General features: G+C 43.9%; 115 protein-coding genes, 1 tRNA gene and 1 riboswitch (1 of these 117 running past the window's edge). Of the genes, 52 read left to right on the plus strand and 64 right to left on the minus strand.

The features are described from left to right. Positions 1-369: 369 nt before the first annotated feature. From ACLWOR_RS17820 to ACLWOR_RS17830, 3 genes are all read right to left on the minus strand, one after another. The gene (locus tag ACLWOR_RS17820) at positions 370-1242 is read right to left on the minus strand and encodes an acyltransferase domain-containing protein (protein WP_413942183.1); all 873 of its coding nucleotides are present in this window, start codon (positions 1240-1242) and stop codon (positions 370-372) included. A 38-nt stretch (positions 1243-1280) separates the two neighbouring features. Further along, positions 1281-2585 carry a ferritin-like domain-containing protein gene (locus ACLWOR_RS17825; RefSeq protein ID WP_413942184.1) on the minus strand — a complete coding sequence of 435 codons (1305 nt, stop codon included), beginning with the start codon at positions 2583-2585 and terminating at the stop codon, positions 1281-1283. Between the two features lie 121 nt (positions 2586-2706). Continuing rightward, positions 2707-3519: a DNA/RNA non-specific endonuclease gene (locus ACLWOR_RS17830; protein ID WP_413942185.1), complete on the minus strand. Its 813-nt coding sequence runs from the start codon at positions 3517-3519 to the stop codon at positions 2707-2709. Between the two features lie 101 nt (positions 3520-3620). Here ACLWOR_RS17830 and ACLWOR_RS17835 point away from each other — a divergent pair, with 101 nt between their 5' ends. Both ACLWOR_RS17835 and ACLWOR_RS17840 read left to right on the plus strand, forming a co-directional pair. After that, positions 3621-4007, plus strand: a complete 387-nt coding sequence (locus ACLWOR_RS17835) for a hypothetical protein (RefSeq protein ID WP_413942186.1) — start codon at positions 3621-3623, stop codon at positions 4005-4007. Between the two features lie 273 nt (positions 4008-4280). After that, the gene (locus ACLWOR_RS17840) at positions 4281-5021 is read left to right on the plus strand and encodes a hypothetical protein (protein ID WP_413942187.1); all 741 of its coding nucleotides are present in this window, start codon (positions 4281-4283) and stop codon (positions 5019-5021) included. 6 nt (positions 5022-5027) lie between these two features. Here the strand turns inward: ACLWOR_RS17840 and ACLWOR_RS17845 are convergent, their stop codons facing one another. Further along, positions 5028-5810, minus strand: a complete 783-nt coding sequence (locus ACLWOR_RS17845) for an EcsC family protein (RefSeq protein WP_413942188.1) — start codon at positions 5808-5810, stop codon at positions 5028-5030. 136 nt (positions 5811-5946) lie between these two features. Between ACLWOR_RS17845 and ACLWOR_RS17850 the strand changes: the two genes are divergently transcribed. Then, a complete protein-coding gene (locus tag ACLWOR_RS17850) occupies positions 5947-6927 on the plus strand; it encodes a hypothetical protein (protein WP_413942189.1) in 981 nt (326 codons plus the stop codon). Here the strand turns inward: ACLWOR_RS17850 and sugE are convergent. Continuing rightward, positions 6911-7237, minus strand: coding sequence for a quaternary ammonium compound efflux SMR transporter SugE (gene sugE / locus ACLWOR_RS17855; protein WP_413942190.1), 327 nt, complete (start codon positions 7235-7237; stop codon positions 6911-6913). The two genes, ACLWOR_RS17850 and sugE, sit on opposite strands and share 17 nt — an antisense overlap. 23 nt (positions 7238-7260) lie before the next feature. Further along, a riboswitch (guanidine-III (ykkC-III) riboswitch) is annotated at positions 7261-7322 on the minus strand. Positions 7323-7557: 235 nt separating this feature from the next. On the opposite strand from sugE, the gene ACLWOR_RS17860 reads away from it, so the two are divergent. The 6 genes from ACLWOR_RS17860 (at position 7558) to ACLWOR_RS17885 (ending at position 12517) form a co-directional block, all read left to right on the plus strand. Continuing rightward, a complete protein-coding gene (locus tag ACLWOR_RS17860) occupies positions 7558-8175 on the plus strand; it encodes a thymidine kinase (RefSeq protein WP_413942191.1) in 618 nt (205 codons plus the stop codon). Positions 8176-8205: 30 nt separating this feature from the next. Further along, positions 8206-8895, plus strand: a complete 690-nt coding sequence (locus ACLWOR_RS17865; protein ID WP_413942193.1) for a hypothetical protein — start codon at positions 8206-8208, stop codon at positions 8893-8895. Continuing rightward, positions 8892-9353: a DUF5615 family PIN-like protein gene (locus tag ACLWOR_RS17870; protein WP_413942194.1), complete on the plus strand. Its 462-nt coding sequence runs from the start codon at positions 8892-8894 to the stop codon at positions 9351-9353. The genes ACLWOR_RS17865 and ACLWOR_RS17870 overlap by 4 nt, the downstream gene beginning before the upstream one ends. A gap of 324 nt (positions 9354-9677) precedes the next feature. After that, positions 9678-11432: a DEAD/DEAH box helicase gene (locus ACLWOR_RS17875; protein ID WP_413942195.1), complete on the plus strand. Its 1755-nt coding sequence runs from the start codon at positions 9678-9680 to the stop codon at positions 11430-11432. 52 nt (positions 11433-11484) lie between these two features. Further along, the gene (locus ACLWOR_RS17880) at positions 11485-12228 is read left to right on the plus strand and encodes a hypothetical protein (protein WP_413942196.1); all 744 of its coding nucleotides are present in this window, start codon (positions 11485-11487) and stop codon (positions 12226-12228) included. A 55-nt stretch (positions 12229-12283) separates the two neighbouring features. Next, positions 12284-12517, plus strand: a complete 234-nt coding sequence (locus ACLWOR_RS17885; RefSeq protein WP_413942197.1) for a hypothetical protein — start codon at positions 12284-12286, stop codon at positions 12515-12517. 66 nt (positions 12518-12583) lie between these two features. Here the strand turns inward: ACLWOR_RS17885 and ACLWOR_RS17890 are convergent. The 3 genes from ACLWOR_RS17890 to ACLWOR_RS17900 form a co-directional block, all read right to left on the minus strand. After that, positions 12584-12659 (minus strand) — tRNA-His (locus ACLWOR_RS17890). Between the two features lie 83 nt (positions 12660-12742). Next, positions 12743-13711, minus strand: a complete 969-nt coding sequence (locus ACLWOR_RS17895; protein WP_413942198.1) for a hypothetical protein — start codon at positions 13709-13711, stop codon at positions 12743-12745. Continuing rightward, positions 13695-14456: a glycosyltransferase family 2 protein gene (locus ACLWOR_RS17900; RefSeq protein ID WP_413942199.1), complete on the minus strand. Its 762-nt coding sequence runs from the start codon at positions 14454-14456 to the stop codon at positions 13695-13697. Before ACLWOR_RS17900 ends, ACLWOR_RS17895 begins: the two co-directional genes overlap by 17 nt. 81 nt (positions 14457-14537) lie before the next feature. On the opposite strand from ACLWOR_RS17900, the gene ACLWOR_RS17905 reads away from it, so the two are divergent. Together ACLWOR_RS17905 and ACLWOR_RS17910 are read left to right on the plus strand one after the other, a co-directional pair. Then, complete coding sequence (locus ACLWOR_RS17905; RefSeq protein ID WP_413942200.1) at positions 14538-15155, plus strand: hypothetical protein; 618 nt, start codon at positions 14538-14540, stop codon at positions 15153-15155. Between the two features lie 2 nt (positions 15156-15157). Then, the gene (locus ACLWOR_RS17910; RefSeq protein WP_413942201.1) at positions 15158-16201 is read left to right on the plus strand and encodes a rod shape-determining protein; all 1044 of its coding nucleotides are present in this window, start codon (positions 15158-15160) and stop codon (positions 16199-16201) included. On the opposite strand, the gene ACLWOR_RS17915 is transcribed toward ACLWOR_RS17910, so the two are convergent. After that, positions 16198-17172 (minus strand): aminotransferase class IV, encoded by a 975-nt coding sequence (locus ACLWOR_RS17915; protein WP_413942203.1) that lies wholly within the window; start codon positions 17170-17172, stop codon positions 16198-16200. The genes ACLWOR_RS17910 and ACLWOR_RS17915 overlap by 4 nt on opposite strands. Positions 17173-17297: 125 nt before the next feature. Here ACLWOR_RS17915 and ACLWOR_RS17920 point away from each other — a divergent pair, with 125 nt between their 5' ends. Genes ACLWOR_RS17920 through tsaA form a run of 4 tightly spaced genes read left to right on the plus strand, consistent with a single transcriptional unit; the run spans position 17298 to position 21818 of the window. After that, complete coding sequence (locus ACLWOR_RS17920; protein ID WP_413942204.1) at positions 17298-18188, plus strand: carbonic anhydrase; 891 nt, start codon at positions 17298-17300, stop codon at positions 18186-18188. Between the two features lie 35 nt (positions 18189-18223). Continuing rightward, a complete protein-coding gene (gene metG / locus ACLWOR_RS17925) occupies positions 18224-20278 on the plus strand; it encodes a methionine--tRNA ligase (RefSeq protein WP_413942205.1) in 2055 nt (684 codons plus the stop codon). Next, positions 20278-21057, plus strand: a complete 780-nt coding sequence (locus ACLWOR_RS17930; RefSeq protein ID WP_413942206.1) for an RNA methyltransferase — start codon at positions 20278-20280, stop codon at positions 21055-21057. Before metG ends, ACLWOR_RS17930 begins: the two co-directional genes overlap by 1 nt. Beyond that, positions 21042-21818, plus strand: coding sequence for a tRNA (N6-threonylcarbamoyladenosine(37)-N6)-methyltransferase TrmO (gene tsaA / locus ACLWOR_RS17935; protein ID WP_413942207.1), 777 nt, complete (start codon positions 21042-21044; stop codon positions 21816-21818). Before ACLWOR_RS17930 ends, tsaA begins: the two co-directional genes overlap by 16 nt. On the opposite strand, the gene ACLWOR_RS17940 is transcribed toward tsaA, so the two are convergent. The 3 genes from ACLWOR_RS17940 to ACLWOR_RS17950 all read right to left on the minus strand — a co-directional run bounded on the left by ACLWOR_RS17940 (position 21790) and on the right by ACLWOR_RS17950 (position 24139). Further along, a complete protein-coding gene (locus ACLWOR_RS17940; RefSeq protein WP_413942208.1) occupies positions 21790-23043 on the minus strand; it encodes an MFS transporter in 1254 nt (417 codons plus the stop codon). The two genes, tsaA and ACLWOR_RS17940, sit on opposite strands and share 29 nt — an antisense overlap. 9 nt (positions 23044-23052) lie before the next feature. After that, positions 23053-23448, minus strand: coding sequence for a cysteine rich repeat-containing protein (locus tag ACLWOR_RS17945; RefSeq protein ID WP_413942209.1), 396 nt, complete (start codon positions 23446-23448; stop codon positions 23053-23055). 97 nt (positions 23449-23545) lie between these two features. After that, positions 23546-24139 carry an exopolysaccharide biosynthesis protein gene (locus tag ACLWOR_RS17950; RefSeq protein ID WP_413942210.1) on the minus strand — a complete coding sequence of 198 codons (594 nt, stop codon included), beginning with the start codon at positions 24137-24139 and terminating at the stop codon, positions 23546-23548. Positions 24140-24190: 51 nt separating this feature from the next. On the opposite strand from ACLWOR_RS17950, the gene ACLWOR_RS17955 reads away from it, so the two are divergent. Further along, on the plus strand, positions 24191-24466 hold the full coding sequence (locus tag ACLWOR_RS17955; protein ID WP_413942211.1) for a TMEM165/GDT1 family protein: 276 nt from the start codon (positions 24191-24193) through the stop codon (positions 24464-24466). 6 nt (positions 24467-24472) lie between these two features. Here the strand turns inward: ACLWOR_RS17955 and ACLWOR_RS17960 are convergent, their stop codons facing one another. Together ACLWOR_RS17960 and ACLWOR_RS17965 are read right to left on the minus strand one after the other, a co-directional pair. Next, a complete protein-coding gene (locus ACLWOR_RS17960) occupies positions 24473-24997 on the minus strand; it encodes a hypothetical protein (RefSeq protein WP_413942212.1) in 525 nt (174 codons plus the stop codon). A 127-nt stretch (positions 24998-25124) separates the two neighbouring features. Beyond that, a complete protein-coding gene (locus ACLWOR_RS17965; RefSeq protein ID WP_413942213.1) occupies positions 25125-27191 on the minus strand; it encodes a sodium-translocating pyrophosphatase in 2067 nt (688 codons plus the stop codon). 248 nt (positions 27192-27439) lie between these two features. On the opposite strand from ACLWOR_RS17965, the gene ACLWOR_RS17970 reads away from it, so the two are divergent. Together ACLWOR_RS17970 and ACLWOR_RS17975 are read left to right on the plus strand one after the other, a co-directional pair. After that, on the plus strand, positions 27440-27970 hold the full coding sequence (locus ACLWOR_RS17970; protein ID WP_413942214.1) for an RNA polymerase sigma factor: 531 nt from the start codon (positions 27440-27442) through the stop codon (positions 27968-27970). Further along, on the plus strand, positions 27970-28494 hold the full coding sequence (locus ACLWOR_RS17975) for a hypothetical protein (RefSeq protein WP_413942215.1): 525 nt from the start codon (positions 27970-27972) through the stop codon (positions 28492-28494). Before ACLWOR_RS17970 ends, ACLWOR_RS17975 begins: the two co-directional genes overlap by 1 nt. Here ACLWOR_RS17975 and ACLWOR_RS17980 read toward each other — a convergent pair. Next, complete coding sequence (locus ACLWOR_RS17980; protein ID WP_413942216.1) at positions 28491-29237, minus strand: endonuclease/exonuclease/phosphatase family protein; 747 nt, start codon at positions 29235-29237, stop codon at positions 28491-28493. The two genes, ACLWOR_RS17975 and ACLWOR_RS17980, sit on opposite strands and share 4 nt — an antisense overlap. Before the next feature lie 10 nt (positions 29238-29247). Next, on the minus strand, positions 29248-30237 hold the full coding sequence (gene cysK, locus ACLWOR_RS17985) for a cysteine synthase A (protein WP_413942217.1): 990 nt from the start codon (positions 30235-30237) through the stop codon (positions 29248-29250). A gap of 113 nt (positions 30238-30350) precedes the next feature. On the opposite strand from cysK, the gene ACLWOR_RS17990 reads away from it, so the two are divergent. Continuing rightward, positions 30351-30776 (plus strand): PPC domain-containing DNA-binding protein, encoded by a 426-nt coding sequence (locus ACLWOR_RS17990; protein WP_413942218.1) that lies wholly within the window; start codon positions 30351-30353, stop codon positions 30774-30776. Between the two features lie 108 nt (positions 30777-30884). After that, positions 30885-31343, plus strand: a complete 459-nt coding sequence (locus tag ACLWOR_RS17995) for a hypothetical protein (protein ID WP_413942219.1) — start codon at positions 30885-30887, stop codon at positions 31341-31343. On the opposite strand, the gene ACLWOR_RS18000 is transcribed toward ACLWOR_RS17995, so the two are convergent. From ACLWOR_RS18000 to ACLWOR_RS18010, 3 genes are all read right to left on the minus strand, one after another. Beyond that, complete coding sequence (locus ACLWOR_RS18000; RefSeq protein WP_413942220.1) at positions 31340-31699, minus strand: hypothetical protein; 360 nt, start codon at positions 31697-31699, stop codon at positions 31340-31342. The two genes, ACLWOR_RS17995 and ACLWOR_RS18000, sit on opposite strands and share 4 nt — an antisense overlap. Positions 31700-31870: 171 nt before the next feature. Next, positions 31871-35464: a methionine synthase gene (metH, locus tag ACLWOR_RS18005; protein ID WP_413942221.1), complete on the minus strand. Its 3594-nt coding sequence runs from the start codon at positions 35462-35464 to the stop codon at positions 31871-31873. Between the two features lie 30 nt (positions 35465-35494). Continuing rightward, positions 35495-36439, minus strand: a complete 945-nt coding sequence (locus tag ACLWOR_RS18010; protein ID WP_413942222.1) for a methylenetetrahydrofolate reductase — start codon at positions 36437-36439, stop codon at positions 35495-35497. Positions 36440-36601: 162 nt separating this feature from the next. Between ACLWOR_RS18010 and ACLWOR_RS18015 the strand changes: the two genes are divergently transcribed. The 3 genes from ACLWOR_RS18015 (at position 36602) to ACLWOR_RS18025 (ending at position 40096) form a co-directional block, all read left to right on the plus strand. After that, positions 36602-37630 (plus strand): acyltransferase family protein, encoded by a 1029-nt coding sequence (locus ACLWOR_RS18015; protein WP_413942224.1) that lies wholly within the window; start codon positions 36602-36604, stop codon positions 37628-37630. A 288-nt stretch (positions 37631-37918) separates the two neighbouring features. Next, positions 37919-39085, plus strand: a complete 1167-nt coding sequence (locus tag ACLWOR_RS18020) for an MBOAT family O-acyltransferase (protein ID WP_413942225.1) — start codon at positions 37919-37921, stop codon at positions 39083-39085. Positions 39086-39094: 9 nt separating this feature from the next. Next, a complete protein-coding gene (locus ACLWOR_RS18025; RefSeq protein WP_413942227.1) occupies positions 39095-40096 on the plus strand; it encodes a hypothetical protein in 1002 nt (333 codons plus the stop codon). 1 nt (position 40097) lies between these two features. Here ACLWOR_RS18025 and ACLWOR_RS18030 read toward each other — a convergent pair whose 3' ends face one another. The 4 genes from ACLWOR_RS18030 to ACLWOR_RS18045 form a co-directional block, all read right to left on the minus strand. Further along, positions 40098-40955: a hypothetical protein gene (locus ACLWOR_RS18030; RefSeq protein ID WP_413942228.1), complete on the minus strand. Its 858-nt coding sequence runs from the start codon at positions 40953-40955 to the stop codon at positions 40098-40100. An 8-nt stretch (positions 40956-40963) separates the two neighbouring features. Beyond that, the gene (locus tag ACLWOR_RS18035; protein WP_413942229.1) at positions 40964-42346 is read right to left on the minus strand and encodes an undecaprenyl-phosphate glucose phosphotransferase; all 1383 of its coding nucleotides are present in this window, start codon (positions 42344-42346) and stop codon (positions 40964-40966) included. 62 nt (positions 42347-42408) lie between these two features. Further along, positions 42409-43404 (minus strand): hypothetical protein, encoded by a 996-nt coding sequence (locus ACLWOR_RS18040; RefSeq protein WP_413942230.1) that lies wholly within the window; start codon positions 43402-43404, stop codon positions 42409-42411. Positions 43405-43413: 9 nt separating this feature from the next. Then, positions 43414-44697, minus strand: coding sequence for a glycosyltransferase (locus tag ACLWOR_RS18045; RefSeq protein WP_413942231.1), 1284 nt, complete (start codon positions 44695-44697; stop codon positions 43414-43416). 221 nt (positions 44698-44918) lie between these two features. Here ACLWOR_RS18045 and ACLWOR_RS18050 point away from each other — a divergent pair, with 221 nt between their 5' ends. From ACLWOR_RS18050 to ACLWOR_RS18080, 7 genes are all read left to right on the plus strand, one after another. Next, entirely contained in the window at positions 44919-46175 is a 1257-nt protein-coding gene (locus ACLWOR_RS18050; protein WP_413942232.1) for a glycosyltransferase, read from the plus strand. Then, entirely contained in the window at positions 46172-47119 is a 948-nt protein-coding gene (locus tag ACLWOR_RS18055; protein ID WP_413942233.1) for a sugar transferase, read from the plus strand. The genes ACLWOR_RS18050 and ACLWOR_RS18055 overlap by 4 nt, the downstream gene beginning before the upstream one ends. Continuing rightward, positions 47106-48080, plus strand: a complete 975-nt coding sequence (locus ACLWOR_RS18060; protein WP_413942234.1) for a polysaccharide deacetylase family protein — start codon at positions 47106-47108, stop codon at positions 48078-48080. The genes ACLWOR_RS18055 and ACLWOR_RS18060 overlap by 14 nt, the downstream gene beginning before the upstream one ends. Positions 48081-48250: 170 nt before the next feature. Further along, a complete protein-coding gene (locus tag ACLWOR_RS18065) occupies positions 48251-48787 on the plus strand; it encodes a methyltransferase domain-containing protein (protein WP_413942235.1) in 537 nt (178 codons plus the stop codon). A gap of 28 nt (positions 48788-48815) precedes the next feature. Next, the gene (locus tag ACLWOR_RS18070; RefSeq protein WP_413942236.1) at positions 48816-49631 is read left to right on the plus strand and encodes an FkbM family methyltransferase; all 816 of its coding nucleotides are present in this window, start codon (positions 48816-48818) and stop codon (positions 49629-49631) included. Positions 49632-49772: 141 nt separating this feature from the next. Next, positions 49773-50474, plus strand: coding sequence for an FkbM family methyltransferase (locus ACLWOR_RS18075; RefSeq protein WP_413942237.1), 702 nt, complete (start codon positions 49773-49775; stop codon positions 50472-50474). A gap of 2 nt (positions 50475-50476) precedes the next feature. Further along, positions 50477-52015 carry a hypothetical protein gene (locus ACLWOR_RS18080; protein ID WP_413942238.1) on the plus strand — a complete coding sequence of 513 codons (1539 nt, stop codon included), beginning with the start codon at positions 50477-50479 and terminating at the stop codon, positions 52013-52015. On the opposite strand, the gene ACLWOR_RS18085 is transcribed toward ACLWOR_RS18080, so the two are convergent. The 8 genes from ACLWOR_RS18085 to pseB all read right to left on the minus strand — a co-directional run bounded on the left by ACLWOR_RS18085 (position 52010) and on the right by pseB (position 60353). Next, complete coding sequence (locus ACLWOR_RS18085) at positions 52010-53713, minus strand: ATP-binding cassette domain-containing protein (protein WP_413942239.1); 1704 nt, start codon at positions 53711-53713, stop codon at positions 52010-52012. The genes ACLWOR_RS18080 and ACLWOR_RS18085 overlap by 6 nt on opposite strands. A 99-nt stretch (positions 53714-53812) precedes the next feature. After that, positions 53813-54742, minus strand: a complete 930-nt coding sequence (locus tag ACLWOR_RS18090) for an FkbM family methyltransferase (protein ID WP_413942240.1) — start codon at positions 54740-54742, stop codon at positions 53813-53815. Then, positions 54735-55958, minus strand: coding sequence for a hypothetical protein (locus tag ACLWOR_RS18095; protein WP_413942241.1), 1224 nt, complete (start codon positions 55956-55958; stop codon positions 54735-54737). The genes ACLWOR_RS18090 and ACLWOR_RS18095 overlap by 8 nt, the downstream gene beginning before the upstream one ends. 52 nt (positions 55959-56010) lie before the next feature. Further along, positions 56011-56742 carry a cytidylyltransferase domain-containing protein gene (locus tag ACLWOR_RS18100; protein ID WP_413942243.1) on the minus strand — a complete coding sequence of 244 codons (732 nt, stop codon included), beginning with the start codon at positions 56740-56742 and terminating at the stop codon, positions 56011-56013. Continuing rightward, complete coding sequence (locus tag ACLWOR_RS18105; RefSeq protein ID WP_413942244.1) at positions 56727-57401, minus strand: glycosyltransferase family 2 protein; 675 nt, start codon at positions 57399-57401, stop codon at positions 56727-56729. Before ACLWOR_RS18105 ends, ACLWOR_RS18100 begins: the two co-directional genes overlap by 16 nt. Beyond that, positions 57391-58473 carry an N-acetylneuraminate synthase family protein gene (locus tag ACLWOR_RS18110; RefSeq protein ID WP_413942245.1) on the minus strand — a complete coding sequence of 361 codons (1083 nt, stop codon included), beginning with the start codon at positions 58471-58473 and terminating at the stop codon, positions 57391-57393. Before ACLWOR_RS18110 ends, ACLWOR_RS18105 begins: the two co-directional genes overlap by 11 nt. Further along, positions 58457-59338 (minus strand): sugar nucleotide-binding protein, encoded by an 882-nt coding sequence (locus ACLWOR_RS18115; RefSeq protein ID WP_413942246.1) that lies wholly within the window; start codon positions 59336-59338, stop codon positions 58457-58459. Before ACLWOR_RS18115 ends, ACLWOR_RS18110 begins: the two co-directional genes overlap by 17 nt. A 4-nt stretch (positions 59339-59342) precedes the next feature. Beyond that, positions 59343-60353, minus strand: a complete 1011-nt coding sequence (gene pseB, locus ACLWOR_RS18120; protein ID WP_413942247.1) for a UDP-N-acetylglucosamine 4,6-dehydratase (inverting) — start codon at positions 60351-60353, stop codon at positions 59343-59345. Positions 60354-60662: 309 nt separating this feature from the next. Between pseB and ACLWOR_RS18125 the strand changes: the two genes are divergently transcribed. After that, positions 60663-61379, plus strand: coding sequence for a TylF/MycF/NovP-related O-methyltransferase (locus ACLWOR_RS18125; RefSeq protein ID WP_413942248.1), 717 nt, complete (start codon positions 60663-60665; stop codon positions 61377-61379). A gap of 78 nt (positions 61380-61457) precedes the next feature. Here the strand turns inward: ACLWOR_RS18125 and ACLWOR_RS18130 are convergent, their stop codons facing one another. The 5 genes from ACLWOR_RS18130 to galE are packed head-to-tail and all read right to left on the minus strand — an operon-like array spanning position 61458 to position 67146. Beyond that, entirely contained in the window at positions 61458-62723 is a 1266-nt protein-coding gene (locus ACLWOR_RS18130; protein WP_413942250.1) for an MBL fold metallo-hydrolase, read from the minus strand. Between the two features lie 44 nt (positions 62724-62767). Continuing rightward, positions 62768-63727 carry a GDP-L-fucose synthase family protein gene (locus ACLWOR_RS18135; protein WP_413942252.1) on the minus strand — a complete coding sequence of 320 codons (960 nt, stop codon included), beginning with the start codon at positions 63725-63727 and terminating at the stop codon, positions 62768-62770. Continuing rightward, positions 63720-64805 (minus strand): GDP-mannose 4,6-dehydratase, encoded by a 1086-nt coding sequence (gmd, locus tag ACLWOR_RS18140; protein WP_413942253.1) that lies wholly within the window; start codon positions 64803-64805, stop codon positions 63720-63722. The genes ACLWOR_RS18135 and gmd overlap by 8 nt, the downstream gene beginning before the upstream one ends. Next, a complete protein-coding gene (locus ACLWOR_RS18145) occupies positions 64799-66169 on the minus strand; it encodes a UDP-glucose dehydrogenase family protein (RefSeq protein ID WP_413942254.1) in 1371 nt (456 codons plus the stop codon). Before ACLWOR_RS18145 ends, gmd begins: the two co-directional genes overlap by 7 nt. Beyond that, positions 66166-67146, minus strand: coding sequence for a UDP-glucose 4-epimerase GalE (gene galE / locus ACLWOR_RS18150; protein ID WP_413942255.1), 981 nt, complete (start codon positions 67144-67146; stop codon positions 66166-66168). The genes ACLWOR_RS18145 and galE overlap by 4 nt, the downstream gene beginning before the upstream one ends. 142 nt (positions 67147-67288) lie before the next feature. Here galE and ACLWOR_RS18155 point away from each other — a divergent pair, with 142 nt between their 5' ends. After that, the gene (locus ACLWOR_RS18155; RefSeq protein ID WP_413942256.1) at positions 67289-68413 is read left to right on the plus strand and encodes a glycosyltransferase; all 1125 of its coding nucleotides are present in this window, start codon (positions 67289-67291) and stop codon (positions 68411-68413) included. Between the two features lie 100 nt (positions 68414-68513). Next, positions 68514-69671: an O-antigen ligase family protein gene (locus ACLWOR_RS18160; RefSeq protein WP_413942257.1), complete on the plus strand. Its 1158-nt coding sequence runs from the start codon at positions 68514-68516 to the stop codon at positions 69669-69671. Here the strand turns inward: ACLWOR_RS18160 and tagD are convergent. The 5 genes from tagD to ACLWOR_RS18185 form a co-directional block, all read right to left on the minus strand. Continuing rightward, positions 69668-70054: a glycerol-3-phosphate cytidylyltransferase gene (gene tagD / locus ACLWOR_RS18165; RefSeq protein WP_413942258.1), complete on the minus strand. Its 387-nt coding sequence runs from the start codon at positions 70052-70054 to the stop codon at positions 69668-69670. The two genes, ACLWOR_RS18160 and tagD, sit on opposite strands and share 4 nt — an antisense overlap. Before the next feature lie 53 nt (positions 70055-70107). After that, positions 70108-71277 carry a CDP-glycerol glycerophosphotransferase family protein gene (locus tag ACLWOR_RS18170; RefSeq protein WP_413942259.1) on the minus strand — a complete coding sequence of 390 codons (1170 nt, stop codon included), beginning with the start codon at positions 71275-71277 and terminating at the stop codon, positions 70108-70110. A gap of 100 nt (positions 71278-71377) precedes the next feature. After that, entirely contained in the window at positions 71378-72208 is an 831-nt protein-coding gene (locus ACLWOR_RS18175) for a class I SAM-dependent methyltransferase (RefSeq protein ID WP_413942260.1), read from the minus strand. Between the two features lie 119 nt (positions 72209-72327). Beyond that, entirely contained in the window at positions 72328-73098 is a 771-nt protein-coding gene (locus ACLWOR_RS18180; protein ID WP_413942261.1) for a YaiO family outer membrane beta-barrel protein, read from the minus strand. Further along, positions 73095-73379, minus strand: a complete 285-nt coding sequence (locus tag ACLWOR_RS18185; protein ID WP_413942262.1) for a hypothetical protein — start codon at positions 73377-73379, stop codon at positions 73095-73097. Before ACLWOR_RS18185 ends, ACLWOR_RS18180 begins: the two co-directional genes overlap by 4 nt. A gap of 65 nt (positions 73380-73444) precedes the next feature. Here ACLWOR_RS18185 and ACLWOR_RS18190 point away from each other — a divergent pair, with 65 nt between their 5' ends. Genes ACLWOR_RS18190 through ACLWOR_RS18200 form a run of 3 tightly spaced genes read left to right on the plus strand, consistent with a single transcriptional unit; the run spans position 73445 to position 76319 of the window. Then, complete coding sequence (locus ACLWOR_RS18190) at positions 73445-74125, plus strand: hypothetical protein (RefSeq protein WP_413942263.1); 681 nt, start codon at positions 73445-73447, stop codon at positions 74123-74125. Then, a complete protein-coding gene (locus ACLWOR_RS18195) occupies positions 74122-75378 on the plus strand; it encodes a glycosyltransferase (RefSeq protein ID WP_413942265.1) in 1257 nt (418 codons plus the stop codon). The genes ACLWOR_RS18190 and ACLWOR_RS18195 overlap by 4 nt, the downstream gene beginning before the upstream one ends. Beyond that, positions 75375-76319, plus strand: a complete 945-nt coding sequence (locus tag ACLWOR_RS18200) for a hypothetical protein (protein ID WP_413942266.1) — start codon at positions 75375-75377, stop codon at positions 76317-76319. Before ACLWOR_RS18195 ends, ACLWOR_RS18200 begins: the two co-directional genes overlap by 4 nt. Here ACLWOR_RS18200 and ACLWOR_RS18205 read toward each other — a convergent pair. The 4 genes from ACLWOR_RS18205 to ACLWOR_RS18220 form a co-directional block, all read right to left on the minus strand. Further along, positions 76316-76588: a CopG family transcriptional regulator gene (locus ACLWOR_RS18205; RefSeq protein WP_413942267.1), complete on the minus strand. Its 273-nt coding sequence runs from the start codon at positions 76586-76588 to the stop codon at positions 76316-76318. The genes ACLWOR_RS18200 and ACLWOR_RS18205 overlap by 4 nt on opposite strands. Then, on the minus strand, positions 76560-76865 hold the full coding sequence (locus ACLWOR_RS18210) for a BrnT family toxin (protein ID WP_413942269.1): 306 nt from the start codon (positions 76863-76865) through the stop codon (positions 76560-76562). The genes ACLWOR_RS18205 and ACLWOR_RS18210 overlap by 29 nt, the downstream gene beginning before the upstream one ends. A gap of 131 nt (positions 76866-76996) precedes the next feature. Continuing rightward, positions 76997-77338, minus strand: coding sequence for a hypothetical protein (locus ACLWOR_RS18215; RefSeq protein ID WP_413942270.1), 342 nt, complete (start codon positions 77336-77338; stop codon positions 76997-76999). 96 nt (positions 77339-77434) lie between these two features. Further along, positions 77435-78427, minus strand: a complete 993-nt coding sequence (locus ACLWOR_RS18220; protein WP_413942271.1) for an NAD-dependent epimerase/dehydratase family protein — start codon at positions 78425-78427, stop codon at positions 77435-77437. A gap of 90 nt (positions 78428-78517) precedes the next feature. Here ACLWOR_RS18220 and ACLWOR_RS18225 point away from each other — a divergent pair, with 90 nt between their 5' ends. After that, a complete protein-coding gene (locus tag ACLWOR_RS18225; RefSeq protein ID WP_413942272.1) occupies positions 78518-79645 on the plus strand; it encodes a CapA family protein in 1128 nt (375 codons plus the stop codon). Here the strand turns inward: ACLWOR_RS18225 and ACLWOR_RS18230 are convergent. Both ACLWOR_RS18230 and ACLWOR_RS18235 read right to left on the minus strand, forming a co-directional pair. Beyond that, positions 79642-79947, minus strand: a complete 306-nt coding sequence (locus ACLWOR_RS18230; protein ID WP_413942273.1) for a hypothetical protein — start codon at positions 79945-79947, stop codon at positions 79642-79644. The two genes, ACLWOR_RS18225 and ACLWOR_RS18230, sit on opposite strands and share 4 nt — an antisense overlap. Positions 79948-79990: 43 nt before the next feature. Next, complete coding sequence (locus ACLWOR_RS18235; RefSeq protein ID WP_413942274.1) at positions 79991-80551, minus strand: hypothetical protein; 561 nt, start codon at positions 80549-80551, stop codon at positions 79991-79993. 270 nt (positions 80552-80821) lie between these two features. On the opposite strand from ACLWOR_RS18235, the gene wecB reads away from it, so the two are divergent. The 4 genes from wecB (at position 80822) to ACLWOR_RS18255 (ending at position 88351) form a co-directional block, all read left to right on the plus strand. Further along, complete coding sequence (gene wecB, locus ACLWOR_RS18240) at positions 80822-81979, plus strand: non-hydrolyzing UDP-N-acetylglucosamine 2-epimerase (RefSeq protein WP_413942275.1); 1158 nt, start codon at positions 80822-80824, stop codon at positions 81977-81979. A gap of 42 nt (positions 81980-82021) precedes the next feature. Then, positions 82022-82975 (plus strand): hypothetical protein, encoded by a 954-nt coding sequence (locus ACLWOR_RS18245; RefSeq protein WP_413942276.1) that lies wholly within the window; start codon positions 82022-82024, stop codon positions 82973-82975. A 216-nt stretch (positions 82976-83191) separates the two neighbouring features. Beyond that, positions 83192-84484, plus strand: a complete 1293-nt coding sequence (locus ACLWOR_RS18250; RefSeq protein WP_413942277.1) for a hypothetical protein — start codon at positions 83192-83194, stop codon at positions 84482-84484. Positions 84485-84838: 354 nt separating this feature from the next. After that, positions 84839-88351 (plus strand): hypothetical protein, encoded by a 3513-nt coding sequence (locus tag ACLWOR_RS18255; protein ID WP_413942278.1) that lies wholly within the window; start codon positions 84839-84841, stop codon positions 88349-88351. 43 nt (positions 88352-88394) lie between these two features. Here the strand turns inward: ACLWOR_RS18255 and ACLWOR_RS18260 are convergent, their stop codons facing one another. The 5 genes from ACLWOR_RS18260 to ACLWOR_RS18280 all read right to left on the minus strand — a co-directional run bounded on the left by ACLWOR_RS18260 (position 88395) and on the right by ACLWOR_RS18280 (position 92937). Then, positions 88395-89198, minus strand: coding sequence for a class I SAM-dependent methyltransferase (locus tag ACLWOR_RS18260; RefSeq protein WP_413942279.1), 804 nt, complete (start codon positions 89196-89198; stop codon positions 88395-88397). Positions 89199-89299: 101 nt separating this feature from the next. After that, complete coding sequence (gene pstB / locus ACLWOR_RS18265; RefSeq protein ID WP_413942280.1) at positions 89300-90067, minus strand: phosphate ABC transporter ATP-binding protein PstB; 768 nt, start codon at positions 90065-90067, stop codon at positions 89300-89302. A 6-nt stretch (positions 90068-90073) separates the two neighbouring features. Then, positions 90074-90994, minus strand: a complete 921-nt coding sequence (pstA, locus tag ACLWOR_RS18270) for a phosphate ABC transporter permease PstA (protein WP_413942281.1) — start codon at positions 90992-90994, stop codon at positions 90074-90076. Further along, positions 90995-91870 (minus strand): phosphate ABC transporter permease subunit PstC, encoded by an 876-nt coding sequence (pstC, locus tag ACLWOR_RS18275; RefSeq protein WP_413942282.1) that lies wholly within the window; start codon positions 91868-91870, stop codon positions 90995-90997. Between the two features lie 71 nt (positions 91871-91941). Beyond that, positions 91942-92937: a PstS family phosphate ABC transporter substrate-binding protein gene (locus tag ACLWOR_RS18280; protein WP_413942283.1), complete on the minus strand. Its 996-nt coding sequence runs from the start codon at positions 92935-92937 to the stop codon at positions 91942-91944. A gap of 97 nt (positions 92938-93034) precedes the next feature. Here ACLWOR_RS18280 and ACLWOR_RS18285 point away from each other — a divergent pair, with 97 nt between their 5' ends. After that, positions 93035-94558, plus strand: coding sequence for a PAS domain-containing protein (locus ACLWOR_RS18285; RefSeq protein WP_413942284.1), 1524 nt, complete (start codon positions 93035-93037; stop codon positions 94556-94558). 2 nt (positions 94559-94560) lie between these two features. Here the strand turns inward: ACLWOR_RS18285 and ACLWOR_RS18290 are convergent, their stop codons facing one another. Then, entirely contained in the window at positions 94561-94977 is a 417-nt protein-coding gene (locus ACLWOR_RS18290; protein ID WP_413942285.1) for a Fur family transcriptional regulator, read from the minus strand. A gap of 87 nt (positions 94978-95064) precedes the next feature. Continuing rightward, positions 95065-95775, minus strand: a complete 711-nt coding sequence (locus ACLWOR_RS18295; protein ID WP_413942286.1) for an EI24 domain-containing protein — start codon at positions 95773-95775, stop codon at positions 95065-95067. Between the two features lie 135 nt (positions 95776-95910). On the opposite strand from ACLWOR_RS18295, the gene ACLWOR_RS18300 reads away from it, so the two are divergent. Beyond that, a complete protein-coding gene (locus ACLWOR_RS18300) occupies positions 95911-96432 on the plus strand; it encodes a hypothetical protein (RefSeq protein WP_413942287.1) in 522 nt (173 codons plus the stop codon). A 43-nt stretch (positions 96433-96475) separates the two neighbouring features. On the opposite strand, the gene ACLWOR_RS18305 is transcribed toward ACLWOR_RS18300, so the two are convergent. After that, positions 96476-97261: a hypothetical protein gene (locus tag ACLWOR_RS18305; RefSeq protein WP_413942288.1), complete on the minus strand. Its 786-nt coding sequence runs from the start codon at positions 97259-97261 to the stop codon at positions 96476-96478. Positions 97262-97528: 267 nt separating this feature from the next. Here ACLWOR_RS18305 and ACLWOR_RS18310 point away from each other — a divergent pair, with 267 nt between their 5' ends. Beyond that, a complete protein-coding gene (locus ACLWOR_RS18310) occupies positions 97529-98428 on the plus strand; it encodes a YihY/virulence factor BrkB family protein (protein WP_413942289.1) in 900 nt (299 codons plus the stop codon). Here ACLWOR_RS18310 and ACLWOR_RS18315 read toward each other — a convergent pair. Continuing rightward, entirely contained in the window at positions 98419-98949 is a 531-nt protein-coding gene (locus tag ACLWOR_RS18315; protein ID WP_413942290.1) for a hemerythrin domain-containing protein, read from the minus strand. The genes ACLWOR_RS18310 and ACLWOR_RS18315 overlap by 10 nt on opposite strands. 194 nt (positions 98950-99143) lie before the next feature. Here ACLWOR_RS18315 and ACLWOR_RS18320 point away from each other — a divergent pair, with 194 nt between their 5' ends. Further along, on the plus strand, positions 99144-100253 hold the full coding sequence (locus tag ACLWOR_RS18320) for a Rieske 2Fe-2S domain-containing protein (protein WP_413942291.1): 1110 nt from the start codon (positions 99144-99146) through the stop codon (positions 100251-100253). Between the two features lie 523 nt (positions 100254-100776). After that, entirely contained in the window at positions 100777-101064 is a 288-nt protein-coding gene (locus ACLWOR_RS18325; RefSeq protein ID WP_413942292.1) for a hypothetical protein, read from the plus strand. Positions 101065-101085: 21 nt separating this feature from the next. On the opposite strand, the gene ACLWOR_RS18330 is transcribed toward ACLWOR_RS18325, so the two are convergent. Next, a complete protein-coding gene (locus ACLWOR_RS18330) occupies positions 101086-101736 on the minus strand; it encodes an HAD family hydrolase (RefSeq protein ID WP_413942293.1) in 651 nt (216 codons plus the stop codon). A gap of 180 nt (positions 101737-101916) precedes the next feature. Between ACLWOR_RS18330 and ACLWOR_RS18335 the strand changes: the two genes are divergently transcribed. Together ACLWOR_RS18335 and ACLWOR_RS18340 are read left to right on the plus strand one after the other, a co-directional pair. Continuing rightward, on the plus strand, positions 101917-102840 hold the full coding sequence (locus tag ACLWOR_RS18335) for a hypothetical protein (protein WP_413942294.1): 924 nt from the start codon (positions 101917-101919) through the stop codon (positions 102838-102840). Between the two features lie 14 nt (positions 102841-102854). Further along, entirely contained in the window at positions 102855-103355 is a 501-nt protein-coding gene (locus tag ACLWOR_RS18340) for a hypothetical protein (protein WP_413942295.1), read from the plus strand. 35 nt (positions 103356-103390) lie between these two features. On the opposite strand, the gene ACLWOR_RS18345 is transcribed toward ACLWOR_RS18340, so the two are convergent. The 5 genes from ACLWOR_RS18345 to ACLWOR_RS18365 form a co-directional block, all read right to left on the minus strand. Then, entirely contained in the window at positions 103391-103663 is a 273-nt protein-coding gene (locus ACLWOR_RS18345) for a hypothetical protein (protein WP_413942296.1), read from the minus strand. 87 nt (positions 103664-103750) lie between these two features. Further along, positions 103751-103987 (minus strand): AbrB/MazE/SpoVT family DNA-binding domain-containing protein, encoded by a 237-nt coding sequence (locus ACLWOR_RS18350; RefSeq protein ID WP_413942297.1) that lies wholly within the window; start codon positions 103985-103987, stop codon positions 103751-103753. 134 nt (positions 103988-104121) lie between these two features. Then, the gene (locus ACLWOR_RS18355; protein ID WP_413942298.1) at positions 104122-105366 is read right to left on the minus strand and encodes a hypothetical protein; all 1245 of its coding nucleotides are present in this window, start codon (positions 105364-105366) and stop codon (positions 104122-104124) included. Positions 105367-105392: 26 nt separating this feature from the next. Further along, positions 105393-106877: a DUF1552 domain-containing protein gene (locus ACLWOR_RS18360; protein ID WP_413942299.1), complete on the minus strand. Its 1485-nt coding sequence runs from the start codon at positions 106875-106877 to the stop codon at positions 105393-105395. 9 nt (positions 106878-106886) lie between these two features. Then, positions 106887-108875 carry a DUF1588 domain-containing protein gene (locus ACLWOR_RS18365; protein ID WP_413942301.1) on the minus strand — a complete coding sequence of 663 codons (1989 nt, stop codon included), beginning with the start codon at positions 108873-108875 and terminating at the stop codon, positions 106887-106889. 387 nt (positions 108876-109262) lie between these two features. Here ACLWOR_RS18365 and ACLWOR_RS18370 point away from each other — a divergent pair, with 387 nt between their 5' ends. From ACLWOR_RS18370 to ACLWOR_RS18380, 3 genes are all read left to right on the plus strand, one after another. After that, positions 109263-110102: a glycine-rich domain-containing protein gene (locus ACLWOR_RS18370; protein ID WP_413942302.1), complete on the plus strand. Its 840-nt coding sequence runs from the start codon at positions 109263-109265 to the stop codon at positions 110100-110102. A gap of 111 nt (positions 110103-110213) precedes the next feature. After that, entirely contained in the window at positions 110214-110972 is a 759-nt protein-coding gene (locus ACLWOR_RS18375; RefSeq protein ID WP_413942303.1) for a DUF4423 domain-containing protein, read from the plus strand. Continuing rightward, positions 110969-112021, plus strand: coding sequence for a hypothetical protein (locus tag ACLWOR_RS18380; protein ID WP_413942304.1), 1053 nt, complete (start codon positions 110969-110971; stop codon positions 112019-112021). The genes ACLWOR_RS18375 and ACLWOR_RS18380 overlap by 4 nt, the downstream gene beginning before the upstream one ends. Before the next feature lie 3 nt (positions 112022-112024). Here ACLWOR_RS18380 and ACLWOR_RS18385 read toward each other — a convergent pair whose 3' ends face one another. Next, a complete protein-coding gene (locus tag ACLWOR_RS18385; RefSeq protein ID WP_413942305.1) occupies positions 112025-113701 on the minus strand; it encodes a BspA family leucine-rich repeat surface protein in 1677 nt (558 codons plus the stop codon). Positions 113702-114123: 422 nt separating this feature from the next. Between ACLWOR_RS18385 and ACLWOR_RS18390 the strand changes: the two genes are divergently transcribed. Then, positions 114124-115299 carry an aspartate aminotransferase family protein gene (locus tag ACLWOR_RS18390; RefSeq protein ID WP_413942306.1) on the plus strand — a complete coding sequence of 392 codons (1176 nt, stop codon included), beginning with the start codon at positions 114124-114126 and terminating at the stop codon, positions 115297-115299. 43 nt (positions 115300-115342) lie between these two features. Here the strand turns inward: ACLWOR_RS18390 and ACLWOR_RS18395 are convergent, their stop codons facing one another. Next, position 115343: a 1-nt sliver of a hypothetical protein gene (locus ACLWOR_RS18395; protein ID WP_413942307.1), read on the minus strand. 545 nt of this gene lie beyond the right edge of the window; only 1 of the gene's 546 nt is visible here; its start codon lies beyond the right edge, outside the window; only part of the stop codon is in view: it crosses the right edge, with 1 base visible at position 115343.

Raw genomic sequence — 115343 nt, forward strand, 5'->3', positions numbered from 1 at the left:
CTTTATCACCGCTTCGTTTTACCGTTGCGGCGAGGTAAGGTTTTTATCGAAACTCGATACCCTTGTCAACACCCAGAATTCAGATTTTTTAAAAATTTTTAAAAAACTTTTTAAAAACGAAATCTAGGTTGCGAACGCCTAAAAAGATGCAAACCTTTTAAGCATTTTGCGTTCCGTATTCAGTGATTTCAATTATTTATCACTAAGACAGTTACAGGGATCAACCTTACGTGTGGGACAAGTAATACAGAAAACGGGCCCCTGAAGCAATAGAAAAAAATAAAAGATTTTCAAAGACGTCCCCCGTCATGAAAGAAGCACAAAATATAAGCTGATCAAATCCACTCTCATATTTGGGCTTCTTTATATCTATATAAGATCAAAAGCTTCTTTCGGAGACACACTGACGGGAATGTCTTTCATAATACCAGAAAGACTTCGGCAGGGACCTATATTGATAAAGTTCACGACGCCCTTTTCACTCACCAGGAGCTGAACAGCTTTCGCCCAGTGAATGGTTCGCGTGATGCTCAAGAGAAATTCTTCTCTAATAAGAGACGGGTCTTCGAGCGGTTGAGCACTGAGACTGGAGAAGATGGGTATACGGGGCTTGTGCGTTTGAACTTCTGCGAATTCTGTTTCTACGGCTTGAACATAGGGCAGGATATACCGAGAGTGCGCAGGATAATCGAGAATACTCATCGTATTCCATCTCATCGCATTCGCTCGCTCTTCAACTTTCTCGAGATCTTGATAGCGACCGCCGATATTCAAAAAGCGCGGAGTTAAACAAGAGACGTCCACATTGATCTGCTCAAACCATAAAAAGTCTTCTTCCGTAAAAGGAGCGTCCCGAGGCGCGAGCACACCGATATTTCGTCCGATTTTGTCGATGCCATCTATCCCTTGCGTGAATTTGATATGGTTGTAGACGGCATCTTCAAAACTATAGGCTCCGGCGAAAACCGCTCGAGCCAAGTCTCCAAGCGAACAACCCATCACCCAGTCCGGTGCGCCTCGCTGCTGTTGTAACCTATCGGCAACTCCTGTTTGAATGGCACAAATGGCAACTGCCGCATAACTAATTTGCGAAAGAGAGTAGATTTCTTCAGTGGACTTCTCGAGAAATTTTTGAAAGTTGAAATTTAAACCACATCTTTCGTTCATGATTTTTTCAGCACGCTGAAAGTAGGACTGCACTTCTGGTAAATGGAGAAAGCGTTGGCGATCTGATTTCCGCATAAGTGCATTTAAGCCGGGAAAAATAAAAACTGTGGCCACTAAAACACCACTTCTGCAGTGGTAACTGGCATTCTATCAGTACGGTAAGGGGGAAAAAACTGCAAATCAAAGCCCTGCAGAAGTTCTATCACTCCTAATATAGAGGACTCAAAGATACCTTCTTCGAGTTGTTTGACCTCACGGAATTTTTCCAGAGACAAAATCTTTCTCTCAGCCAACGAGCGATGAACCATTTGCGCGTGGGCTGCTTCTTCGATAACAATACCATCTAGAATTTGCGCGACTCCGATGTTTTCAGTTTCTTTAACAATATCAGAATAGTGCTTAAAGACTCTTTGTTCTAATCCCCAGGCTCCATATAAATAAATTTCTTCTGGCGACGAGTACCGATGCATTAAATCGCTAAAGAACTTCAGCATGTATCTTTCCATCGCGTGCAACATTCTGCGCTCCAACTGCCGATAAGAAGGATCATGAAGATATTTTCTTCGCTCGAGCAAAACCGATCTTTGCAAAAGCCGTGAATGGCGGACCTCATCGTCTATATGTGACAACATTTCTACAGGCAGAGTCAGCTGCCTGTTGGTGAAAATCTTTTGCATATGTGAAGCCGCCAGAAATTCACTTTTTCCCAAGGTATAAATCCAGGCCAATGTCGCCACGGGTCTTTCTCGCAAGAGGACGACGAGTTGATGACTGGGCTGGGGTTTAATCAGTTTCTTAATAGGACTCAGAAAACCTGCCACCACTTCAATCATGCGGGAAACCATCTTATGGCACATTTCTCTTTCGATATGATGAAGCTCTTGCAGAGGCATCATTTCATCTATTGCTAGATTCTCACGAAGTCTTCTTCCCAATACGATGTGCTCGGTTTCTTCGGCCAGAATTTCTTGCATACATTCCCGCACATGGCCGTGTGATGTCGCTAATATATAGGCGGAGTAAATTTGAAACGGAAACTGTTCAATCGTCAGTGCACCATGAACATACGCCGCAAAACGATTCTTCGCTTTTTGTAAGATGGGATTGGCAAAGTACCCTTGCACGAAACTCTCGGCAATATTTTTTAAACGCAGGCGCAAAGTCGCATAATCCGAATTTGCCGGTTCCGCATAGGGTCGAATTTTTAAAATATGATCGCGATGGCGAAATTCATCTGCGGCATGTTCGCGAATAGCACTCAGCGCCTGCAATGGAGTCGCTCTGGAAATACTTCCAAGAACCTGCTCAGCGGCCAAGTGTTCCATATGTGCAAGGGTTGTTAACCATGCTGATTCAAGATGAGGCTCCAAAACAACTAAGGAGACGAGCTTTTTAATGCTTTCATTAAAACCACCCATACATCCCTCCCCGGAAAATATGTTTCTTAAGTTGGGGGAGCATAATTCAGTCACTTCGATGAAAACAGTGAAACTCGAGCAATGGACATGGAGGTCAATGAGGGAATTGCAATAAAAGCTGTTAGCTGCCCTTTTTCTTTGACGGAAGGCAGTCTGTTTCTACCCAGCTTTTAAAATTATAATTATTCTCAATCGGTTCTCGTTCACTCTGTTTCAGGTCCAAAAAGAATCGATAACCCGTTAACTGTTCGACTTCGGCAATGCTGACAGCTTTTTCCTGAACTTGCGAGCGCGCATCTTCTTGCATATAGATGAAACCAATCGCTTTCCGCGGAGGAGTTTCGTCTAATACTACTTTGAAGAATCGCGGTGGAATTGGAACTTGTGTCGACATCTTGACAAAGGACGTTCCAAAAATAGGACCCGTAACCACTCGCAATTCTCCTTCCGTACACGCCCATTTTCGAATGATACCTTCCAGCTTCTTCCAAGAACCGCGATTTAAAGCACGGGATTGAGGGGCCATATTCGACATCACGAAAGTGGCATCGTTGGCAGCCTGGTCCCACGCAAAATCATCCGACGGAGCCATATGTCCTCGATCGTATTGATCGCCGTCGTAATCCGTGGGCTTCACAAAGGCGACTTGTCTTTGTTGCAGAAGCGGATCCGCAAAAAATCTATTTCGTCGTTTTGCAGATTTCTTTTTTAGGTTTTCAGCTTTCAATTGATATGAAACCCAATTTGGTAAGCGGATGGTTTCATCGTAGGAAATCTGAAAGTATCCATGATCCAGAAAAATCTCTTTTTTGTTGTTGTCGCGTGGCTGCGGCCAACGGCTTCCCCGACTGACTGGTTGCTGCGGATGAATCTCGCGCGTCTGACAAGAAGTTAAAAGAAGAAGAACTAAGATGATCGTCGAAAATATACGCATGAATGTCCGCCCTGACTTAGTATTCCGTACTCGAAAACGAATGAATAGAAATTAAACGCGGCATTAACATTGAATGGGGTCTTCGCAAGGAGATTATTTCTATGCTTAAAACTGTCTTTTTTATTTTTATTACTCTGGGTTTCTATTCAAATTCATATGCTTGTCCATTTGAAGGCATGACTCTGACTTCAATTGAAGACAGTCCGGATTTTACAAGTACACCCAGTGATTGGGTTTCCTACCCGACACGTCTTTTTAAAGGCTTTTCAAATTTATTGGATATGCTGTCGCCCTCTGAATGCAAAGAGGCAGTGATTGCAAATCAAATCACCGACAACAAAACAGGTATCGTCTATACAGCTTTCTACACCAATGATGATTCGTGTGATGGTGGAAATAGCTACGGAATGATTGTCGAAGGCAAAGAACCGCGCTTAAGCAAAGCTGTCGCAAGCATTCAAGACTCCGATATTGCGTGCGTGAAATAGTAAGGGCCTGAAAGTTCGACATTCCGATCAGTTCCGACAGGATTGATTTTATAAAAATTGAACGAGTTGCCCCAAGGTGAAACGCATTTCGAATGATTATGTTCCACTTAAAATTGAATTGAAAGAAAATCGTCTCACAGCAAAACAAAGTCACTGTCGATCTATTGATGGGTTTATTAAAGATCGACAGCTCCCCTCAATATTATTCGAGTAGGAGTCTAAAAACGACCTCGCATCCTTCTTGCTATATATGTCTGTAAGTTCGGGGGGATTATGAAGAAGGTCTTTTTTATTGTTACAGGTTTCGTTTTGATCACTTTGTTTCAAAACTGCAGTCCTGTTGCCTATAAGTCTCTTGAAGGAGACCTTACTTCTAAAGCAATCGATGATGGTCGCGAGCCAGGTCAAGATCCAACGACATCAGGTGATACAGGAAATGATCCTGAAGATCAGCCGGATCGTGATCCGGCTGCGGATCCAAGCCTGCCAACCATGCCTCGTGACCCACGCGAGCCAGGCGATGACAAACCTATCACAGTTGGCAACGATAAATCTGATTGCGATTATTGTGCGCTTTTAGATGAAGACCGCACAATCGTTGCTGGTACCCAAGATTACTCGGCACTTAATAAAAAAGGTGCTATCAAAATTGCGTCGGCGAAAGATGTCGTGATTAGCAATAATAACGGTTCCGTTCGTATTGCGAACGCGGCAAGCGCCGATATCTCAGGCGTTCGTGGATCAGTTCAAGCAAAAGCTGTTGAGGTTGTGAAAGTTCAAGGCAACAACGGTGCGGTGTGTGTTGTCGCCGAAAAAGTCGGCGTAGTGGACAACGTGAACGGCGCAGTAAAAATCGCAGCCAAAGAGATTGAGTCCATCAACAATATTAGTGGCATGGTGAAAATTTACGGTGCCACTGTGAAGTCGATCTCAGGAGCTAAAAACGTATGCTTATACGAAGGAGCGCAAGTTCTAAATGCTGCCGCCGGAATCAATATCCGCCGCTGTGACTAAGACTTTCTAAATTTTTATTTCTTGATAACGGCGTTGAACTTCTTCAACGCCGTATTTTCTTTCTAAACGACGAATTACGAAGTGGCCGCGAGCCATATCCTGGAAGTGATCCATAAAAAGAACATTGATTCCAGAGCCGCCAAGCGCGCCTAAAAGCGGAACGACCTGTGCTGCGAGCTTTTCAGAAACCACCACTTGAAAACGAGTCGCAATACTTAAAACCAAGCGGGCTAAGATCGGCGCACCTTCTTTGGCAGCTCCCCGGTCAACTAAGACGGTCGCAGCTTGTGAAACCGCACGCGCAAGAGCGGCCCTTGTCGCAAAATACCCTGCATCGACGGCATCATCACCTTTGGATTTTCCGCCAAATGCGAAAACTTGTAAACACGCGAGCTTCACTTCCGGATCATTGAGATCCTCGCCTTCACTGCGAGCGATATCCAAAATTGAGCGCATCATGATGGTTGTTGAAATCGGTAGTTCTAAGAGCAACGTCGAGGCTCCTAAAAAACCTCCCAGCCCGCCCGTGCCCGCGACGAGAAGTTTGTGATAAAGGTTTTTCGACTTTTGCTGCTGTTCTTTATCGGTGATTGTATTGAGGGCAATATTCAGCGCGGCCTGAATGGATTTTTGAGTCGCCGCCTCGATCGTGGAACGGACCTGCGATGGTAAAGCAGCAATGCCTTTTTCGATAGGTGTGCCGATGAGGTTGGCGACGCGTGCTCCGACCCGAGGTTTTTCAAGTAGAGCCTTTGCTCCCTGTAAAAATCGAAGATCTAATTCCGTCATGAACTTCCTCCGAACTCTTTATATTCTATTATAGTTCGCGGCTCGCGTTTAGGACTTATTTTAAGTTTAAAAACAGTCCATTGGTCTGCCCTTATTTCCCCCCTTCTGGCGGCGTGGTTATTGAATACTCCAAGGTATGGGTTTTAGAAAGGCGCTCAGTCGCATTCCATTGTTTTTAACTTATACTGTATTGGCAACAATTGTCGCTTGCCTAAGTTTTATTCAGACGGCCTATGCGCACCCTACTTCCCTCATCACGGTCGAAAACGACTCGGGAACAAATCTTACCTCCGAAAGTATTCATCAGTTCTTAGAAGCACATGAAAATCTTTTTGCGGGAATGATCCTTCCTTCCGATACGAAACTCACCCTTGGATCTGCCAGCCAAGATGGACAAAAACGCGTGAGTCGATTTATGCGTTTTAAAAACGAGCTGTTTATTGTGGCTCGTCCTGGATTTGAAAAACAAGATCTTTACGTGCTGGTTCATGAATATGGGCATGCGCTTTTTGAAAAAAACCTGATGCATGTTTCGCAGCTCTATAAAGAAATTCGTCCTGATCTTGAAAAGTCAGAATCCTCCGCGAAGGACGGCCGTGAAAAACTTGGAAGTGCTTTTGTTCGAGCGCGCAAAGTTTTTCTTTTGACGAGTGCCCTGCATGAGTTTTTCGCTGATGTCGTGGCTGTCACTTACTTTCAAGATCCTCAAGCCGCAAAGAAAACTGAACTTTTCGATGATATCGCGTCTGTCCCCTATTCTTGGGAACATCTTCAGCAACGGGATTTTAATTTAGCTTCATCACCTGAGAGGACTGCGGCCTGGGAACAAGCATTGGGCTTGGCTATCTGGTCTGGCAATCCTTACCATATTTTGCTTCCGGCACGTTGGGAGTTTTGGTTACTTTTCCAGTCGCAAATTTTAAGTGCTGATATCCAGGTGCGCGCGAAAGTGATTTCTCAAACCTTCGCGGCACTTGAAAGAGTTTTATCGCAAATATTGCTTTGGGATGAATTGCAAATGGGAAGACCTCAATTTGAAGTTGAGCAAAGCAAGATTTTAAATCAATTGGTCTTAGACGAACTCAAAAAATCGTTTTCTTTTAATGCCCTGAAGTAACTTTCAGACCAATAATAGAAACAAGAAGCATCCCTAAGAAAAACAATCGCGGTAGTGACGCCGGTTCTTTGAATAAAAAGATTCCGAGAATCGCAGCACCAAGAGCCCCAATTCCCACCCACACCCCGTAAGCAGTTCCAATCGGCAAGGTTTGCGCTGCACGCGCCAGCAAGAACATGCTCGCCGCCAAAGCAATCAATGTTAGAACACTGGGGACAAGTTTTGTGAAACCATCTGTGTATTTAAGACCGATCGCCCAAGCGACCTCAAGAAGACCTGCGATGATAAGTGTGAACCATGCTGATGACATAACGAACTCCTTCCTTTGTTTAAGAAGCGTCGTCTTGTCTTTACCGGGTACGTCGCACATCGTCCGGGCATTCATCGAATACCCAACCATATTAGCCAACGGGGAAGGTTCTGTCAAATTTGGCAAACTTTTGATGAAACTTCGGATTGAGAGTCAAAGAAATTAGAAATGCCGCAGAACAAAAACACGCTGTTTTTTCGGGGATCACATTTGTTGTGCTGAGCGAAACGCTTAATCCGCAAGCAACTCCCGTCTTCTAATTGACAGTTTTCAGTGATTTTCAGATCGTTTGTGGGAACTGCTTTCATGAGGGGGAATCAGTGCCTGAGTTTTCTTACGTCCACAGCCGTGGTTGGATTGAAGTTGTTGTTGGTTCTATGTTCAGTGGAAAAACTGAAGAGTTGATTCGTCGTTTGCGTCGTGCTGAGTTTGCACGCCTGCAAATTCAAGTTTTCAAACCCATCATTGATAAGCGTTATAATGATATGGCTGTGACTTCTCATGACCTCACAAAAATTGATTCTCTTCCGATCAATGATGCAGAAGAAATTTGGAATCATTTGAAACCAGGCACCAAGGTTGTGGGCATCGATGAAGGTCAATTTTTCTCTAACAACCTCGTGCAAGTCGCACAAGATCTTGCTGAACGCGGTCTGCGTGTGATCATCGCAGGACTTGATACGGATTGGCAGGGAAAACCTTTTGAACCCATGCCAACTCTCATGGCAATTGCAGAAAGTGTGACGAAGCAACACGCGGTTTGCGTGGTGTGTGGCTCGCCGGCTAGTCGTACTCAACGTACTGCGGGTGGTGACTCGAAAGTTTTAGTTGGAACTCATGACGCTTACGAAGCTCGTTGCCGTCAGCATTTTAAACCGACAGTTGACACTCCGACATTGGATTGGAAACTGCAAAGAGAAGCGCAATTCGAGGCGTAGTAGTATTTGAGTATGATAGTCTGAGTTCCTATGAAAGATTCATGGGGACTCTTAGTACAAGCAGATGGGAGTAACGGCGATTCGGCCCATCGCACCGGCCTTGCCTGCGCCCTCTTAGCGCTGACTGGTCAGTCCTCGGAAGCTCACCGTTTCCTAGAAAAAATCAAATCACACTTAGAAGTGAGTCCAGGAATTTATCGTCGCTCACCTTATGGCGACACTTGGGATACAAATCCACGCTGTTTCAGTCGCGATCAAGCCAGTCGTCTGGTTTTAGCTTTCGCCATTTTAGGAGACAAAAAGACTTTATGGCGCTGGTTGAAGGCCATGGGCAAGCGTGCATTTTTTCACCAGAACAATTTGGATGATGAAAAGCTGCATTGGAAATTTCCGGATCTTATGGGACTGGGTGAATGGTGCAATATCATTCGTGGAATGGGCTGGTGGTGGGCCTACCCGATTTTAATTTTATTGGATCTCAATTTTATCGGCATGGTGTACTTAAGAAAACCTTGGGATGGAGCAAGCCTCTATGTTCCTGATCTCAAATATGCTCTGGTGAAATATCCTACCCCCGTGGCCTGGTTGGCGAACCGATTGAATCAACAAGTGAGTTGGTATCAGGAAGCGCTTCACAATCATGCTCTCAGCAGCAATGGCTGCGTGGAATGCCATGAACTTTTCGGTGAGTTGCGACGGAGGGAGGAAGATTTGCGATGACAAAATTCCTTGTGGATGAAAATCTTTTGGGACTGCTTCGCCGTCTACGCATGATGGGTTATGATTCAACCTCCATGCAAGGCGCTTCGGATCGCGATATTCAAACTTCTGCGGAACAAGAGCGTCGAATCATACTCACCCGCGACCGAAAGTTTTTTGAAAAGCTTCCTGCGGAAGACGTGTATTATGTGAAAAGTGAACTCCCAAAGGAGCAGCTGCGAGAAGTCTTAAAACAATTTCCACTTCAAGATGAAGTTCCGTTGTCGCGATGTTTTGAGTGCAATGCCCCTATTCGTTCCGTAGAGAAAGAAACGGTTCGCGATAAAGTCGATGCAAAAACATTTAATCTCTATGTTGATTTTTACGAATGTCCTTCTTGTCAGAAAATATATTGGGAAGGTTCACACTTTCAAAAAATGCAGAGAGAGATTGAAAGCTTAATTGACCCTTCTCTGTAGGAAATTGGCGTCGTTCTTGGGTAAAACTGAGTCTTGGATTAAGTTTCTGACCCGACACAACACTTCCCATAGCGATGATTATGAACGGTAAAAATAAGAAAAATATTTTCATAACATGCTCCTAAGATGGGAATTCGCTGTTTAAAATGGAAACGGAGCTTGTTGAAGCCCCGTTTCGGACGAGCCTGACAGGATTTTCAATTCACGATTCACTGATCTCTCACTTTCACGTGCGTTCCAACCCTGGAGGTCGTTTCAAATATAATATACCACTCTTAAATATGAGAGGGTTGCATTTTGCTAAAATGCAGATACGATGCGCCTGTGTACAAGTTGCGAGATTATCAACAACAAGCCGTCAACAATGTGGTTCGTTTTTTTAGAAAGAAAAATGAACCTGCTGTCGTTGTGTTACCTACCGGTGCTGGTAAGAGCCTTGTTATTGCGGAGCTTGCTCGCATTGCCAACAAACGTGTTTTGGTATTGGCTCACGTAAAAGAACTCGTTGAACAAAACTACGAAAAGTACAAAAGCTATGGCCAGTCTGCGGGCGTTTTTTCCGCAAGTCTTTGCAAAAAAGATTGGGACCAAAAAGCCATCTTTGGCAGTGTTCAATCTGTTGCCCGCGCGCCCGATGACTTTTTCAATAACTTTTCTTTGTTAATTATCGATGAGTGCCATCGGGTGGCCGAAGAAGGCGCAACCCAATATCAGGAAGTTATTCGAAAGCTGCAAGAAAGAAATCCCGGAATTTTTGTTTTAGGATTAACCGCAACACCTTATCGATTGGGGTTGGGTTGGATCTACGAATACTCTAGTACTGGAGAACTTAAGACTGACAAAAAGCGTTTCTTTAAAAATTGTGTTTTTGAGCTACCGCTATCTTACATGATTAAAAACAAATTCCTCACGACACCGGTGAAAATTGATATCCCCGTCACCTGCTATGATTTTTCGGAATTAGCGGATGGCGATCGTGCTTTTACAACAAGTGAGGTTGAAGAAATCTTAAAAGGCCAAAAGCGGCTGACACCTTTTATTATTAAAAACATCATTGATATCACTGAACGCTATGACCGTAAGGGCGTGATGATTTTTAGTGCGTCTATTAAGCATGCGGAAGAAATCATGACATACTTGCCAGCCGATGACTCGCGCTTGGTTGTTGGCGATACTGACATGGATGAGCGTGATACGATCGTCAATGACTTTAAAGAACGTAAGTTTAAGTATCTCGTAAACGTTTCAGTTTTGACGACGGGTTTTGATGCGCCTCACGTTGATGTGATTGCGATTTTGCGCCCGACAGAATCAAACAGCCTGTATCAGCAAATTGTCGGCCGTGGTTTGCGATTGGCCGATGGTAAAAAAGACTGTTACGTCTTGGACTATACGGGAATGGGGCACGACATCTTTACTCCTGAGATCGCCGATAAGCGCCCTGCAAAAGACACTGTCCCCGTGAAGGTGACTTGCCCGCAGTGCAGTTTTGAAAATGATTTTTGGGGATACGCCGATGATGACGGACATATTTTGGAGCACTTTGGTCGAAAATGCCGAGGAGCTCAAGAGAATCCACAAACATTGGAAGTGATCCCATGTGGATTTCGTTTTCGCTTTAAAATTTGTCATGCGTGCGGCACTGAGAACGATATCACGGCTCGAGCTTGTGAAAAGTGTGCTGCGACCTTGATTGATGCCGATGCCAAATTAAAGCAGGCACGACTGTCTAAAAACGCCCATATCATGACTCCAGACCGAATTACTTTTGAAGAGCGCAAGGATAAGAACTCCAATCCTTACTTGGAAATCCGATATTATGATTTGGATTCGCAGTACATTAGCGAAGCCCATTTCTTTAATAACCCCTCTGCAATTAAGAAATTTAATATTAACTTTTTGCGCTCGCATCTGCGCCGTCCTGAATTGGCTGTGGATTTAACAAATCCGCAGGATGTGATTCGCTTTAAGAGCCTCTATCGACTGCCTTCGTTTGTCATTGCGCGCAAACAAGATAAATTCTGGAAAATTACCGAAAAGATCTTTGCTGAAGAGCTGGGAACGACTGAAAAAGAGTGAATTCTTTATAAAAGCTTTGTCCCGTATTCAGAACTCCAGTAGGTTCGCGCTCATGTTAAAAATGATGGTTTTGCTAGTCGTAAATTTTTGGATTGTGGTCGCACAAGCGGCGACACTTCAGGACCTTGCTGAAACCCATTTTGAAAAATCGGAACAAGGCATTTCAATCTCTGTTTACGAGCTGAAACATCAAACGCATTTTTTTGCGTCTTCGCCGACCCCGCTTTCTGTTATTGCTGATTTCCAAAAGCTTGTTCAAGAACGCACGCCGACGGATCCTTATTTTCTATTGCGTCGGCAACTGGACGTTTTTTTAAAGTATGGAATGCCTGAGCTTCAGGCCAAATTTCAGCAGGCACTTTCACAACCACTTCCTGCGATTTCTTATTTGGAAGAAATGCTTTTTGAACTGCATCAAGAAAAATTAAAACGACCCCTTTTTGGTAGTTACTCCGAGTTTGGTGCGCATATTCTAAGAGATTCGAACGACACTCTGGTCGTGATCTTTGTATCGAACCCAAAAGATGCGATGGTGCCGACAATTCGCACGACGACTGAGTTGCTTGAAAGTTATTTAGCAAAGGGCTTTCAGTACTATACGTTTGTGCATAATCACCCTTTTAACTTCGACAATCCTGAAGATCATGGTGGAACGACAATTCCTTCGGGGAATTTAAATTACGGCGATGTTTCGGCCTTTATCATGTATCGCAATAAATACGGCCTGCAAAATGCTTGGATTACCAACGGATTTAACACCATTCGTATCCCCGCTGCAGATTTTGAGAAGTATTAATACAGAATCACCGCTTTAATTTGCATCAGACCTCGGTGACTTTGAAAATGTCACTATGGCGGAAATTAACAATCCTAAAAATGATCCAGCTCATGCTCCAAAAAATGAACCCAAGGATCCTACACGGCCTGAGGTCCCACCAGAAAAAAGAAATCCTGAAAAGCCCGATTGGATTCCACAGGATCCACCTATGCAAGAACCCCCAACACCGAAAATTCCCGAGGTGGAACCGCCACCCACCGAGAATCCTGCGGAAGATCCTGGGACGCCACCACCGGATCAGGGATAGAAATGTTGGGATTTTGAGTAAAAAAAAGGACAGCTTGTGGCTGTCCTTTAGAGTTCGAAAAAAAATTGGGGTGAGTAACGGGGCTTGAACCCGCGACACTCGGAATCACAATCCGATGCTCTACCAACTGAGCTATACCCACCACAAAGGAAGACAATTTATAGGACCTTCCCTAAGAAAGTGCAAGATCATTTTTTTAGTTTTTTTGTGGTTTTTGGATAAATCCTAGTAATCACAAGGGGCTACGACCGCTTTCGGGGTGCAAATACTGCCCCCTTTTTCAGCATCAAGAACAGTTTCGTCGGCCCAATCACCATTGGCATTACAACGGCGACGCACACAGGAAACTCCTTCTTTCTGAGTCAGGCAGTGTTTCTTTTCGTTTTTAGGATTGCCAACGCAAACCCAGGCACACTCATTGAATTTGGCCGGAGGATCAACACAGATTCGGCCTTCTTTACGAATACTTTCGAGGCGCTTTTGTTCTGCAGCGGCGCGGGCCTTTTCTTTTTTCTGATGGGCTTTTTCTTCATCAGCGAATTGGCTGGCTTCTTTTTTCTCTAGAGGAATGACGGGAGTGAGTTTGCCTCGTGGAATTTTTTTGCCCTGAAGAAGAACATCGTAAGCGATTTCTTTTCCCTCAAGCACACCTTGGAAACCCACTTGCTGCCCGGCCTGAACCTGCGCCGACTCTTCACCGTTAAGAGCTGAGAATTCCATGGAGCCAGAAATCACTTTCACGCCAGCAAAAGCGCGGGATGGCTCCATGGTAAAAATATAATCACCTGCTGGAGCCAGGAACTCAAAGAGATCCGACCGAAGAGCCACATTGTAGGATGCTTTTGTTTTGTCTGATTGCTGCCAACGGAAGCTCCCCGATTTAAGAATCAAAATCGGAGCCTCGCCACGCTCTAAACTGATCACGGGGATCGACACTTCACTGCCGCTTAAAACTGTGAAGGTTCTTATTTCATCAAGTTGAACTTTCACATATCCAGATAAAGAGGTTTCAAACAGTGCCTTATCACGAATGGTTTGTTTGGCTTTGATTTGAGTTCTCTTTCCATCTTTGGAAGTCACCCAAGCCTGCCCGCTCCACTCCGAGATCATCGGATATTTAGGAAGTGCGGCGCCCGCTAACAGTGTGGCAAATGAAATCAGTAAGAAAATACAGGTGCTAATTTTTCTTGGCACGTTCCAACTCCCAGAGTTTGGCAAACTTTAAGAAAATTGAATAAGCAGCTCCAATTGCAATGATAAAGCCGGGCATTCCATCCAAGAAACCTTTCTTCACAATATAGGTTTCAATGAATTTTCCAAAGGGCTTAAAGAACAACTTGAGGTAAGAAAATTTTTTGTGGGAACGATGTAAATCTTCAGCCGCTAAGGTGGAATACTTGTCGTTGGTGACGACTTGATGACTGAGATCTTTAAACACCCAATGTAAGATCGGATGCTCAAATGACGCCTGCCACTTCACTTCGACTTTCTCATGTAAGCTTGCGGAATTCCACATCGAATGCTTTTTATTAAAAAGCCTCAATTGGTAATCAGGCCGCCAGCCACCATGATCAATCCAACGACCCAAGTGAAAACTGCGACGGGGCAAAAGATAGCCCGCTTCGCGATCCAAATTGGCAAATTTTTGTTGCAGTTCTTCCGCAAGTTCGGGACTGAGTGCTTCATCGGCATCCAATGACAAAACCCACTCTTGGGATGCAAGATCGGTAGCAAACGCCTTTTGCCCGCCATACCCGCGCCACTTTTCCTGCACAACGCGTGCGCCTAATTTTGTGGCAATTTCTACGGTGCGATCCGTCGAAAAGCTATCGACGACGACAATATCTTCGGCGAACGGCACAGAACGAATACAGCGCTCGATATTAGCTTCTTCGTTAAGAGTGATGACGACTAGTGAAAGCGGTAATTTTTTTGTCACCTACCCAGGTTGTCTTTGGATCAAGGTCTTGTCAAATGATTCGCAAGTCGATACGATTTTTAGATCGAAAGGTTTTTCTTCATGAAATTAGCTAAATACTTTGTTTTAGGTCTCTTTCTTACGACGTCTTCTGCGAAAGCTTATTTGAGCATGGCAGAGTCTGGTGAGATTCTTCCAGCAGGAAAATATCAAGTGGGTCTTGAGCCACAACTTCTCACCAACCGAGATGGCGGTGCGAATTTTGATGTCTTCTTTGATACAAACATCAACGACTCAACAAGTGCGCGTATTATGATGGGCGCAGGAGCCATTGATTTTAACGCCTTTGCCAGTGTGAAATGGGTTCCATTCCCTGACGTTGATAATCAGCCAGCAATGGGTATTCGCGGTGGTGTCGGCATGGCACGTGATGAGGACGAAAACTTTTTAGAACTTCAAGCGGCTCCACTTGTAAGTAAGAAGTTTGACACAATCTATGGATTGACTGTGCCTTACTTGGCCGTTCCGTTTACATTTCTCAATACGAAAGAAGATAACTACGTAGCCTCAAACTTGGTTGTGGGAACTGAGTTCCACCATCAAGAATGGAACGAAGTCACTTTCGGTGGCGAGGTTGGGATTGAGTTGAATAAATCCTACTCTTATATTTCTCTTTTCGTGACTTTCCCATTCGACAGTCAAAAAGGATTTGGAAACTAATTATGTTTTCTTGGCTTTTTAGAGACGAAGCTGGTACGGCGGCAGATCTTTACGTGGATCTTGGCACTGCCAACACCCTGATTGCAGCACGTGGGAAAGGCATCATTTTAAATGAGCCTTCTTTGATTGCTTACCAACAAACAAGTCCCGGTAAAAAACGCGTTATTGCTGTGGGTAACGACGCCAAAGAAAAACTGGCAAACAATCCCGGAAGTATCTTTGCGCAAAAACCAATTCGCGACGGTGTAATCGCAGACTTTGAAACAACAGAAATTATGCTCACTCACTTTCTGAGTAAGCCTGGAGTGAAGTCGGCCTTTTCTCGCCCTCGTGTTGTGGTGTCGCTTCCTTATGGAGCCACTGAGGTAGAGAAAAAAGCTGTTATCCAATCCTGTAAAGGTGCTGGCGCAAAAGATGTGTTTTTGATTGATGAACCCATGGCAGCAGCTATTGGCTCTTCACTCAACGTCAAGGGTGCTTTGGGTAATATGATTATCGATATTGGCGGCGGAACAACGGAAGTCGCGGTGATCGCACTTGCTGATATTGTCTACTGTGAAGCAGCCCGCGTGGGTGGTCACCGCATTGACGATGCGATTATTGATTACTTTAAACGTTACAAGCGCTTGATCATCTCGGATCAAACAGCTGAAATGCTTAAAGTTACTGTAGGAACGGCGGTTCCCAAAAAAGATATTCGCACAACAACTGCACAAGGTCGTGATGCAGATACTGGAATGGTGAAAACTGTTGAAGTGAGCTCTGAAGACGTGGGCCTTGCGATGAACTCTTGTTTGCAAGAGATCATCAATGCCGTTCACCGCGCACTTGAACACACGCCGCCAGAACTGGTTTCGGACATCATCGAAAATGGCGTGGTGTTAGCTGGTGGTGGCGCCTTGATTCGCGATTTTGATTTGCGAATTCAAAATGAGGTTCGCTTACCGGTGCGCGTGGCTGAGGAACCGCTCACAGCTATCGCCAAAGGCGGCGAAGCTGTGTTAAGTGATCCAGAGCTTCTCGATAAAATTCAACTCGAAGTTTAATCAAATACAGGGGTCGAAAACGGCCCCTTTTTCATATCTTCTCTTAACAGAGCTAAAAGTTTTTTAGCGACAGGCCCCACCTGCCCACTTCCCACATTTTGATTTTCATAGGAAATGACTGGTAAGACATCCAATGTCGTTCCAATCATCATCAGCTCTTTTGCTGCGAAAACTTCAGCTTCAGAAATATCACGCTCTTCGATACCTGTAATGGTCCCATCCTGCAAAAGAGCTTCGGCCAATGAAAAGGCTCGCATCATCGTTGTACCTTTTAAAATTTGACGGAGCTTGGGACGAACGAGTTTTCCCCTCTGATCGACAATCACGATATTTTCAGTGCTGGATTCCGTAAGAAAGCCTTGAGCATCAAACCCGACAGTGAATTCCAATGCGCGATCAACGCTTTCTTTTTTCATCAAGACGTTGGGAAGATAGTTGCAGGTTTTGATTTGCGCGAGCCATGAGTCCTTGACTGGAACTTTACTTTTCCCAATTTGAATTCCTTTTTCATATTTTTCAGCCGCCGGACTTTTAAGACTTGTGACAATCAAATACATTTGCGAGCCCACTGAGTCATATGGATTGGTCGTGAATCCCCCTGGACCGCGGGAGATATAGAGGCGCAAGAGCACATCGGAAACGCCCGTTAACTTCGTGGTTTGAAGAATAATCTCGCGAATTTCGGCACGTGTCTTTGGAAGTGGCAAAAAGATTTTTTCGGCTGAGGAGACCAAACGGTCTAAATGCGGCTCAAGTAAAAAAGCTCGGCCTTGCACCACTTTGATGGCCTCAAACACACCATCACCACGATGAACAAGATGATCGTCCACTGGAACTAACATTAGAGGTGCTTCTTTGGTAATTCCGTCAAGCCAGGTGCTGTACATGGCTAAATAAGACTCTTGCAGTTTATGTGTTTTGCTGGCGAGTCGGCGAAGAGCTTCAGCGGAATCAAGAATTGGTAAATTCATTTTGGTATCTCCCCTTTTCACTCTATTCCTCGCTCTGCCGAGAGGGAAAAGATTTTTCCTTTTTTAATTTGACCCCCTCGATGGAGGTCCTGACAATAGAGACTTACGACAACGGGAGAAAAATTATGCAAAAGTTCGCCTTATTATTTGTGACTTTGTCCGCCCTTACTGCATGTTCCTCATGGACAACTCGCCGCACTCCGAATCAAGAAATGAAAGTTGTTCTGAAAGATGCTGCGGGAAATACGAAAGAAGCTCCTGCTGCTGCGACAGTTCGCGATGGCAAGGAAGTGACAAAAATTCCAGTCAGTGGTGATGCCCATGCAGAAGCACAAGAACAAGCGGCAGAGATGAAAGAGGCTGTGGCCGCTGCCGCCCAACATGTTCAAGACACACACGGAAAAAACAAACGCGAAGCTGGACCGGTGCCTGCAGAGAAGGCTTTCGGATGGCTTAAAAATGGAAATACGCGTTTTGTGAAAGGCTTTTTCCGAAAAGATGGTGCCCATTCCTCAGACCGCATTCGCCTGGTGGCAGGACAGAAGCCTCACGCTGTGATTTTATCTTGCAGCGATTCTCGCGTTCCGCCAGAAGTCGTATTTGATCAAAAATTAGGCGAAGTTTTCGTGGTGCGCACGGCTGGGGAAAGTTTAGATAATAACGTCGTCGGCAGTATCGAATACGCCGTTCAACACTTAGGTGCGAACCTTGTTGTCGTTATGGGTCACGAGTCTTGCGGCGCTGTTCGCGCGACTTTACAAGCTCTTCAAGGTGCTGACATGGGAAGCCCGGCAATGAATGGCCTGGTGAATGATTTAAAACCTCATTTACAGCAATTTGCGAGTCAAAAACCATCGACAGGAGTCCTTGATGAGTCTTGGGCTAATGTCGAAGGGGTGACACGTGATTTGATGGAACGCTCTGCAATCTTGCGTGACGCCATTGCTTCAGGTGAGGTAAAAGTAACCAAGGCCATGTACCACTTGGATTCAGGCCGCGTCGAGTGGCGCCCCTAAGGGTCGCCGTTAAGTTTTTAGATTCCGGAGATTGAATGAGTCAGCAACGCAAAATCCTCATGACCACTGCTCTTCCCTATGCCAATGGATATATTCATATTGGCCATTTGGTAGAATACCTTCAAGCCGACTTCTGGGCTCGTTTCCAACGCATGCGTGGTCATGACTGCGTTTTTATATGCGCTGATGATACTCACGGAACTCCGATCATGGTGAAAGCTCGCGAGCGCGGTATCACGCCTGAGCAATTGATTGCAGAAAGCCATAAAGAACACGTTCAAGATTTCGCTGATTTCCAGATTGAGTTCTCTCATTACGGTTCAACGAATTCACCCGAGAACAAAGAACTGTGCGAGTACTTCTACAAAAAAATGCAAGAAGGCGGACATATCCGCACAAAACCGATTCAGCAGTATTACTGTGAACATGACAAGATGTTCTTACCGGATCGCTTTGTTAAAGGAACTTGCCCGAAGTGTGGATCAAAAGATCAATACGGCGATTCTTGTGATGTGTGCGGATCCACTTATGCTCCTTCTGACATGAAGGATGTGCATTGTTCGATCTGCGGCAATCCGCCAGTCCTCAAAGCGAGCGACAGTATTTTCTTTAAACTCAATGATTTTAAGGAATATCTGCAAGAATGGATTCCGAAACACTCTTCTTCTGAAATTTCAAAAAAAATGCTGGAGTGGTTTAACGAAGATTTGCATGATCTCGACATCTCTCGTTCCGCTCCGTACTTTGGTTTCCCAATTCCGGGCACTGACAATAATAAATTCTTCTATGTATGGGTGGATGCCCCAATGGGGTATATGGCATCAACTCAGCAATGGGCCAAAGCTCAGGGCAAGACTTTGCAAGACATCTGGCAAGACTCTCAACGCGAGATCTACCACTTTATCGGTAAAGACATTGCGCGCTTTCATTTGATTTTCTGGGCGGCTTTCTTGAAGGCTGCAGGTTATCGCACGCCAAATGAAGTTTTCGTGCATGGTCACTTGATGGTCAACGGCGAAAAAATGTCGAAGTCGAAAGGAACATTTGTTGCCGCTCGTACTTACTTGAATCATTTGAACCCAGAATATCTTCGTTATTACTATTCAACGAAATTGAGCAGTTCTGTTGATGATATCGATTTGAACTTGGAAGATTTAGTCAATCGCGTGAACTCAGACCTAGTAGGTAAGATCACAAACTTGGGATCTCGTGGTGGACAAATGTTGAAAAAGAAAATGGACGGCATGATGAGTACGCCAGACGCGGAAGGAGCGGCTTTGATTAAGTCAGCTCAAGATCGCGCAGTAACAATTGCTGAACATTTTGAAAATCGTGACTTCCATAAAGCAACGAATGAAATTCGTGCAATTGCCGATGAGGCGAATAAATATTTCGACGAAAAAGCCCCATGGAAAACATTGGAGACCAACCCTACAGCAACGAAGCAGGTGGTGACGACAACCTTAAATGTTTTCCGCTTGCTCGCGATTTATTTAAAACCAATTCTTCCGCACTATACGGCGAAAGTTGAAAAACTTTTTGGTGAGGCAAATTACCAATGGGCGGATTTACAAAAGGTTCTGACAAACAGACCTATTCAAGATTACGAACATTTGGCTGTGCGCGTAGAGGCGGACAAAGTCAAAGCCATGATTGAAGAAAGTCGTAAATTGAATGAATCCATTCAAGCAGCGAAAAAAGCAACAGCTCCTGCGGCAACGGCTGCGCCGAAGAAAGCCGCTGCTGAGCCAACAACTCCAGGCGTGATTGAGTTTGCTGACTTTGAAAAAGTCGAGCTACGTGTCGGTTTGGTTGTTGAAGCTGAAGAAATCAAAGAAGCTGATAAATTGCTTCGTTTGAAAATTGATGTTGGCGGCGGCGAGATTCGTCAGATTATTTCTGGAATCAAAGCAGCTTACAAGGCGGAGCAATTGATCGGTCGTAAATTACTTGTGTGCGTGAATTTGGCACCTCGTAAAATGAAGTTCGGTATGTCTGAAGGAATGGTTTTAGCCGCTGGCACAGGCGGCAGCGACTTGTTCTTGCTTTTTCCGGATGACGGCGCTCAAGTCGGCCAGCGGGTAAAATAATGTCCTTATCTGCTCAAGATCGAAAATCTCTTGAAGAAATCCACCAGCGTTTCTTAAGCCTGGAGAAATCAGAAAGAGATTTTCACTTTGACGCGAAAAAATTGGATGAGCTTAAAAAACTCATCCTTGCTCTCTCTTCTTCTGCCAATCCTGATGTTTCGAGACTCACAGAGACGACAAAGCATTTAACAGTCAGCATGAGCTTGCAGCATTTTATTAATTTCTCGCTGCCATTCGAGAGACTTTTAAATAAGAACCTGCGCGATGATGAGTTTTTAGTTGTTGAAAATGATCGCGCCGAAAAACCACATGAGACATTGCCTTTGGTTTTTGTCCTCGACAATATTCGTTCTGCCTTTAACGTTGGATCCATTTTTAGAACCGCTGAGTGCGTGGGGGCCGAACGTGTGATTCTTTGTGGTTACACGCCTACTCCAACGCAAGGGCAAGTTGAGAAAACAGCTATGGGAACTCAAGACTATATCGCTTGGGAAGAAGGCGGAAAGTTACTTGAATGCCTAGAGTCTTTAAAAGAAGATGGCTATCGCATCATTGCTCTTGAAACGGCTGCTGCCGCGCAAGATCTCTATGAACCGTTTGTTCAAGAACCAACAGCTTTCGTTTTAGGCAATGAGAGGTTTGGCCTTGATCCTGAGATTTTAAAAGTTTTGGATGAAACAAGAATTATTCCACTGCGAGGTCGCAAGAACTCTTTGAATGTGGGAGTGACAGCTGCTGTTGCTGGATTTGAATGGATGCGCCAGTGGCAGACAAAATAGAAATCTCTCCGATTGGATATTTTAGAAGTTCACAGGTTCATCCTTATGAGGCCGGTCGACAGCCTGACGAACACCATGCAGAAGGTGTCATCGAGCTTTTACCCGGACAACAGTTTGAACAAGCTCTGATCGGAATTGAGCTATGTCCCATGATTTGGGTGATCTTTCAGTTTCATCACAATCCGCATTGGAATCCAATGGTGTTGCCACCAAGAGGGCGCGACACTAAGATCGGTGTTTTCGCCACTCGCTCCCCTTACCGCCCCAATGGCATCGGTATGAGCTGTGTGGAAATTAGAAGTATCTCCAAGCTCTCAATCACGGTGACTGGTGCTGACATTTTAGATGGCAGTCCGATTTTAGATATTAAGCCTTATGTGGCATATGCTGATTCCTTTCCCGGAGTAGAGCCTGCCTGGTTAGCTGAAGCTCAAAAATTTGCAGTTTCGTTTACGCCAGATGCAGAAAAAAAGCTTCAGCATTTGGAGAATCAAGAGCTCACCCAACTGCGTTCGTTTTTATTGCATCAGTTGGAGTATGAACCCACGAATGGGAAGAAAAAACGCGTAAAAGCTGATGGCAATGAGTTTGTAATTGCATACCGCACGTGGCGGGCCCGTTTTGAAGTGAATGATCGAGCTCTGGTTGTTTTAGATATTTTCTCTGGATATTCTGAAGAGGATCTTCAAGCGAAAGAAGATCCTTATCATGATAAAAATTTACACCGAGAATTTAAGAAGCTTTTTCCGCCGTCGCGATAACGGGAATACCTTCAGCTGAATGAGCGCGGAAGTAGCGATACAGTGGCCATGTTGACGCCAAACGACCGACGGAACCCGCAACGAACACAAACGCATAACTGTGGAAATCCTGTTGGCCAAAATACCAAAGAATCTTACCACCCACAAAAGTACCGACGATAATTGCCAAGGAATTTAAAAGATTGTAGACAGTTGTAACTGGAACTTTTTCTTCTTGGCGCAAATCTTTAAAGAAGATCAGAGAAAGTCCCACTTCCACACACGCCCACGTCATACCACTTACGAATTGCAAAGCATAAATAAACGTCACATCACTGCTCACCGCCCACATCGCTGGCAGTGGCGCAATGGCAGCCGCACCAAACATAAAAAGTTTTGCGCCCGACAATGAGGACTTAAAACGATCGACTAACGACAGTGTTAGAATTTTACCGACAAAGAGAATACCGATGGCCACCATGTACGTGCCGTAGTCCATTTTCACTTGCGCAATCATGTAAGGAGCGACGAAGGGCGAAGAAATAAAGACCGCCATCTGGAAAGGCACCAGGCGCAAGAAAAACTGTCTTTTCGATTTATTGTTCCAGAACACCGCCCAAGAAGCGCGGAATCCCAGTTTTGGAGAGTTTCTCCACGAAGGATCAAAATACTGAGAAGATAAAATAAACGAAGAAAACAAACGACATGAACAGGCAAAAATAAATAACAATGTAAAGACTGACGAAAACGGGCCGATTTCAACCTTGTTATGAAGGGCCACACCACCAGCAACCAGACCAATTAAAATACCGATTTGAGAAATTTGTGCGCGACGAGCGAAGTATTTATTTCCTTCTTCGACTTGCACCAGTCGCCCCATCCAATAATTCCACGCCGGACCCGCGGCAAATCCCGATCCCCAATAAAGGGTCAAGATTAAGAAAAGCATCCAGAAATTGGGAGCGCGAGTGGCTGAGAAATAAATCAGTGGAATAAATGTCAGAGCCTGTAACGTGGCCGATGCCACAACCCAATGCTTATGAGATTGCACGCGCTGTAAACCGCGTGGCGTGAGAAGCTGCAAAAAAGCACCACTCACGATTGGAAGAGTCGAAAGCACACCGGCAAAGATTTCTCCCATGCCGATTGATAAAGAATAGGCTGGCAAATAAGTTTCACCAGCCCCAATCATCAGTGAACATAAAAAAGCGTCTAAAAGACTAAGACGAAGACTCTTCTCTCTCATGAAGGAATACTATTTTCCTCTTCTATTTTTTTTCATTTCTTCTACTTCTGTTTTGCATGAAGCAGACAGTTTATCTTGATGCTCTTTCATACATTTCATGATGCGACCTCTTCCCGGCTTCACATCGCCGCAAAATCTTTCTACGTCATCATGACAAGCTTCTTTCACTTCTTTGAATGCAGCTTTCATTTTTTCCTTCTGAGCTTTACACTCAGCGGATAATTTAGCTTTATTCTCATGCATACATTTTGCAATTCGACCGTCACCTGGTTCAATACCTGGGCACAAAGCTTGAACATCTTTGGCACAAGGACCATCACCTGGAGGAGACATCGTCTCACCTTGCGCGAACGCGAAAGAACTCATTGCTAGAACCATCGTCAATGCGGATACAAACTTAAACATCTGAACCTCCCTCGAGGACCAGTGTAGCAAAGCTTTCCTGATCTCCTCAAAGACTGCGAGGTCCTAATGCAAGAACCTAGATTCTAGACCTTCGTACCTAAAAATTAACAAGATGGACGGCGCCCATCGCAAGCGACATAAAGAAGCTCGCTACTATGAGACACCAGAGATAGCTAAAAAGGATAAAAAGACCGTCTTTTTCGATATGGCCGACGGCGCAGAAGATAATACCAATCACCGGAACGGTATTTGAAAACGGAATGGGTAATGGCAGCGACAACAACATGGCATTGCCAATAAAAACCACGAGATTCAACAAGCGAAATGGCAAAAGATCATGGAAGAATTCCATGCGCGCCTTCACAATTTTGGAGATCACTTTCCAAATGCGTTCCGCCACATTGGAAACACGAATGACAACATCAGCGGATATTTTTAACTTTTCATAGCGTTTGGGAAGCCACGGTGGTCTTTCGCGGAAAAGAAAAATCGCTACTAGAATGATTAAAAAACCCAGTGGAGTTGAAAGTCCAGGAATGGGAATTGGCTGAACAAATGGCAAACAAAAGAAAAGCATGAGCATCGCATGACCTTCCTCCCCGAGTATTTCAAATACTCGGCGCAAGCTGAGATCCCCTTGAGTGGCCTCCTCTTGCAAAAGGTCCATGGCGGCAATGAAACGGCTTTTCAAACTTGCTTTCCCTTTCGTGTGCCTTTATTTTTTGGTTTCAACAAAGGATCAATGATGGACTGGAAAATTTTTGCGAGCACATTTCTAACAATATTCCTCGCAGAGATGGGCGACAAGACCCAATTCGCTGCTCTAGCCGCATCATCACAAACTAAATCTACAGCGACTGTTTTATTCGCGGTTGTGTTAGCTTTAGGACTAGCTGGAGCACTTGGCGTGATCTTTGGACGATTCCTTGGAAACTTTCTCAATCCACAAATTATGCGTTATGTTTCAGGCGCATTGTTTATTTTGGTCGGCATTTGGGTTTTAACAACGAAAAACTAAGCTGACTCAGAATCCACAATAGTCCGCTTTGTCGGTATCGAGTCCCTGATCTGATTTAAGAATTCGAAAGCGACTGGATTTTCCAAGCAATAGTGACGAGTTCAATGCATGCGTAAATGTTAAATCCAAGTAAGTTCGTCCGTTGAATTTCGTCACTTTGCCATCGCCCAAGCCCACAAAACGAATCACACTACTTTCCCAATCAATTGAAATTTGCGAGTGAATGAATTGCTCATACTGTGTGCTGGTAAAATCAAATTCACGATAGCGTGCATCGAAGGTGCGATCGGGATGAATGTAAAGCTCTATTTGCCCAGTTAAAACAGAAGCGGGATCTTCCCATAGCTTAATTCCAGCTGTCCCCATCACAACAAACGAGAGTGTTCCATCATCACAGGCACCGACAGGCTTATAAATAATGTCTTCTGGAAAAACACTCGACGGATCTTTCACGTCACTAAGAGAAGAATAAATCTCTCCGCAAGCGCTTAGGTGCAAAACCAAAATCACACAAGTCAAAATCCTTCGCATACCTTAGAGGTAAACAATAAATACGAATCTGTCACACATTCTCAAACAAACAGTTCCGAAGTCCTAAAAAAAAAAGCCCCCACTGCTTTCACAGTGAGGGCTCTAAGTTTTCGTTTTTGAAAAACTACTAGCCGCCGATAGTTGCGATCAACTGAGCGATCAACAACGATACGACAGACATAACTTTGATCAAGATAGCGATACCAGGACCAGAAGTATCTTTGAACGGATCACCTACAGTGTCACCGACAACTGCCGCTTTGTGAGCGTCAGAACCTTTTGGATGACCTGGCAATCCACCTTTTTCGATGAATTTCTTAGCGTTATCCCATGCACCACCCGCATTGGCCATATAAAGAGACAAAGTCGCTCCTACCGCCAATGAACCTGCAAGAAGACCTGCAAGAGCTTGTGGACCCAAGATGAAGCCAACTGCTACTGGAGCAAGAATAGCGATCATACCTGGCAAGATCATTTCAAACAAAGCCGCTTGAGTTGCGATGTCTACGATCTTAGCTGGTTGTGGTTCTGCCTTGCCTTCGCGAAGACCAGGGATTTCTTTAAATTGACGAGCAATTTCAACCACGATTTTTTGAGCCGCTTTACCTACCGCAGTCATAGTTGTTGAACCAACTAGGAACGGAAGGATGGAACCGATCAAGATACCGATCAAAACGCCTGAAGATGTCAAATCAAGTGACATTGCTTGAAGGCCTTGTTGCAAACGAACATGGTTCACTTCCATGTTGAATGCAGAGAATAGAGCAAGAACTGTCAAGATCGCAGAACCGATCGCGAAACCCTTACCGATAGCTGCAGTTGTATTACCAACAGCATCCAATTCGTCAGTGATGTCACGAACGTTTTTACCAAGACCTGACATTTCAGAGATACCACCCGCGTTGTCAGCGATAGGACCGTAAGCATCAACAGTCATAACAACTGCTGTACCAGCCAACATACCAACTGCTGCGATAGCGATACCGTAAAGACCCAAAGCGTGGTCAGCGATGTAAGCCGCTGCAACAACGATCAACATTGGGATTGCAGTTGATTCCATACCAACAGCCAAACCACGGATCACGCCAGTTCCCGCACCAGTCAAAGCTGCCTCAGCAACCAAACGGATAGGACGAGCCGCTGTGTAGTACTCAGTGATCAAACCGATCAATGCACCACCAAACGCACCTGCTGCCAAAGCAACAGTTACTGATTGAGAGATACCGAACATTGGCATCAAAATAAATGAAGCCGCAGTCAAAATGATTGGTGGGAAGATCAAAGCATTACGAAGAACTGTCGCAGGTTTGCCGTTTTTGAAAATACGAGCTGCGAAGATCACGATGATAGAGATCACAAGACCCAAAGTTGAAAGCAACAATGGCAAAGTCACGCCCGCTGTACGAGCTGCTTCAGCCTCACCGCTTGTCACAAGTGAAGTCAATTTTTCCATTGGGATAGTCAAAGCAATCGCCATTGCAGAAACGATAGCAGCAACCATTGATTCATAGATGTCTGCACCCATACCTGCCACGTCACCAACGTTGTCACCAACGTTATCCGCGATAACGCCTGGATTACGTGGATCGTCTTCAGGAATGTTCTCTACAACTTTACCAGCGATGTCGGCACCAACGTCAGCTGCTTTTGTGTAAATACCACCACCGATACGTGCGAAAAGAGCGATCGAAGAAGCACCCACTGCGAATGAGTGAAGAATAGTTCCAACGTGCTCAGTACCTCTGAAGCACATGTAGATCGCGCCAAGACCGATAAGGCCAAGACCCGCTACTGAAAGACCCATGACCGCGCCACCATCAAGAGCAACTAGCAATGCTGCTGCTTTTGAACCCGTAGTCGCTGCTTGAGAAGTACGAACGTTTGCGTAAGTCGCAGCTTTCATACCGAAGAAGCCGGCAAGCAAAGACAAGAAAGCACCAAGGATGAATGATCCTGCTGCGATTCCGCCCAATGCGAACCAAAGCGCCAAGCCTACGACGATTGCGTAGACGAAAAGAACCTTGTACTCACGCACAAGGAAAGCCATCGAACCCTCGCGAACGTAGCCCGCGATGCGATTCATAGTTTCGTTACCTGCTGGTTGTGCCTTCACGCGAAGGTACAAAGCCAAAGCAACGACCAAACCAATAACTCCGGCAATTGCTGGAGAGATTAGCAAAGATTCACTGAACATTGTTGCACTCCATGTTTGATTTCTCGTTTAAATTACGAAGGCTTAGGGTTAACGTATTTCATTGCATCCAGTCAATTAAGAGTGCGAAACACGAAATGAAAACGCGTTGCGCTGCGGACGTGAAATTACGCGGCGCAATTCAAAAAGGTACGGCGTACCTCCCGGGGGTGCTTAAGAATCAGGCAAAAGGTCCGCTTGTGCCTTGTAGCAAGAGCATTTAGGATGGGCTTACAAAGAATCGAGATCGCGTGAAAAAACTTGAAGATCATTCAGATGAAGAACTTTTGAATCTCCTTGCTGATGGAGATCCAAAGGCATTGGATGTTCTCTATTTGAGACACTCGGGAAGAGTGCTTTCGTATGCCCTCAAACGAGGCCTGACGCGTGACCAATCCGAAGACCTGCTCCAGATCGTCTTTATGCAGGTTTATCGCAAGAAGCACCTTTATAACGCCAAATACTCGGCCCTGGCCTGGATCTATGTCATCTCTCGAAGCGAATTAAAAGACTATAGAAACCGCGAACTTAAAAATTTTGCCGAACTTCCTTTGGATCTGTCACAAAACGACGACCTCACTCCTATTAAAGAAGAAACTGAAGAGCTTTTGGGCCAACTGAAAGGCCGGGAGCAGGAAGTGATTCGTTTACGTTACCTGGACGAGTTGGAATACAAGGAGATTGCCGAAGTTCTGAATGAATCGGAAAGCAATATCCGCCAAATCGTCAGTCGCAGTTTAAAATTTTTAAAAGGTTTGAGTGCTAAGAAAGGAGAATCCTAATGAAAGATATCAAGAATGATTTTAAATCTTTTATGAATGACTCTTCTTCCGAAGTTCCGTCGGCTCGCGTGCTGGCAAATCTTCGTGCGCAATTAGAAAAAGAACAAGCGCGTCCTTTGCATGTCGCGTTTAAGCTGGGACTGATTCATCTTTTAGGATCTGCTGTTTCCCTTGCGGCCTGCTCTCAGTTTGGCGTGCGCCTCGTGGGTCATGGTGAAGGTTTGATGCATGTGTTTATGGAGATTTCTCCCACCTTCTGTCACAGCTTCTGTGGAGCTTTCTATTTAGCTTGTACTTTTATTTTAGCGCGTCTGCTGATGAAAAACGAAGAGTGGTATCTACTTCTTCGCACTCGCACTCTGAGTATTGCGTCCTTGGCTCTTTTGTCACTCGGAACATTCTCGATCTTAAGTCATGAGATGACATTCCAAGCAGGAGTTTTGTGGCTCTTTGGTGCAACCTTGGGTGCAGAGCTTGTCAGCCTGAGAAAGCTTCCTCTTCGCTCTTTGTGGCAACGAAGTTAAAGTCGTAATTTAATTTCTAAAGGAAAATGGTCGGAGCTTAAAACCGTATGGTGAACTTCGGCCTTGAGAACATCAAAGCCGCGCACAAAAACGTGATCAAGCTTTAACACGCGTCCATCATTTTCGAGATCTAAATGTTCTAAACCTAGTTCCCGAAAAATCGAGCGCATAATCATATAGCGTTTAAAGTTCCACGTATTGAAATCTCCAGCTAATACAACTGGACCCTTAAAAGCCGAAACCTTTTCCGCGATTTCATAAAGTGAATTTGAAAATGCCCCGGTCGTCACAAAATTCAAAACATGCGTGCACACGAAAAGCGCTCGCTGCCCGCCAAGATCATATTCACTAAAAAGTGTGAGCTTTGGCGTGAGCCAAAAAAACTCGCGTGTTTTTGCACGAATAAAATCCACAGTCTGAGGTGTGAGCTTCGAGCCAATCGCCACACCCGTACTGGAAAGATCTTTTTTATAGTGAAAACTCTGAGCGAGATTCCACTCGTAGTTTTTAAAATTCTGTTCCCAAATTTTGGGCATGTAGGCATCGACTGTCGCTTCTTGCAACAGGATGAAGTCTTTGTTTGTCCCCAACTGCAAGAAATCTTTGGTGAAGAGATGTGCCTTTTGGCCCTTGTAGACGTTCCAAACAAAGATTGAGATCTCAGAGGGGTGAACGAGATTTTTTTCTCCCTCCCCGATCTTCACAAGAACTTTGTCTTTGGCTGGTACTACAAACGGGACCAAATTTTTCTCCTTATTTTACTTTTGCTAGATACGACTCATCAACTGTGACCACTTGAAGTTGTTGCGCTTCATTGCGCTCTTGTTCGGCGAGCAAAGTTGAAAGATAGCGCTCGGTCGTGCTTGGAACAATGACCACGATCAGCTTGCCTTTATTCTCTGGCTTTGCCGCTTGACGAAGGCCCGCACAAATGGAAGCGCCAGATGAAATCCCCACCGGGATGCCTTCTGTCTTAATCACTTCTCTTGCCACACGTAGGGACTCTTCTGATGAAACTTGTTCGACACCGTCAACGACAGAGCGATCCATCACCGAAGGTACAAAGCCCGCACCAATACCTTGAATTTTATGAGGCCCGGGTTTTCCGCCCGAGAGCACCGGGCTTTCTACAGGCTCCACGGCAATCATTTTCACTGAGCTTTTTTTCGCTTTCAAAAACTGTCCAACTCCTGTGATTGTTCCAGAAGTTCCTACACCACTGATGACCATGTCGACTTTCCCATCGGTGTCATTCCAGATTTCAATCGCAGTGGTTTCTTTGTGAATTGCTGGGTTCGCCGGGTTATCGAATTGCGCTGGCATCCAGGCATTTTTATTTTTATCGACAAGCTCCATGGCTTTGGCGATAGCACCCTTCATTCCAAGAGGGCCTGGAGTTAGAATGATTTTCGCGCCTAATAGAAGCAATAAAGTTCTTCTCTCTTGCGACATTGTTTCTGGCATCACAAGAGTAATCGGATAGCCGCGAGCAGTCGCAACAAAGGCTAACGCAATACCTGTGTTACCACTTGTGGGTTCAATGATTTCCATTCCAGATTTTAACTTCCCTGTGCGTTCCGCATCTTCGACCATCGCAAGTCCGATACGGTCTTTTACAGACGCCAGGGGATTAAAAAATTCAAGTTTGAGCAGCAGACGGCCCGGCAAATCCTTACCAAGTCTTTGCATTTCAACGAGAGGGGTTTGACCAATGGTTTTTGTGATATCAGAATAGATTTTCATGGGCTGTCCTATCCTCGAGGGAGTTATATTTAGGATAGCCCTTTCATTCGGCAGTTCAAAGTTTTTCTTGTGTTAATTTCGACCTTTGACGACCGAAAATGCAGGGGGATTTGATGGGTGTCCAAACATTTACCAGCTCAGTTACGAACCATTGTTTCCGTTTGAGACCAGGGCAAGATCTAAAGAAAGAATTACTCTTTTATGCGCAAACACATCATATCCATGCTGGGGTCATTTTAAGTGCGGTCGGAAGTCTTAACAAAGCACATATTCGCCTCTCGGGTGGCAAAGACACTGTTGAGTTTAACGGTCCGTTTGAAATCGTATCTTTGACGGGAACTTTGTCGGCAGAATCTTTGCACATGCATATTTCTTTTTCTGATTTTGAAGGTCGCGTGCGTGGTGGTCACCTGATGGATGGATGTTTGATTTTCACGACGGTGGAAATTTTGATTCAAGAAAATCAGGATTTGATATTCGAGCGAAAATTCGACGAAGAAACCGGATACAAAGAGCTTATTATTCAAAATCGAATTTAGCTTCTTTCGTAAAACTTCTGATCATAATCTAGTTCTGAGATCGAAAGCTTTTCTCTTGCCCCCCTTTCGGTTAACATTGTCAAGATTTCGTAAAAAAGGTGGGGCTTCGTGATTAGAATACTTCTTTGCAGCTTGGCTTTGATTTTTTGCTCTCTAAATGCACATGCAGATGCCGCAGTTGGTGTGGTTATCGGCGATCCTACCGGCCTTTCCGGTCGTGTGGGACTTGATGGACAGCACTCGCTTGAAGGTGCGTTGGCGTTCTCAACAGGTCGCTATACAGGTTTGCATTTGCACGGAACCTATCTCTGGGACCGGGCCCGCAGTTGGGCGACAAGCGAAGGTCCGCTCGATCTTTATTACGGCTTAGGGGTCCGCGTGATTTCTATTAATAAAGGCGACTATGATGGCGATGTGGCGATTGGTCCTCGCGCGCCACTGGGTCTGATTTTTAATCTGCACAATCCTAATATTGAAATCTTCGGCGAGCTGTCTTTAGCTCTGGATATCGCACCAAGAACCGATGTGGATCTTGATGCGGGTGTGGGTGTGCGAATTCGCTTTTAGATATTGCGAATTTCGCAACGGACTTGTTTTCGTTGGCCGAGATAGTTGACGTCGAGTTGAACTTCAACAGGCTTATCTAGAGGCAAAACTCGACGGAGAAGCATTCCCTCTTGGCCTTTTGCCAAAATCGCGACTGATTCAGTTTTATGCCAAATAATAAAATCATGATCGCCAACCACGAGGTTTCCATTCTCGCTGCCACGAACCTCGTATCTCACTTCGGATTGGCGCTGATCGCTGATTTGTTTTCCTTGAGAGCTAAAAAGAGGGACGCCATTGGTAATGCAGTCATAGCGTACACCCGCGAAAGTGGTTGAGCTTACTAACGTGAGTAAAATCATCATTAAACTTTTCATTCTGACCTCTGCCTTTGTTGGAGCACTTCCAACGTCTAACTTATGGACAGGCGCCCGAAATGAGCTCTCTGAAGCGATAAATACGCTCCAGATTCGATCTCAATGAGAACCGTCCCTATTGACATCATTCATAGCTAGAATAATGCCAACAAGGGGCCAGAAGAGATGATCTTAGACTGCGAAGTATTTCGCGTGCGGGCTCATGAAGTAATAACCCGATACACTCGCTGGCGGAGTCATCGCGTAGTTCTCTGTGAGTTTGACGCCGATTTTCTCTTCTACACCTAGGAGCTTCCAGATTTTAGCTTTTTCGCTGTGATCCGGGCAGGCAGGATAACCTGGTGCAGGACGAATACTGCGGTATTTTTCGGCGATCAAATCTGCATTTGTTAGATCTTCTTTGATTCCAAAAATTCCGCGCACGTGTTTGTGCGTGTATTCTGCCAATGCTTCGGCGATACGGTCACCGACTGCTTTTACTAGAATCGAGCTGTAATCGTCGTTTTCTTTTTCAAACTCGTGAGCCATGGCTTCGATTTGATTACCAGCCGTGACGACGAAGAAACCCATATGATCTTCTCTGCTGTGTTCAACTGGCGCGATAAAGTCTGCCAAGCTGTAGTGAATGTTATTAGTCGCCGTTTTCTTACGAAGTTGGCGATCAAAGTGCATTGTCGCTACCAAGTTGTTAGCTTCATCTCTGATGAAAACGTTTTCGTCTTGGGATTTACCTTTGTAAATACCAACAAGAGCTTTTGGTTGAACGCGCTTTTCTTTGATGATTTTTTCAAGCAAGGCCTGAGCATCATTATAAAGTTTTGTCGCTTCAACGCCGTATTTATCGGATTTTAGGATATTCGGGAATGTACCCTTAAGTTCCCATGCCCAGAAGAATGGACTCCAGTCGATATACTGACGGACGTCTTCTACGCTCACTGGAACTTCAAATACACCTTTGCGATTAGGAACTGAAAGCTCCGCTTGATTCCAATCCGTTGTAAACTTCTTCGAGCGAGCTTCTTCGATTGTGACCTTTTCAGATTCATCAAAGCTGCTGAGGTAGTTTTCTCTGAGGGATTGATTTAACTGCTTTGTCTCTTTCGAGAACGCAGCACCCACATTCGGACTTAAAAGTTTGTTGCAAACTTCTACGACGAGTGAGGCATCTGCCACGTGAGCAACCACGCCTGGATAATGTGGATCCAATTTCACCGCAGTATGGATCTTACTTGTTGTCGCGCCACCAATTAGCACCGGGATATTTAGACCTGATCTTTGGAATTCGTTTAAGTTGTAAGCCATTTCCTCAAGCGAGGGTGTGATCAAGCCACTTAAGCCGACAAGATTCGCTTTGTTTTCCTCACAAGCTTTGATGATGTTTTGTACTGGCACCATGACACCAAGGTCGATAACTTTATAACCGTTACATGCCATGACGACTGAAACGATATTTTTACCGATATCGTGAACGTCACCTTTTACCGTCGCAATAACGAAAGTACCTTGGCTATTAAGGCTATTGCTCGCGGCTTTTTCTGCATCCATGTACGGCTCAAGATAGGCCACGGCTTTTTTCATCACGCGCGCACTTTTTACGACTTGCGGAAGGAACATTTTCCCTTCACCGAAAAGCTTTCCAACGACTTTCATCCCCTCCATGAGAGGACCTTCGATGACGTTCAGTGGACGACCGAGTTGTTGGCGTGCTTCTTCTGTATCTTCAACGATATGACTGTCGATACCCTTCACCAGAGCATGAGTCATGCGTTCTTGCAAAGAGCCCTTCCGCCAGTCTTCAGTTTCCGTAGCCTTCTCTGCCCCTTTTTCAACTTTGTACTTTTCTGCTTCTTTCAAGAGTTCTTCTGAAGCTTTGGGATTTTTATTTAGAACAACGGCTTCAACAAGGTCGCGAAGATGCGGCTCGATTTCTTCATAAACCTCAAGCATACCGGCATTGACGATCCCCATATCCAGACCTGATTTAATAGCGTGATAGAGGAAGACCGCGTGCATCGCCTCACGGACTTTATTATTTCCACGGAAGCTAAAGCTCAGATTTGAAACACCTCCAGAAGTGAAAACTCCTGGGCAGCTGGATTTGATTTCTTTAACGGCTTCGATAAAATCAACGCCGTAGTTGTTATGCTCTTCCATGCCCGTTGCAACAGTCAGGATGTTTGCGTCGAAGATAATATCGCATGGATCGAAGTTGGCTTTTTCCGTTAGAAGTTTATAAGCGCGTTTACAGATACGGATTTTATCTTCTTTAGTCGCGGCTTGCCCTTGCTCATCAAATGCCATGACAACAACCGCTGCACCATAGCGTTGAATCAGCTTTGCGTGCTGTAAGAAAACTTCCTCACCCTCTTTAAGGGAGATCGAATTGACAATGGATTTTCCTTGAAGGCACTTCAGTCCCGCTTCAAGAACTTCCCACTTGCTGGAGTCGACCATTACGGGAACTTTGGCTACATCTGGCTCAGCAGCGAGAAGATTCAAATATCTTGTCATTGCCGCGGGTCCGTCGATCATGCCTTCGTCAAAGTTGATATCAAGGACGTTCGCACCATTTTCAACCTGGCTGCGTGCCACTTGCAGAGCTTCATCGTATTTATCTTCTTTAATGAGTTTTGCAAAACGCGGAGAACCTGTGACGTTTGTGCGTTCACCGACCATGATAAAGCTTCTGACTTGATCCCAGGCAAAATTCACTGGTTCAAGACCGCTCAGCTTCATCATCGGAGGAATGTTTGTTGGTTTTGCATGAACCTTTTTATTGCCGAGCATCTCGGCAATTTTTTGGATGTGCGCCGGAGTTGTTCCACAGCAACCACCGACGACGTTGACGATACCTTCATCGGCCATCAGTCCCAACTGGTAGCCTAAAGACTCTGGAGTTTCATCGTAACCTGTGGGGCTTAATGGATTGGGAAGACCCGCATTTGGATAACAAGAGATGTAACAATCCGAAACCCGTGCGAGTTCTCGGATATAGGGATGCATTTCTTTAGCACCAAGCGCACAGTTGATACCGACGCTCAAAGGTTTTGAGTGACGAACCGAGTTCCAGAATGCTTCAACCGTTTGCCCTGAGAGAGTACGGCCTGACAAATCTGTGATTGTCACGGAAAGCATAAGAGGTAATTTTTCGCCGCGCTCTTCTTCAACTTCTGCGATGGCAACAAGAGCGGCTTTGAGGTTGAGTGTATCGAAAGTTGTTTCAGGCAACAGGATATCAGCGCCACCCTCAAGAAGACCGAGAGTTTGTTCTTTGTAGGCTTTTTTAAGTTCGTCGAAAGTAACAGCTCTATAGCCCGGATTATTAACGTCGGGACTTAGCGAGAGAGTTCTGTTTGTCGGACCAATTGCTCCGGCAACGTAAGTTTTTTTGCCGGTGCGTTTTTGATAATCATCGCAGGCTTTTTTAGCAAGACGAGCAGCTTCCACGTTCATTTCGTAAACAATGGACTCAAGACCGTAGTCTGCTTGTGCGATTGTGGTGCCGTTGAAAGTGTTAGTTTCAATGATATCCGCGCCCGCTTCGAGGTACTTCATATGGATATCATAGATGACTTGTGGTTTGGTCATCACGAGCAGGTCATTGTTGCCCTTAAGATCTTTGCCGTGATTTTTAAAGCGCTCGCCACGATAATCTGCTTCTTGCAACTTGTGCAGCTGCACCATCGTTCCCATCGCTCCATCTAGGAACAACAGACGTTTTTGCATGATTTGTTCTAGCTCTATAAGTAAAGCGCTTTTTTTCATCTACGTACGGTCTTTCTAAATTTCAGAGAACTATTTAAAACTTTTTACGATACGAGCCACTGTGTGCACGTCATTTAAGACGTAGTAATGCACACCCGGAACACCGGCCGCCAAGAGTTCTTCCGTTTGACGGCGTGTCCAGCGTTCCCCGACTTCTGCAGCGTGATTTGGATTTTCTGTGATTTCATCAACAAGAGCATCTGGCAAATCAATGTAGAAGTTTTTCGGAATGCTTTTGAGTTGCGGAACAGATTTAAGAACTTTAAGGCCTGGGATGATGGGAACTGTGATACCAGCAGCACGACATTGCTCTACAAAGGCAAAGTACTTTTTATTGTCAAAGAACATTTGCGTGACGATATAATCAGCGCCGGCTTCGACTTTGCGTTTCAAGTTTTGGATATCAAGCTTAAGACTCGCGGCTTCGAAATGTTTTTCCGGGTAAGCAGCAACACCAACGCAGAAATTCAGCGGTTGAGCTTTGTCGAGTTCATCAAGGAACTTTCCTTGATTGAGGTCTTTCACTTGTCCTACGAGATCTGCAGCGTAGTGGTTGGCTGTGCGATCTGGGCGAAGTTGCTTTTGGAAGTTAGGCGAATCGCCTCTGAGAGCCAGAACGTTTTCAATTCCGAGAAAACTCAGTTCGATCAACGCATCTTCTGTTTCTTCGCGAGAAAATCCCAAACAGAGAACGTGAGCGACAGTATCAATACGGAAACGGTTTTGGATGACGCCACAAATGCCGATTGTACCCGGGCGTTTTTTAAGTGTTCGTTTTTGAATGCTGCCATCGAGTTTTTCTTGATAATAGGCCGTTGAGCTGTGCGAGGTGACGTCAATCCATGGCGGATTGAGTGGGGCCAACGTCTCAACAACGTCGACAAGGTCTTTAACAGAACGACCTCTTGGTGGAGGGACGATCTCATAACTAAACAGGGGTTCGCGGGCACGTTCAATATGTTCGATGACTTTCATACACTTAGTTGTAGGATGAGAATCAAACTCACGCAAGTTCTTTGAGGGCCTTTGTTTCGGTTTGAATCTTTACTCTAATAACAGACATCCACTCATTTAAAAACTTTAGCTTTTAGACTTAGCAAAGTAGACAAATATTAATTTGATTATTACCATCGCGGCATGTCTCAAAAAACGAACCATTCAGTCGATTCCCTCAAAGGCGCCTTAATTTTTTTAGTAGTCTTTGGGCATATGATCGAACGCTATCTTACAACGACTCCGATGACCCTTCTTTTCCGCTCTATTTACCTGTTTCATATGCCAGCTTTTGTTTTTTTAGCTGGCATCACATCGAAAAAAGATTTTTCTAAACAAAATTTTTTGAAAATTACTCAAGGAGTCGTGTTACCACTTGCAGTTTTTAACTTCCTTTACGAAGGGATCTCTTTCGCATCGGAGGGGCATTTGTCAGAATATATCACTCGCTTGGCTCCGTATTGGGCCCTGTGGTTCTTGTTAAGTCTCGCAATCTGGAGAAGCTCTGCTCCTCTGTTTTCTAGAGTTAGGTTTCCCCTCTTTTTTTCCACACTCATCGCGATTATGGCAGGCTGCTTTTCCATTATCGGCTATCCATTAGGACTATCACGCACATTTGTTTTCTTGCCGTTCTTTGTAGCTGGCCTTTGCTATGGATCTAATTTTTTGGTTTTTATTGAACAAAAACGCAACTCGCGAATGTTTTGGCTGGGGGCATTTTTATTACTTATGCTGCCGATAGTTGCACTGCCATACCTTAAAGAAGACCTTCTTCGTGGAGCTAAATCATTCAGCGCGATGAATCTCTCTTATACCCAAGGAATTACCAATCGTGCGACTGGCTATGTTTTGGCCGCAATTGCATTTGTTCCATTCGTTTTAACTTTTAGTCGAATGAGTTGGCTTGAGAAATTTGGACGAGCTTCTTTTCAGATCTTTTTGTGGCATGGTTTTTTTCGCAAGGTTCTGGTTGCGCAGACCTTTCCGACCGATTTATGGGGCGAGAATAGCTTCATCGAATTGAGCCTTTATTGTTTCGCCGTGAGCGCGCTCATGTTTTGGGGGCTTTCTGTAAATATGTTTACCGTCGCCACGCGCGCAGTCTTAAAACCGTTCGAAACAATACTTCTAGGCCCTTCCCTACGCGCCGCATCTCAGAAGGACAGCGCTTAGCTCTCACTCGACAATATCAATTAAAAAAACTAATGTCGGTCGATGCTCTTCAATTCGTATCCGTTTTTGTTTTTGTTCTTACCATTAACACTACTCGGATACTACCGGATCAGCCATAAACGAACTCAACTTTGGTTTTTGTTTCTATCGAGCGTGTTCTTCTATTGTTATTGGAGCACGGTCTATGTTTTCCTTCTACTTTTCACCGTTGTTCTAGATTTCTATATTGCGAAAGCTATTTATACGGCGAAGTCGCAGTCTACTCGGCGCTGGCTTTTGTGGACCTCCATGGCCTGCAATCTCGGGATCCTAGCCTTTTTTAAGTACTACAATTTCTTTGCAGACTCGATGAATGGACTAGGCGGAGCTCTGGGACTTTCGGAGCAATTACTCCCCGCCTTAAAACTGGTTTTGCCTATCGGTATTTCGTTTTATACGTTTCAGTCGATGTCTTACGTCATTGACGTGTATCGTAGAACTTCGGAAGCTCATCCGCACTTGTTAGAGTTTGCGGGCTATGTGACCTTGTTTCCCCACCAAATCTCAGGCCCTCTGGTTCGTCACAATACGATTGTCCCGCAACTTGAAGCCTCTGAAACTTACTTTTTTCACTCGGAAAACTTTTGGAAGGGCTGCTATTTCTTTGTGTTTGGTTTAGCGAAGAAAATGCTGATCGCGGATCGCCTGGCTGCGGTGGTCGACCCATTGGTTCATAGTCTTGGATCCATCTCCAACACCGAAGCATGGCTGGCGATGTTGGGCTATACGATGCAGCTTTACTTCGACTTTAGTGGTTACTCCGATATGGCTGTTGGATTGGGACTGATGATGAATATTCAGTTCCCGCAGAACTTTAATTCTCCTTACAAGTCGCGATCGATCACGGAGTTCTGGCAGCGTTGGCACATCACTCTGTCCTCGTGGTTGCGTGATTACCTCTATATATCTTTGGGCGGCAATCGCCGGGGCGCTCTTCTGACCTATCGGAATTTATTAATCACGATGGTCCTTGGGGGACTTTGGCACGGGGCAAATTGGACCTATGTCGTTTGGGGCTTTCTGCATGGCGGCGTTCTGGCTGTGGAACGCTACTTTAAGGATCGCAATTGGAAGGTGATTCCGAGGTTTTTGCAGGGTCCATTGACGTTTGCCGTGGTCTGCTTGGGATGGGTTTTCTTTAGAGCACCGACGATGCATGATGCAGGGGTTTGGCTTTCAAAAGTTTTCTTTGTGAACAGTGAATTAACGTGGGACCTGATTCATATCCCGATCAAACACAAGGACCGCTTCTTTGCACTTTTGCTGATCGGGCTTTTCGCGGCATTTTGCACTAAGAATACTTGGGAAAGAAACTACAAACCGGGATTCTGGAGAGCTTTGCTTTTGGCTGTGTTATTTGTGATTTGTCTTTCTTATATGGGCGAAGAGTCGCCGTTTTTATACTTCCAGTTTTAAGGTGATGACATGAATGCGCTTAAGTCGATTTACATGCTAGCTGGAGTAACTGCTGTGATGCTGATTGGAATGGCAGCATTCAATTACGCCGTCGATCCGCAATGCTTTTATCACTGCGACACGCTTGATACGACCAGACAGACCGTGAACGTTTACTATCAAGTCGCTCAGAAAATTGCCGCACATCCAGATGCGGAGCAAATTATTTTGGGATCTTCTCGTGGAGAAACGACGTCCCCGCTTTGGCTAGAGAAAGAAACCGGTTTAAAAACTTTGAATCTTTCAGTCGGTGGCGCGGAAATGAAGGCGAAGCTGGCATTTTTGAATATTGCGCAGGAAAGATTGAAATTGAAGCGCGTGATTTGGCTGGCTGATTATTTTGAGCTGATTACTGAACACGCGGACGCCAAAATTAAAAACAGCCCGTATTTAAGGAGATATATTCCAGAATCACTTCGGGATCAGCAGTCTGTGGCGGCCATTAAAGATCTTCTTAAACTAATTGATCATAACACCTTGGAAGCTTCGATTTATTCCATCTCTCATCGCGATCAAATTAATTTGAATCAGGGTGCCTCTTCGGATGCAGATTTCGAACTGTGTGCGAGTGATAAATATAAAGGGAAAGAAACGCCTGCGTCTTTGAAAAAGGAAGTAGATTCGATTTATCAGAGTTATGTGAATCAGATTTTTCCGGTGGCGCAAAATCCAGCGGCTTGGGCGGCTTTTGAACAGAAGGTTACGGAGTTAACTTCCAAGGGTGTCGCGGTCGTTATTGTGATCGCTCCGTACAATCCGACATTCATTGAGAACTTGAAGAAGGAATATCCGGATATTTATCAGAGGCATTTGGAGTGGATTGATAAATTGAGAGCTTTGAAATCTTCTAGTGTATCGGTTGTTAATTTCTTTGAGGGAATTCCGAGTGACGATCGATCCCCGGCTTTTTGGCATGATGGGGTTCATTTTAGCTGTAAGGGAGCTCAACTGCTTCTTCAAAAATCAAACTAAACTAACGTCGCCCAAAGCGAAATTCAACTTCTGCTTCGGAATGCCATACAGTCCCCGGGTCCAGAGATTGGATGCCTTGCTTATCTTTGAGTTCGCCGCTTCCGTTGGAAACATCGGCATGCCCCCACCAGGGTTCAATACAAACAAATTTCAGAGGGTCGTTCGACCAAACTCCCCAGTGGGGCGCATTGGCTTTCACTGAAATCATGTCGCCCGATTCGTTAGAGAGATTCACCTCGCGTTGGCCGCTATTGACAAATACCCACGCATCGCTTGCAAAACTATTGGATTTAATATCGACTTCATGCACATCAAACAAATCGACTTGTGAAGAAAAATTTAAAAGACCTTTATCTAACAAGCTATACTTATGAAAAGACTTAGGAGATGACAGTTTTTTCTTTGAACTTTCGTGCCGAGGCAACACAAACCCGGGATGCCATCCGAGATTGAAATACATGACTTCTCGGCCTACATTTTGGACGGTGTACTTCGCGAGCAATCTCGCATCAAGAACTTCATAAGAAACACCTAATACAAAATCAAAAGGAAATCTTTCACTTGTTCGCGAATTACTCCTTAAGCATAAGTTGATTTTTTGTTGCGAGCTGAACTCAACATCAAAGACCTCATCTCGAGCGAATCCATGTTGAGCTAAGCTGAAATTTCGACCTTCATGAGAGAACGAGTCTGCTTTAAGTCGACCTACGATAGGAAAAAGCAAGGGAGCACTTCGCTGCCAGGGCGCTTGCCCCGACCAGAGCCAGTTGTGCTCATAACCGTTCGCAAAAACGCCTATCGGCTCAGCTCCTTTTGCAGAAATCAAGACCTTGAGCTTTTCAGAAATAATCGCGTACATTCGAAAATCTAATATGCGTTTTTATTAATGAATCCCTTCCAGAATGTTAGGAAGAGAATTTTAATGTCGAACCAGAGTGACCAGTGTCTGATGTAGTACAAGTCACATTCAATACGCTTATGAAGCGATGTATCTCCACGCCAACCATTTACCTGAGCCCAACCAGTGATACCGGCCTTCATTTTATGGCGGAGCATGTATGCTGGGATTTCATTACGGAACTTTTCAACGTAGTACGGTTGCTCCGGACGAGGCCCCACAAGACTCATATCGCCAACGAACACATTCCACAATTGCGGAAGTTCATCGAGAGAGGTCGCACGAATAAATGAGCCAAATTTGGTTTTTCTTGGATCATCCTTCACGGTCCAACCCGGAACCCCGCTCTCGGCCACGTGACCGCCCACTTTCATTGAGCGAAACTTCCACATTTTGAAGCGACGACCATCCAATCCGATGCGCTCTTGACCGAAAAAAATAGGACCTGGCGACGATAGCCTTACCCCAGCTGCCAAAAACAACAACACTGGAGAGATCAGTATCAAACCGATTCCAGTTGCAACAATATCAAAAACCCTCTTTGAGATAATATCTACAGAAGAGAAATTAGGCTGATTCATCACAAACGCTGGCACACCGGCTAGATAATCAAAGGAGCAAGCCACTCGAAAATATGAAAGGTCCGGTAAAATTACGATTGGCACAACGTTGTTATAGATCTTATTAAGAACCTGATCTACCTTTACAGCATCCACACCCTGATATCCAATAACAATACTGTCTGGTTGTGCCTCCAAAGTAGCAGAAATTTCTTCTATTCCGATTTCACGAATACCAAACTTTTCAGCCAAACCACTTGAATCAACCCAACACATAATATGAATGCCTGACTCTCTAAACTGAGTTATTTTGGTCACATAGCGCTCAATTGCAAGCCCGCTACCTACAACAACAATATGACGCAAGTTACGACCACGCGATCTCATTAATCGCAGAAAGCTACGCACTGCTACTTTCGAAAATAAAAAAATCATTGTTGAAAACAGATAATATCCCAACACAACCGATCGAGACATTCGCCCATCTGCCAAAAAATAAATAAGAACTACTAGGGTCACGCTTGCCAATGTGTTTGCACGAAATACTTTTGCTAGTTCCTCGTATCGAGAACTCATACGATAAGACCGATACAAACCAGCCCTTGCAAAAAAATAGATAGTCAATAGACCGACGACACAACCTGCTTTAAGAAAAGCAAGTTCTAATCCTTTTTGGCCATTCGGAAGGAGCTCAAAACGAATGACATAGAGCCCATACCAGCTCAGCGTCGCAACTGTGAAGTCGACTAATTTCTGGATGTAAGAAAAGGATCTTTCGTTCTGTTTTAACATATGAACCACGTTATATTTCAGGGCCAATATATGCAAGTTTAAAAAATTCTTCTGACAGTCTCTTACGTCAACAAACTCTCATAGAGATGCAAATGCTTGTCAGCGATGGCCTCCCAAGAGAAGCGATTTTTTGCAGCTCGCACTGCATGATCTTCAATTGAGCTAACCCCTGCCTTAAAAAGAAATTCAATTTTTTCTGCGGCCATTGTCGGAGTTGCAACGTCAATAAAGGTTTCCATTAACTCTGCTGGCGTCGCTGAACCAGAATTCGAGAGCACTTTAAGGTCATGAAATAGTGAGGCCAAAAAAGATCCACGACGCTCAGTTAAGCCATCTGGATAACTTAAATATGCAAACTGAGCTGCCAACATACCTTTGGAAACTTCCTCTGAAGACTTGTTGACACTCCACTCAATTGGAAGACGTTCGGATTTATTTCGCATTGCTCTATAATACTCCTCTTGCCCCAGCGGCACAGCCCCAAAGATCACAAAAGGCATATTTATGCCCCTCGACACGAGCTGAGAAACGCATTCCAAATACTCTTCAAGACCTTTGTTTGGACGGATCAAACCAAAGAAGAGCAAGCCATTTCGGCCAACGTTGTTCGTTGAGCCCGGATATGGAATATTACTCGAAATTGGAATAACTGTGCTCTTGCCAGCCACAAAGGGAAACAAATCGCGAACTTCCGCTAATTCATATTGATTAGTGAAAATGAGTTTCTTGGACGTAACAAAAAATGGAATCTCCGCAAGCTTACGAAGGAATTTAGATTGGCTGTATTCATGAATAGTAACCACAGAATTTCGCGCAAGCATCGAAACCCATTGCACGTTCATTTTTTTGCCAAAACCTTGAGCAGGATATTGAATGTGGCAAATAGTCTTCGGATCGCGTATCTTGCTTGCTATATGCTTATTAGTTTCGAGGTCAATCTGCCGAAAAACTTCGACTTCAAGACCCTTTGCTTCTAGAGCGTGAACGAGTTTTTCTGAATAATCCCCAACGCCACAAATATCCGGTGGGTAGCTTCCTGCAATCATCACAATTTTCATTGAGCGCCCCTAGTTCGCAAACCAATAAGGATGATACAACTTATACCGAGGATTTAACTTGCGCTCTCCAACTTGCCTAGCCGGATTTCCCCCCACAATTGCATTTGACGAAACATCTTTTGTAACAACAGACCCTGGGTAAATGACAGCATTTCGACCTATGGTTACACCGGGCATGATTAGCGCACCTGCATAAATAACTACGTAATCTTCGATACTGACAGGTCTACTTAAACCGGAAAAAAATGGATCATTCCCGTCATGCCCAGTCGTGTATATTTTTACATCATGCGCCACCGATACATGATCCCCTATCCGGATCGAATCTCTATTATCTAGATATACGCCCCTGTTTATGACACTATTCTTACCAATACACACTCTGCCCGCACTAAAAAGGCGTACTTTTCGATGCACGATCGAATCTTCTCCGATTCGAACTCCAGCGAATTTCAACGCCATCTTTCTCACAGTCCACATTGGACAATGATGGACGAAAAAATTCAGGCTAGCCAAACCAGCGTGCAAAACTTCCATTCTCGCACGCTTCACAAATGGAATAATTTTCAGCTTACGGGCAAAAGCATAGACCCATGCTCGGACCTTAACTTTGCCTAACTCCTTCGAGCCAACAAAGCCTTCTTGCGTCAAGGCTTTCCAATACTCTCTCTGTGCACGTAAGTAATGAGCATCACTTACGCCACCGAACTGCATAAAATTTTGCGCACTAGACTTCTGAAACGAAACGCCGAGTTTTAATGCTCGTAACAGCCACTCTGTATCTACCGCTATTTTGTACTCAATATTGAATTCACCTGTCTTACGATAGACGGAGGATGGGATGAAACAACTCGTGTGCATAAAGCCAAAACCAAGATGCACTTTCGATGCAGAAAACTCCTTGTCCACCTTATGTGTGACCTTCATGTCATCATCACACATAAAGGTTGTACCATAATTAATCGTATTGTCCCGGGCGCTGAGGACGTTTTTCTCTATAAAATCTGGCGCATACTCATCTCCAGCATTCAAAAGGCAAATATACTCACCTTTTGCAAACCGAAGCCCCTTATTCCAAGCATCACCGATTCCTCGATCTTTCTCGCTTACAAAAATATTTACGTGAGCTTTGTATTCTCTGACAATATCCGAAGTCTCGTCGGATGAACCACCATCGATAACAATATATTCAATATTCTTGTAAGTTTGAGCAAGGAGACTGTCGATTGTCCGACGTAAAACTTTTGAAGCATTAAAAGTTGCCGTAATAACCGTAACAAGCGGCATAGACATGGATAACAATCCTTCTAAAAAAGATTATAATAGCAGCATAATTCAGACATACAATTTCAAAGACTCTAAGATGAGAATCGCAAAATGCACAGTGTCAACCATGAGACAGAAAAGAATATTTAGTAATTTCCTGAGTCATCGCTCTTGAGCTAAACGCATCGTAGCAGTAGACAAAAAGATATACTCTTTCGATCTTTAGTCTTTATATTGACTATACACCAATGAAAATACTTCTGATAAACGCATATTTGAATCAAGGTGGCGCATCTAAATCCACCTATCGTCTTTTTGGCAAATTGAAAGAACGTCCTGATACGACGGTCAAACTATTCGTTACCAAAAGCAACATTGTCGAGCGCAATATTGTAGCTCCTTCAGGAAAATTTGCATCCCTTCTAGGAAATATTCGTTCGGCAGTTTCATCCCTAGTATATCGCCTTCTTTATAAACCTACCGGCATGTTTTCAGTTCCATGGATGGCAAATCGAGATTTAAAGAATGTGTTAACTGAATTTGCACCCGACGTAATTCACGTTAATTGGCTGGATAGCGCGACGTTGAGCTTGAATGATTTAGAAAAAAGTAAAATTCCGGTTATCTGGACAATGCATGATAGCTGGCTCATGACCGGCGGGTGTCATGTTCCTGACAAATGCGACCGTCATGCTTTCCAATGCGGACAGTGTCCAACTTTGAAATCTAAAAATAACTTCGACCTCAGCCGCCTGTTTTGGAAACAAAAAGCATCATTTTTTAAAAGGATGCAATCAGTGACTACGATTACTGCCCCAAGTAAATGGCTCTATCAGCAGGCAAAACAAAGCCCTCTTCTACCCAACCAAGCCATATACCATGTTCCCAATGGAATAGATCATACAATATTTAAACCTTTCGAAACTCACATTGCGCGAAGACTGCTAAATATTCCGGAAAACAAAAGCGTCATTACGATTGCTGGAGTTTCCATGTCGAGTGATAAAAATAAGGGCCTCGATCTCATCGAAGAATCTCTAAAGATATTAACTCCTGAATCTCGAAAGAATATCCTTATTCTGATTATCGGATCAGATCAGAAAGAGAGAACATCGACATTTTGCGGATTTTCAGCAATGCACATAGGCATGCTCCATGATGATGTTAGCATTGCCTTATATCTATCCGCCTCAGATGTGTTTTGCATTCCTTCACGTTCAGAGAACTTCCCCAATGCACTACTTGAAGCCCTTTCCTGTGGAATACCGTCGGTAGGATTCTCAGTTGGTGGCATTCCAGACATTATTCAGCATAAACAGAATGGATATCTCGCTAAACCATATTCTCCAGGCGAGTTCGCAGCGGGCATTGAATATTGCCTTGGCCTCAACAAGAGCAAAGATGATATCGCTCAAACAGTTTCACAATTTTCAATAGAAGCAGCAGTCACGAAATACCAAGATCTTTACTTGGATCTCATTAACAGAACTAGGGCCAGAACGTGAACTTCGCACCAGTTTTACTTTTTGTATACAATCGCGAGTGGCACACGAAACAAACGATTTCGGCGCTTCTAAAAAACCCGGAGGCTGTCCAAACGGCGTTATATATTTATTCCGATGGACCAAAAACGGACGCTGATCAACAACAGATTACAAGTCTTCGAAAGTACCTAAAAGAGCTGACCGGTTTTAAAAGCATAACTATTGTCGAACGTGAAAAAAACATCGGTCTTGCCGCGAACATTATTGATGGAGTAGGAACAGTTGTTTCAAGACATCGAAGAGTCATCGTTTTAGAAGATGATATTATTACCAGCACAAGTTTCCTTAAGTACATGAACGCAAGCCTCGATTATTTCCAAAACCGTCCAGAAGTAATGCATATCAGTGGATACATGTATCCGATCGATAAAAACGATTTACCTAACACATTCTTCTTACGTCTGGGGACCTGCTGGGGATGGGCGACATGGGACCGAGCCTGGAAATATTTCGAAAAAAATCCAGTTAAGCAAATAGGTCAACTCAACAAAGCGGAAGTATCTCGATTTAATCTTGATGATGCATATGATTTTCATGACCAATTGTTGTTGAATTATTGGGGGCGGATAAATACCTGGGCCATATTTTGGTATCATACCATTTATACAACGGGAGGCTTCTCTCTTCATCCAAAATATCCACTCACACAGAATATTGGATTTGATTCTTCCGGTACACATGGAACCGATACATCAAAATATGATGTCGAGCTCTGCGAAAAACTTATCTTCGACTTCCCGACTACCATTAGTGAAAACCAAAACGCTCGTTCACTTCTTAGCGCTTATTTCAAAAGGACAGAAAATCGTAGTCTGAAAATTACTATTAAAACTTGGATCAAAAAAAGACTCATACTTCTTGATCATTTTCTTAGACACAAAAGAGTTCAAAATGGTCTGGAATAGCATCGCTGAAAAATGGTACTCATCTAATGCAATGATTCTGACTCTTCATAGGGTAAGAAACCGTGATGCCGGGGGACTAGGCCCTAATGAGGCCATGACTATTTCACCGGGATTTCTTTCACAATTCATCATTGAGGCAAAACAAAAAGGCTTTTCATTTCATAGTTTGCACGAACTGGATGCCTTTCTCGCAAATGGAGAAATCGAAGACAAAAAACGCCTGTTCGTTACTATAGATGATGGCTACGATGACAACTATTTATTTGCCTGGAAAGTGTTTCGCGAAAAAAATGTGCCTTTCACAATTTATTTAACAACAGGTTTTCCGGACGGTACTGCTAAACTTTGGTGGTATGCACTGGAAACGATCCTACTTGAAAATCGAACTGTTGAATTTCTTGGCCAAACATACTCTACGGCCGATCGTGACCAGAAGCTATCCGCCTTTTTAGAAATCCGCACAGTCATTTTAAAATCAAGCCGCCCGACTATCGAAAAAATCATGGGCGATATGACCGCACAATACGGTGTCGATTGGGTTAAACTTTGCGCAACTCACTCCCTGGTCTGGGATCAAATTGTTGAAATGAGTTCTGATCCACTAGTTAATTTTGGCGTCCACACAGTCAGCCATCTTCCCTTGGCAAGATTGAATAACGAAGAGATACGTGACGAAATCAACTCATCAAAACTGAGACTCGAATCAAACATTATTCCACCAGTCCAGCATTTTGCCTATCCATTTGGAGGGCGACTAGAAGCGGATAAAAAAACGATCGATCTTGTTAGTACTCTGGGTTTCAAGTCGTGCGCCACGACGCGGACCGGAGTTTTGAAAAATGCGCATGCAAAAATACCACACGCGCTACCTCGACTAATGTTGACGGAAGGCGACACGACAGACACGCTTTCCAGACGCGCGCTACGGGCTAACAAATTTAATCGATTTGTTACTTATTAAGTGAGGAAAAAATGAACACAATTCTCAGCTTCAAATCAAAAATAAAACCTTATTTACGACGTCTTGTTTCACCTGCGACAAACTTTTCACCTTTATCAACGATACCGTTTGCTCGTGATTTTGGGTGTCATAGAGGAACTCCAATAGATAGATTTTATATTGAATATTTTTTGGAAAAATCAAAGACTCAGCTTCGTGGCAATGTACTCGAGGTTGCTGAAAATACCTATACAAAAAAATTCGCGCCCAACTCCAATTCTCTGATTCTTGCACCCTACGAAGATAAAAATGTTGATGTCGTCTGCGATTTAACAGCAACGGTCAGCCCCGCCTATCATCAAATTGCGGATTGCTTTATCTGCGTTCAAACTTTGAATTTTATCTACGAATATAAAGAAGCATTAAAAAACATCAAAAAACTAATGAAACCCAATGGAACAATTTTGATAACGGTCGCTAGCGTCTGCCAAATCAGTGAGTTCGATGCACAAAGATGGGGCGATTACTTCCGCTTTACTCCACAATCATTCACGAAACTACTCAATGAATCTTTTCCTCAAAGTAAAATATCAATCGAGTCATTTGGCAACATTCGCGCGGCAACGGGCCTTCTACACGGATTGGTAGTCGAGGACATCAACACGAATGATCTACTCTACAAAGATCCGATTTACCCTGTTGTTCTAACTGCTGTTGTGCAATTGTAAGGCATCGATTTCTCGAAAGGTTGATTAAATGATCGTCAGCATCTTCAAAAAAGTTTTCCGCCGCTTAAAGGACCCTTCCTACCTCTATTTCTATTGGCTGAAACTTCGTTATCGTAGAGCAAAACGAATGACTGCAATGACGCTTAATTCTCCAGATGGCTCATTTGCCGTATCTGATATTCAAAGCTTTATCTATCAATACAAAGAAATTTTTGTAGATCGTATATACGACTTTGAAAGTAAGTCTGCAAATCCGGTTATCGTCGATTGCGGTTCAAATATTGGTTTAAGTGTACGTTTCTTTAAATCTCTTTATAAAGACAGTACAATCTATGCAATTGAACCAGATCTTCACATCAATACTTTTCTGCGCCAAAATATCGACATAATTCCGACGAACAAAAACATCCACATAATTCCAAAGGCGGCTTGGAAAACGAATAGCTTCCTATCGTTTAAGAGCGATGGCGCCGATGGTGGAACGTTAGTTGGTGCGAATGCAGAAAATAAAATTGAATGCTTCGACTTTTCGGATTGGCTACTTCAGTTCGATAAAATTGACTTTATGAAGGTCGATATTGAAGGAGCAGAGTACGACGTACTCCTCCACTCCAAAGACCATCTCAATAAAGTTCAAAACCTATTCGTAGAATATCATTCATTCAAAAACAAACCTCAGGTACTTTCAGAGTTGTTGGACCTATTGAGGACTAATGGATTCAGGGTCTATCTTGACTGTCTCTCGCAACGGCAAAGCCCATTTAAAACTAAACCGCAAGACGGGCCAATGGACCTTCAATTAAATATATTTGCTTCTCGGATAGACCCTAACAGGATAAGCTGAAAACTTGTCGCAAATTTTGTCCAGTATCTTACTGGGAATTAACTTTAAAATAGATTTTAACGCAATTATTAAATACGAAACTTAAGAAAACTCAATGAGTCATAATGAAATACAAACAAAGTAGCAACAAGGAAGGAACACATGCGTCTAAAAACCAAAATTCTTAGGACGTTGAGTCCTTTTTTTCCATGGCTCGAAATTTACAAAAACAGAAACAATTCTTTTGCACAAGAAGGAGAAGACCTCCTCATTTTGGAAGCAATGAAGTATAAACGGAATGGTTTTTTTGTAGACGTCGGGGCACACCATCCATTTCGCTTTTCGAATACCTATGCTTTAAAAAGCTATGGATGGACGGGTATTAATATTGAGCCTAATCCTACGTTATATCAATATTTTTGCAAACTACGCCCCGATGATATTAATTTGAACTGCGGCATCTCAAATGCCACATCGAATAGTCTAACTTATTATGAGTTTGATGAGCCGGCACTAAATACATTCTCAAAAGAGACTTGCAAGAAAAGAATTTTAGAGGGCCACCAGTTGATTTCGGAAAAAACGGTTCCGGTCACAACTCTTTCCAAGATCTTCCAAAAACACGCGTCGGATCGAGAAATTGATTTATTAAGCGTTGACGTTGAAGGATTGGATTACGATGTGCTTACTACAAATAACTGGAGTACTGTAAATCCTAAATGTGTGTTGATTGAAGATCACGACTTTAGCTTTGATCGCTCGTCAAGGATCGACACATTTCTAGTATCACATGGCTACAAAGTAGTCGCCCGCACACTTCGAAACTCTTTATACGTTAAAGGTTACTCTCAGAAAAACGATTAAAAATGAAAATTCTATCATTCGTCTCTATCCTTCTAGCACGCTACCTACCAACAATAGACTCCTCCAAAGTACGATTCGAGCTGTCAAAGTATCCGACTATCCACAGTCATAATGGCCCTCTCGTTCTTTGTCAGGCAGTGGAAAGTTATACTTTTGTACTTAGAGTAATTCATTTCCTGATTGCTTACCGAAAAATAAAAAATCAAAATCTCCACATAGGCTGGATTGTTTTACGCAAGCCTCTAGGTGTTCGAAGCTATAGAAGTAAAATTAGATCAACGCTATTAGATAATAAATTTACAGATTTAATCTGGCTAAGTTTATATAAATCAATTGGCGGGAAAATCGCGATCCATCTTAACAAGGACACCAAGGCAATGACAAAAGCCTCAGTCCGAGCGCGAGAGACTCAGAATAGTCTTCATTCGAAAAGTGATCTGGTAAATTTTAGAATTGAAAATATACAAGTCGGCGATCTTGTATATGACACGTATTTACGCTTCAAACCTGCAGCAACTGTCGATATTTACGATCCATTCCTTGGCGAACTTCTTGAGTGGACATGGGACCTATACTTCCAGACAAAATCATATTTAGAAAACCACAAAGTTACGGCACTAGTAACATCCTATACCTCATACATTCACCATGGCTTAATTGCCCGAATGGCCCTTGAAAGATGTATTCCTGTTTACTCCCTCGGCGCACGCAATCAACTTGTTGTTCAACCCACCGTACAATTCCCGTTCCATGTGCGAAATTTTCATAACTATCGAGAACTACTAAAAGGTTCCGACATGAAAACAATTTGCGAAATTGGAACAGAACTAATCACGAGACGAATGACTGGAAAAATCGACCCAGCAACTTCTTATATGAAAAAATCAGCCTACAATACCGAAATAGCATCGAAAATTTTTCCAATTACAAATAAAAAACGCGCACTTGTAATGGGACATGATTTTTATGACAGCCCACACATATATGGATCTATGATTTTTGCCGATTTTTATGAGTGGATTGAGTTTGTGTTTACAGAAGCACGCAACAGCGAATACGATTTTTTTTACAAACCACACCCAAACGGTCTTCCAAATAATGTATTCATAACTAAGCACTTACGCAGTAAATATCCAAATATTCAGTTTATTGAAAAAGAAGTTTCAAATCTTCAAATACTCGAGGAAGGGATAGATATCGCATTCACCGTTTATGGAACGGTTTCACACGAGTTTGCATTTAAGGGAGTTCCCGTTGTCAGTGCTGGCGATAACCCCCACAATGCTTATAAGTTCAATATATGCGCCCGAACAAAAGAAGAGCTTGCCCAATATATTCACGGCTCAAAAAAACCGATACTCGACAATTCCGAAGTGCCCGAGTTTTGCTATGTTCATAACTATCGTCACTTAAATAACAGTTTGAGTTTTTTCCCATTTCTAGAGGGGAATCCATCGATGAGTAAAAGTTTTGAATTTGCATCATTGGACCGGCGAATTGACTCTATGGTTTCAGCCATCGAAAATTGCAACAAACTATGATAAAACTCGCTCTGGAAGGCGAGCACCGATAGGAAGAACTATATCCGCAAAGCCATAAACTGCTTCTTCATGAGTAATAAAAATAAGAATTCCATTTTTCATTTGAGCTCTCAAATTTGTTAAAATTAGAACTCTTGTTTCCTGATCCAGGGCACTTGTTGCCTCATCTAAAATCAACACATCAGGACGATGAAGAAGAGCCCGCGCAATTCCAAGACGTTGCCTCTGCCCACCGGACAGATTAGACCCTTGATAATTGAGCTTCGTGTCCAACTTGTCCTTTAAAGAGTTCACAAATTCAAACAATCCGACAAACTCTAACACTTTCCACAATTCCAGATCTTCAATCTCCAGTCCTAGAAGTAAGTTTTCTCTTATGCTTGTGGAAAATATTCGAACCTGTTGCTCAACTAGCATAATTCTACCACTGTCCATTCTGTAGTCGCCAGAAATGCCATTAATCGAAATTGAACCGCTTTGTGGACTCACTAATCCTAATATAATGTCAGCAAGTGTTGACTTACCAGATCCAGATGACCCAACAATTGCATAAACCTTACCCTTAATAAAATCGAAACTAAGATTATCTAAAACCAGGACATCATTGTTATAACCATATTTAATATTTACTAATGATATACGGTCGATGCTCGATAGAGAGTTTGCGCCAGAGAAGGGCGTTGGCTTATTGGGGTTTTCAATCAAATCGCTTATATCCCTCATTGCTCGAATATCCGTTAATAGTAGAGACGTAGAGGATACCAATTGACCAAGTGAAACAAAAATTCTAATCAAAACTACGATCGTCGCAAAAAATGATGACTCATTGAAAGCATCGCCCATTCGGGCCCCAGGCCAAACAATAATCGCACCACAGAAAAGCAATAATATCGCAGGCAAATTTTTCGCAGCACTTCTTAAGGCCTCAATTTCGAATAGCATACGAACATATAATGAAATTTGCTGGGCATAACTTCGTCGGACGAAAATCTGAGCTCCAAGCACACGTAATGAACGTAGGCTATTTAAAGCTTCGACAAAAGCGGTGTTTAATTCTCTCGATAATGCATTGGATTTTAGATTCATATTTAATACAAATCCAAAAATAAAGAAGATCAATATTGCACAAACCAAAATGAACAATATTGAACCCAAAAAAACTTTTTTGGAGAATATGAAAAGGACAAATAACCCGACCAAGGCACTTGCGGCGGCAACTAGACACTGAAGAGAAGTAAAAATTATTGTGCCACAACGAACCGTATCATCTCCACCTAAAGTGATGTAAAAACCAACGCTCCGTTTATAAACTTCAACCATAGGCTCATCGGAAACAATTCGACCAAAAACCTTTTCACTTAAAAAGCGATGAACTTGCCGACCTAACAAGTTCGCCCCCATCGACTGTCCGAAACCTACGAATAGTCGAACGAGCATTAACAGAAAAAATAGCCAAAGCCAAATTTGGCTCGATGGCAAATAACCAAACCATTCAACGATCTTACTCCAGAATGCAACGACAGTGCTATCTTTTGATTCTTGGATAGATGCAAGCGGAATCATTAAACTCGTCACGGCGTATTCCAAACCAAGCAATAGAATGGTAAGAAAAAGGACCAAGGAAAAAAGAGCAAAATTCCGTGCAACGAAAATATAAAAATCTAAGATTTGCCTAAATGTTCTTACAACGTTTTTCAATGTATTTTTCTCTATAGTCTAAATTAGCGCTAATACTATTAACATGAATTTATTTCCCCCGACATCACCCTACGATCAAGATGAACAAACCTCGCTATCTCACACTAACTTGTTAAGTACGTTTTTTAGCGTATCAATATTTTGTCCCTTATTGGCGAGGTAAGATTTCAATTCATTGGAACTATCGAGAAAAAGAATGGCTTCTTCATAAAATGAATATGCGCAATAAAATGCAAATAGAGCCATTTTGTAATCTACGTCCATACGTTCAATTATATCTCGTCTTTTGACAAAAACGGCGTCGCACTCATTTAAGAAAGTAAAGCCACCTCTTTTTGATTTGGATTCATTTAACCTCGGCGGAGCGTATATAGGATGCAAATGTAGCAACTCAAATCCTCTATTTTCTAGATAACTAGCAGCTTCCCAGAACTTTCCAGATCCTTTCATGACCGGTTGAGCAAGCAAAGTTGATTCCATTTCGATGCCGACGATACTGTTCATCAATAAATCATTCGCTCCTCTTAATATTGAGAGTTCTGTACCCTGCGTGTCCAATTTCACGATTGTTGGAATCTCAACTTCTTCAATAATATCAGTTAACTTCAATGTCTGAATGATCTGCTCTCTAACAGGAAAAAAATAATGAGAATTCACTCGATGTCCCATACTGGCTGCAATCACAGGCTCTAGCAAACTTGATCCACTATCGATGTTTGTAATATACAATGTCTGGTCACCACCCATCTCACTTAGGCCAGTAGTGCAAACCGAGAGATTGCTGGAATACCGCCAATTCTCCGTATATTTTAAGTTCTTCGTATTAGGCTCGACAGCAATCCACTTCACAAACTTCGACTTCAAAAAGGCAGGCCATTTCACATGAGGATGATATGAAGCACCCACGTCTACGCAACACATTGAAGGTAGAGTAGCGGAAATTAAACCCTCTAATACGTGCTGCGGCTTTCTTTCTTTAATGGAATTCTTCAATTTTGCAGGAATAATTTTTTTTATTAATTTAATCATTTTTGATAACCTTTTTTATCTTAGATTTGATAGTTCGAAGCAACTGTGGTTTTTCGTCAAAAATCACTTGTAAAGCCACCCTATCCCCAGACTCAATAAGGCCACCTCTATGAAATAATCGCGCGCCATCAAAAACAATAAATCGACCTGCAGAACCCGTTAAGAAAACTTCACGGGACACCATTGCACTTTCAATTTTGGAGTTAGGAAGAATATCCCAGCCAAGATGAGAATTAAAACGAATTTCTGGAGGAATCAGCATGAAGTGTTGACGAAACGATTCAGAGCTAATCGACTGGTGATAACTTCTTGTATAATAATTCTTTAGCGCCGATTCTTTTTCCAGTCCCACAGTGAGAACAACTCTACCGATAAGCTGTTGCAAAAAACCCAACTTCAAATTTTCATACAAGCCCGGATAACAACTTGTCGGGCCATTCTCCATTGAAACGTCACTAAGGTACACGATGGCTTTAGGATTGGCTATTGATTCATCAACGTGCGCGTACAGCGTTTTAGGAGGTCTCGGTAATCCAGAAAAGGTACTTTCCCACCATTTAGATTGAGGTATGCTAAGTTCATGTGCCACTCCCGCCACAACCATGTCTTTACCCATATAGGCGGAAACTGCAGCATTAATTCCACATCGATCGAAATCATAGTTTAGCAGGTCTATCATTTCCCTAATAGAACGATCTGAATTCACACTAAGATCTTCCCTAGTAAGCATTCCCCGTTTTACATTTTCTCGAAAGAAGTTTAAGTTTTGACTACCGATCTCATTAATTTTTTTGGTTGTACTCTTACCTAAACTTCCAAAAAAATAGCGATTTTCCTTCAATTGAGACGCTAGATGAAGGTTATCGAGGCTGCCAAAAGAAATTTTATGTTTATTGTTGTGCTTTCGATAACACTGCATTTCTTTTATAAGGAGGCGTGCGACCTTTGTGCCGAGCTCACTCCAAAACAATTGTTCATAAGAATCACGAGCCTGTTCTTTAAACGAATTAAAAATATTATTAATTCCGGAATGACATTTTTCTGCGAGCTTTAAAAATTCGCGTTCTGTGAGCATGTTTCCAAAATTTCTAATCGCAACATATGCCGTCTCAAATTTTTCTAGCTCTTCAGTATCAAGCTTCGAGCTTCCGCGTTCGTTCTGGAATGCAGGATGCTCATGATAATTTTGAATCAGATCCAATTGCCCAATACTCATAATCACCCTCCAAGAAAATCATGCGAATAACCAATCGAAACGTCGCATGCCGCTATATTTTTTTTTGCTCAACATGAGCATTTATTTGCACTAATTCCGGATGCAAATCCATAAGTTGGACTATCGCTTCCATCCCCATTTTATCTGCATCATACTCTTCAATCAAAACCTTAAGTAATTTCAAATCATCAGACTCATCTAAAGTAATTCGATAACCAGACTTGTCATCCTTATTCAAAATCTGAAGAAAACGAAATTTTTCACGATGACTTTTATAAAAGAAAGGAGTGACATGCTCACGCTCATACTCCTTGGTGTTGTGCAAATTTGCCAGATTAAGCATATCGACAGAAAACCACTCAAAATCAAAACCTCTAGGAAATGTTCTCTCAACAGTATTTGATAAGTATACGCAATTTCCTGACTGTCGAACCTCATTCATATAGAGTTCCAAGCCCCGCAATATCAATTTTGAATCAATAAGTGGACAATCAGAGGTCACTCTACAGACATGGCTTAAACCAAAATATTTTGCCGCTTGGGCATACCGCTCCAACACATTAGATTCGCTACCACGAAAACACTGGACATTAAGAGTTTTACAAATCTCTTCAATGCAATCATCTGTTTCATTTATTGTCGTTGCTACGATAATTGACCAAGGGTACCCTTTTAACCTACGTATTTGGTGCTCCAAAAAAGTCACTTCGTCAGCCTTGAGCAAAACCTTTCCTGGAAGTCTAGTGCTAGTCATTCGTGCTTGGGTAATTACACCGAATTCCATATGCTCCTCAAATCAATTGCTATAACAGCAAAAAGACTTTTTAAAATTCTTTTGTTCGCAGACCATCCCCACCCAAACCGAGGTGCATCTGCACGATCATTAATACTAATTTTAACCTGGGACAGCCTCACCCTCGATAAACACATCCTGATCATCATCTCAGTACCTGTCGAATTCACTGAATCGAACTGACCTAATTCCCGATAAAACCCTAATGAATATCCCTTCATTCCACACAGCGGATCTCTGACTCCGAACCTAATACGTGTGTAAAATGAAAAAAACATCTCTGCCAATCGTTGATAACTGGGACGAACACCTACAACAAGCTGCGCCCCTTTCTCAAACTCTTCAACAAATTTAGGAATAGCATCCGCAGGATGTTGTCCATCAGCATCGAATGTAATTGCCCACTCAATGCCATTACTAGCAACTGCAGCAAATCCCGAATTTAGTGCTTGATCATAACCCATATTAGTTTTTTGATTTACAACTACTGCACCCGCGTTTATCGCCAAAGCTGCTGTACTATCTTTACTGTTATCATTTACAACCACAACTTTGCCATAAACGGCAGCTGCTCTGACTGTGTCGTAAATGCTAGACGCTTCATTAAAAGCTGGAATTATAATTGCTACCGATGGAAACTTAGGATTCAAGGTCACCCCATGCAATATGTTGCCCTTTTACGATTTTATTCTTCAACTTTGAACCAATCACACGCTTCAATTCATAAGGAGGAATAGCCCCTTCAGGACAGGGCCTTAGACATTCAACATCATCTGACTTCAATATATGCCCCGAAGGAAGATCAGCCTTAACGCGTATGGATCGCCGCTGAAGCACAACAGTCTGCTTTTCATTTTCCTCAATAACTTTCGTTCCATCACCCAAAGCATATTCGAGTTCGCGAGTACGATGTACCATCTCACTCCAAGCTTTCGGATTTAGAGCAAATTTATGATCAGGACCAACTCTCTCATTGCTATCAGTGAAATGCTTTTCAACCACTCTTGCGCCAAGAGTGACAGCTCCCAGAACTGCGGCATGTCCGGGCGTGTGATCACTTAATCCTAAAATTACACTAGGATAGCGACGTGCGTACTCATTTAATACTCTTAGATTGATGTACTTAAAGTTTTCTAGGCTAGCGGTATAATTTGTGTTACATTGCATAAGAATAATATCTGGAGTTCTTTGCAAAAGCATTTTCATAACATTGTCGACCTCTAACTGGGTGGATGCACCTGTCGCCAAAAGTAGTGGCTTCTTTTTCGAAACCATTTTTTCAATAATTTCTGTCCAGGTAATATCACCAGATCCAATTTTATATGCTTCGACAAACCGATCAACCTCATCAACCAAATCCAGTGAGTACGGCGAAGTGAAAAAAGTAATTCCAGCCTTTACGCATGTTTCCTTAAGAATTCCCGTCCAGTCGGGGTTAAGGCTAGCATCCTTATAGACTTCAAAAACACTCTTATTCCATTTCGCTTGATGAGATTGTTGTGAACCTAGATTTTTAAACCCGAAATCGCTAACTATTGTCTCTGCGGCAAAATGTTGAAATTTTGCAACATCTGCGCCCGCTTCCTTAGCAAGATAAATCAAATCAATTGCTCGATTTAGATCGCCGTCATGATTAGCCGCTATGTCCGCAATGAAATAGGTAGGGTGGTCTAATCCAATTTTTCGCTCTTCAATCTGAATAACTTTACTTGGCTGATGCATCTAAATACTCCCTAATTATACTATGAATCTCATTTTCAATCTTCGGCAACGTTACACTACGAGTTTTTTCATACAACTTTACATCCATAACCATACTTGATGGCCTAGGAGTGGTAAAAGTTCCTTCGAAATAAGACTTGCCAACAATTGAATCGGTAGACAATCCAAGCCCAGTTAAAAACCTATTGGCAAACTCATACTTGCTTAGTGCTCCATTCGCACCTAAATTGTACAACCCAAAACGAGGCGACGAAACTTCTCGTTCTAACTCCCGACAAAGCGATCCTATAGAAATTGGATTAAAAAATTGGTCGCGGAAGATTGTTTGGCTAATAGATTCTTCGGATACTTTTACTAACCAGTCAGTCCATGATTTCTTTGTAGAAATAGATTTACCGACAAAGTTGGTTCTAAAAACTGTAGTTCGCGGATAACACAAACTACGCTCTTCTCCCCATTTTTTTGTTAACGCATAAATATTTCTCAACGTCACATCCGATTCTGTCGCCCCAACATTAGATTCGTATACATGATCTGTCGAAATCGATACTACCCGAATACCCGAGTCCAAATGGCTACATACCTCGCTTAGCAAACCTGGTAATTCAACATTCAACTTATAAGCTTCATCGGGTTTTAACTGACATCCATCGACGTCAGTCATTGCGATCAAATTCACAATTACATCTGGACGAGACAATTCTATCATTTTACGCAACGACAGTTTGTCTAATGGATTTCCTATTATTTCAGTGCCTCGCTCACGACTCTGCCCAATCACCCTATGGTTGTTTGATCGCAACTCGTTTACTAAGTGCGCACCAAGCAAACCTCGTGATCCTAGCACCAAGACAGTTTGACTCATAAAGCTACACTATAAAATTGGGATCAACGTGGAGTTTTACCAATCGTCTGACTTCTGTTTCGTCTAGCCAACTGTCATTAGTTCCCGAATTATATTTAAATCCCTCTGGCACTCTTTTAGCGTTAAATGTAGACACCCAATTCTCCAAAGACCAATTAGGAAGGGTAGGTAAAATGACGTAATATTTCCCGCAATCAAATGTATTCAATGCATCAGTCTCAGTTATCATTTCCTCATGCAATTTTTCACCAGGTCGAATACCTACAATTCGATGATCTATTTCAGGAGCTATCGAACGAGCGAGAGTCATAATATCATATGAAGGAATCTTAGGCACAAAGAGTTCCCCGCCCCACGAGTGTTCAATCGCATGCAAGACCATTTCAACACCCTCTTCAAGCGTAATATTGAATCGAGTCATTTCTTGATGGGTAATTGGCAAAGCTCCTTTTTTCCTTTGCCCGAGGAAAAACGGCACAACACTACCACGACTACCGAGCACATTTCCATATCGCACAACTGAGAATTTTAAATCTCTAGATCCCTTTATATTATTTGCCGCAATAAAAAGCTTATCTGAACACAACTTCGTTGCTCCGTACAAATTGATTGGAGCAGCAGCTTTGTCTGTCGAAAGTGCAACCACATTCTTTACTCCACAATCAAGCGCAGCATTGACGACGTTTTCTGCACCAAAAACATTCGTCTTGATACACTCCATCGGATTATACTCAGCTATCGGTACATGCTTAAGTGCCGCAGCATGAACAATTATATCAATCCCTTCACAGGCGCGCTTCACTCTTTCTCCGTCGCGAACATCACCAATGAAAAATCTTAATTGAGGATACTTTACCGGCGGAAACATTTGAGCCATTTCATATTGCTTCAACTCATCTCGCGAAAAAATCACAAGACGTTTGATATCCGGATACTTTGTCAAGACCATCTCGGTGAACTTTTTCCCAAACGAGCCTGTTCCACCCGTAATTAATATTTTTTTCCCATTGAGCATTATGAACCACCAAAAAAGTTAATTTTTTAGAGTAGGAAAATAACCTCATTGCAGATTTGTGTCCATAAATTGAATTTTCAAACAAGCATGTGAAGCATAGCGTAATTCGATACTGAAAAATCCATGTCTCAGACTAGCTGACGCGGTCGTCAATATCGAGATCTCGGACTCAAGAACCATATCCGCATCCAATAAAAACTTAGTTTTAAAATGGATAAATTTTGTTAGATGTATTTAAAAAAAATAGTGTACAGAAAGCTATTAGTGGCTACATTGGTAGCGAAATATAGTAACAAGGGACTGATTAAAATGAAAACCACGGCGGCCGACGAAGTTTACTTAAAATCGCGCAAAGAATTTTCTCAGAAGTATGGGGAGCGAGAGTTATGGTCCGTAATGGATCATTGGCCACTCTATGCAGGAATAAACAACCTAAGCCGCACCCTTTCAATTTATGAACTTTTAAAATCAACTTTGAACGTTCCTGGACACATTGCCGAGTTCGGGTCATGGAGAGGTGCAAATCTGCTTTTCATGGCGAAAGTCCTCAAGATTTTTAATTCCCACGGTTCAAAACAAGTTCACTGCTTTGACAGCTTCGAAGGGCTAACAGCGTTCTCTCCTCAAGATTATGAGGCGAACAAGTTACAAGGCAAGTACAAGGGGTCCCTTCAAGAATTGACTGATATCATCAAACTCTACGACCTTTGGGACGATATTATCATTCATAAGGGACTAATCGAGAACACCTTAGAAACCTTCGTTAAAGAACACCCTGCGACAAGCTTCTCTTTCATCTATTGTGATACTGATTTATATGATTCCACAAAAACTATTCTTAAGTACCTACATCCCCGCCTTATGAAAGGTGGCATGTTTGTCTTTGATGAATGGAATCATGATAAATTTCCGGGAGAAGGAGTTGCCGCAAATGAATTCCTCATGGAGTTTAGTGACTACTATGAACCAATCTCGATTCAGACAGCAAGACAGCCCTCTCTAGCGCTTAAAAAAATAAAAATGTAGTTTTCCTCCTTACGAAGCACATCACCGCAGCAGTCGTGTTGTGCTTTTCGTTTTTAGACTCGAGAACAGCAACCTCTTTTAGACATGGAATCGATTCAAGAATGAATATGCCTCTCTAACAAATACGTCGGGAAACCTTTTTGAGGTATAGTGAGATCCTATCGAAGCATTATTCCAATGATAAAGTCGGGTAAGTAATCCAAATAGATATCTTTCATCAATTTCAATTTCGCACCTAGGTGAAAAACTCGCTAAATCCGATGTCACACTAACACCCGAGTCTTTTGCGGTATTAAAAATATAGTACTTATTCGCTTGATTAACCAACTTGATAGCAAACCAAAAATCCTCCCTAACAGACGTGGATGCAATGGCTCTACTATAAGCGCTTTTAAGAAGAGGAAAAATAGGCAACGTATGCTCAACATACGGTCGAAGCTCGCATTCGTAATCATATCCACCAAAGGACATTTTATTAAAGTGTGTACGAATTTCATCGGGATCGTATACAGAAGTACGTACTGCCGAGCTCTCAAGAGTTTGCACATCTATAAATGCGTCACCCCCATCTGCAAGAACAACAGATAGATCGGGAAACCGTTCAGCAACCTCAACGGCATCACATACGCCACGACGATCATTTAGTGCGGAAAGGGGGCCTCCTAAAAAATACTGCCCCGCAAATGGAATTGCCTTCAACGGCTTCAACGCATTCAAATACTGGCTATACAATTCTAAAAATTGCCTTTTCTTTTTATCCTCGGCTCGTAGCCTCAATTCATCACTTTCAAAAAAATATGTTTGCGGATATGGACCAGCGCCACTATGCGGAATTAACGCAACATTTGGTCTCCCATGTGGACATTTTGCAAGCACTTCACTCACCTGTTGAGGATCAAATGGGTTGTCATTCATATTCACAACACTAAGATCATTTTGAACAACAACAAGAGCCGTATCAATATTATCAACTTCGTAAGATCGATTCTGCAAAATCGTAACTTCAGTACTACCAACTATCATACTGTTTACTACTTCTGGCTTAAATCCATCCGCCTTCATTTTCTGAAAAAGGTATGGTGGTGATGTTTCACCAACAATTATTTTAACCGAAGGATACACCTCAGTATATTTTTTTAAAAACTTTGCATCGTAATGGTCAGGATGAATATGTGAAATGTAAAGATAGTCGACTTCACCGATAACCGAAATTGGCTCTCTGACTGGAGGGTACTGATACCATGATCCGTCAAATGCGCCAGGGGTGAACCAAGGGTCACAACAAATTTTAATATCGCTTGTTTCAACTACAACACAAGCTGAATAAATATATCTTACTTTCATCGCCTATTCATTTCTCACCTCCCAACTTATGTTGGGAGAATGTATTACTTATCCTTGTTTAAATAACTCTCATAAGCAAACGAAAGACCATGTTTCAATTCAATCGAGTATTTCCAACCCATGCTTGAAAGCTTTGAAACATCCATTAATTTTCTAAATGTTCCGTCAGGCTTAGTTTCATCAAAAACAATCTTACCTTTGAATCCAACAACGTCTGAAACCAACTCAGCCAGTTCCCGAATCGTCACGTCATGCCCAACACCAATGTTGATCAACGGACACACAGATGGATTCGCAAGCTCCATAAATTTCTGATCCGACAACGTCATTAAGAACACACAAGCCGACGCCATATCAGTCGAGTTCATAAACTCACGACGCGGTTTCCCTGTTCCCCATACTTCGACTGTTGGAGATCCAGACTTCTTTGCCTCATCGAACTTGCGTAGTAAAGCAGGAATGACATGAGAATTGTTCAGATCAAAGTTGTCATTCGCCCCATACAAATTTGTAGGCATTGCGGCCAAATATTTCGTACCGTATTGTCTATTATATGACCAACACATCTCGATCCCAGCAATCTTAGCAATCGCATAAGGGCGATTTGTCGGCTCCAACGGACCAGTCAGAAGATACTCTTCCTTAATCGGTTGAGGGCTCTCTTTTGGATAAATGCAGGATGAGCCCAAGAACAAGAGACGCTTCACATTTGTCAGGTAAGACGAATGAATGACGTTCGACTGTATTTGCAAATTGTTATGAATGAACTCTGCTGGATAGGTGTTATTCGCAAGAATCCCACCCACTTTTGCTGCTGCCAAGAAAACATACTCAGGAAATTCTTGTTTGAAAAAATCCAACGTTTGACTTTGGTTCATCAAATCCAGCTCAGTATGCGTACGAAGAAGTAAATTGTGATATCCCTGCTCTTTCAATGACTGAACAAGGGCAGACCCCACCAATCCTCTATGACCGCAAACGAGTATTTTTGAATCTTTATTCATAGTACTTAAATGCCCTAAAACCAGAGTTATCAAGCAACTGATCTTTTTCAGCGAGCTTTAAATCTTCTTTCGCCATTTCAGCAACCAGCTCTTTGAAATGTGTTTTTGGAATCCATTTCAATTTCTCTTTGGCTTTATTTCCATCACCCAACAATGATTCAACTTCAGCTGGACGGAAGTAGCGCGGATCAACAGCAACAACGCAACGCCCTTGCTGATCAAACGCCTTCTCGTTGACGCCTTCACCTTTAAAGGTCAGCTCAATTCCAATTTCCTTCGCTGCCAAAGTGACGAACTCACGTACAGAGTGTTGTTCACCAGTCGCGACAACAAAGTCTTCTGGCTTTTCTTGTTGCAACATTAACCACATCGCTTCGACGTAGTCTTTGGCATGACCCCAGTCACGTTTGGCATCCATATTACCAAGATACAAACAGTCTTGAGTTCCCAGCTTAATACGAGCCAATGCTCGAGTGATTTTTCTTGTTACAAAGGTCTCGCCACGGATAGGGCTTTCATGGTTGAACAAAATTCCGTTACAAGCATAGATGCCATAAGATTCACGATAGTTCACCGTGATCCAATACGCATAAAGCTTTGCTACAGCATACGGACTGCGTGGATAAAATGGGGTTGTTTCTTTCTGAGGAACTTCCTGCACCAAGCCGTACAACTCAGAAGTTGAAGCTTGGTAAAAACGAGTCGTCTTTTCAAGTCCCAAGATACGAATCGCTTCAAGAATTCTCAATGCACCTAAGGCATCTGAGTTCGCCGTATACTCGGGTTCTTCGAATGAAACCGCCACATGCGACTGAGCCGCAAGATTGTAGATTTCATCAGGACGAACTTGCTGAATAATACGAAGTAAACTTGATGAGTCAGTCAAATCACCATGATGAAGAATAAATCGACGATTTGTCTCGTGTGGATCTTGATATAGGTGATCGATACGATCTGTATTGAATAAAGATGTTCTTCTTTTGACACCGTGGACTTCGTAGCCCTTTTTCAAAAGGAACTCAGCCAAATAGGCTCCGTCCTGTCCTGTTACTCCAGTAATTAACGCTTTTTTTACCATACTAAAACTTCACTTTCACTACGAACCGGAGATTGAACAGACTCTCCACGACCAACGCCGAAATATCTAAAACCTTCGGCTTGCAAATCTTGTGGAGAAAAAATGTTACGACCATCAACAATGATCGGATTCTTAAGTTGCTTTTTAAGCCATTTAAAATCGATCGAACGGAACTGTTTCCACTCTGTGCAAATAACCAATGCATCTGCACCAGCAACAGCCTCCTCACGAGAGCCCACGAGGATCAAATCTTTGCGTGCACCGTAAATGTGATGCGCTTCTCTCATCGCTTCTGGATCAAATGCACAAACTGTCGCACCTGCTTGCCATAATTCTTCCATCAAGATGCGGCTTGGAGCCTCACGCATATCATCGGTGTTGGGCTTAAACGCCAACCCCCAGATTGCGATTCTTTTTCCAGCAAGCTTTCCACCTAGAGCATGAAGCACCTTTGCAAAAAGAATTTCTTTTTGCTTGTGATTCACACTTTCAACAGCCCTGAGAATAGACATCTCATACTTGTTCTCTTCAGCTGTTTTAATAAGAGCCTGTACATCTTTCGGGAAACAAGACCCACCGTATCCACAACCAGAGTAAATAAAATGATAACCAATACGTGGATCAGAGCCGATACCAAGTCTTACCTGCTCAACATCGACTCCCAAACGTTCCGCGAGATTAGCGATTTCGTTCATAAAGCTAATACGAGTGGCAAGCATCGCATTGGCAGCGTACTTCGTGAGTTCTGCTGCGCGAACGTCCATAAACATTAACTTATCATGATTGCGGTTGTAGGGAGCGTACAGCTCTCTCATTTTTTGACGAACAGTTTCTGAATCCGTACCCACAACGATGCGGGCAGCTTTCGTAAAATCCTCTAATGCGGCGCCTTCTTTTAAAAATTCTGGATTAGAGCAAACATCAAAGTCAAAAGAAACAGATCTCTTATCAAGTTCAATACGAATTTCATTTTGAACTTTCTCGGCAGTTCCAACTGGAACGGTCGACTTATCTACAATGACTTTATATCCATTCATCGTCTGACCGATTGTTTTAGCGACCATTAGAACATATTTCAAATCTGCTGAACCATCCTCCCCCGGAGGAGTACCAACAGCAATAAAGATCACATCGGAATTTTCAACGGCACTTTTTGCCTCTGTTGTAAAAAACAATCGTTTTTCAAGAAAGTTAGTTTGAACCATGCTTTCTAAACCAGGCTCAAAAATAGGGATACTGCCAATCATCAAATTTTCTATTTTGCGCTGGTCAACATCAATACAAATTACTTCATGCCCGACATCCGCAAGGCATGCACCAGTAACCAAGCCAACATAGCCAGAGCCAAAAACCGCTATTTTCAAAATGTCATCCTTTTTTCCCAATCCGCCGCCGACTTGCAGATCAACTCCAGAGAATCATATTGAGGCTTCCAGCCAAGAACTGAGCTCGCCTTTTCAGAAGATGCTACCAAACTCGCAGGATCTCCCACCCGGCGTGTCGCCTCTTCTACGACAAAGTCAACGCCGGTGACCTTCTTCATCACGTCAATCACCTCACGAACTGAATACCCATGCCCATACCCGCAATTGATAGTTACACCTTTGTTACCTTTACTCAAATAATCCAAAGCCAAAACATGAACGTCCGCAAGGTCTTCCACATGAATATAGTCACGAACACAAGTGCCATCTGCTGTAGGATAATCCGTACCAAAGATATTCATTTTTCTTCTTTTTCCAACGGCAGCTTCTGAAGCGATTTTAACAAGATGAGTGGCATTCTTTGTACGCTGTCCATTTAACCCATCCGCACTTGCTCCAGCGACATTGAAGTATCTTAGAACTACGGTACGTATCCCATATGCAGCCTCACAATCACGAAGAATGGCCTCACTCATGAGTTTAGATCTTCCGTATGGATTAATGGGGTTGTTGGGTTGACTTTCAGAGATAAGCCCCTGCTGTCTCACATCGCCATACACAGCTGCAGTCGAAGAAAAAACAACATTATTGACTCCAGTTCTTCTACAAGCCGACATTAGTGATATGACGCCAATAGTGTTATTTTCGTAATACTCAATAGGCATTCCCACTGACTCTGAAACAATTAGTTTTGCAGCAAAATGAACGACTGCTTGGATTGCATTCTCAGTGATTGTTTTCTCAAGAAGATCTATGTCCCTAACATCTCCTTGAACAAACTTAACACCAGGACGAATAGCATCTCGAAATCCAGTTGAAAGATTATCGAATACGACCACTTCGTGACCGGCACAGAAAAGTTGATTTGTTGTGTGAGAGCCGATGTAACCCGCCCCCCCGGTAACAAGTATTTTCATAAGGCAAACATCATTTAAATTTCGCAAGGAAACGTCAAGCTCTTACGGAGAGCGAATTAACGCGTTCTGCTAGCAGTTTTCATTCTGAAAAAAAAGAGCATACTCTATTTTCTCGCTACTCAACGAAGGGATGCACTCTAAGATGGAACGTTCTACTGAATCTGGGCGCATTGAAACTGTCCTCCTCCACGACTGGTTGACCGGTTTTCGTGGTGGCGAGCGCGTTTTAGAGGCATTTTGCGATATTTTTCCAGAGAGTCCGCTCTACACGCTGATTCATGTTCCGAATACGACGAGCGAAAAAATCGAAAAAAGAAAAATCGTTGCCAGCTTTCTCAGCAAAATTCCGAAAATAGAATCGCACTATCGAAAATTTCTGCCACTTTTTCCGAGTGCTGCTGAATCATTGACCATACGTGAGAATCCTCGCCTTATTCTTTCTAGTTCTCACTGCGTCATCAAAGGCGTACAAAAACCAAAAGACTGCGTCCACATTTCATATATTCACAGCCCGATGCGCTATCTTTATGACCAATATGACAACTACTTTGGAAAACATGCTCCCCTGTACCAACAATGGGGTGGACGAACTTTTCGTAGCTACCTAACAAGTTGGGATCTTTCGAGCAACGATAACGTCGACTACATGGTCGCAAATTCCAAATTCGTACAAGAGCGAATCAAAAAATACTACCGCCGTGACAGTCACGTGATTCACCCATTCGTAGAACTTCAAGATTTCCGAGAACACGCAAAAAAAGATCTTCCCAAAAAAGATTACTACCTCATGGTCACGGCTTTTGCTCCAAACAAACGCGTGGACCTGGCGGTGGAAGTTTTCAATGAACTTGGTAAGCCACTTAAGATTATTGGATCAGGCCAACAAGATGCTTGGCTTCGCTCATTCGCAAAACCAAATATCGAATTCCTCGGAAACTTAAGCCGCGATCAAGTCATTCACCACATGCGTGAAGCTCGCGGATTTATTTTCCCGGGCGTAGAAGATTTCGGCATCACTCCTCTTGAGAGTCTTGCCGCAGGCACTCCGGTCATTGCTTTCAAAGCTGGAGGCGTCTTAGAGACACTCACAGAAGAAACTTCATTGTTTTTTACAGAACCAACAGCAAAATCCTTGAAAAATGCGGTCGAAAAGTTCGAGAATATTAACTTCGAACATGGAAGGCTCGTCGCTCGAGCAGAGGAATTCTCGAAAGAAGTTTTCCAAAGTCGAATTGAAGGATTTATTAATGACGTTGTTCCCCGCTAGTAATCTCAAAAATTTTCTCTCACCGCGTGAATATGCTTGGGGATTTGGTTTACTTTGTTTCTATTTTCTCTCTGTCCTCGCTTCTCAATCCGGAATGGACATGTCCCTTGGGGTTATGTTCCTGACGAGTGTCTATTGGTCTATCAAATACCAGAAAGCCAATTGGAGCTGGCCGCGCCTCGGTTTAAAGTGGCTCTGGGCAGTTTGGGTCGCCGTTATCGCGGGCGGCTTGCTTTTTAACCCTGTCAAAGGCGACTGGTCAGATTATTTTTTCGAGTTCCGTTGGATCATCGATTTTTATGTGATGATTCTTTTTTTCTCAGTTTTTAAAGACGATTCACGTCTGATTAAAGTTCTCAGCTTTATTCTGACAATCGCATCTGCTTGTGCTGTCGTATTTTATTTTATCGGCTTTAATCCCCTCTCTGAAACTTTGGCAGATCGCGCAGCCCATTTAGCTGATTGGAGCAGATGGCGGGCCGGCGGGCTTTACGATCATGCTATGCCTCTTGCCCATTCCTATGGTCCGATACTTTTAGTTTTTGTCGGTCTGCTATTGGTTCAGTGGGAAAAACGTAAAGAACTGCCAGTCTGGGTTTATTCAGCTGTGGCATTAACTGGCTTAACAGTTCTTCTAACACTGACTCGTGGTGTTTGGATTGGAGTGGCAACAGGCCTGGTTGTCATGGGATTTTTCATCAATCGTAAATTAGGTGCCTTGATTGTCGGTGGTCTTTTGGTGATCGGACTGACCATTTTTGCTTCATCTGAAACCATTCGCAATCGCGTGATGATCACAGTCAATATGACAAACCAAGGCGACCACGAACGCTTGACCCTCTGGCGCACCAACTGGGAGATGATCAAAGATCACCCACTGATTGGAACTGGATATGGTCAAAACAAAGCGCGCCTGCGTGAGTACTATGATCGACTCGGAATCGATAAAGGATATTTTGAAGGACACGCTCACAATCAATACATCCATTTTCTTGCGGGAACTGGCTTTGTCGGGCTGCTCTGTTATTTGATTTTTATTGGGTACGGCCTGCGTGCAAGTATAAAAACCTATAAACTTTCTGCGGCACTTTCGAAAACAAAAGGTCTTGCTTTAGGATGCATTGGAGCGCTGGTTAGTTTTTATGTTGGCTCTCTGACTGAAGCCAATTTCTCCATCGGAAAAAATCGCTACATGATTCTTTTTATCATGGCTTGGGGAGTTGCTCTTTATCTCCAAGAGCAAAAGAAAAAGTCTTAAGATCCCAGGTCGTTTTTTATTTTTGTCGTTGAAATACCTTCCGTTCGCGGAAGGTAGACCACTTCGCAATGCTCTTTTAGAAAATCGAATTTTCCAAGCCAATCATCGCCCATCACAAAAACATCGACTTCGTACTTTTTTACATCCGTGACTTTTTGCTCCCAGTTGTTTTCGGGAATCACAAGATCTACGAAGCGAACAGATTCCAGCAAAGTTTTACGTTCTTCGTAGGAGTGGTAAGCTTTCTTTCCTTTGATCGCATTAAAGTCGTCGGTCGACAAAGCGACAATCAAATAGTCTCCGAGAGCCTTCGCTCTTTTGAGAAGATTGATATGCCCAATGTGCAAAAGATCGAATGTCCCGTACGTCAAGATGCGCTTCATGCGTTTTATTTTCGTTAAATTTCGAACAAATGCACGCTGCCCGGCATCGTATCTTAGTGAAGGTTTACTTCGGCCTGATTAATGACAAAGCTATAGTTTTCTTCGCATGGATGAACTACTTTGCCATTAAGAAGCGCATTCACTCGCTTTCTCTCAGTCGCAAACGCATCATTTCCGGCTCGAACCTGCTCGAGATATTGAATGAACTCTGAATACGATTGAGCTTTCGGACCGGGAGAGAGATTTTCAAAGTCGACCAAGAATCCGACTTTTTCCTTATATTCCGCCAAATCATACGCGAAGAAAGTAATCGGACGATCTAAGAGCAAATAATCAACATAGATGCTTGAATAGTCCGTAATCACCATGTCGTATTCATGCAAGACGTCCATGATCTCAGGAACTAACTTTGAAGTCAGACTTTTTACTCGTCCGCCCTTAAAAGACTCCACATATTTGCTGTTCTCATAATACGGATGCAAGCGCAAATGCAGCTCACAGTCTAAGCGTTCAAGGTCCGCCGCAAGAGTTTCATGTTTAAAATCTGAAAACGGAAAGAGTTCCACTTCCCGGTAGTGACGCCATGTTGGTGCATAGAGAATTTTAAATGGACGCTTAGGAGTTTGTGAACTCACGTAAGGAATCAGCGGCTCTAATCGTGGCTGACTGTGCACCACAACTTTATTTGCTGAAACTCCCACAAACCGACGAATGGGTTCAATCATAAACTCAGACGTTGCAAGGAAGCAGGTGAAGTTCGTTCGAACCAAACGATAATAAAGGCGCTTATACCAAGTGATGGACTTTTCCGCCAAACCAATTGATTTAATCGGCACACCATGGCCTAAGTGATACACCAAACGACGCACAGATAAGAAAATTCCTCCAACCGGAGTTTCCATTGAAGATGTGACCCACACGCCGGCAAGCAAACAATAGATTTTATTGCGAAGACCGCGAGAAGAAATAAAATACGGCCCCACTTCCGCAATCAGTTTTTCGCGTTTGATATCGTCATCAACGACGAACTTACATTCCCATTCCGGTTGTTTTAAAAAATACTCGAAGAGATATTTGGAATTAAAGTTGTAAGAACGATTGTGAGTAGAATTAAAAATCACTCGCTTTTTCTTGCGCGGACCAAATACAAAAAATAGCGAAAGCACAAGACCAGAGGCCATGTGGTACATTCGCAAATAAGTGTATTTATTGAAATTCGACACGCCAAAACTATAACGAGTTTTAAAAGCCTTGTCACAAAAAGTTTAAAGCTGACAATTTTGACCGCACACAGAAATTTATTTATTAACGCCGCTTACTATTCTAGGTCGTAAACTCGTGCGCCGAGATTTTCGCTTTATTTTGCGAAGATGCAGTCACTCTTTGAGCCTTTGCAAACTCCACGATCAAATGCCCTTGCAACAAGATCTCCGGAGACACCGCAAGCTTGAAGCACTCCTTCACTCGCTCGGCAGCTTCTGCCCCCTGTTTACGCTTCATACGGCGATAAGAGGCCCACGAAAAATACGCAATGAAAGGGTAAAAAATTGGAAAGAGCATCAACGCCGTATAATTCACGCGGTTCGGATGCACTTTCACCAGATCAAATCCCGCAAGCTTTGCAAACAAGCGTAATCTTTGAATCCCGATCAAATTCACATGCCCAAAATAGATTTTATGCTTTTGCTCTGGAGAAAACCAAACGCTATCGACTTCGTTGGGAGGCATGATTTTTCCAAATAGTTCGCTCTCGTTTAAAAGGTAAGACATGCGAGCGCGCAAATTTGAATAGTTCGGCGTCGTTATAAGAAGGCGCCCCTTCGCACTTAAGACTCGATTGAATTCCTCAAAAACATGAAACTGATCCGAAACATGTTCAATCCCTTCCTGACAGAGCAAAAAATCAATGCTCTCGTCAGCAAAAGGCAACTCTTCGGCAAGATCCATATATTCACATTTTAAATTTTGAACGCGGAAAAATTCCGGGAAAAGGTCGCCAGCATGAACTTTGGCTCCAAGCTTTGCCATTTTATCCGAAGACACTCCGTTGCCCGCTGGCAGATCCAGAACCGTCTTGCCCGCAAAGAGCGACGCATGATCTTCAAGCCATTTGTTAACGTAGAACTTAATATCTTTTGAACCGAACAGAATCACTAGGCCCCCATTGATCTATCGCATAATGCGGGGTCCGAAGTATTAAAAGCAAGTTAACAAGGTGACATCGCGTGTGAGGCCAAAATAAAAATATTTATTCTTTATAAAGTGACCGCAGTTTAAAACCCAACACCAACACCCAAACTCCACGTCTGACGATTGAGCCCTTCACTCTGATAATCCTCAAACCCGGCGATCCCAATCAAATTCTCAGGCAAGATCAGGCGTGCCTGCAACGACGTCGAAGAGCTTTCAAAATTAAACCGTGTACGATCCACGGCGACGATCTCATAGGCTTCCCGACCCCGATCGTGACGAACGGAAACAGATCCCTTTTGCAACTGATAGGTCGCAACTGCATAGAGTCGACCGTAAGAATCTCCCAGCGGTTCGCTTTTCACAAAACGATTTCCCGCCTGCAGAATCAATCCCCAAGGCGAATACCAAACAACCTCACCTAAAATAAATTCTTCGTACGCAGATTCTTGATAGTTCGTTTTTCCCGCGCCCACGAACGTAATAATTTCGCGAGAATCCAGCCACTTGTATCCAGCTTGGGCTGAAATCTGCGACACTGGATACACAGGCGAGGAATCGCTCACAATTCCTCCACCTTGAAATATCCAGCGTTCTCCAAATGCGAGCGCCGCAAACGGAGAAAGCAACATGCCCTTCTCTCCAAAAACTTCGCGCTGAGAAAAATCAAATCCGACATCGATGCCCTCACGAAGCGGAGCGCGCACTCGCAATGCGGTCTCTGAGGCTTTGCTACTATTGGAATAGCTACCTTGAGAAAACCCCAATTCCACTCGGCGAGCTGGTTCAACATCGGCACGCACATGCAACGACATCATAAGAAGTACGAAAAAGATCAACAGCAATTTCATCATAAGCTCGTCTCCTCTTCGCGAAGAACAGACTCAAGAGATCCCGCAACAGGTTCTAAAATTTCAGGCATTTGAGAAGGGAGATTTAATCCACGCAAAACTTGCTCAAGACGGTGATTTTCCACGCGTAAAGTCTCTGCCATCTGCAGAGCTTGCACCAATTCGATTTCGGTTTCGCGCAAACGTCTTGCCAATGCAGGATTAAAAGCCGCTTCTTGCGCCATTGCGTCCGCCACATCTACGGATTGATGTTTATTGAATAGACGCAGAAAACTTCGCAGCACCTTATCCCCTCGCCGGAGTCGCTTGTCACTTGCAAGTCGATCGGAAACCGAATAGGAGACTTTTAGTGCAACATATTCGGGAATACGAACTAAAAATCTTCTCGCCGCAGCGAGCCTTCCGCTCCGTATTGCTGTCCCGAACGAACGTTCGAGATTGTTTGTTATTAACTGTGGTTTTCGAGTATTTGGCGATGTTCGCTCTTCCCCATGTTCAATTTATTTGGAGCTGGGCTCATCACTTTCTTTTGGGGCTCATTGAAATCCCTGGGCCACCACAATTCCCGAACCTGACCGTACGAATTGTCGCTTCAATAATCTCAGCGTGTCTGCTCTTTTTCCCGCGCTACTTTCCCGATAATTGGATTCCCTTGCGTTACTTTTTAAGGTTTTTAGGTTTTGTTCTGATCATGTGTGTGCTCTTTATTGATAGCATCAGCCTCTCAGCGGAAGACCTTTTGCAGTTTCAAAGAAACTCCATGCGCTACTCTTTGCTCTTAGCTCCGGGACTATTGGCAATTTCGCTTTACCTCATGCCCATTCACTTTGGTCGTAAGTTTCTGACAACTTTGTCGATGCTGATCTTTCTGTTTATTTTCACGCCTTTTCTCACAGCAAGTTCGTGGATCTTAATGAGTGAATTGAGTCTTCTGATCTTGCCTCTTTTATTTCTTGTCACCGGGCCCTTGCTCTTTTTTGCTTTCTACATGTGCTTTTTCTCCTGGGGCATGAGTGGAGAGCGGCGGTGATCGTTCTCAAAATTTTAGTTATCTTGAACTTTTTTATTCTCGGTCTTTACATGTGCCGACATGCGATCTTTGCTTTAAATCGCCTGTTCACTCGCCAGAAAAGAATTTATTTGGGAATTGAAGATGCTCCCCTTCCCAGTGTCGCCATCCTCGTTCCTGCGCATAACGAAGAAAGTGTTATCGCCGATTCATTGCAAGCCCTGATGCGTTTAGATTATCCGCAAGAGCTTTATCAAGTCTTTGCCGTTAACGACCGCTCCAAGGATCGCACAAAAGAAATTATTGACGGTATTGTCGCAAAATTTCCGGGTCGTATTATTCCCGTTCACCGTACAGGGGGAAAACCCGGGAAAGCTGCCGCCTTAAACGAAGTCTGTCAGACTTTAACTTGCGACGTGATTGTGATCTTTGATGCTGACTATTTACCAACACCATCGCTTCTTAAAAATCTTGTCAGTCCATTTTTAGATCCGGCCGTGGGCGGAGTTATGGGCCGCGTGGTTCCGCTCAATGTGAACAGCAATATCCTCACACGTATGTTAGATCTTGAACGCTCGGGTGGCTATCAAGTCGACCAACAAGCACGCATGAATATGGATCTCATTCCACAATTCGGTGGCACTGTCGGTGGCGCGCGGAAAAAAGCTCTGGACGATATTGGAGGATGGAATGATGACGTCCTTTCCGAAGACACAGATCTGACCTTGCGTTTATTCTTGAAAAACTGGAAAGTCGTCTATCAGAACACAGCTGAATGTTACGAAGAAGTTCCGGAAACCTGGACTGTGCGAATCAAACAAGTTCGAAGATGGGCCAAGGGCCACAACCATGTTTTTATCAATGAGACTTGGAATCTCCTAAGATCGAAGTTAGATTTCTGGAAAAAATTTGACGGCTTACTTTTGCTTGGGATCTATTTTCTTTCTCCTCTGTGTCTGGTGACGTGGATTCTAGCGCTGATTTTATTTTTCAAAGATGAAAGCACCATTGCCCTGATCAGTATTCACCTGATGCCACTTCTCATGTTTAGCAGCCTGGGGAATTTTGGACTGTATCTTGAAACTGCCGCGGCCGTCTGGCTGGATGGCTTTCGAGGTCGCATTCGCCTGCTCCCACTGGGACTGGTCTTTTTCTTTACCGGTTTAATCGTCATTTCTGATGCTCTTTTGCGCCAGATGTTTTGGGAGCTTCCTCTTAAAAAGAAAATGGTTTGGGATAAAACCACACGCTTTAGAAAAGGACCGACAACATGATTGTTCTTTTCTTAACTGCATTGCTTTTTATTCTGCCGTTCATTCCAACTTTGCTAGAGATTTTACACCCAAGCGACAATAAAGCGACGCCGATTTCTAAGTATCAGCTTAAGGATGTACGAAACACGCAGCAGGATTTTTTTTCGATTTTAAGTTTGCTTCTACAAAACGAAAAATGGCTCACTCTGGATTCGTCGGAGCTTGTTGCCATGAAAGACTCCCATCTTCGTGGCATCTACGCCTTACAAGATCTGAGAATTCTTCCCGGCTCGCACCCAGTCACAATAGCGGGCGAAAAGACATTGATCTGTGATAGCGGCTCGCAAATCTACGAGGCTCACGCGCGAGAGAAAATTATTGTTCAAGATAAAGCTGAAATTTTGTGGTGGGCAACAGCTCCTAAAATTGAATTGCGCACCGGCATTCATCAGCGAGGAAAATTAGAGGCCTCTGAACATCTGCAAGTGCTTGGCAATTGCATGTTTTCAAGTCTTAAATCTCCGAATATTGAAATTGGCAATTTCACCCGCTCCGCTTCGCCTCAGAAAATTCAACCAACAACGCAGAGGCAGATTTTTTTTAAAGAGTGGCGCAACCAAGATAAAACTCTAATCGGTGACTACATCATCGAAAATCATGCCCACCTTACTGCGAATACCACACTGCGCGGCAGTCTTAAGGTTGATGGCAATCTCACCATTGAACAAGGCTGTCACATTGAAGGCCACGTTTTTGTCGGAGGAAGTTTAATTTCCGAAGGTGATACGAAAATTTCAGGTGTTGTGATCGTTGAAAAGAATCTGAATTTAGGGCCTCAACACGAAATTGGTCATATCGAGGCCATTTGCACAGTTTCAGCAGACAAAATAACAATTCAGGGCCCGCAACTCATTCACGGCACCCTTCGCTGTTGGGAAGAAGCGAAGATTCAGCTTGGTTAAGCACTGTATTTCTTGGCGTATTGCTTTAAAACTTGCCGCATTAATCGCTGATATTTGCTTCCTGTTCTTTCCGCCTGGTCTTTAAAAAAATCCAAGGTCGATCCTTCAATTTCAATTGTGATTTTCACCCGATCATCCTCAGCAAAAAGAACTTCCGGAGGCGGAAGGAAATCGTCGACGCGCGTAATTTTTCCTATTGGCGCTTCAAACTTTGATTGTGAGTACGATTTTGACATAGGCTTATTTCTTTTTACTGATTTCTTTTTCATAGTACTTTTTCCATTTTCGCCATCGGCCTGCTCCGTAAATCCGAATTCTTTTATGATGAAGACGAAATCTGACAGTCAAAACATCATCTCCAACTCGACCGATACAAAAATATCGTGATTCAAATTGGCTATGCAATTCATCAAAAATAAAAATTCGCTCCGGATCTTCAAATACAAACCGAGCAGTCGAAAAATCAATTTCGTGTTTTTGGATATTGAGTTCTTCTTTTTGCTCGTCCCACTCGAAAGAGCCTCTTACAATGATAGTTTTTATCATAAACCCATACTTTTATACATATTTTTATGTGTAATATGGGTCTATTCAAAAATTGACGCAGGGTAATCCCTTAAAAGAGAAGGGGCTCGAAGGAAAAGACTTCCGACAATCGGAAATCTTGCTAAAAGGATCTACTTACTCAAACAAAGCGGAGAATCTGTCCCCGTAACTCCGTAGGTTTTAAAAACAGACTTCACTTGATCAAAAGTCGCTTGAACTTTGCCTCCACTTAACAAGACCAATGAAATGTAATTCTTCACTTCTTCACAGTTTGTGGCTTTAAAATCAAAAAGCTTTCTTCCGTCAGCTCCGTAGATCAGAACCGCGTTGTATGTCGGGCAATAAAATTGTGCCGTTAGGTTTTCTCTGCCTAAAACAGCAAAAGTAGAATCTCCACGAAACTCTGTAAATGTCATTTTAAACTCGGCAGCTTGAACGAAACTAGAAAAGAACAAAGCGGCAAGAAAAGCCATGTGGTCTCCTAAGATTGAAGTGCATGCTTAGGATAGTGCGAATGAGAAAAAGTCAGAACTACAATCCGGCCTCAATAGATCTAGGTCCAGCGCCGTCTATTTTAAAAATCCCTTCGCTCGATACCAAGAGAGGGTTTTCGTACAAATGCTATCTAGCCTTTCCTCTGCTTGCCAACCAAGCTCATGCAGAGCCTTATCTCCGCTCATCTCGCCATGTACAGAGGGCTTACCTTCTGGGACTTCTTCAGCCGGAAAGCCCAAGAGGTTTAAAAACTCACGCACACTCGCACGATTTGCACTAGAGGCCGGAAAATTCCAAGCACCGGAGGCACGTGGACCACTTTCCAGTAACGACTGCCCAAGAATCAGCAGTCCCCTAAGAGCATCATCAAGACCCAGCCAAGATCGCACGGCAAGGGGATTTCTGAGCTCCAGCTTTGCACCCGATTGAAGAGCTTGGACGGCTTGCCACATTAAACTTTCAGGCTCAAAATCGCCGCTGCCAATCGCAGCCCCCATTCGAGCCGTCGCCAGAGCTTTCTCATGCTTGTTGTACTTTTCCGGTTGAAAATAACTTTGCAAATAAGATTCCACCACAAGCTCAATACAAGCTTTCGCAGTTGCAGCAGGACTGCTCCCACCCAGCGCATCCAACTCATTATAGCTGTGTTCAGCGCGACGATAAATTTTATCAGAAGTTAAAAGAACAACGGCACGAACAGATTCACTAGCACGCACGCATTCAAGTAAATTTACCGTCCCCATTAGCTGAACATCAAAAGTCTCGCGCGGATCTTCTTTGGAGGACTTAAGACCACTGCCACCTAAAAGAGAAAAAATAATTTCGGGGCGATGAAATTCAATTTGTGATTTTAAAAGATCAAAATCTCGAACATCGCCCAGAGTGGACGACATTTGTGCTGCGATATTTTCAATTTCAAAAAAGCTGGGATTGGTCTTTGGCAAAAGTCCTAGGCCGCTGACCTGAGCACCTAAACCCTGTAAAACTTGCGCAAGATGGGCCCCACGAAAACCCGTGTGACCGAGAATAAAAACCTTGCGATCTTTCCAAAAACCCTGAGAAATCATAAGCGTAAATTAGGGACTCACGGATCATCCGTCAACCGCATTTTAAAACACATGTTGGCTTTTTCCTCAGCCCATCATATTGCCTTTATTATGAAACAACTCTTAGGTCTTTTCTTCACTCTCCCCCTCTTTGTCACGGCAGCGGAAAATCGAGATCTTCACTTTTCAACTTCATGTGATAGCACAAATGATGTGGCCATAATCTCGGTCATCGGAGATGTCCTGATTCACGATGCGATTTACAAATCCGTTGTTAATGGCTCTAAAGACTTCTCGCAAATCTGGCGTCGAAGTGTTCCTCTTTTTACCAAGGCTGACTTTGCAATCGCGAATCTGGAGGGTCCGGCCGCGATGGGTATTGATGTCAGCGGGCGTGACCATGGAGATGTCGGGTTTATCTACGACAAGGTCGTTTATTCCGGTACGAATTTTAGCTTTAACTACCATCCAAGAATTTTAAGTGATCTGGCAAAATCTGGTATTGATCTCATCACTCTTGCAAATAATCACAGCCTGGATCGCAAGGCCATCGGCATTGATCGAACGCTGGAGGCTGCTAACAAGATAGGCCTACCAACTGTGGGCACTCGTTCATCAAGCGATCGCAGCGGCAAGTTTTATAAAGTCGTGCGCATTCAGGATCTGGATCTTGCCGTGATCGGCTGCACCGAAATGACGAACGGCCATGCTGATACAAAAGAGCAGTTGTTGTTTTGCTATAAAGACGGAAAAGAAATCGAAAACACCATTAAAGAACTTCGCTCGCAAGTCGATGCCATTTTGGTTTATCCGCATTGGGGGCAGGAGTATAATAACTCGCCGGATTCATCTCAAAAAACCTACGCACGTAGATTCCTAGAGGCCGGGGCTACGGCCGTGATCGGTTCCCATCCGCACGTGTTGCAGCCTTGGGAAAAATACATCACGAAGGATGGACGTGAAACGTTGATTGCGTATTCATTGGGAAATTTCGTCGCTTATCAAAAAGGTCTTGAGAAAAAAACCGGTGTGGTGGTTTATTTAGGCCTTTCCCAATCAGCGAATCAAAAAGGCAAAGTCGTAGGAGCTCTTTACAGCCCGACTTACCGAGATGGAACTGAAGTTTTTCCGGTCAGTAAATCAAGTGATGCAGCCGAAGAAGCCAGCCGATATTTTGGAACTTTAAATCGACTGCCGGCAAATGAATCCGCACATGCTAAGATGTGCGGAAATAACTAAGCTCGCAAATTTTCTTCTAAACCCTGGGCGCGATGTTCAGGGTGCACCCATAGAGCAGTTTTCCCCTCATATTCCCAGAAAAATGCAACAGGATCCGTATCACAGATCGCCACACGCAACTGACCTTTGCCTTCGGTTGCTTTCATCTTTAACAGAGTCTGAGCCAAAGACTCTTTATTGAGATTTCCGCTCGTAGCTGACGGCAAGCAGTGCTCTTCATAGAGGCGAGCAAGCAAAGAAAGCTCAACAAGGTTATACATGCTATCACGGATCAAATATTTATCTTGGTGCAGGGTTTTCATACTCAAAAGACTATCTTGCCCGCTGAGGGCGAACAAACCTTTTTTACCGAATTCCGTATTGGGGTCTTGGAAAGTGCTGAAGGCCTAGGATTTCGCTTAAAACATTCGTCAAAACGAAGCTCGCATCCTTATTCGGACGCCCCGAAAGAGGATTGTCCGCTACGTAAAACTTGTTTTTAGAACGCACAATATAGGGAATCACTTCTCGGGTACGTGAATGTCTGATTTCAGCAACGGATTCAAACTTGTGCAAATCTGTGGCTAACAGTTCGATTTGTTCGGAATCCATCTGCTTAGAAAAAATCTGCCCTTTATAAAGGATGTCTTTAAAAAAAGCCTGCGGAGACTCCCACTGAGCGTCAGCATTGGCCATCCTTAAAAATCTCAGCCCCATGTGTTTTTCAAAAAGGTCTCCGAGCTGCCAGATATTATAACCAATCCAAATCACTTTTTGTTCGGTCTTAATATAGTCATCTAATAAAGCGCGGGGAATTTTATTGTCATAAAGAGAACCGATATAAAAATTAAGATGACATTTTTCAAAGTCATCGCTGCTGTAGTTTTCCACCGCGTGTAATTTTGTGGGAACAGATACAAATGACATGAGCAGAGATTTTAACTCTTTGGAAAATTTCTTATCCCCATGATCGTAAAAAATTTGAATGCAATTTTCAGTCTGATTTTTTTGTAACGATGAAAGTCCTTGCGTCGTTCCTACTACCAGTAAGACCGAAATAAATCCCAAAAATAGAGTGAAACGCTGACGCTTTCTCATGTCCTCAACGGTAGCGAATCCCCTTCAGCAAGAATACTTAAACTGATGTAAAGATAATCAAGTTGCCAAAGAATAATTCTCTCTCGTAAGTTGCTTCACATGAAAAACATTCTTGTTGTATTCGGAACTCGTCCTGAAGCTATTAAACTTGCTCCCTTCATTTTGAAAGCGCGTCAAGACAAGCGATTTAAAGTTCATGTTTGTTCAACCGGCCAACACCGAGAGATGTTAAAACCACTTCTCAGCTTTTTTGACATTGTGCCTGATTACGATCTCGATCTGATGAAGCCTGGACAAAGCCTCGTTGATATTTCAATGGGAGTGATGAAAGGTGTTCAAGATATTTTGTCAAAACACAAGATGGACGGAATTATCGTTCAAGGCGATACCACCAGCTGCTTTGTCGCGAGCATGGTGGGGTTTTATAATAAGGTTCCGGTTGCTCATGTTGAAGCAGGTCTTCGTTCAGGCGATATCTACTCCCCTTTTCCAGAAGAATTTAATCGCAAGGGCACAGGCCTTATTGCAAAACTTCACTTTGCACCGACAGAAGTATCGCGTAGAAATCTGATTCGTGAGCACTATCCAGAAAATTCCATATATGTGACTGGCAATACAGGAATCGATGCTTTATTGGCCGTCAAAAAACGTCTGCACGAAAATCCACAACTGCACCAAGAGTTTAGTTCCCGATATCGTTTTCTAAATCCCACTAAAAAACTGATTCTGGTCACTGTTCATCGCCGCGAATCTTTTGGCCAACCGATGGAAGAAATTATGAAGGGCCTTGTGGACCTTTCAAAACGTGAGGACCTGGAGATCTTAATTCCTTTACATATGAATCCGCAGGTGCGCAAAAGTGCTGAGAAAATATTTGGATCCCACGCTCTTTGGGCACAAAGTGATTCCCAACCTTCTGCAAGTAAGATCTGGCTTTGCGAACCGGTGGACTATGTTCCATTTGTTTATTTGATGGATCGTGCGCACATGATTATCACAGACTCAGGTGGCGTTCAGGAAGAAGCCCCGACACTGGGGAAGCCGATTTTAATTGCGCGCGAAAAAACCGAGCGTCCCGAGGCCATTACTGCGGGTACTTCAAAACTGATTCCGCTTGAGCAGAACTCATTCTATCAGACGGCCTGTGAAGTTCTTGATGTTACTTCGCTCTACAAACAAATGTCTCAAGCACAAAACCCCTTCGGTGATGGAAGCGCCTGCGCTAGAATTCTTGATGTGATGGCGGAATCTCTTTAAATATCTTGTTCTAAAACATGGCTCTTATTAGACTTAAGAGCCATGACAACTCGTATATTTCTTTTTCTGGCGGTCTTCTTTTCTGCGACATTCTCTTTTGCACAGGGCTTTGAACTTACGGCCGGTTTAACGCCTCCGAATCAGCAAAAAACAGTTCTTCGCTATTCGGGCTCTTTTTATGACAAAACAGATTTCCCCCAAGAACGCGCCAATATCACGCAACAGGGGTTGGCTTTTTCAACTCCCATATATCTGACGGAAGACTCAAGCATTGCATTTGCCGGTCGTGGCGACCAGTTGAAAGTAAACCCTGCGCAGGGTGGATTTTCAGAACTCTATGATATTGAGTTTGGTATGACTTATACAAAGCTCTTAGGAGAAAAGAAGCTTTGGGCTGTTACGGGCAGTTATGGCTCGGCAAGTGATAAACCATTCTATACACCTGACGTGAGCACAGTGGGTTTCACTTTCATGTATATGGAGCCTAAAGATGAAAAAAGCAGTTGGCTTTATTTAGTGAACTACTCCAACAACCGCCCGATTCTGAATAATATCCCGCTTCCGGGTTTTGCCTACTTCTACACACCTTCAAAAGAATTCCGCGCTGTTCTCGGCGTTCCATTTGCCTCTATATATTGGCAGTTTGTGGATAAATGGAGCTGGAACTTCTTTACGCTCTTTCCGTGGGTTATCAAAACCAGCATCAACTATTCTATTGCAGGCCCCATGCAAGCTTATTTCGGGCTCGATTTCTCACAAGAGACTTATTATATGTATGGGCGCGAGAACAAAGAGGACCGTCTCTTTTATGATGAGAAGAAATTCTTTGTGGGATTCAAATCCCCGATCAGCCAATACGTGATGGCAGATCTTGAAGCGGGCCACGCGTTTGATAGATCTTTTTTCGTTGCGGAAAACTATGAACGTGAGCCTTCCAATCCTTTGGAAATCGGGAACGCATTTTATCTAAAATTAAATTTGAGTGCTCGTTTCTAATTTTTGCGAGCAAAATTTTTATCACACAGTGATTGAATTTTTTTCTCGCAAACTTTCAGTTTATCTCTGTTGTTTAACTTCCGTTCAAAGTATGAAATTTATACTCCATACAGGCCCTAAATAGTGGATTTTAGGGCCAAAAATGGGGTTTACAGGTTGGCAAGCTGTTTGCTTTAGTTCCCGTCACAACAGTAATTTCATTGATGGGGAAATCATATGAGAATGTGGAATGGTTTAGTTAAGTCTGTCGTTATTTCAACGACACTTTGGTCACAACTTGCTTGGTCAATCAGCAAAGAAATGGAAGCTTTGGTGCGCATGGAGGTTCACTCCAATGCCGTTGCTACTCGTAGCAATCAATTTACTCGCATCGAGCATTTTGAAATTCCGTTGGAGTTGGTCGAGAAAGATATCGCTGAGCGTGCTAACAAAGGTTTTATTGATTCAATGATCTTTGAACGCGACGGCAAAAAATATGTTCGTTGGGTGATCAATCCTGAAGATACAAAATGGTATAAGGAAGTTGAAAAATTCCTTCTTCAAAACAATATTCAACCTGTTCGTAAAACACATTTCGTGGGTTACATGACAGCTTCTCGTTCGTATATCGTTGTTGATCCAAAAACTGGTGCTGAGTTCTCAATTAAAATGTCAACAGACCGTACTGGCGGTAACTGGAGAGACAAACAACAAACTTGGGACGACGCTAAGCAAATCCGTATGATGACGGATTTCGTAGATCAACAAGTTAAAACTCAACCAAAATTGAAAAACATCATCTTGCTTGATGAGCCAATGGCTTTTGGTATCAAATCTATCGACCAAGCTATGGTGATCCGTTCTTACGAAGCGCTTAAAGGTACAGGCAAACGTTATGTTCCGGGTTTCTCTATCATGCATGAAAACTTCGGTAAAAAATTAGCTCTCGCTAATGGCAACACTGACGTGGCGGCTTATTGGGAAAGAAACTACAACAGACCTCTAGCTCGCGCTCTTGCAGAGTTCTTTGCTTTGTCTGGTATGACGTACGATTCTCCACACTCTCAAAACTTCCTGGTGGAGCTTGATAGCAAAAATAAGCCAACGGGCAAAATCGTATTACGTGATTTCGGCGATACTTACTTGAATAAAGAATTCTTCCAAGCTGTAGGTCGTAACGACATCTTAACAGCTTGGGAGCAATCAAATATTAAGCAAGGTTACATCCCTGCAGCTGTGGGTATCCTTCACGGAAACAAAGCACCAAGCTGGATGGAAATGAACGCCACTTATGATATTCCAACGAAAGATTCTTATAACCAATGGGGTAAAGAGTTTTTCTTTGAGTTCGGTCAAGAAATCGAAAAGCAAACAGGTGTGAAACTGACAGCTTCAGCCCCACGCCGTAGTGGTAACTATGTTCAGTCAGCACTTTCAACTGCTGACGGTCCTGGCTTTGCTTTCTTGAACCTTGTGAAAAATGGTCAACAACGTGATCACGTTGCTGGCCTTTGTGCAAACCTGTTCTAATCTAAAGACTAAACCGACAACATTTCCCCGTTGTCGGATAAAACAACAAAGGCCTTACGAGCGTCATTCCACCTCGTGAGGCCTTTGCCTTTTCGAGATACAGATCTTACCTTTGCAATAAACGAGACATAGAACTTGAGTTAGATCATTGTAACGTTGCTTTTTTCAGTACTATCGTCTTGCTAAAGTAACCAAATACTCACCATAAATTTACAGAAAATTTCCAGAGAGAACAGAAAACTCGTCTCCATTTCTTCTCTAAGTAGCCGATAACTCATGTGATTGGTGCACACAGAGCGACAAGGGAACACTTTTTTGAGACGTCGACTGAACTTCTTATTTCTATTTCTAATTATGGCCTTCTCGTTGTCGGTCCATGGAAATCCATCTGGTATCAACATAGCGGGTAAGCTTTCATTAGCATCTGATGACTCTGCGGTCACATCTCCCGATGTTGATTTTCGCATAAAAATCTTAAGCCCCAATGGATGTCTTCTCTACACCGAGCGTTTTGATAACATCGATCTTTCTGCTACTGGTGGCGTCTTTAATTTTACACTTGGAAATGGTGTTGGCGTTACAAACGTTTACGATGCAGCACTCAATACGAAGGCCGCTCTTATCAAAGTTTTCTCAAACGAGTCACCGACTCTGACAACTCTTTCAAGTTATTCAACCGGCCCCTGCACGGCTGGCACCTATGATCCGCAAGATGGTGATGGTCGTCAGGTCGTCATTGAATTTGACCCGTCGGGTACCGCAACAACTTATACGGCGTTATCTCCTTTTCATCAGATCCGCTCTGTTCCTTACGCGATGTTAGCTGATATTTCGCTGAAAGCATTGGATTCAGACAAACTCGGTGGTGTTGCCGCTGCAAACTACGCTACCACTGCAAGTCTTGTGACCGCCGTTCCGGCAGCGGAAACAGATCCAACAGTCACGGCCGTTGCGAATTGTAACCCAGGTGACGTCTTAACAAAAACGGCTGGCTCTCTTGTCTGCACCATTCCAAGCGGAAGCTCCTATACTTTGCCAGCAGCTACAACCACGGTTTTAGGCGGAGTTAAAACGGGAGTCGCTGCAACGACGGGAATATCCGTTGCTGGTGACGGAACTATTTCAATTTCAAATGCCCTCCTGACTGATATAAGCACGGCAAAAACGGACATCACTGCGCTTCAAAATGGCAAAGTCGATAAATCCGCTATGGCCATTTGTGCGCTCAATGAAGTTCCGGTTTGGCAATCTCCAGCGGATAACTTTGTCTGTACGGATATTCAACTTGCTAATACCACACAAGTCACAGGTCTTGATGCTGCCCTTAACGGTAAATTAAGTCTGACTGGTGGAACGATGACTGGTGATATCGTGATGAGCGGTGCTGGCACCGATATCAACATGGGTAACAACATCATCTCAAATATTGGATTTTTGCATTTAGAAAATAAAACCGCAGATCCTGCATTCAGTGCCGGAAATAACGGTTACGTTTGGTACAACTCTTCTGACGGAAAAATTAAATTTAATGACGGTACAGCGATTCGCGAACTTGGTGTGAGCGGAGCTGGAGGTCCTCCTTCGGGTGCCGCTGGCGGTGACCTTGCCGGAACTTATCCGAACCCAACCCTTGCCGTCTTGGGCGCGGGTGGAACTGGAACCAAGGTAACCTACGATACAAAAGGTCGCATCACAGGAACTGCCGCTTTAGATGCTACCGATATCCCTGCTTTAGATGCTGCGAAAATCACGACTGGTAACTTTGATATTTCTCGAATCACAAGTGCTACAGGAACAAGTTATTTAACTTATAAACCTGCCAACGTGGCTTGCTCGAATAACGATGTGATGAAATGGGACAATGGCAACTCGCGCTGGACTTGCGGTACCGCGAGTGACATTGGTTCTATTACTTCGGTTGTAGCGGGAACAGGCGTCGATGTAAACACAGCCGCAGGTGCCGCAACTGTCAGTGTAGAAACTGAACTTGCAGGCCTTAACAGCCTTGCGACAAACGGTTACGTGCAAAGAACTGCGGCCGGAACTTATTCAACTACAACTGGCAATACATTGAATTCAAACTCCACAGTTGTGACACGCGATGGTTCTGGTGTCTCGGGATTTTCCGGTATCATACTTAATAATGGCTCTATGAATATCACGCAAGCAGCACCCGTTGCTGGTACAAGTTATGTTCTGACTTGGCCATCAGATGACGGCAATGCCAATCAAGTTCTCAAAACAGACGGGAATGGTCTTTTGAGTTGGGTCAATCAAACAGCCGCAGATAATTTAGGAAATCACACGGCCACTCAAAATATTCAATTAGGCTCAAACTGGCTCAGTGGTGATGGTGGCAATGAAGGTATCCAAGTGGACTCCAATGGCCAGATAGGTATAGGTACGGCGACACCAGCTTCTCCTCTGCATGTCTTGGCTACTGGCAATGGCGCAATCACTTTGCAAAAGTCTTCCAACGACAACAACAGTGCTGACGTTTATTCTTTCAAATCTCGTGGCACACCCTCTTCTCCGACGGCGGTACAAGCTGGCGACAGATTGATGGGGCTTTACGGGCTTGGTGCTTATTCCCCGACTCAATATTCAGCCAACGTGGGAGCTGTGCAAATCGTAGCAGCAGAAAATTTTACGGCGACCAATCAAGGTACAAAAGTTGATTTTGGTACGACTCCTATTGGTGGTACTGCTCGGCAAACCAGAATGACTGTTGATTCAACAGGGTATGTTGGAATTGGAACGACAGCTCCATCAGGTATTCTTGATGTTCAAGGTGGAGCAGCGGCAGCAAATACCGCGGGCACTCCCATTATATTGAAAGCACAAGATGCAACAGGCCCGGCTGGAGGCGTCGGTGGAAGTATTTATCTTACTCCCGGTGACGGGGCTGGTACTTGGCCAGGCGGTACTGTCCGTATTCAAACGACTGAAGGACAAACTGGTGCTCTGTCTGTGAATAACAACAGAACGAATAGCTACACTTCTACGTCGGCTTCGAGTTCAACTCCTTCCTTTGTATTGAATTTAGCGAATAACTACAGTGTGAATAGTAATTCTGCCCTGATGAATGGAGCTATAAGAAACTCCAGTGCGATTGATCAGGAAGGTTATTTGGGCTTTGTCTCCATAGCTGGAGCCGCCAACCACTCACCTGACTTTGTTTTGGGAATGCAAACCGGAGCAACTGATTATCAAGAACGATTGAGAATTCAGGGCTCAACAGGCAATGTCGGTATTGGCACTTCGGCTCCACTCACAACATTGCATGTATATAGCAGCCAATCAGCTGCTACAGCCCATCCAGACCGTGCAGGGTTTCTTTTAGAATCGGAAGGCACAAGCGTTGGTGGCCGTATAGCTTCTCGAGTTTACTCTGATACTGAGAGTCCATTGTTTGTAGCTTATCGTGCCCGTGGCGCGAAATCGGGTCCCTTATCACTTTTAACGGGCGATGTAATAACTGCCATATCGCCAGTTGGCTATGATGGATCTACTTGGCAAACCGGTGCACATATCCGTTTTCAGACTACTGAAAACTGGAATACGAGTTCTATTGGTTCCGCGATTGTGTTTCGTACTCCGGCTAATACAACGACCTCTGCGCTTGAGCGTATGCGTGTAGATCACAATGGTAATATCGGTATTGGGACAGCAGCTCCAGGCGCTTCTAGCATTTTAGATATCTCATCGACAACCAAAGGTGTTGTACTTCCCCGCATGACAAAGGCACAACGAGATGCAATCACGTCTCCTGTAGCCGGAATGGCAATCTATCAAACCGACAACACTCCAGGCCTACGAGTCTACAACGGCACCAACTGGATGCGCTTCACGGAAACCGCCGACTAACCTCGGAGGCACATTACTTTTTCTTTAATCACTCTGTTACTATTTAAGATGTCTTTTTAAGAACAAAAAGACAGATGTGCCCAGAAAAAGGCGACAAACAGACCTGAAGAAGCTTCCTAGCAACTTTTAGAGGAAGTTTCTTAGAGCTGTATATCGGCCCCAATATCGGTTGTAGAAACGGAACCTCATCTTTAAGTCCCTTCACGCCATCCATAAAATGCACATCTACTGGAACTAAGTTAAAAGTTTTAGCTGCATTCACTATTTTATCTGGATCTAAGACAAACTGATAAAACGATTTTTCCCAACCAATGGGTCTTGACCAGCTAGTGTATGCTGAAAACGCAGCTTTAATTTTACGAAGTGGGTTCATTGAAGGAACTGTCAGAAATAAATAACCGTCTACTTTTAGAATTCTTGCAGCTTCACCTAATGCAACCTCAAAGCCTTCTGGAAAATGCTCAATCACACCGAGAGACCAGCAACCATCAAAAGTTCTATCCGCGTAAGGCATGTGCCTTACATCACCTACAATACAGTTTAACTCTGGGTTACTAGTCTTGATTCTTTCAACAGTTTTAGAGGCCCAATCCAACCCAACAACTTTATAGCCATCTTGATTGAGAGTGTAGACTTTATCACCGACGCCGCAACCGGCTTCAAGAACATAAGAACCTTTTTTTAAATATTTACGAGTAATCTTGGATACAAACTCGTTGCGAACTTCTGTTTTAGCATTGTCCCAATGATAATCCCAATTTTCTTGCGAAGAAGAATTACCTAGGTAAACTAGGCGGCAGTTATCTTTATCGTAGTATTTATTAGCTAACTGGTTCTCAATATCCATTCTCTTCACCCTCTTGCTGCAAAGATCCTAATCAATCTACCACAAGAGTCAAGAATTCAACCCGCCCTAAATGCGGCCATAAACGGGGCTTTTCATCCATCTTAACCGAAGCGGCCGGTGATGTAGTTTTCGGTTCTTTGGTCTTTCGGGTTGGTGAAGATTTGGTCGCTGGCTCCGAATTCAATGAGGTCGCCCAAATACATAAATGCTGTGAAGTCAGAAACACGCGCTGCTTGGTGCAGACTGTGTGTGACGATCGCGATGGTGACGTCTTTGCGAAGTTCCTGGATCAATTCTTCAATATGACGTGTTGAAATCGGATCCAGTGCTGAGGTTGGTTCGTCGAGCAACAAAATCTCTGGCTCTGTTGCCAAGGCGCGCGCGATACACAAGCGTTGCTGTTGCCCACCTGACAAAGCTGTCGCCGAAGATCCCAAACGGTCTTTTACTTCGTTCCACAACCCAGCTTGTTGCAAAGATTTTTCCACACGCTCTTCGATAAAGCTTTTCTTTTTCACACCACGAACTTTCAAGCCGTAGGCAACGTTTTCAAAAATGCTTTTCGGAAATGGATTTGGTTTTTGGAAAACCATGCCGATGCGCATGCGCACTTCCATGGGGTCGATTTCTTTACTTAAGATATTTCTTTTATCTGGATAAAGGAGGATCTCGCCTTCATAGACGGCATTGGCATACAAATCATGCATACGATTGAAGCAGCGTAAAAGCGTCGTCTTACCGCAGCCAGATGGCCCAATAAGTGCTGTGACACGGTCTTCGTGAATAGGCAAAGTCACGCCCTTAAGGACTTTTTTCTCGCCATACGAAAACACTAAATTTTTAACTTCTGCACGTAACTTTAATTCCATACTCTCTTACCACTTCATACGCTTACGGAATCGCGAACGCAGATAAATTGCGCCACCGTTCATAATAAGCGTCATTATAAGCAAAACGATCCCCGTTGCGGCTGCATTGACGTGAAATTCAGCCTGAGGTCGAGACAACCAGTTAAACATTTGAATCGGCATCACAGTAAAGGGATCCATTAACCACTGTGCATTTAAATAAGGGAAATGACCGTCGACAGGTGATGTCGGTAAAAACGCGATAAATGTCAAAGCACCGATCGTGATCAGCGGAGCAGTCTCGCCAATGGCACGCGATAACGAAATAATCACGCCGGTCAGAATACCACCTGAAGAGTACGGCAATATATGATAGCGAATGGTTTGCCACTTGCTCGCTCCCATGGCGTAACTTGCTTCGCGAATGGTATTAGGAATGGAACGAATGGCTTCACGTGTTGTCACGATGATGATGGGAAGAACCAACAGACCCAATGTCAAACCCGCAGTCAAAATGCTTTGGCCAAGTTTTAATTTATAAACGAACAAACCAAGAGCCATCAAACCGTACGTGATCGAAGGAATCCCTGCCAAGTTGATGATATTCAGCTCAATAATTTGCGAGACCCAGTTTTTCTTAGCGTACTCCTCAAGGTAAACGCCAGCAGCCACTCCTAAAGGAATTGCGCAAAAGGCTGTTGTCACCATAATACAAAAAGATCCCACCCAAGCAGACAAAATCCCCGCTTTTTCAGGGAAACGTGATGGGAAGTTAGTGAAAAAATCCCAACTTAGACGAGGAACACCCGTCATCGCCAAATCCACGATCAAAGTCAGCAAGGTAACCAATGCAAACAACAAAGACAAAAGACCCACAAATGCAAAAATGAAATCCCATCTTTGGCGTTTGCGAATATTGGAGATAAGTTCTTGTTGAGACAGACTCATCTACTCTTTCTCCTGGAATTTCTTACGGAGCCAAAGGCCCACGATATTAAAGCACAATGTTAAGCACAGCAGACTTAAACCTGCGACATAAATTGATTGATAGCCAATGGATCCATGCGGAAGATCACCCAGACTCACCTGCACGATAAACGCAGTGATCGTCGCAGCAGGCTCTGTTGGATTAAAAGTCAGATTCGGCTGCATCCCGGCGGCAATTGCCACAACCATGGTTTCACCCAAGGCGCGGGAGATACCCAAAATATAAGCCGACGTAATTCCCGAAAATGCAGAAGGTATGACCACACGGAAAGCTGTTTGCAAACGCGAAGCCCCCACTGCAAATGAAGCCTCACGCAAGTGCGCAGGCACAGATCGCATGGCGTCTTCACTGAGACTGCTCACATAGGGAACAATCATCACACCAATTACAAGACCCGCGCTTAAAACGTTAAAGCCTGAAATTGAAGGAAAGATTTTCTGCAAAAGTGGTGTGACGAATAACAAAGCAAAATAGCCGTACACAACAGTCGGAACTGCTGCCAATAATTCCAAGACAGGTTTTAAAATTTCACGCAGTGAAGGACTGATGTATTCACTTAAGAACGCGGCCGCCACAGTTCCAAGTGGAATTGCAACAACGAGAGCGATTAATGTCGACAAGAACGTTCCGCAGAGAAGCGGCAAGATTCCGTAGTGCGCGTTTTCAAATAACGGCGTCCACTCAGTATCAGTTAAAAACTCTTTAAGACTGACATGCTCAAAAAAAGGCATGCTCTCAGTCACCAGAATACCAACGATTCCCACAGTGACCAAGACGGACGACGCCGCAGCCAAGAAAAGTACAATCTCAATGCACTTCTCTCTTAAACGACGCATCCGCCGAACAGGATGATCGGCGGATGTAAATTCTGAAAGCTTACGTAATTGATTTTTAGACACAGTTGAAACTACAACGATCCTTCTTTTTTCAGCAAGTCTTCGATTTTAATACCCACTTCAGAGTGGCCGCCGAAAACTGTGCCCAATTTGTTTTTCTTCACGTGATCTTGTGCCATCTCATATGCTTTTGCTGGCAAAGCCACATATTTCACTTGTGGAACAATTGTAGCTGAATTTTTCAAATAAAACTCTACGAATTCTTTCACTTCTGCTTTTTTCAAAGAAGCTTCGCTAACGTAGATAAAAATTGGACGAGAAAGTGGGAAGTAAGACCCCGCTTCCACTGTTTCGCGAGAAGGCAAAACCGCTTCGTTTTTCTTTGGAGCTTTGTCTCCACCCACGATGCCTACGACTTTTAGTTTCGCCTTATTTTCTTCATAGTACGCAAGCGGCACGTAACCAAGAGCGTTTTTGTCATTTGAAACGCCAGTTACAAGCGTGTTGTCGTCTTCACTTGCCGTGTAGTCACCGCGAGAAGATTTTGCCTTACCAACGATAGCTTCTGTGAAATAGTCAAAAGTTCCTGAGTCAGAACCCGCACCATAAAGTTTGAAGTTCTCTTTTGGCCAAGCTGGATTCACATCACTCCACTTCATGACTTTGCCTTGAGCTTCAGGAGCCCACATTTTTTTAAGCTCTTCAACAGTGATAGATTTAACCCATGTGTTTTTTGGATTCACCACAACTGCTGTTGCATCGTAAGCAATCGGGAGTTCAAGGAATTTGATACCTGCTTTACGGCAGTTCTCAAGTTCAGCAGATTGGATGGGACGAGAAGCATCTTGAACGTCTGTCTCGCCGCGGCAAAACTTTTTAAATCCGCCACCAGTACCTGAGATGCCTACTGTTACACGTACTTTACCTCTTTTTGAAGTTTGGAATTCCTCAGCCATCGCCTCAGTGATTGGGAATACGGTGCTAGACCCGTCAATTTTGATAACCGGAACTTGGGCATGAGCCACGTTCGCAGACGCAAATACCGTAAGAAGTAAATTCAATAGCATGGACGCTCCTTTTATGGATTGAAATCTAGCACCAAGAACTGGCAGAGTATTGTTAGGGTTTCTTTAGAATTTAAACGTTTCGCGTCAGGGATGGGCATTGAAAACGAAAAATTTCATGGATCAAGACAAGCTTTTGGAAAAAATCAATCGGTTGATCCCCAACTCCGTTTACATTTTTGACCTCGTGGAAAGCCAAATGGTTTGGTTTAACGAGCGCGTGCAAGAACTTTACGGCTATAGCGTGGAGGAATTACAGGCCTTAGGGGCTGAGTACTACGCGCAAACCATGCATCCTGACGATGTTGCAGTTTTAGCCGAAGCCGTGACCAAGGCCCGCCACATTAGTGACGGTGAAATTATAAGCCTGGAGTATCGCTTTAAAGACCGCTTAGGAAATTATCACTGGATCAAAGATCAAATCACAGCCTTTGCCCGCGGAGACGACGGACTGGTTCGCTATGTGCTCGGTGTCGCAACAGATGTCGATGATCGCAAGGCCTATGAAGAAACTTTAAAGAAAACTATCGACAAATTGAATCTATGCTTGGCGGCAGGAAAAATGGGAACCTGGGAGTGGGAAATTGAAAAAAATGTCCTGCACTGGGATACGCGAATGTACACCATCCATGGAATTCCCGTAGATCCTCGCCTATCTCCGGCGGTTGAAGTCAACCAACGCATGATCAAAGAAGATCTCGACATCGTAAATGAAAAAGTCAGCAAAGCCGTAGCAGAGCGCAGTGATTTTTATGTCACGTACCGTGTGAAATTTGATAACCAAGAAATTCACCACGTAAAATGCTATGGAAAATTCCTTTCAAGCCAAGACGATAAAAAAATGTACGGTGTCGCTTGGGATTCCACCGAAGAAATTTTAACAGAACAAGAAATCCAAGAAGCTCGCGCCAATATGATTTCCGCGGCAAAGATGGCTGCATTAGGTGAAATGTCAGCTGGTATCGCGCACGAAATTAACAATCCGCTGACAGTGATTCAGGCCCGCGCTTTTCAATTGGCACAAATGGCTGATAACAACAAATTAGACACTGAAAAAGTAAAGCAAGCGGCGGAAAGTATCAGTCGCACAGCCGATAAAATTGCGCGCATCATCCGTTCTCTGCGTTCCTTTGCGCGCGAGGGAACATTTGATCCGTACGAAGTTGTGTCCGTGAATCAAATCGTCGAAGAGACTTTGGAATTTTGTCGCACCCGCTTTTACAATCATGGAATTGAAATTGAGCTTGAACCCATTCCAGAAGATTTAGAAATTGAATGTCGCCTCGTGCAAATCGAGCAAGTTTTATTGAACTTGCTGAATAACTCTTTCGACGCCATTCAACAGCTTGAAGAAAAATGGATCCGCGTACGCGTTGCTTGTCAGGATAATATGATTGAGATCTATGTGATCGACTCGGGCCGAGGCATTCCTGAAGATATTCAGCAAAAAATGATGCTGCCATTTTTCACGACTAAAGAAGTTGGCAAAGGTACGGGCTTGGGCTTGAGTATTTCTTCCGGAATTATGAGAAGTCACAAGGGTGAGCTGTTCTTAGACCGACAAGCTGCTAACACGACATTTGTGATTCGTATGCCTCGCTGGCAAGCTGATAGCGCTGAGTAGTTTTAGGACTGACAGCGCGAACACACGCCAAAAAAATCAAGTCTGTGAGTGACTTGTTGATAACCCATCTTTTCAACCATTTTGATATGCGGATCTAAATCACAGATGTGCAAAGGTTCCACTCTTTGGCAGATTTTGCAGATCACGTGATGATGGTGGTGTCCCGATTCAAGAGCGAGCTCAAAACGAGCCACACCATCGCCAAATTCCAAACGCGAAACCAGGTCTGCTTCTTCGAATTTTTTGAGGATGCGATAAATTGTGACGAGATCCATTCCCGCAGATTTACCTTCAAATCTTTTGAAGATTTCATCAGCAGAAATCGGCTCTGGATGGTGCAAAAGAATTTTGAGAATTTGCTGCCTTTGCTGGGTCAGCTTCATCCCCGCACCGCGAACTCGCTCTTCAAGCGACTCCATATTCACATTTTTTCGTTCATGATGACACTTTGACACACCCACTAAATACCCAATTTCCCCAAAAGGTGCCAGAAGAAAAAGGCCCTTTTAAGGAGCCCTCATCTTTTTTAGCGATTCGAGACCGTAATAGGTGTAGCTCAGGGCGCTGAGGACTGGGACGAAAAAGAAGGCAAGTGGGATATAGTTCATCAATCCTAGCAGCATACCCAAAGCATAAAGCCCTTTAGATTCGTTTTTAAGCAGACGCTTGCGCTCATCTTGGCTAGCGTAGTCCTGAAGGACGTCGTACATAAAAACACGCTTATTCAGCCACGAGGTCAAAAATAACGGGACTAGAATTTGCCCGCCCGGGATCAACCATAAAGGTAAAGAAATCAGGAAATAAAACACAAAAAGAGCGGCTGAAAACAGAGCGTTCCAGATGCTGCCCGCGATGGTGCCTCCCCGCTTTTTTTCAAGCGTTCCGAAATCACGGTTGCCAACCCAAATCAAAACCAATGGCATCACAAAAATGGAAGTTAGCAAAACTGAGAGTAAATAAGAGAGTGGAATAAAAACTAGCAGTAAAAAAACCACCGCTATCCAGTAGCCCAGATCCGGCCAAGACTGCGCCCACTGCAAAATCCACAGACTGCTAAACCACGCACCCAGCCCTGTCGTCCATCCCGTCCAAAAGATAAAAAATAAAATCGCAAGACCGCCGACGGCAATCAGAGGCGGCATAAGGAGGAGAAACAACACTTTCGTGTTCACAAGAGCGGCAAAAGAGCGTCTGAAGGCATAAAAAATCTTATCCATACGCGATCATTTCTCGTTCTTTTCTTGGGAGCAAGCGATAAGACCAGATGCTACATGACATTAGTCGGATTTAGCTTTGCATCTGGTGCCATCCATGAGTATTGTGAACGCGAAATGTTAAACAGTGAGGACTTTATGAACAAAATCCCTTTTCAAACCGTGCAAAACTCGATCGATCTGATTTGTGGAATCAGTCAAGAGGGAGATCTTGAAAAAGCCTCTGAACATTTTTTTGACGTGCAGCCTGATCTTTCTGGTTTCTTTATGGAGTTCATCGAAGACATGAGCGAAAACGCTCAAGACTTGGGTTTCATGATGGCTCTAATTTTGAACAAAGCTTATGAGGACTCTTACCAAAAACTTCGCCCGATGACCGAAGACGAAGTTGTGGAACGCTTTGAAAGAAACGAAAAAACTTTTGAAGAATATTTGAACATCGACGACGACATGATCGCGAACTTGATGGAGCAATCTCAAACTCAAGGTGGACAACCTGAAATTTTGAACTACATCATCGAAGAGCTATTCATGTCTCCAGACCTTGAGCCTTCACTGGAAGCCAATGAACAGGTTCATTTGTTTATCGTCTGCAAATTCCTAACAGACTGCTTAAACGATCTTGCAAAAGAAAAAGCGCCTGAGACAATTCGTCACTAAGACGAAAAACTCCGGCGCTTGCACCGACTTTGCGCCGGAGACCTTATTTCTGACAGAATGGGAGCTTTTTAACTATCGAAGCAATCTGCGTGATTCGGTTGTACTTCCCTCCGCTCTTCAAAGTTGACCAGTAAGCATTTGTTTTCACCGTGATCAAACCTGAACGCGCTAACTGACGGGTCATAATTCCCACGCCACAATCAAGATTTTTATACGGATCAAAAATTGTCTTACGCGAATCCGTAGGCTTGAGCTTACGATCGACTTCCCAATCAAACTCACAGAACGGATAACCGCGCACGTCTTGATAAGACAGCTGTAAAAGTCCTTCCGAATAAACAGGTTGCTTGGTTACAGAATCTGTCCCCATGGTTGACTCATGAAAACGCATCGCCGGGTTGTAACTGCTTTCAAATTTTGAGACCGCTGAAAAGAGGGCCGCCCATACGTTGGCGCGTTGATCGTTATTTAATGAATCAAAGCGGGGGCAGAAAATATCCATATCATCTGCACCTTGTAAAAGCGTGTTCCACTTATTCAGGATGATGTTGTGTAAATACTCGGACCATTTTGCGCGCTCAGGTTTTGATGAGGTTTCCCAAGATAAAGCAATGCGCTGGTATCCATTGGAATTATCATCTGTGCCGTCACTTGGCTTTTCGTCACTGGGTTTATCTGGATTATTGGGAGCGGGATCTGCGATGTGATCGACGTTATCGCCGATTGAGCTCAGCGCTCTTCCGGCGCCACCGCGTGAACAAGAAGAGAGCACCATCGCAAGAGCTAAAAAAGCCACTGCTGCGACCTTATTAAGGTGAATACGTTGCACTAAGAACCTCCGTGTGGAACCTGCTAGAACAACGTCTGAATCGGCCTAAAGTTGGTAAATTTAATTCGTTTAAATTTCTTTCGAAAATGCAAGGTGAGAGTGTCTTTTACCATAGTCGAAAAGCCTCGCGCGGGAATATATTTTGATTTTTTTAGAGGAAAAATAGACCTTGGGGGCAGTTGAACATGAATACACTCAGAAACATGAGACTCAACATTTAAAAAAAGAGTTTTTGCTCTCTAAAACCAGGCTTTACAAACTAAGAAGGTGAAGACCAAAGACCTTCTCCATTTTTTTGAGCTTTTTATTATCCGCTTTCAAGACTGCAAAACATCGACTTGGGCAGCCTCGGTGGCATTTTATACGGCTCTATCACTTGCTCCTGTGCTGGTGATATTTCTCGCTCTCTCCCCGATGATTGATGAATCATTAAAGGCGACATTTATCAATGAGCTGCAACAACTTGTCGGTTCCACCGGGGCCAACGCTGTCGCCATGATTTTATCCAACGCGGAACAACGCATTGACTTGATGTCGATCTCAGGTCTTATCGGTGCCGTGACTTTGATGATATCAGCGAGTCTTGTTTTTGGGGAACTGCGCTCCGCTTTCAGCGAAATACTGCAAGCCTACCCTGCTCCGCCGACGGATCCGAGTTACTTCCATTATGTTTGGGTCTTTTTAAAAAGTCGCATCTTCCAAATGGGACTAGCACTGGGATTTGTTTTTATTTTAATCGCCTCCCTAATTGTCTCAACAACCATCTCGGCCCTCTTGCGTTTTGAACATTCCGCACTTGGCGAATTTTCATTTTTTATCAACGCAGCTATTTCATTTTTTCTTTATATCGGGATCTTTTTGGTGATCTTTCGCTTTTTACCACAGAGTCGAATTCCTTGGCGAGAAGCCACTGAGTCTTCTATTTTGACCTCGGCCTTATTTGTCATCGGAAAAGAGTTCGTCGGAAACTATTTAGCTAGCAGTTTTTTGAGTTCATCCTATGGTGCTGCCGGTTCGGTGATTATTTTACTGGCTTGGGTTTATTATTCGTCGTTGATTATTTTTGTAGGGGCGCATGTAAGTTACATCATGCAAACCATGAGAAGACGTGAGAGCGAACAAAAACCTTCGCTCCCACCTCCCGAGGATGAGATCTTCTATAGCTGATTTGGGTAAGACTGATGTTCAATTGGACGTTGCAAGAGTGCCAAATCTTCACTCAGAGCTTGGTCAACTTGTGTTTTATAGATTTCTTTGAGTGTTTCCATTGAGTCGGCGATTTTTTCTGCTTCTTCGTCAGAGAAAACTTTTTTGCCTTCTTTAAAGATAGGTCCCTCTTCCTCTTCGACGTGATGCTCGACAACTTCGCTTAAGACTTTAATTTTTGCTGCCCATTCTTCACTACGGAATGGCAAGCGAGACAGCTCGTTGAGCAAAAGGCGCATCACATGATGCTCTTCCTCGCCTTCCCAGGTATATTCCTCACCCTCTTTACTTTGCGCAAGCACCTTGAGGGGTTGATAGAATACCTCTTGTTCGGCTTTAGAATGAGCTGTCAGTTCGACTTTTAACTCATCAAAGAGTTCGGGAACTTCGGAAAGATCTCGTCCATCAAGCGCCTTTTGAATTCTTTTAAAGAGGTGATCGACATGTCGGTGATCTCGTCTGAGTAATTCATAGATCGTCATAGAGGCCTCCCATATGATTTATTTTACCGTGTCTGCTTGCGGCCTCTAACAATATGGAAAGAATTTTGAAAAATAACAGCAGCAAGAAACAAAAAAACCAAGACCTTGATCTGCGAATCTCCTTGCTAGAATACAGAAGCAGATGATGGGCTTGAAACGCGACATGCCCTCTCACAATTGCTATTCTTGGATTTATGAATCCAAAAAACTCATGGCATAAAGTCGGCGCAGTGCAGACCCTTGCGAAAAAACCACTTCAACAAATTGAAATCGCGAAAGTTAAAATTGCATTAAGTTATCGCGATGGAGAATTTCATGCCGTTTCGGGGGTTTGCAATCATGTCGGTGGACCGCTCGGCGACGGCACCATCGAAGGAGACTATATCGTCTGTCCGTGGCACTACTATAAGTTCCACTACAAGACCGGAGAAGGTGAACCCGGATATGAAAACGACAAGGTCGCAAGCTATCAACTAAAAGTTGAAAACGACACGCTGTGGATTGATCTCGTGCCCGTCACTCCCACCAATAAACTCTTTCATGAGCCCTTGCCGCTAGCTCGCAAACCCGAACGAGCTCCCGGCCCTCTGCGCATCGCTGGCATTTCAACGACAGTGATGGATTCTAAACATCCGCGCTATTCGACTTCGGAAGTTTTATTAGAGGCGGCCCTTAAACACGCGCAAGAAAAGTCTTATGATACGCATTTACTAAAACTACGTGACTTAAATTTTCGCCACTGTGAGGGGTTTTATTCTAAAAATGCTCACGCCTGCATTTGGCCCTGCTCTATCACGCAAATTGATCCCACAGATCAGCTCGATCAGGTTTATGAAGATTTAGTTCATTGGGCAGATGTGATTTTAATTTCCACGCCCATTCGTTGGGGCTCTGCCAGTTCGCTCTATTTTAAAATGGTCGAGCGGCTCAACTGCATTCAAAATCAAATCACCACACATAACAATCAACTGATTCATAATAAAGTCGCTGGGTTTATTATCACGGGAGGCCAGGACAACGTGCAGTCCGTGGCTGGGCATATGATGGGATTTTTTTCTGAACTGGGGTTTCACCTTCCACCATTTCCGTTTATTGCGCACTCACTTGGTTGGAGCATGGAGAACATGGAATACAATGTTCGTTACGTGCAAAGGAATGAAACACTCGCGGAAGCCGCCTGCGACCTCACTCAGCGCTGTGCTGATCTTGCCCATGCTCTTATTACGTCATCGTACCCCGATACGCTCGTAAATCGTGGTGGTCGCAAAGCCTTCAACACAGAAAAGCACGAAGACCTTTCTTAGCTTGTTGAAATATAAAAGGGCTGCGACAAAATCACAGCCCTTTTCCTTAGTCAGTTTATCGGGAATGACTAAGGGCATTCCCCCGCAACAGTGTCTGCAGACGTAAGGTACACAGCAACCTTACTCACATAGAGCACTGCCTCAATCTATTCATTCTTTAAATTATGCAGACCTGATGCCAACACCAGCTGCGAAATAAGACCAAGGCACATCACTTAGAACCCAATGCAAAGTCACGCCTTAGACAGGTCCAACTACTAAAATCCGGTATTCTATAGGAAAAAACCAAAGCGCCCATTCGTTGCACACTGCCTCGTTGATAGACGGCCCAAATCGCATTTGTTATTTTTTAAATGAAATGTAGAAGCTTCTGAAGGCGGCCATAATGGCGATAAGTTTTCGAAGACTTTTAACAGGATGCAATCAATCGCCATAAGTCTCGCTCTGTATTAGCTCAGGCGACCCATAAAACGCTTTCCTTTTTAAACCTGTATCCTGAGCATTGTACTTAAGGAGAAATTTTATGAAAACAGTGCTCATAGCTACATTTTTTCTACTTCTAAGCCTTCAAACTCATGCCGTTGAGGGAACTGACAAATCAAAAAAATCCTCTCCGTCCACGGCCCCCGAGTGGACATCTGTGCAACGTGAAAACATGGCCACCATGCATGAGAACATGGCAACTTGCTTAAGATCCAACAAATCGATGACTGACTGTCGCGCTGAGATGAAATCCTCTTGCCAGAAAATGGGCAAAGAAGGATGTCCGATGGGTGGTAAAGGTCCTCATGGCATGATGTGGACTGAGTAGCTTATTAAAAAATGCTTACTTCTATTTTTTGAAAGCGGCGACGATTGACTCAGCCGCTTCAAAGGAATTGAGAACTTTCAAAGCGTGCGAAAATTGGTGACGTTCGTTAAAGTTATGGCGAATGGCGATGCATTGACAGCCTGCTGCCTTTGCTGCCTGAACGCCCGCCTCGGAATCCTCAAAGACCAGAGCTTCATCAGCCGTGATCCCCAATTTCTGAAGAGCAACAAGATAGGCTTCAGGATCAGGTTTGTGTTTGCTTACATCTTGTTGTGTGATCACCAATGAAAAGTACTTGTCCAACGAAAGTTTTGAGAGGATCCCATCAACCATCCAGCTCGATGCCGAACTCACAACCGCCATTTGTAGGTTCAAGGACATTGCAAAATCCAAAAATCCCACAAGGTCGGACTTCATCTGAACCTTCTCAGAAATCAGCTTTTGGTAATGATTTCTAAAAATCGCATTGAATTCGGCCTCTGTAATTTGGGCACGAGCCTTTTCACAAAAGTGTTTAAGTACGTTTTCCCAACTTTGCCCCATCACTTCCTTATAGACGTCAGCAGATACGCTATAGCCTAGCTCTTGAAAAGCCATAGCAATTGCTTCGGCTTTTAGGGGTTCCGAATCAACGAGTGTTCCATCAAGATCAAACAGTAGCGCTTTGAGCATAGGGCAATAGACCATAATTTAATGTATTATACAATTTTAAGCTGTCAAAAAAATGCACATAAAATTTCAACTTCTATGAATAACTCAGACCATAATTCGCATCGTCTCACGATGGTCGATCTATATTGGAGATTAGCATTCCGCTTTCAATGGCAGCGAAACTTTCTATAATAAGACCTTATGCGATACATCCGACATCATGGACTCATCCTGGTTTTCATTTTGTGCTTCTCTTCCGTCGTTCTTGCTGAATGGACATCGAAGAACAGAGTGGAGCAAGGAATGACCGACAACGCCCTTTTATCTGATGCCAATAAAGAAAGTGATTTTTTTCTAGCTCTGGGTACGAAAAATAGTTTTTCGCTTCAGCAGCACACTTTAGGAGTGCGGCTTGGATATCGCGACTATAGCAAAGAGAACTCGAATGATCTTCTCAGCTGGGGACTCTTTGATCAGCTCAAATGCTTCACGGATAAAACCTGTCAAGCTGAGCTGCGAGGCCAAGAATACGTTTACGGAGAACCCATGTTAACGGACGATTCATTTAGCAATTATGGCGTACTTCTTTCTATGGAAAAGAACTACACCGTTTTTAAAAGGTTCTCACTCGACCTCAGCACAAGCTATGAAGCAAAAAATTACTATTCCCTCAATCGCCTCGATCACATTGTATCCGAAAACGCCGTTTTTGGATATGAGATGAATCCGACTCTCTATTTTGAAGCTGTAGGAGAAGTCGGTCTTGCCGTCTCTTCAAGCAGCGAGTACAGCTCCTTTTTCTTACTAATTTCGGGTTTAGCAGACTACCAGATGAACTCGAAATGGAGCCTCAGCGGAGAGATCGGGATCAAGCAAACTCAATTTTTCTCTCGAGATCTGACAACAGAAACTCAAGTCACACGAAGAAATGGACGCGTGATCACATCTCAAGACACGTCAAAAGAAAGATACTCGGCTGTCTTTATTAACTTCGACGCAAATTACGCGTTTTCGTCGAACATGACAGCGGGGGCTTCTCTGCAAAATTATCAGCAAAAATCATTAAGTGGTTACCAGGACTACAACGAAACAACTATTTTAGCTAAATTTCTCGTTAACTACTAACGAAGGAGTGTTATATGAACAAACGGGTTTTAATATTACTTGTTGCCTGCACGCTGGCCAATCCTCTCGCGGCTTATGCGCAAGAAGCGACTCCGCCGACAGAGCCTGTCGCCACAAACCCAGAATCTACTTCTGGTGACCACGCGGCTCTTAAAGAGAAATATGGTTTCACAGATGAGCAAATCCAAGCCATGAAAGATTCTAAAATCGCGGAATCTCAATTTAGTATGGTCGGAGCCCTGGCAAAAGAATCGGGAAAGCCAGTGGAAGAGATTTTGAAAATGCGCACGGAACAGAAAATGGGATGGGGCAAAATTGCCAAAGAACTGGGAGTTGAACCAAAAGTTCTAGGCCAATCTGTTTCTTCAATGCATCGTCAAGATGACCAAGAAGCAAAAAAAGAACGCAAAGAAGCACGCGAAGCAAGAAAGGAAGAGCGTAAGCAAAAACGTGACGAAAAAAAGCAGGCACGTCGCGATGAGCGAGCTCAGAAAAAAGAAAAAAAGGTCAACTAACCTAAAAAAAGCCCACTCTCGAGTGGGCTTTTTAGTTATTTCTCAAGGCAACCGCGTGGAGAAACAGCATTGGGATTATCGGTAAAATAAACCCACTTTGCGTTGTAGTTATCTGAAGTCAGGTAAACGACTTTATCAGCTCTCTTTATACTGCCCGTTTCATAAACCCAGCAATCCGCCTTACTAGAATCATCTGTCACATAAACCCATTGATCCGCGTGACGAGAATCTAAAGTTGTATGCACCCACTCCGCGCGCGCTAGGCTCGCGAAATTAAAGATCATAAAAACGAGAATGAGGGATTTCATAAAAACTCCAAAGGGACCTCACTATAGCGAGATTCCCTTCAGAAAGACACTGTCAGGATTTTGGACAGCATTTGTTTCAATTTGCCGCTAGAGGCCGGCGTCGGTGCCTTCTTCTTCCTCGGAGTTCCATTCTAGAAGAGACATTTCGGATGTTTTTGTCCAATCGACATGGACCTTATTCATGATACGAATCGACACTTCGTCACCTTCAATGGTCCAAAGAAGTGTGTCGCCTTTGGCGATTTTCAGAGCTTTACGAACTCGAGCCGGGATTGTCGTTTGGTTTTTTCTTGAGGCTTTTGAAGTGGCAGCTGTTTTACCCATAAGGTTGCTTGCTCCAATGTGCTACGTATTAAGGTCGCTCTTCTTTAAGAATAAGATCTTAAGAACGACCTGTCGAACACATTGCTGCAAAACGCAGCTCCCCAATCGCGAAGACTAGACGAAAGAATTAATTCTTACGGGCACACGCTCTTGTCGACTTCGCCGATGACGATGCGGATAAGAGGATGGCCGCCTTTAAACTGGGTCGATGATAAAACAGTCCAAGTTGTACCGTCGGTACTCACCCAGGCTTTTTGTTTGGCGTAATAGTTGTTCCATTCGTTTTGTATCACCGAATAGGTTTTTGTAACCGGATTATAAGCTGCAGGACCGGCTCCAGGCGCGTTCACCATCGTCGTTGGCGCCCAGGTGATACCATCCGTACTCGTGTACTTCTTGCCCCCAGCAAACGCAACGAACTGTGTTCCATTATATAACAATGGCGATGACCAGGTTGCATTGGCGACACTGTGAGCTTGATGAGTCGTCCAATTTTTTCCGCCATCCGTTGACCGAGCAACCAACCCAACTGTTGTTCCCAATGAAACTAATATCCCCGAAGAGCTTTCCGCAAAACTGGCTCCCCATGCAGTCTGAAAGCCAGGAACTGTTGCCCAACTCATACCACCATCAGAACTCATGGCCATTTGAATAGACTTATCGTCGCGACCCACGGCAAAAAGTTTTGTTGCCGTTTGTGACATGAGTGGAAGATTCATATCCCACTCAGAAAAACTTTTCGTACTCTTGACCCAAGTCGCTCCGTTGTCATTGGAGTAAGTCCAATCATTCCACAAAGAAAACACACGATTGCCGTTCGAGCCTAGGCCCCCCGCCCAATCACCTGTGCGAATAGTTTGCCAGTTATATCCATCAGCACTACGACGAATCGTGCCGTCATAACCCCAGCCATATTGGGTATAAAAATATCCATTCGCAAATGTAGCAACCCCGCCCATAGCTGAAACTGGCGTGTGATCACAATCAACGTTGTTTTCATAACAACGAACGGTCGCATTATCAGAACGATCGTAAATCCAGCTACGACCACCATCACACGAAAGTGTGGTGCGTGCTTGGTGACCGACCGCTAACATCGCTGACACCTTCCCGCTTGTTACCGGCGGTACAGTTGGCGAAGGCGACGGACTTGGTGAAGGTGATACTGTTGGAGACGGAGAAGGACTTGGCGAAGGTGATGGTGACGGTGAAACAGTTGGCGAAGGCGATGGCGACGGATTTGGCGTCGCACCCGATGAATTTTCTGTTGAAGGTTGTTCAATAGAAGCAACATCAAAGCCGCCGCTTGAGCAGTTTGTGAAAAAAAACAAGAAAGGCAAAAAACTCACTATGATGATGGCTTTCTTAAGACGACGCATGAAGTTTTTCCCCCTGAGAATGTTCATTAAGTGAGGATCTCAGTAATCGGTGAGTAGAATCGTGATTTCAATGGATGATCCGCTCTAAACCCGCCGTAGTAACCAAAGCCTTTTCCATCTGGAGTTGCAAAGGCATACTCAGCAGGCGGAACTCCCATCAATTGCAAGAGTGTGAGTAAGAAACAGTTGTAAGGAGTATTTAAGGCTTCCCACTTGTTATTTCCAAGAGGCATCAAAGTGTAACGGCCTGAGCGCAGGCGTCCCCCCATGCTTCCGATAAGAACCTGCTGATTATCAAGACCCATATGCGCATTGTCGCCGCCAAGATCTTGCAAGCCACCTGCGCATAACATCGCAGTGAGCATATTTTCGATATATGTCTTTCCAGTGTTCGCCTCTTGCACATCAAGTGGCGCAAGGAAACGATCGGCGATTAAGTTTGTGAAGTATCTCCACCAAACTTCGTAAGCCTGTTGTTGTTTTGCATTACCAACACCGCCATGCATAGCATCGTGCACATTTGTTCCTAAGCCACTGAGACCTGGGATCCACTGCGGATCATGACCTTCAAAAGCCATCACACCCACTTTAGTCAAACCGCACTTAAATGCTTGCGCAAGTAAATCCAAATAAAGAGCGTTGTACACCGCAGGATCAACAGGCGACCCTGGCGCATTGGGTTTTGTGCATGTCGGTGATGACGGTGGTACCGCCGCCGACAAGGATTTTTGTAAATCAGATATATAACCCATGTGTTGATCTAAACGAGCCTTATCGTCTGCTGAAATTCTGCGACTGTTTTTAAAGTCGGTATATGCACCAAAGACTCTATTTAAGATATTCGATTTAAGTTGATTGGTGTTATCAGCAGGTGTTGTCGTTCCACCGGTCAAGCCGCTGAATACTTCATTATAGAACTTTGTAAGTCCCGTCGAGTTGTATCCAGGAACAACTTGCACACTGCTCCCCACTTTTTGATAAAACAAACCACCCGCACCCAACAAATCCACGCGAATTGCTTTACGCACCGTCGCTGGAGTTGAATCCGGATACAAAGTTTTCGAAGCCTCAAGCACTGTATCAATTGTTGGATAAGCACCTTCGGAGTTTCGATCCATCGCCTGAGCTAATGGAAAATTCCCGTGTGAAGAACCAAACACAATGGAAGCATCAAGACCGCGAATGATTGAAAGCTGATCGGCATTCTTCAATGATTCATAGCGGGCGTTATTAAGCACTGTACTAAAGGCGCTTGTGGAACCTAGATTACGAAGCAAAACTTCTTTTGCTCCACTTGTTCCAATCGGTGTGACTGCTGCACTTTTTTGAGGCCACATAAGATTTAAGTTGTTGTGGTCAAACCAGAACATCATCAGTCTTCTTGGAGCTTCAGTCGATTGCGCAAAAGCCTCAACTGGCATCAAGCTTGGTAATAGAGGAAGCGCCAGCATGGTTTTTCCGGCACCAATTAAAAACTGACGGCGAGATTTTTTACAATAGTACATTGACATAACTTCCCCTTAGTTGTTCCAACGTCTGAATTCTGGTGACAGAACCAAGCTCTTAATCGCGCCCACGATTGAGCCTTGAGTGGCGTTGTTTCCGTACATTGTTTTTAAACTTTGATTCATTTGGCAGTTTGCTGTCGCATCAGCAGGCACGCGAGCTTCGAAGCGTTTTAAATGCTTCACAAAACACATCATCGCGCGATCGCTGTTTCCGAGATGCTCCACGAATTGACGAGGACCTGTCCCTGACAGCGCCGACTTACCGTTGATCTCTGAAGTGTTGTAACTAGAATCTACGGCGATTTGCCCAACTGCTGTTGAGTCCTTGTAAACCGTTTCAACCGTGCGATAACGACCGAAACTATCGAAGTTCTCAAGAGCATAACCAAGCTGATTGAATCGTCCGTGACATTGAGCGCACGAAGTTCCTGCAACCTCAGTTGTTTTTGCCGTTCTCAAACGAGTCGTGATGACTTCTTCAGTCACCACTGGCAATGACGTCGGAGCGCTTGGAGGTGGCAAACCAATATCCTGACACAGAACATGCTCGATCACGTGCAAACCACGTTTGATCGGAGATGCTGTGAAACCCGAACGTTTTGTCAGCATTGAAGCACGATTCAAGAAACCAGATCGTTCCATTGGCAGAGTATTTGTTGCGCTACTTAAACCGTAAATAGTTCCCAAGCGCGCGTCGGTTGCATTCGTATAACGCGACGTCATCACATCCAAAAAACTACCTGATTGATTGAGAACCACTTCAACGAAATAGTTATCAAGCTCAGCATTCATAACATCTGCTAAGCCAGTTGTGTTGATACCGCCGATAAATGCAGAATCGTACTGCAAGCGATCGTAAACATCATAGCCGTAAGACTCACGGAAAAAACGACGAATCATGTCTTTAGCTCCCGGGAGAGTTAAAAGACGATCAACTTGTTCACTGATAACAGTGTCATTCAAAATTTGACCACTATCCGCAAGAGCTTTTAAAGTCGCATCAGCTGGAGCTCCCGTTAAGAAGAACGCCATTTTCGTTGCAAGCTCGTGCGCCGTCAAACTGAGCACAGTCGAACCGCTCGCAATCGGAGTTCCTTTGTCATAAATTTTATAAATAAAGTCTGGCATGATCGCGATTGCAGCAACCGTCGATTTAAGCAAATCAGTTTTTGAAAGCGTGCTATCCCAGATGCGCGCGGCAACCGCATTACCCTCTGTCGTCGACAATTGACGACGGAAGGCACGGCTTCCCAACTCGCGAACAAAGGATTGATGACAAGCTTGAGTGACTGTCGCAGCACTTAAACACTGACTGGTGTTTGGATAGTTTTGCAAACCAGTCGTTGCACCTGACACCAACTCGCCTGCTCTGTAAGCGACGTTGAACAAAGCATTTGAAATAGGAGCTGTGATTAAAAGAGATTGTTCTTTTAATGTATCGCGATTTTCCGTTGCGACATCGGAAGGTAAAGCATCAATTGCTGACAAAAGAGTCGCATCGTTTTTGAGTGATGTTGAAAAACCATCGAGCAAAAGGAACAAGGCATTTTTAAACTCACGGTTCGTAAGTTTCACTAACGGTGTTTTTTGCATTTGCCCCGGAGTACAAGCAAACTCTTGGCGATTCTCTTCATTTGTTACTGGCGGAGGATTATTAACCGTTGGATTCAAAACTTGCGCAATCAACTCAATCTCTGCTTGCGTAAGACGAATCGCTCTCATCTCCATTTGGTTATTGATCGCTAAAGTGATTTGCGTTGCGGAACGTGTGCGCTTCGCTGAGGCCTCAACTGGTCCGTGACAGGAAGCACAGTTTTGGGTGTACAAAGCTTTACCGTCCAAAATCTGTTCACTGGTAGGTTCCGAGTCAGGTGTACGACTTGTTAACAAGGATGGAGAGACGCCTCCACAGTTTTGAAAAAAAAGAATAAGCGGAATCATGAGTATGCAAAGAGCACCACGTACAGAAAAGATTTTGGGTATGATATTTGTGATTCTCATCGTCTCCCCTTATCGGATCTCGCACTGCGTAATTTAAGTCTACTTCGGAACAACCCTTTTTTCTGGGCGAAAAATTTCCGGCTTTTACGAAACGCTGCACTTCCGCAGCGACGACATAAAATCCAAATAAGCTGTCGATGAATTCGCTATCACGACAAGTGTCGACTTCATCGTCAGTATCAGTCGTGTGCTGAAGCTTTCGGCGTCTCAAACTGCTGCATCAGAGCAGCGCTTTATAGCTCCAGCAGTGCGTTATAGTTAGTACCCCTATTAAATTCATTGAGAGTATCAAATTGATAACTTCTCGATGGACTGAACGACATCGATCTAAGGTGGTTTATGAATTTTCGCTTCGAAACTGCATCAAGACTGATTACCCCTCTCTTTGTGGCTGCATTCTTTCTTTACACTGCAAATGCTGAAGCAACGCTGCGGTCTTATGCACTGACTCGCCGACCGACAGTGGTCACCCTGACTTCGGGAACGAGTTGGACCGTCCCTGCTGGAGTAACAAAACTGTCTTCCGTCGAATGCTGGGGCGGCGGCGGTGGCGCTGCAGGCTCTTCTTGGGGCACAAGCTTTGGTGGCGGTGGTGGTGGCGCTTATGCGAAAAAAGTAAATCTCTCAGTCACCCCCGGTGCGAGCATCAGTTATTCGATTGGAGCTGGTGGCACTTCGCCGGCTTCAGGTCAGGGCGTTGATGGTGGCGATACATGGTTCGTCAATACCACCACGGTGCGAGCAAAAGGTGGCAAAGGTTCTGTTCAAGATAGCACAAACTGGTTAGGCGGAGCTGGTGGAGCAAGTGCCACGAGCATTGGCGACGTCGTTTTCGCTGGAGGTAATGGCGGCAATACACCTGCTGATACCTCTGGAGCTGGAGGTGGTGCATCCGGTTCCCCTGCTGGCGCTGGAGCGAATGGAACTGATACGACTGTTTCTGTTGCTGGTAACGGCGGCTCCGCAAATAAAGGCGGTGCTGGTGGAACTGGTGGAGCCAAGAGCGGAACCCCCGTCGCAGGTACTGATGGCACTTCTCACAAGTATGGTGGTGGCGGTGGCGGTGGTGGCGGTGCTCACTCCGGAACAGGAGCAGGTGCGATGGGCGGAGCTGGTGGCGTGCCCGGTGGCGGCGCTGGTTCCCACGGAGGAAACAATGGCGGCACCGCAGGCCCCGGTTCACGCAGTGGCGGCTCGGGTCAGATTGTTATCACCTACCGCAAATAGAACCAGAAAAAACTGGTAGTATTGCTTGTTTGCGGCAATTTTGCAGCATATTGGGTCACTTGCAGCGCATCTTAATTGACTCACCTCTAGGGTGCTGCAAAAAAGATCCCCATGTTGCGAAAATACCTTCTCCAAGAGTTCGAGCGTCGTACTCACGCCAATCCAAAGTATTCACTCCGAGCTTTCGCGAGAGACTTGGAAATTCACTCAGGAACACTGTCCAGTATTTTGAATGAACGCCGAGCAGTCGGAAGCAAAGTGCTGGCTCACATCATGAAGAAGCTGCCGCTTTCTGCGATGGAAAAAAAGAGGTTATTTTCCGAAATAATCACTCCACCCTCGAATGAGGCTGAAGTGGCTCCACCACTGATGCTAGATGAAGACGTTCTGAGCATCATCCAAGATTGGGAACACTACGCAATCTTAGCGTATCTGCAACTTCGTAAAGCCAAGCACGCCCCTGGCGATATCGCCAAAGCTCTGGGCCTGCAGCAGGCAAAAGTACTCCGCGCCCTTTCTAACTTAGAAAATGTGAATCTTATCGAAAGACAAGGTCACAACTTTAAGGTCACGCAGAAAAGCTTGGCGACGTCTCGTGGAATTCCAAGCCCTGCTTTGCGTGAAGCGCATCTTCAATACATTGATAAAGCCAAAAGTGCTTTGTCAGAATTCTCAGTTGAAGAACGCGATATCACGGGACGTACGATGGTGGTGTCTTCCAAAAATTTACCAAAAGCGAAAGAACTCATTCGACAATTCCGTCATGATCTTTCTGAACTTCTTGAACAAGGCGAAGCCGACGATGTGTATCGTCTGAACATTCAACTCTTCCCTCTTACTCACAAATCACCTCTGGAAAACTTAAAATGAAACTGATTTTTGCTCTCTTGATTCTTTCTTGTTTGGTAGCGCCTCAGTCTTACGCCGGTGGCGGCGGTTATGATCATGACAATGGCGGTGACATGTGCGAAAACCGCTTTACATCTGTTCGGGATGATTTGAAAACTTGGATTACTAAAGGCGGCTCAGCCGATCTTCGCCTTCCCCAAGACATCACACTTGAAAAATATAACAAAAGCATGCTTGAAAAAATTGAGACTGCAAAAGTCAGCTGCATTGATCAGCAGATTTTAGTTCGCGGTGTTGAAAAAACCTGCCGAAATTTTGCTGTAGCGGTAGATGGTTCGGTTCAAATTCAATGCAACCGCAATCAATTCATGTCGACCTCAGAGTCAGACCAATACGTTTTAGTTCATCATGAATACGCGGGCCTTGCTGGATTTGAAGTCAATACAAGCGAAGCCTCCAACTACGAGATCTCAAACCAAATCACCGGTTATCTTGAAAGTTCGATTGTTAAAAAGCTAGCCGTTAAAAAATCTGCGAGCAGCGCAAATGATCCTTTTAATCCAGCCAGCTGTATTGGACCGCAAATGTCCCTCGAAGAAGCTCGAAAATTGGGAAAACCAGCATACGGAGATACGCGAATTGCTGAGTTCAAAATTCACACACGCGTACGCCACTGCAATCACATCAGCGACTGTGATAAGTGGGAAGTTCAAAACAGCAATAACGTTAAACTTTACGATCGCAATCGCAATGGAACGTTTGCATTGATTCCTGACACCGGCCACATCAATCTCACTTTGAACGAGGAGGACGTTTCCGTCCATTTCTTAACTTTGCCTGGTGGCCCTGGTGTTTCGCGAGGCCTCTTCATTACCTGCGGTGCGATCCCAAGATTTGACGGCACTTGCACTCTGAGCACAATGACTCGAAACACGGGTCTTGAATATATCGGAGAAGCTTTTGGGGTGATCGGTGCCAGCTGTACTCGCCTCACCCTCACTCAGAAAAGATTTATTCTTTCCTCTTATGAGTGGATTGAGCAAGAACTCGTCTTAACAGCTAAATACTAATATCTATGGAAGCGGCGGTTTGTTAGCAGGATCCCAAGCGGCCGCTCCGGAATCGTAATTGATATAAGTGACAACACTGCCGACGTTCCATGAACTTAAGTCTTGATTAAATGTTATCGCCTGACTGAACATATCATCCATATTCGTCACGCTCGCCGTATTCCACGATGCAATATTTTGATTAAATAAAGTCGCACCAGCAAACATCAGACTCATATTTGTCACACTTGATGTATTCCATATACCACCAGCCTGTGTGTGAATCGGTTTATTGAAAGCCGTAGCTCCTGCAAACATGCTACTCATGTCTGTCACATTCCCCGTTTTCCAATTGGCTAACGATCCATTGAAAATCAAATTATTTCTGAACATTTCCCTTAGACTGGTCACACTGGAAGTATCCCAATCACCGATATCTTGATTGAATGCGGCTGCACCTTCAAACATTCCCATCATCGTCGTGACATTCGACGTGTCCCAACGACCACCCGTCGACGCGTTAATTGGCTGATTAAAGGCCAAAGACGTTCGGAACATCGACGACATATTGGTCACGCTCGAAGTCACCCAATTTCCGATCGGCTGATTGAACGAAGTCGTACTACTGAACATGCTATTCATATTGGTCACATTTGAAGTATTCCAACTGCCAAGAGGTTGGTTGAAGTCTCTGGCATCATAGAACATATAACTCATATCCGTGACACTGGACGTATCCCAGCTATTGATATCTTGATTGAAACTATCGGCATCGGCAAACATCGAACTAAAATCCGTCACACTTGAAACATCCCAACCACTCAGAGGCTTATTGAAGGCTGTGGCCCCTTGAAACATCGATTGCATATCAGTCACGTGAGATGTGTCCCAATGTGCAATATCGCCGTTAAATGCTTTTGCTCCCGAAAACATCGCTACTAAATTTGTGGCCACAGTCAAGTTGGGCGCATCAGGGGCAGAGATTTGGACATTCTCACAGCCAGCAAACATCATCTCCATCGTCGCCCAAACATTCGGTCCCCACTGTTTCACGTCGACGATTTTTAAACCATCACCAGCATCGTTGATCTTCATACTGGTGATCGTTCCGCGGATTTTGATGTCGTAAACTCCGGGAGTTGCGTAGGTGTGAATTTCACGGCCATCATTCACCCAACTCGCTTCATTAATGGTTGTGACAGCGGTTCCATCTCCCCAATCGATCGTAACATTTAAAGCCCACCACTGAGCGAAGGCGAGGCTCACTTGATTGTTGGCGGATGTACCCGCCTTTGTCGTGTCGAAAGTAGCAATAAATGAATTTCGCGCATTCGCATTCGCAGAAGGTCCAACAGCAGATGTCGGGGCACCCTTTGAATCTGTCGCGGAATTGGCAGCAACAGAAATATTCACGGTGCCATCGCCTGTGCAACCTGTGACGGTGACAGTTCGGGTGGCAGTTCCAGTACCTGTAACAACCGCAGAACAACCTGCTGAATCAGTGCCACCTAAGGTGATATCGGCGTCTGCTAACGTCACAGTCGAGACATCTGAGTAATGTACTGTATAGACGAAGTTTGCGGTGCTATCGCCAGAAGCAATAGCCGGTCCTGTGATTGATAACGTCGGCGTAGATGAAGCTTGAGTGCCTTTGAAGAGTTTGGTTTCTAATGTACAAGCGAGGAGATTAAGAATTCCCAAGAGAACTATGAAATGTCGTAACGAGGAACATACCAAATCTTTCATCACATTCATATCGGAGGAAGTCCTCGGTACTTAATCAAAGACTGGTTAAGGAGCATATAAAACGCTGCCCAAATGCAGCGTTTTCAGAATGCATTTTCCCCTCTGAAAAACGTGAGAATCCCTTGGTCGCTTATTGGTTTATGCCTAAATCGCGAAAATTTTTCTGATTTAAACAGAGCACCTACTTGGGAGACGATGAAATTTAAAGATGATTATTTCAGTTCACACATTCTTCATTGGATTTCCAACGAGTAAGAAAAAATATGATTTTCATCTGAAGACTTGGATCGATATGTCCCAGTCAAGCCTGTCCGTGTGCCAAGAACCAGCCATTACGCTGTTACGAAGTTAGCTAAACCTTTGTTATCGTTCCCTGCATGAAAACTATTAATATCGATAAAAAATATATTGGAAGAGATAGCGAACCAGATGAAATCGAAGTTGCCCAACAAAAGGGAAGTTATCTTTATTCTCGTCGAGGCAAAAAGTACGTCGATTTCGTTATGGGTTGGTGTGTGGGTAGTTTTGGCTGGGACAATGAGAACATAAAAAAGAAAATTCAAAATTTTAAGGGTCCTGATTATGTCTCTCCCCACCAACTCTATAAGCCCTGGGTGGAGTACGCCCGTGAATTAGAAAGTTTAGCGCCAAAAAAACTTAAGAAAAGTTTTCGTTCTACAGGCGGAACAGAATCTGTTGAAATTGCATTGCAAGCTGCAATGTCATTTACCGAGAGGCAAAAATTTATATCTTTAGAAGATGGCTACCACGGAGACTCCATCTGCACACGCAGTATTGGTTCACCGGAATACGGCAAATGGTATAAAAACCACTTCAGCGCTTACCGAATTAAACCTCCTCTTGACGAAAAATCAGCCGAGCGTGTTGCTTTACGCCTTAAGAAGCGAGATATCGCGGCTCTTATCATGGAGCCCGTGATTTGCAATCGCGGAGCTATGGTACCGAGCCAAAATTTTTTTGATATTATTCAAGAGGCCTGCAAAAAATCTGGGACAGTATTAATTATTGACGAAGTCGCTACGGGCTTTGGCCGAACTGGAAAAATGTTTGCCTGTGAGCACTTCCATCTCCAACCAGATATCCTGACTTTAGGAAAAGCCATCACCGGAGGTTTTGCTCCGATGGGTGCAGTCCTTATGAGTGACGAGCTTTCTCAGGCCATGCGATACGAGACAAGTTATTACTCAACCTATGGTTGGCATCCACGCAGTGTGGAGGCAGCTCTTGCGACACTTTCTTATTATTCCGAAAATCGGGATTTCCTTGAGACTAATACACAAGAAATGGGTCACTATATTGTCGATCAAATGTCTCAGATGGACTTCAAAGAAGAGCCCCGCTTTTCTTATCTTGGACTTGCCATCGGAGTCAGTTTCGAAGATGAAGACTACGGTGAAAAAATCGTTGATAAAGCCAAAGAAGAAGGACTTATTTTATCTGAAGGTGAACAAGGCTTTACGATGTTTCCTGCGTTGAACATCGATCTTGCCACCGTTGACGAGGGCTTGGAAATACTAAGACGGTCTCTCTAATTCGCTGGAAAAATTTGGAGCCACCTTCTTTTCAGTGTGAAAAC

It is taken from the genome of Bdellovibrio sp. HCB2-146 (genome assembly GCF_047345725.1).
Classification (GTDB): domain Bacteria; phylum Bdellovibrionota; class Bdellovibrionia; order Bdellovibrionales; family Bdellovibrionaceae; genus Bdellovibrio.

Coding starts and splice junctions, on each gene's coding strand:
- ACLWOR_RS17820 (WP_413942183.1), bottom strand. CDS start 1,242: ATGCGGAAATCAGATCGCCAACGCTTTCTCCATTTACCAGAAGTGCAG.
- ACLWOR_RS17825 (WP_413942184.1), bottom strand. CDS start 2,585: ATGGGTGGTTTTAATGAAAGCATTAAAAAGCTCGTCTCCTTAGTTGTT.
- ACLWOR_RS17830 (WP_413942185.1), bottom strand. CDS start 3,519: ATGCGTATATTTTCGACGATCATCTTAGTTCTTCTTCTTTTAACTTCT.
- ACLWOR_RS17835 (WP_413942186.1), top strand. CDS start 3,621: ATGCTTAAAACTGTCTTTTTTATTTTTATTACTCTGGGTTTCTATTCA.
- ACLWOR_RS17840 (WP_413942187.1), top strand. CDS start 4,281: ATGAAGAAGGTCTTTTTTATTGTTACAGGTTTCGTTTTGATCACTTTG.
- ACLWOR_RS17845 (WP_413942188.1), bottom strand. CDS start 5,810: ATGACGGAATTAGATCTTCGATTTTTACAGGGAGCAAAGGCTCTACTT.
- ACLWOR_RS17850 (WP_413942189.1), top strand. CDS start 5,947: ATGGGTTTTAGAAAGGCGCTCAGTCGCATTCCATTGTTTTTAACTTAT.
- sugE (WP_413942190.1), bottom strand. CDS start 7,237: ATGTCATCAGCATGGTTCACACTTATCATCGCAGGTCTTCTTGAGGTC.
- ACLWOR_RS17865 (WP_413942193.1), top strand. CDS start 8,206: ATGAAAGATTCATGGGGACTCTTAGTACAAGCAGATGGGAGTAACGGC.
- ACLWOR_RS17870 (WP_413942194.1), top strand. CDS start 8,892: ATGACAAAATTCCTTGTGGATGAAAATCTTTTGGGACTGCTTCGCCGT.
- ACLWOR_RS17880 (WP_413942196.1), top strand. CDS start 11,485: ATGTTAAAAATGATGGTTTTGCTAGTCGTAAATTTTTGGATTGTGGTC.
- ACLWOR_RS17885 (WP_413942197.1), top strand. CDS start 12,284: ATGGCGGAAATTAACAATCCTAAAAATGATCCAGCTCATGCTCCAAAA.
- ACLWOR_RS17905 (WP_413942200.1), top strand. CDS start 14,538: ATGAAATTAGCTAAATACTTTGTTTTAGGTCTCTTTCTTACGACGTCT.
- ACLWOR_RS17910 (WP_413942201.1), top strand. CDS start 15,158: ATGTTTTCTTGGCTTTTTAGAGACGAAGCTGGTACGGCGGCAGATCTT.
- ACLWOR_RS17915 (WP_413942203.1), bottom strand. CDS start 17,172: ATGAATTTACCAATTCTTGATTCCGCTGAAGCTCTTCGCCGACTCGCC.
- ACLWOR_RS17920 (WP_413942204.1), top strand. CDS start 17,298: ATGCAAAAGTTCGCCTTATTATTTGTGACTTTGTCCGCCCTTACTGCA.
- metG (WP_413942205.1), top strand. CDS start 18,224: ATGAGTCAGCAACGCAAAATCCTCATGACCACTGCTCTTCCCTATGCC.
- ACLWOR_RS17930 (WP_413942206.1), top strand. CDS start 20,278: ATGTCCTTATCTGCTCAAGATCGAAAATCTCTTGAAGAAATCCACCAG.
- ACLWOR_RS17940 (WP_413942208.1), bottom strand. CDS start 23,043: ATGAGAGAGAAGAGTCTTCGTCTTAGTCTTTTAGACGCTTTTTTATGT.
- ACLWOR_RS17945 (WP_413942209.1), bottom strand. CDS start 23,448: ATGTTTAAGTTTGTATCCGCATTGACGATGGTTCTAGCAATGAGTTCT.
- ACLWOR_RS17955 (WP_413942211.1), top strand. CDS start 24,191: ATGATGGACTGGAAAATTTTTGCGAGCACATTTCTAACAATATTCCTC.
- ACLWOR_RS17960 (WP_413942212.1), bottom strand. CDS start 24,997: ATGCGAAGGATTTTGACTTGTGTGATTTTGGTTTTGCACCTAAGCGCT.
- ACLWOR_RS17965 (WP_413942213.1), bottom strand. CDS start 27,191: ATGTTCAGTGAATCTTTGCTAATCTCTCCAGCAATTGCCGGAGTTATT.
- ACLWOR_RS17975 (WP_413942215.1), top strand. CDS start 27,970: ATGAAAGATATCAAGAATGATTTTAAATCTTTTATGAATGACTCTTCT.
- cysK (WP_413942217.1), bottom strand. CDS start 30,237: ATGAAAATCTATTCTGATATCACAAAAACCATTGGTCAAACCCCTCTC.
- ACLWOR_RS17990 (WP_413942218.1), top strand. CDS start 30,351: ATGGGTGTCCAAACATTTACCAGCTCAGTTACGAACCATTGTTTCCGT.
- ACLWOR_RS18000 (WP_413942220.1), bottom strand. CDS start 31,699: ATGAAAAGTTTAATGATGATTTTACTCACGTTAGTAAGCTCAACCACT.
- metH (WP_413942221.1), bottom strand. CDS start 35,464: ATGAAAAAAAGCGCTTTACTTATAGAGCTAGAACAAATCATGCAAAAA.
- ACLWOR_RS18010 (WP_413942222.1), bottom strand. CDS start 36,439: ATGAAAGTCATCGAACATATTGAACGTGCCCGCGAACCCCTGTTTAGT.
- ACLWOR_RS18015 (WP_413942224.1), top strand. CDS start 36,602: ATGTCTCAAAAAACGAACCATTCAGTCGATTCCCTCAAAGGCGCCTTA.
- ACLWOR_RS18020 (WP_413942225.1), top strand. CDS start 37,919: ATGGCCTGCAATCTCGGGATCCTAGCCTTTTTTAAGTACTACAATTTC.
- ACLWOR_RS18025 (WP_413942227.1), top strand. CDS start 39,095: ATGAATGCGCTTAAGTCGATTTACATGCTAGCTGGAGTAACTGCTGTG.
- ACLWOR_RS18030 (WP_413942228.1), bottom strand. CDS start 40,955: ATGTACGCGATTATTTCTGAAAAGCTCAAGGTCTTGATTTCTGCAAAA.
- ACLWOR_RS18035 (WP_413942229.1), bottom strand. CDS start 42,346: ATGTTAAAACAGAACGAAAGATCCTTTTCTTACATCCAGAAATTAGTC.
- ACLWOR_RS18040 (WP_413942230.1), bottom strand. CDS start 43,404: ATGAAAATTGTGATGATTGCAGGAAGCTACCCACCGGATATTTGTGGC.
- ACLWOR_RS18045 (WP_413942231.1), bottom strand. CDS start 44,697: ATGTCTATGCCGCTTGTTACGGTTATTACGGCAACTTTTAATGCTTCA.
- ACLWOR_RS18050 (WP_413942232.1), top strand. CDS start 44,919: ATGAAAATACTTCTGATAAACGCATATTTGAATCAAGGTGGCGCATCT.
- ACLWOR_RS18060 (WP_413942234.1), top strand. CDS start 47,106: ATGGTCTGGAATAGCATCGCTGAAAAATGGTACTCATCTAATGCAATG.
- ACLWOR_RS18070 (WP_413942236.1), top strand. CDS start 48,816: ATGATCGTCAGCATCTTCAAAAAAGTTTTCCGCCGCTTAAAGGACCCT.
- ACLWOR_RS18075 (WP_413942237.1), top strand. CDS start 49,773: ATGCGTCTAAAAACCAAAATTCTTAGGACGTTGAGTCCTTTTTTTCCA.
- ACLWOR_RS18080 (WP_413942238.1), top strand. CDS start 50,477: ATGAAAATTCTATCATTCGTCTCTATCCTTCTAGCACGCTACCTACCA.
- ACLWOR_RS18090 (WP_413942240.1), bottom strand. CDS start 54,742: ATGATTAAATTAATAAAAAAAATTATTCCTGCAAAATTGAAGAATTCC.
- ACLWOR_RS18095 (WP_413942241.1), bottom strand. CDS start 55,958: ATGAGTATTGGGCAATTGGATCTGATTCAAAATTATCATGAGCATCCT.
- ACLWOR_RS18100 (WP_413942243.1), bottom strand. CDS start 56,742: ATGGAATTCGGTGTAATTACCCAAGCACGAATGACTAGCACTAGACTT.
- ACLWOR_RS18110 (WP_413942245.1), bottom strand. CDS start 58,473: ATGCATCAGCCAAGTAAAGTTATTCAGATTGAAGAGCGAAAAATTGGA.
- ACLWOR_RS18115 (WP_413942246.1), bottom strand. CDS start 59,338: ATGAGTCAAACTGTCTTGGTGCTAGGATCACGAGGTTTGCTTGGTGCG.
- pseB (WP_413942247.1), bottom strand. CDS start 60,353: ATGCTCAATGGGAAAAAAATATTAATTACGGGTGGAACAGGCTCGTTT.
- ACLWOR_RS18125 (WP_413942248.1), top strand. CDS start 60,663: ATGAAAACCACGGCGGCCGACGAAGTTTACTTAAAATCGCGCAAAGAA.
- ACLWOR_RS18130 (WP_413942250.1), bottom strand. CDS start 62,723: ATGAAAGTAAGATATATTTATTCAGCTTGTGTTGTAGTTGAAACAAGC.
- ACLWOR_RS18135 (WP_413942252.1), bottom strand. CDS start 63,727: ATGAATAAAGATTCAAAAATACTCGTTTGCGGTCATAGAGGATTGGTG.
- gmd (WP_413942253.1), bottom strand. CDS start 64,805: ATGGTAAAAAAAGCGTTAATTACTGGAGTAACAGGACAGGACGGAGCC.
- galE (WP_413942255.1), bottom strand. CDS start 67,146: ATGAAAATACTTGTTACCGGGGGGGCGGGTTACATCGGCTCTCACACA.
- ACLWOR_RS18155 (WP_413942256.1), top strand. CDS start 67,289: ATGGAACGTTCTACTGAATCTGGGCGCATTGAAACTGTCCTCCTCCAC.
- ACLWOR_RS18160 (WP_413942257.1), top strand. CDS start 68,514: ATGTCCCTTGGGGTTATGTTCCTGACGAGTGTCTATTGGTCTATCAAA.
- tagD (WP_413942258.1), bottom strand. CDS start 70,054: ATGAAGCGCATCTTGACGTACGGGACATTCGATCTTTTGCACATTGGG.
- ACLWOR_RS18180 (WP_413942261.1), bottom strand. CDS start 73,098: ATGATGAAATTGCTGTTGATCTTTTTCGTACTTCTTATGATGTCGTTG.
- ACLWOR_RS18200 (WP_413942266.1), top strand. CDS start 75,375: ATGATTGTTCTTTTCTTAACTGCATTGCTTTTTATTCTGCCGTTCATT.
- ACLWOR_RS18205 (WP_413942267.1), bottom strand. CDS start 76,588: ATGAAAAAGAAATCAGTAAAAAGAAATAAGCCTATGTCAAAATCGTAC.
- ACLWOR_RS18210 (WP_413942269.1), bottom strand. CDS start 76,865: ATGATAAAAACTATCATTGTAAGAGGCTCTTTCGAGTGGGACGAGCAA.
- ACLWOR_RS18215 (WP_413942270.1), bottom strand. CDS start 77,338: ATGGCTTTTCTTGCCGCTTTGTTCTTTTCTAGTTTCGTTCAAGCTGCC.
- ACLWOR_RS18220 (WP_413942271.1), bottom strand. CDS start 78,427: ATGATTTCTCAGGGTTTTTGGAAAGATCGCAAGGTTTTTATTCTCGGT.
- ACLWOR_RS18225 (WP_413942272.1), top strand. CDS start 78,518: ATGAAACAACTCTTAGGTCTTTTCTTCACTCTCCCCCTCTTTGTCACG.
- ACLWOR_RS18230 (WP_413942273.1), bottom strand. CDS start 79,947: ATGAAAACCCTGCACCAAGATAAATATTTGATCCGTGATAGCATGTAT.
- ACLWOR_RS18235 (WP_413942274.1), bottom strand. CDS start 80,551: ATGTCATTTGTATCTGTTCCCACAAAATTACACGCGGTGGAAAACTAC.
- wecB (WP_413942275.1), top strand. CDS start 80,822: ATGAAAAACATTCTTGTTGTATTCGGAACTCGTCCTGAAGCTATTAAA.
- ACLWOR_RS18245 (WP_413942276.1), top strand. CDS start 82,022: ATGACAACTCGTATATTTCTTTTTCTGGCGGTCTTCTTTTCTGCGACA.
- ACLWOR_RS18250 (WP_413942277.1), top strand. CDS start 83,192: ATGAGAATGTGGAATGGTTTAGTTAAGTCTGTCGTTATTTCAACGACA.
- ACLWOR_RS18255 (WP_413942278.1), top strand. CDS start 84,839: ATGGCCTTCTCGTTGTCGGTCCATGGAAATCCATCTGGTATCAACATA.
- ACLWOR_RS18260 (WP_413942279.1), bottom strand. CDS start 89,198: ATGGATATTGAGAACCAGTTAGCTAATAAATACTACGATAAAGATAAC.
- pstB (WP_413942280.1), bottom strand. CDS start 90,067: ATGGAATTAAAGTTACGTGCAGAAGTTAAAAATTTAGTGTTTTCGTAT.
- pstA (WP_413942281.1), bottom strand. CDS start 90,994: ATGAGTCTGTCTCAACAAGAACTTATCTCCAATATTCGCAAACGCCAA.
- pstC (WP_413942282.1), bottom strand. CDS start 91,870: ATGCGTCGTTTAAGAGAGAAGTGCATTGAGATTGTACTTTTCTTGGCT.
- ACLWOR_RS18280 (WP_413942283.1), bottom strand. CDS start 92,937: ATGCTATTGAATTTACTTCTTACGGTATTTGCGTCTGCGAACGTGGCT.
- ACLWOR_RS18290 (WP_413942285.1), bottom strand. CDS start 94,977: ATGGAGTCGCTTGAAGAGCGAGTTCGCGGTGCGGGGATGAAGCTGACC.
- ACLWOR_RS18295 (WP_413942286.1), bottom strand. CDS start 95,775: ATGGATAAGATTTTTTATGCCTTCAGACGCTCTTTTGCCGCTCTTGTG.
- ACLWOR_RS18300 (WP_413942287.1), top strand. CDS start 95,911: ATGAACAAAATCCCTTTTCAAACCGTGCAAAACTCGATCGATCTGATT.
- ACLWOR_RS18315 (WP_413942290.1), bottom strand. CDS start 98,949: ATGACGATCTATGAATTACTCAGACGAGATCACCGACATGTCGATCAC.
- ACLWOR_RS18320 (WP_413942291.1), top strand. CDS start 99,144: ATGAATCCAAAAAACTCATGGCATAAAGTCGGCGCAGTGCAGACCCTT.
- ACLWOR_RS18325 (WP_413942292.1), top strand. CDS start 100,777: ATGAAAACAGTGCTCATAGCTACATTTTTTCTACTTCTAAGCCTTCAA.
- ACLWOR_RS18330 (WP_413942293.1), bottom strand. CDS start 101,736: ATGCTCAAAGCGCTACTGTTTGATCTTGATGGAACACTCGTTGATTCG.
- ACLWOR_RS18335 (WP_413942294.1), top strand. CDS start 101,917: ATGCGATACATCCGACATCATGGACTCATCCTGGTTTTCATTTTGTGC.
- ACLWOR_RS18340 (WP_413942295.1), top strand. CDS start 102,855: ATGAACAAACGGGTTTTAATATTACTTGTTGCCTGCACGCTGGCCAAT.
- ACLWOR_RS18345 (WP_413942296.1), bottom strand. CDS start 103,663: ATGAAATCCCTCATTCTCGTTTTTATGATCTTTAATTTCGCGAGCCTA.
- ACLWOR_RS18350 (WP_413942297.1), bottom strand. CDS start 103,987: ATGGGTAAAACAGCTGCCACTTCAAAAGCCTCAAGAAAAAACCAAACG.
- ACLWOR_RS18355 (WP_413942298.1), bottom strand. CDS start 105,366: ATGCGTCGTCTTAAGAAAGCCATCATCATAGTGAGTTTTTTGCCTTTC.
- ACLWOR_RS18360 (WP_413942299.1), bottom strand. CDS start 106,877: ATGTCAATGTACTATTGTAAAAAATCTCGCCGTCAGTTTTTAATTGGT.
- ACLWOR_RS18365 (WP_413942301.1), bottom strand. CDS start 108,875: ATGAGAATCACAAATATCATACCCAAAATCTTTTCTGTACGTGGTGCT.
- ACLWOR_RS18375 (WP_413942303.1), top strand. CDS start 110,214: ATGTTGCGAAAATACCTTCTCCAAGAGTTCGAGCGTCGTACTCACGCC.
- ACLWOR_RS18380 (WP_413942304.1), top strand. CDS start 110,969: ATGAAACTGATTTTTGCTCTCTTGATTCTTTCTTGTTTGGTAGCGCCT.
- ACLWOR_RS18390 (WP_413942306.1), top strand. CDS start 114,124: ATGAAAACTATTAATATCGATAAAAAATATATTGGAAGAGATAGCGAA.